109 protein-coding genes, 1 pseudogene and 1 riboswitch (2 of these 111 only partly in view) are annotated in these 111711 nt (G+C 63.6%); of the genes and pseudogenes, 57 read left to right on the forward strand and 53 right to left on the reverse strand.

Annotated elements, in window-relative coordinates; genetic code table 11:
• A protein-coding gene (locus ACQKRQ_RS11725; protein WP_408176420.1) for an AAA family ATPase crosses the window boundary here: on the forward strand, positions 1-343 show its 3' end. It extends 527 nt beyond the left edge of the window; 343 of the gene's 870 nt are visible here — the last part of the coding sequence; the start codon falls outside the window, past its left edge; it ends in the stop codon at positions 341-343.
• 27 nt (positions 344-370) lie between these two features.
• Positions 371-1105: an RNA polymerase sigma factor FliA gene (locus tag ACQKRQ_RS11730; protein WP_132376593.1), complete on the forward strand. Its 735-nt coding sequence runs from the start codon at positions 371-373 to the stop codon at positions 1103-1105.
• 59 nt (positions 1106-1164) lie between these two features.
• Here ACQKRQ_RS11730 and ACQKRQ_RS11735 read toward each other — a convergent pair whose 3' ends face one another.
• The 5 genes from ACQKRQ_RS11735 to flgA all read right to left on the reverse strand — a co-directional run bounded on the left by ACQKRQ_RS11735 (position 1165) and on the right by flgA (position 4668).
• Positions 1165-1575, reverse strand: a complete 411-nt coding sequence (locus ACQKRQ_RS11735; RefSeq protein WP_132376594.1) for a type II toxin-antitoxin system HicB family antitoxin — start codon at positions 1573-1575, stop codon at positions 1165-1167.
• A complete protein-coding gene (locus ACQKRQ_RS11740; RefSeq protein ID WP_427477039.1) occupies positions 1572-1754 on the reverse strand; it encodes a type II toxin-antitoxin system HicA family toxin in 183 nt (60 codons plus the stop codon). Before ACQKRQ_RS11740 ends, ACQKRQ_RS11735 begins: the two co-directional genes overlap by 4 nt.
• A 312-nt stretch (positions 1755-2066) precedes the next feature.
• A complete protein-coding gene (locus tag ACQKRQ_RS11745) occupies positions 2067-2513 on the reverse strand; it encodes a flagella synthesis protein FlgN (RefSeq protein ID WP_132376596.1) in 447 nt (148 codons plus the stop codon).
• A gap of 94 nt (positions 2514-2607) precedes the next feature.
• Positions 2608-2961: a flagellar biosynthesis anti-sigma factor FlgM gene (gene flgM, locus ACQKRQ_RS11750; RefSeq protein ID WP_132376597.1), complete on the reverse strand. Its 354-nt coding sequence runs from the start codon at positions 2959-2961 to the stop codon at positions 2608-2610.
• A 198-nt stretch (positions 2962-3159) separates the two neighbouring features.
• Positions 3160-4668 carry a flagellar basal body P-ring formation chaperone FlgA gene (gene flgA / locus ACQKRQ_RS11755; protein WP_427477042.1) on the reverse strand — a complete coding sequence of 503 codons (1509 nt, stop codon included), beginning with the start codon at positions 4666-4668 and terminating at the stop codon, positions 3160-3162.
• 217 nt (positions 4669-4885) lie between these two features.
• Between flgA and flgB the strand changes: the two genes are divergently transcribed.
• The 12 genes from flgB (at position 4886) to flgL (ending at position 17358) form a co-directional block, all read left to right on the forward strand.
• Positions 4886-5380, forward strand: coding sequence for a flagellar basal body rod protein FlgB (gene flgB / locus ACQKRQ_RS11760; protein WP_408207192.1), 495 nt, complete (start codon positions 4886-4888; stop codon positions 5378-5380).
• Between the two features lie 93 nt (positions 5381-5473).
• Entirely contained in the window at positions 5474-5899 is a 426-nt protein-coding gene (gene flgC / locus ACQKRQ_RS11765) for a flagellar basal body rod protein FlgC (RefSeq protein WP_012434707.1), read from the forward strand.
• A gap of 10 nt (positions 5900-5909) precedes the next feature.
• Positions 5910-6623, forward strand: a complete 714-nt coding sequence (locus ACQKRQ_RS11770) for a flagellar hook assembly protein FlgD (protein ID WP_132376600.1) — start codon at positions 5910-5912, stop codon at positions 6621-6623.
• Between the two features lie 43 nt (positions 6624-6666).
• Positions 6667-8178: a flagellar hook protein FlgE gene (locus ACQKRQ_RS11775; protein ID WP_132376601.1), complete on the forward strand. Its 1512-nt coding sequence runs from the start codon at positions 6667-6669 to the stop codon at positions 8176-8178.
• Positions 8179-8198: 20 nt separating this feature from the next.
• A complete protein-coding gene (gene flgF, locus ACQKRQ_RS11780) occupies positions 8199-8957 on the forward strand; it encodes a flagellar basal-body rod protein FlgF (RefSeq protein ID WP_408252571.1) in 759 nt (252 codons plus the stop codon).
• A gap of 84 nt (positions 8958-9041) precedes the next feature.
• The gene (gene flgG / locus ACQKRQ_RS11785) at positions 9042-9830 is read left to right on the forward strand and encodes a flagellar basal-body rod protein FlgG (RefSeq protein WP_012434703.1); all 789 of its coding nucleotides are present in this window, start codon (positions 9042-9044) and stop codon (positions 9828-9830) included.
• 37 nt (positions 9831-9867) lie between these two features.
• Complete coding sequence (flgH, locus tag ACQKRQ_RS11790) at positions 9868-10566, forward strand: flagellar basal body L-ring protein FlgH (RefSeq protein ID WP_427477175.1); 699 nt, start codon at positions 9868-9870, stop codon at positions 10564-10566.
• 2 nt (positions 10567-10568) lie between these two features.
• Positions 10569-11765 carry a flagellar basal body P-ring protein FlgI gene (locus ACQKRQ_RS11795; RefSeq protein WP_132376604.1) on the forward strand — a complete coding sequence of 399 codons (1197 nt, stop codon included), beginning with the start codon at positions 10569-10571 and terminating at the stop codon, positions 11763-11765.
• Positions 11766-11777: 12 nt separating this feature from the next.
• The gene (gene flgJ / locus ACQKRQ_RS11800) at positions 11778-12770 is read left to right on the forward strand and encodes a flagellar assembly peptidoglycan hydrolase FlgJ (RefSeq protein WP_132376605.1); all 993 of its coding nucleotides are present in this window, start codon (positions 11778-11780) and stop codon (positions 12768-12770) included.
• 337 nt (positions 12771-13107) lie between these two features.
• Positions 13108-13881, forward strand: a complete 774-nt coding sequence (locus ACQKRQ_RS11805; RefSeq protein ID WP_427477046.1) for a flagellar brake protein — start codon at positions 13108-13110, stop codon at positions 13879-13881.
• Between the two features lie 269 nt (positions 13882-14150).
• On the forward strand, positions 14151-16124 hold the full coding sequence (gene flgK, locus ACQKRQ_RS11810) for a flagellar hook-associated protein FlgK (RefSeq protein WP_427477048.1): 1974 nt from the start codon (positions 14151-14153) through the stop codon (positions 16122-16124).
• A 10-nt stretch (positions 16125-16134) separates the two neighbouring features.
• Positions 16135-17358: a flagellar hook-associated protein FlgL gene (gene flgL, locus ACQKRQ_RS11815; protein WP_132376608.1), complete on the forward strand. Its 1224-nt coding sequence runs from the start codon at positions 16135-16137 to the stop codon at positions 17356-17358.
• Positions 17359-17453: 95 nt separating this feature from the next.
• Here the strand turns inward: flgL and fliR are convergent, their stop codons facing one another.
• The 13 genes from fliR to fliF all read right to left on the reverse strand — a co-directional run bounded on the left by fliR (position 17454) and on the right by fliF (position 29661).
• Positions 17454-18236 carry a flagellar biosynthetic protein FliR gene (gene fliR / locus ACQKRQ_RS11820; RefSeq protein ID WP_132376609.1) on the reverse strand — a complete coding sequence of 261 codons (783 nt, stop codon included), beginning with the start codon at positions 18234-18236 and terminating at the stop codon, positions 17454-17456.
• Positions 18237-18273: 37 nt separating this feature from the next.
• Complete coding sequence (gene fliQ, locus ACQKRQ_RS11825) at positions 18274-18543, reverse strand: flagellar biosynthesis protein FliQ (RefSeq protein WP_106284814.1); 270 nt, start codon at positions 18541-18543, stop codon at positions 18274-18276.
• Between the two features lie 50 nt (positions 18544-18593).
• Positions 18594-19418: a flagellar type III secretion system pore protein FliP gene (fliP, locus tag ACQKRQ_RS11830; RefSeq protein WP_427477051.1), complete on the reverse strand. Its 825-nt coding sequence runs from the start codon at positions 19416-19418 to the stop codon at positions 18594-18596.
• Positions 19418-20029, reverse strand: a complete 612-nt coding sequence (fliO, locus tag ACQKRQ_RS11835; RefSeq protein ID WP_427477053.1) for a flagellar biosynthetic protein FliO — start codon at positions 20027-20029, stop codon at positions 19418-19420. The genes fliP and fliO overlap by 1 nt, the downstream gene beginning before the upstream one ends.
• Positions 20026-20490 carry a flagellar motor switch protein FliN gene (fliN, locus tag ACQKRQ_RS11840; protein WP_132376611.1) on the reverse strand — a complete coding sequence of 155 codons (465 nt, stop codon included), beginning with the start codon at positions 20488-20490 and terminating at the stop codon, positions 20026-20028. The genes fliO and fliN overlap by 4 nt, the downstream gene beginning before the upstream one ends.
• A complete protein-coding gene (gene fliM, locus ACQKRQ_RS11845; protein WP_132376612.1) occupies positions 20483-21481 on the reverse strand; it encodes a flagellar motor switch protein FliM in 999 nt (332 codons plus the stop codon). The genes fliN and fliM overlap by 8 nt, the downstream gene beginning before the upstream one ends.
• Before the next feature lie 65 nt (positions 21482-21546).
• Entirely contained in the window at positions 21547-22053 is a 507-nt protein-coding gene (gene fliL, locus ACQKRQ_RS11850; protein ID WP_132376613.1) for a flagellar basal body-associated protein FliL, read from the reverse strand.
• Between the two features lie 508 nt (positions 22054-22561).
• On the reverse strand, positions 22562-24052 hold the full coding sequence (locus tag ACQKRQ_RS11855) for a flagellar hook-length control protein FliK (protein WP_427477056.1): 1491 nt from the start codon (positions 24050-24052) through the stop codon (positions 22562-22564).
• A gap of 59 nt (positions 24053-24111) precedes the next feature.
• On the reverse strand, positions 24112-24561 hold the full coding sequence (fliJ, locus tag ACQKRQ_RS11860; RefSeq protein WP_132376615.1) for a flagellar export protein FliJ: 450 nt from the start codon (positions 24559-24561) through the stop codon (positions 24112-24114).
• A gap of 2 nt (positions 24562-24563) precedes the next feature.
• Positions 24564-26213 (reverse strand): flagellar protein export ATPase FliI, encoded by a 1650-nt coding sequence (gene fliI, locus ACQKRQ_RS11865; protein WP_427477058.1) that lies wholly within the window; start codon positions 26211-26213, stop codon positions 24564-24566.
• Positions 26207-26890, reverse strand: coding sequence for a flagellar assembly protein FliH (gene fliH, locus ACQKRQ_RS11870; RefSeq protein ID WP_207915670.1), 684 nt, complete (start codon positions 26888-26890; stop codon positions 26207-26209). Before fliH ends, fliI begins: the two co-directional genes overlap by 7 nt.
• Positions 26877-27872 (reverse strand): flagellar motor switch protein FliG, encoded by a 996-nt coding sequence (gene fliG / locus ACQKRQ_RS11875; RefSeq protein WP_007179928.1) that lies wholly within the window; start codon positions 27870-27872, stop codon positions 26877-26879. Before fliG ends, fliH begins: the two co-directional genes overlap by 14 nt.
• Positions 27862-29661, reverse strand: coding sequence for a flagellar basal-body MS-ring/collar protein FliF (fliF, locus tag ACQKRQ_RS11880; RefSeq protein ID WP_427477061.1), 1800 nt, complete (start codon positions 29659-29661; stop codon positions 27862-27864). Before fliF ends, fliG begins: the two co-directional genes overlap by 11 nt.
• Positions 29662-29896: 235 nt before the next feature.
• On the opposite strand from fliF, the gene fliE reads away from it, so the two are divergent.
• The 5 genes from fliE to ACQKRQ_RS11905 all read left to right on the forward strand — a co-directional run bounded on the left by fliE (position 29897) and on the right by ACQKRQ_RS11905 (position 33107).
• Positions 29897-30232 carry a flagellar hook-basal body complex protein FliE gene (gene fliE / locus ACQKRQ_RS11885; protein ID WP_132376619.1) on the forward strand — a complete coding sequence of 112 codons (336 nt, stop codon included), beginning with the start codon at positions 29897-29899 and terminating at the stop codon, positions 30230-30232.
• A 217-nt stretch (positions 30233-30449) separates the two neighbouring features.
• Positions 30450-30884 (forward strand): flagellar export chaperone FliS, encoded by a 435-nt coding sequence (gene fliS / locus ACQKRQ_RS11890; protein WP_132376620.1) that lies wholly within the window; start codon positions 30450-30452, stop codon positions 30882-30884.
• The gene (locus tag ACQKRQ_RS11895; RefSeq protein ID WP_132376621.1) at positions 30881-31207 is read left to right on the forward strand and encodes a flagellar protein FliT; all 327 of its coding nucleotides are present in this window, start codon (positions 30881-30883) and stop codon (positions 31205-31207) included. The genes fliS and ACQKRQ_RS11895 overlap by 4 nt, the downstream gene beginning before the upstream one ends.
• A 90-nt stretch (positions 31208-31297) precedes the next feature.
• Positions 31298-32746 carry a flagellar hook-length control protein FliK gene (locus ACQKRQ_RS11900; protein ID WP_427477063.1) on the forward strand — a complete coding sequence of 483 codons (1449 nt, stop codon included), beginning with the start codon at positions 31298-31300 and terminating at the stop codon, positions 32744-32746.
• A 1-nt stretch (position 32747) separates the two neighbouring features.
• Positions 32748-33107: an EscU/YscU/HrcU family type III secretion system export apparatus switch protein gene (locus tag ACQKRQ_RS11905; protein ID WP_132376623.1), complete on the forward strand. Its 360-nt coding sequence runs from the start codon at positions 32748-32750 to the stop codon at positions 33105-33107.
• 3 nt (positions 33108-33110) lie between these two features.
• Here the strand turns inward: ACQKRQ_RS11905 and ACQKRQ_RS11910 are convergent, their stop codons facing one another.
• Together ACQKRQ_RS11910 and ACQKRQ_RS11915 are read right to left on the reverse strand one after the other, a co-directional pair.
• The gene (locus ACQKRQ_RS11910) at positions 33111-34529 is read right to left on the reverse strand and encodes a coniferyl aldehyde dehydrogenase (RefSeq protein ID WP_427477065.1); all 1419 of its coding nucleotides are present in this window, start codon (positions 34527-34529) and stop codon (positions 33111-33113) included.
• 84 nt (positions 34530-34613) lie between these two features.
• Positions 34614-36299 carry an isovaleryl-CoA dehydrogenase gene (locus ACQKRQ_RS11915; protein ID WP_427477067.1) on the reverse strand — a complete coding sequence of 562 codons (1686 nt, stop codon included), beginning with the start codon at positions 36297-36299 and terminating at the stop codon, positions 34614-34616.
• A 308-nt stretch (positions 36300-36607) separates the two neighbouring features.
• Between ACQKRQ_RS11915 and ACQKRQ_RS11920 the strand changes: the two genes are divergently transcribed.
• Together ACQKRQ_RS11920 and ACQKRQ_RS11925 are read left to right on the forward strand one after the other, a co-directional pair.
• Positions 36608-38266: a GMC family oxidoreductase gene (locus tag ACQKRQ_RS11920; RefSeq protein WP_427477068.1), complete on the forward strand. Its 1659-nt coding sequence runs from the start codon at positions 36608-36610 to the stop codon at positions 38264-38266.
• Between the two features lie 173 nt (positions 38267-38439).
• Positions 38440-40200, forward strand: coding sequence for an OmpA family protein (locus ACQKRQ_RS11925; RefSeq protein ID WP_427477070.1), 1761 nt, complete (start codon positions 38440-38442; stop codon positions 40198-40200).
• A 65-nt stretch (positions 40201-40265) separates the two neighbouring features.
• Here ACQKRQ_RS11925 and ACQKRQ_RS11930 read toward each other — a convergent pair whose 3' ends face one another.
• Positions 40266-41228, reverse strand: a complete 963-nt coding sequence (locus tag ACQKRQ_RS11930) for a LysR family transcriptional regulator (protein ID WP_408285644.1) — start codon at positions 41226-41228, stop codon at positions 40266-40268.
• Between the two features lie 260 nt (positions 41229-41488).
• On the opposite strand from ACQKRQ_RS11930, the gene ACQKRQ_RS11935 reads away from it, so the two are divergent.
• The 11 genes from ACQKRQ_RS11935 (at position 41489) to ACQKRQ_RS11985 (ending at position 54318) form a co-directional block, all read left to right on the forward strand.
• A complete protein-coding gene (locus ACQKRQ_RS11935; protein ID WP_427477072.1) occupies positions 41489-42265 on the forward strand; it encodes a glycosyltransferase family 2 protein in 777 nt (258 codons plus the stop codon).
• Positions 42266-42361: 96 nt separating this feature from the next.
• Positions 42362-42498: riboswitch (S-adenosyl-L-homocysteine riboswitch) on the forward strand.
• A 33-nt stretch (positions 42499-42531) separates the two neighbouring features.
• Positions 42532-43953, forward strand: a complete 1422-nt coding sequence (gene ahcY / locus ACQKRQ_RS11940; RefSeq protein WP_427477074.1) for an adenosylhomocysteinase — start codon at positions 42532-42534, stop codon at positions 43951-43953.
• Between the two features lie 140 nt (positions 43954-44093).
• Positions 44094-44447, forward strand: a complete 354-nt coding sequence (locus ACQKRQ_RS11945) for a phage holin family protein (RefSeq protein WP_427477177.1) — start codon at positions 44094-44096, stop codon at positions 44445-44447.
• Between the two features lie 11 nt (positions 44448-44458).
• Entirely contained in the window at positions 44459-45289 is an 831-nt protein-coding gene (metF, locus tag ACQKRQ_RS11950) for a methylenetetrahydrofolate reductase [NAD(P)H] (protein ID WP_132376631.1), read from the forward strand.
• 263 nt (positions 45290-45552) lie between these two features.
• Entirely contained in the window at positions 45553-47196 is a 1644-nt protein-coding gene (locus ACQKRQ_RS11955) for an ABC transporter substrate-binding protein (RefSeq protein WP_408312416.1), read from the forward strand.
• Positions 47197-47438: 242 nt separating this feature from the next.
• A complete protein-coding gene (locus ACQKRQ_RS11960; protein ID WP_132376633.1) occupies positions 47439-49067 on the forward strand; it encodes an ABC transporter substrate-binding protein in 1629 nt (542 codons plus the stop codon).
• A 138-nt stretch (positions 49068-49205) separates the two neighbouring features.
• On the forward strand, positions 49206-50216 hold the full coding sequence (locus tag ACQKRQ_RS11965; protein WP_091798153.1) for an ABC transporter permease subunit: 1011 nt from the start codon (positions 49206-49208) through the stop codon (positions 50214-50216).
• A gap of 6 nt (positions 50217-50222) precedes the next feature.
• Positions 50223-51140 (forward strand): ABC transporter permease subunit, encoded by a 918-nt coding sequence (locus ACQKRQ_RS11970; protein ID WP_106284839.1) that lies wholly within the window; start codon positions 50223-50225, stop codon positions 51138-51140.
• 1 nt (position 51141) lies between these two features.
• Positions 51142-52146, forward strand: coding sequence for an ABC transporter ATP-binding protein (locus ACQKRQ_RS11975; protein ID WP_427477077.1), 1005 nt, complete (start codon positions 51142-51144; stop codon positions 52144-52146).
• On the forward strand, positions 52143-53162 hold the full coding sequence (locus ACQKRQ_RS11980) for a peptide ABC transporter ATP-binding protein (protein ID WP_132376635.1): 1020 nt from the start codon (positions 52143-52145) through the stop codon (positions 53160-53162). The genes ACQKRQ_RS11975 and ACQKRQ_RS11980 overlap by 4 nt, the downstream gene beginning before the upstream one ends.
• Positions 53155-54318, forward strand: a complete 1164-nt coding sequence (locus tag ACQKRQ_RS11985) for a TraB/GumN family protein (protein WP_132376636.1) — start codon at positions 53155-53157, stop codon at positions 54316-54318. The genes ACQKRQ_RS11980 and ACQKRQ_RS11985 overlap by 8 nt, the downstream gene beginning before the upstream one ends.
• Before the next feature lie 107 nt (positions 54319-54425).
• Here ACQKRQ_RS11985 and ACQKRQ_RS11990 read toward each other — a convergent pair whose 3' ends face one another.
• The 6 genes from ACQKRQ_RS11990 to pxpB form a co-directional block, all read right to left on the reverse strand.
• Positions 54426-56261 carry a tetratricopeptide repeat protein gene (locus tag ACQKRQ_RS11990; RefSeq protein ID WP_427477079.1) on the reverse strand — a complete coding sequence of 612 codons (1836 nt, stop codon included), beginning with the start codon at positions 56259-56261 and terminating at the stop codon, positions 54426-54428.
• Positions 56262-56475: 214 nt separating this feature from the next.
• The gene (locus tag ACQKRQ_RS11995) at positions 56476-57432 is read right to left on the reverse strand and encodes a DUF979 domain-containing protein (protein WP_408234765.1); all 957 of its coding nucleotides are present in this window, start codon (positions 57430-57432) and stop codon (positions 56476-56478) included.
• Positions 57429-58178, reverse strand: a complete 750-nt coding sequence (locus ACQKRQ_RS12000) for a DUF969 domain-containing protein (protein ID WP_132376639.1) — start codon at positions 58176-58178, stop codon at positions 57429-57431. The genes ACQKRQ_RS11995 and ACQKRQ_RS12000 overlap by 4 nt, the downstream gene beginning before the upstream one ends.
• 252 nt (positions 58179-58430) lie before the next feature.
• Positions 58431-59183, reverse strand: a complete 753-nt coding sequence (gene pxpA, locus ACQKRQ_RS12005; protein ID WP_408176456.1) for a 5-oxoprolinase subunit PxpA — start codon at positions 59181-59183, stop codon at positions 58431-58433.
• Between the two features lie 100 nt (positions 59184-59283).
• Entirely contained in the window at positions 59284-60336 is a 1053-nt protein-coding gene (locus tag ACQKRQ_RS12010) for a biotin-dependent carboxyltransferase family protein (protein ID WP_427477081.1), read from the reverse strand.
• Positions 60333-60986, reverse strand: a complete 654-nt coding sequence (gene pxpB / locus ACQKRQ_RS12015) for a 5-oxoprolinase subunit PxpB (protein WP_132376642.1) — start codon at positions 60984-60986, stop codon at positions 60333-60335. The genes ACQKRQ_RS12010 and pxpB overlap by 4 nt, the downstream gene beginning before the upstream one ends.
• A 207-nt stretch (positions 60987-61193) precedes the next feature.
• Between pxpB and ACQKRQ_RS12020 the strand changes: the two genes are divergently transcribed.
• A complete protein-coding gene (locus ACQKRQ_RS12020) occupies positions 61194-61706 on the forward strand; it encodes a winged helix DNA-binding protein (RefSeq protein ID WP_132376643.1) in 513 nt (170 codons plus the stop codon).
• Positions 61707-61772: 66 nt separating this feature from the next.
• On the opposite strand, the gene ACQKRQ_RS12025 is transcribed toward ACQKRQ_RS12020, so the two are convergent.
• The gene (locus tag ACQKRQ_RS12025; RefSeq protein WP_427477084.1) at positions 61773-62315 is read right to left on the reverse strand and encodes a 5-formyltetrahydrofolate cyclo-ligase; all 543 of its coding nucleotides are present in this window, start codon (positions 62313-62315) and stop codon (positions 61773-61775) included.
• Between the two features lie 77 nt (positions 62316-62392).
• On the opposite strand from ACQKRQ_RS12025, the gene ACQKRQ_RS12030 reads away from it, so the two are divergent.
• The 4 genes from ACQKRQ_RS12030 to ACQKRQ_RS12045 all read left to right on the forward strand — a co-directional run bounded on the left by ACQKRQ_RS12030 (position 62393) and on the right by ACQKRQ_RS12045 (position 67304).
• Entirely contained in the window at positions 62393-64360 is a 1968-nt protein-coding gene (locus ACQKRQ_RS12030) for a lytic transglycosylase domain-containing protein (protein WP_408176461.1), read from the forward strand.
• 81 nt (positions 64361-64441) lie between these two features.
• The gene (locus ACQKRQ_RS12035) at positions 64442-65395 is read left to right on the forward strand and encodes a complex I NDUFA9 subunit family protein (protein WP_427477086.1); all 954 of its coding nucleotides are present in this window, start codon (positions 64442-64444) and stop codon (positions 65393-65395) included.
• Positions 65396-65421: 26 nt separating this feature from the next.
• Entirely contained in the window at positions 65422-66075 is a 654-nt protein-coding gene (locus ACQKRQ_RS12040; RefSeq protein WP_427477088.1) for a glutathione S-transferase family protein, read from the forward strand.
• Positions 66072-67304, forward strand: coding sequence for a multifunctional CCA addition/repair protein (locus tag ACQKRQ_RS12045; protein WP_132376647.1), 1233 nt, complete (start codon positions 66072-66074; stop codon positions 67302-67304). The genes ACQKRQ_RS12040 and ACQKRQ_RS12045 overlap by 4 nt, the downstream gene beginning before the upstream one ends.
• Before the next feature lie 66 nt (positions 67305-67370).
• Here ACQKRQ_RS12045 and ACQKRQ_RS12050 read toward each other — a convergent pair whose 3' ends face one another.
• Together ACQKRQ_RS12050 and ACQKRQ_RS12055 are read right to left on the reverse strand one after the other, a co-directional pair.
• On the reverse strand, positions 67371-67565 hold the full coding sequence (locus tag ACQKRQ_RS12050) for a DUF2905 domain-containing protein (RefSeq protein WP_132376648.1): 195 nt from the start codon (positions 67563-67565) through the stop codon (positions 67371-67373).
• Between the two features lie 22 nt (positions 67566-67587).
• Positions 67588-68778, reverse strand: a complete 1191-nt coding sequence (locus tag ACQKRQ_RS12055) for a class I SAM-dependent methyltransferase (RefSeq protein ID WP_427477091.1) — start codon at positions 68776-68778, stop codon at positions 67588-67590.
• Between the two features lie 13 nt (positions 68779-68791).
• Between ACQKRQ_RS12055 and ACQKRQ_RS12060 the strand changes: the two genes are divergently transcribed.
• From ACQKRQ_RS12060 to glmS, 5 genes are all read left to right on the forward strand, one after another.
• Positions 68792-69610, forward strand: coding sequence for an SDR family oxidoreductase (locus ACQKRQ_RS12060; protein WP_427477093.1), 819 nt, complete (start codon positions 68792-68794; stop codon positions 69608-69610).
• Between the two features lie 90 nt (positions 69611-69700).
• Positions 69701-70096, forward strand: a complete 396-nt coding sequence (locus tag ACQKRQ_RS12065) for a dihydroneopterin aldolase (protein ID WP_012434647.1) — start codon at positions 69701-69703, stop codon at positions 70094-70096.
• Positions 70097-70099: 3 nt separating this feature from the next.
• A complete protein-coding gene (gene ttcA, locus ACQKRQ_RS12070) occupies positions 70100-71110 on the forward strand; it encodes a tRNA 2-thiocytidine(32) synthetase TtcA (RefSeq protein WP_427477095.1) in 1011 nt (336 codons plus the stop codon).
• A 125-nt stretch (positions 71111-71235) separates the two neighbouring features.
• Complete coding sequence (glmU, locus tag ACQKRQ_RS12075) at positions 71236-72597, forward strand: bifunctional UDP-N-acetylglucosamine diphosphorylase/glucosamine-1-phosphate N-acetyltransferase GlmU (RefSeq protein ID WP_427477097.1); 1362 nt, start codon at positions 71236-71238, stop codon at positions 72595-72597.
• Between the two features lie 66 nt (positions 72598-72663).
• Entirely contained in the window at positions 72664-74481 is a 1818-nt protein-coding gene (gene glmS, locus ACQKRQ_RS12080) for a glutamine--fructose-6-phosphate transaminase (isomerizing) (RefSeq protein WP_132376653.1), read from the forward strand.
• 97 nt (positions 74482-74578) lie between these two features.
• On the opposite strand, the gene ACQKRQ_RS12085 is transcribed toward glmS, so the two are convergent.
• From ACQKRQ_RS12085 to ACQKRQ_RS12095, 3 genes are all read right to left on the reverse strand, one after another.
• A complete protein-coding gene (locus tag ACQKRQ_RS12085; RefSeq protein ID WP_427477099.1) occupies positions 74579-75121 on the reverse strand; it encodes a hypothetical protein in 543 nt (180 codons plus the stop codon).
• A 132-nt stretch (positions 75122-75253) separates the two neighbouring features.
• On the reverse strand, positions 75254-75514 hold the full coding sequence (locus tag ACQKRQ_RS12090; protein WP_427477101.1) for a DUF6723 family protein: 261 nt from the start codon (positions 75512-75514) through the stop codon (positions 75254-75256).
• A 176-nt stretch (positions 75515-75690) separates the two neighbouring features.
• The gene (locus ACQKRQ_RS12095) at positions 75691-76338 is read right to left on the reverse strand and encodes a glutathione S-transferase family protein (protein WP_427477103.1); all 648 of its coding nucleotides are present in this window, start codon (positions 76336-76338) and stop codon (positions 75691-75693) included.
• 134 nt (positions 76339-76472) lie between these two features.
• Here ACQKRQ_RS12095 and ACQKRQ_RS12100 point away from each other — a divergent pair, with 134 nt between their 5' ends.
• The 5 genes from ACQKRQ_RS12100 (at position 76473) to ACQKRQ_RS12120 (ending at position 80916) form a co-directional block, all read left to right on the forward strand.
• On the forward strand, positions 76473-77438 hold the full coding sequence (locus ACQKRQ_RS12100) for a helix-turn-helix transcriptional regulator (protein ID WP_427477105.1): 966 nt from the start codon (positions 76473-76475) through the stop codon (positions 77436-77438).
• A gap of 293 nt (positions 77439-77731) precedes the next feature.
• Positions 77732-78001, forward strand: coding sequence for a hypothetical protein (locus ACQKRQ_RS12105; protein ID WP_427477107.1), 270 nt, complete (start codon positions 77732-77734; stop codon positions 77999-78001).
• A gap of 386 nt (positions 78002-78387) precedes the next feature.
• Entirely contained in the window at positions 78388-79041 is a 654-nt protein-coding gene (locus ACQKRQ_RS12110; protein ID WP_427477109.1) for a lytic transglycosylase domain-containing protein, read from the forward strand.
• 156 nt (positions 79042-79197) lie between these two features.
• Entirely contained in the window at positions 79198-79884 is a 687-nt protein-coding gene (locus ACQKRQ_RS12115; RefSeq protein WP_408176476.1) for a DUF2242 domain-containing protein, read from the forward strand.
• Between the two features lie 780 nt (positions 79885-80664).
• Entirely contained in the window at positions 80665-80916 is a 252-nt protein-coding gene (locus tag ACQKRQ_RS12120) for a hypothetical protein (protein ID WP_132376661.1), read from the forward strand.
• Between the two features lie 84 nt (positions 80917-81000).
• Here the strand turns inward: ACQKRQ_RS12120 and ACQKRQ_RS12125 are convergent, their stop codons facing one another.
• Together ACQKRQ_RS12125 and ACQKRQ_RS12130 are read right to left on the reverse strand one after the other, a co-directional pair.
• The gene (locus ACQKRQ_RS12125; protein WP_427477111.1) at positions 81001-81933 is read right to left on the reverse strand and encodes a DMT family transporter; all 933 of its coding nucleotides are present in this window, start codon (positions 81931-81933) and stop codon (positions 81001-81003) included.
• A gap of 67 nt (positions 81934-82000) precedes the next feature.
• Positions 82001-82597 (reverse strand): annotated as a pseudogene (locus ACQKRQ_RS12130) (sensor histidine kinase); the annotation flags it as partial.
• 395 nt (positions 82598-82992) lie between these two features.
• Between ACQKRQ_RS12130 and ACQKRQ_RS12135 the strand changes: the two are divergent.
• Complete coding sequence (locus tag ACQKRQ_RS12135) at positions 82993-83745, forward strand: IclR family transcriptional regulator domain-containing protein (RefSeq protein WP_408431581.1); 753 nt, start codon at positions 82993-82995, stop codon at positions 83743-83745.
• Between the two features lie 225 nt (positions 83746-83970).
• Entirely contained in the window at positions 83971-84180 is a 210-nt protein-coding gene (locus ACQKRQ_RS12140) for a hypothetical protein (protein WP_132376664.1), read from the forward strand.
• Between the two features lie 154 nt (positions 84181-84334).
• Here ACQKRQ_RS12140 and ACQKRQ_RS12145 read toward each other — a convergent pair whose 3' ends face one another.
• Positions 84335-84613, reverse strand: a complete 279-nt coding sequence (locus ACQKRQ_RS12145) for a hypothetical protein (protein WP_012434605.1) — start codon at positions 84611-84613, stop codon at positions 84335-84337.
• A gap of 135 nt (positions 84614-84748) precedes the next feature.
• The gene (locus ACQKRQ_RS12150) at positions 84749-85504 is read right to left on the reverse strand and encodes a Mut7-C RNAse domain-containing protein (protein WP_408285694.1); all 756 of its coding nucleotides are present in this window, start codon (positions 85502-85504) and stop codon (positions 84749-84751) included.
• 94 nt (positions 85505-85598) lie between these two features.
• Here ACQKRQ_RS12150 and ACQKRQ_RS12155 point away from each other — a divergent pair, with 94 nt between their 5' ends.
• Positions 85599-86468 carry an NAD(P)-dependent oxidoreductase gene (locus tag ACQKRQ_RS12155; protein WP_408176481.1) on the forward strand — a complete coding sequence of 290 codons (870 nt, stop codon included), beginning with the start codon at positions 85599-85601 and terminating at the stop codon, positions 86466-86468.
• 97 nt (positions 86469-86565) lie between these two features.
• Complete coding sequence (locus ACQKRQ_RS12160) at positions 86566-87201, forward strand: LysE family translocator (protein ID WP_132376667.1); 636 nt, start codon at positions 86566-86568, stop codon at positions 87199-87201.
• A 273-nt stretch (positions 87202-87474) separates the two neighbouring features.
• Here the strand turns inward: ACQKRQ_RS12160 and ACQKRQ_RS12165 are convergent, their stop codons facing one another.
• The 3 genes from ACQKRQ_RS12165 to ACQKRQ_RS12175 all read right to left on the reverse strand — a co-directional run bounded on the left by ACQKRQ_RS12165 (position 87475) and on the right by ACQKRQ_RS12175 (position 91287).
• Positions 87475-88299, reverse strand: coding sequence for an OmpW/AlkL family protein (locus ACQKRQ_RS12165; protein WP_427477115.1), 825 nt, complete (start codon positions 88297-88299; stop codon positions 87475-87477).
• A 171-nt stretch (positions 88300-88470) separates the two neighbouring features.
• Entirely contained in the window at positions 88471-89715 is a 1245-nt protein-coding gene (locus ACQKRQ_RS12170; RefSeq protein WP_132376669.1) for a DUF2957 domain-containing protein, read from the reverse strand.
• A 138-nt stretch (positions 89716-89853) separates the two neighbouring features.
• Entirely contained in the window at positions 89854-91287 is a 1434-nt protein-coding gene (locus tag ACQKRQ_RS12175; RefSeq protein WP_427477117.1) for a DUF2957 domain-containing protein, read from the reverse strand.
• 66 nt (positions 91288-91353) lie between these two features.
• Here ACQKRQ_RS12175 and ACQKRQ_RS12180 point away from each other — a divergent pair, with 66 nt between their 5' ends.
• On the forward strand, positions 91354-91602 hold the full coding sequence (locus ACQKRQ_RS12180) for a hypothetical protein (protein ID WP_427477119.1): 249 nt from the start codon (positions 91354-91356) through the stop codon (positions 91600-91602).
• A 177-nt stretch (positions 91603-91779) separates the two neighbouring features.
• On the opposite strand, the gene argC is transcribed toward ACQKRQ_RS12180, so the two are convergent.
• The 3 genes from argC to ACQKRQ_RS12195 form a co-directional block, all read right to left on the reverse strand.
• Entirely contained in the window at positions 91780-92727 is a 948-nt protein-coding gene (argC, locus tag ACQKRQ_RS12185) for an N-acetyl-gamma-glutamyl-phosphate reductase (protein ID WP_132376671.1), read from the reverse strand.
• Positions 92728-92911: 184 nt separating this feature from the next.
• On the reverse strand, positions 92912-93484 hold the full coding sequence (locus ACQKRQ_RS12190) for a flavodoxin family protein (protein WP_427477121.1): 573 nt from the start codon (positions 93482-93484) through the stop codon (positions 92912-92914).
• A gap of 227 nt (positions 93485-93711) precedes the next feature.
• Positions 93712-94314, reverse strand: coding sequence for a YbhB/YbcL family Raf kinase inhibitor-like protein (locus tag ACQKRQ_RS12195; protein WP_132376673.1), 603 nt, complete (start codon positions 94312-94314; stop codon positions 93712-93714).
• A 263-nt stretch (positions 94315-94577) separates the two neighbouring features.
• On the opposite strand from ACQKRQ_RS12195, the gene ACQKRQ_RS12200 reads away from it, so the two are divergent.
• A complete protein-coding gene (locus ACQKRQ_RS12200; protein WP_132376674.1) occupies positions 94578-95267 on the forward strand; it encodes a response regulator in 690 nt (229 codons plus the stop codon).
• Between the two features lie 92 nt (positions 95268-95359).
• On the opposite strand, the gene ACQKRQ_RS12205 is transcribed toward ACQKRQ_RS12200, so the two are convergent.
• Positions 95360-96046, reverse strand: coding sequence for an orotate phosphoribosyltransferase (locus tag ACQKRQ_RS12205; RefSeq protein ID WP_128585320.1), 687 nt, complete (start codon positions 96044-96046; stop codon positions 95360-95362).
• Positions 96047-96421: 375 nt separating this feature from the next.
• Here ACQKRQ_RS12205 and ACQKRQ_RS12210 point away from each other — a divergent pair, with 375 nt between their 5' ends.
• Complete coding sequence (locus tag ACQKRQ_RS12210) at positions 96422-97654, forward strand: MFS transporter (RefSeq protein WP_427477124.1); 1233 nt, start codon at positions 96422-96424, stop codon at positions 97652-97654.
• Positions 97655-97966: 312 nt separating this feature from the next.
• Positions 97967-100249 (forward strand): NADP-dependent malic enzyme, encoded by a 2283-nt coding sequence (locus ACQKRQ_RS12215; protein ID WP_427477126.1) that lies wholly within the window; start codon positions 97967-97969, stop codon positions 100247-100249.
• Between the two features lie 214 nt (positions 100250-100463).
• Here ACQKRQ_RS12215 and ACQKRQ_RS12220 read toward each other — a convergent pair whose 3' ends face one another.
• The gene (locus tag ACQKRQ_RS12220; RefSeq protein ID WP_427477128.1) at positions 100464-104063 is read right to left on the reverse strand and encodes an indolepyruvate ferredoxin oxidoreductase family protein; all 3600 of its coding nucleotides are present in this window, start codon (positions 104061-104063) and stop codon (positions 100464-100466) included.
• Positions 104064-104426: 363 nt separating this feature from the next.
• Here ACQKRQ_RS12220 and ACQKRQ_RS12225 point away from each other — a divergent pair, with 363 nt between their 5' ends.
• On the forward strand, positions 104427-104627 hold the full coding sequence (locus ACQKRQ_RS12225; protein WP_132376678.1) for a hypothetical protein: 201 nt from the start codon (positions 104427-104429) through the stop codon (positions 104625-104627).
• 156 nt (positions 104628-104783) lie between these two features.
• Here the strand turns inward: ACQKRQ_RS12225 and hppD are convergent, their stop codons facing one another.
• Positions 104784-105881, reverse strand: coding sequence for a 4-hydroxyphenylpyruvate dioxygenase (hppD, locus tag ACQKRQ_RS12230; RefSeq protein WP_408176494.1), 1098 nt, complete (start codon positions 105879-105881; stop codon positions 104784-104786).
• 141 nt (positions 105882-106022) lie between these two features.
• Between hppD and ACQKRQ_RS12235 the strand changes: the two genes are divergently transcribed.
• Positions 106023-106520 (forward strand): Lrp/AsnC family transcriptional regulator, encoded by a 498-nt coding sequence (locus tag ACQKRQ_RS12235; RefSeq protein WP_132376680.1) that lies wholly within the window; start codon positions 106023-106025, stop codon positions 106518-106520.
• Between the two features lie 86 nt (positions 106521-106606).
• On the opposite strand, the gene ACQKRQ_RS12240 is transcribed toward ACQKRQ_RS12235, so the two are convergent.
• The 7 genes from ACQKRQ_RS12240 to paaB form a co-directional block, all read right to left on the reverse strand.
• Positions 106607-107275 carry a GNAT family N-acetyltransferase gene (locus ACQKRQ_RS12240; protein ID WP_132376681.1) on the reverse strand — a complete coding sequence of 223 codons (669 nt, stop codon included), beginning with the start codon at positions 107273-107275 and terminating at the stop codon, positions 106607-106609.
• Between the two features lie 242 nt (positions 107276-107517).
• Complete coding sequence (locus ACQKRQ_RS12245) at positions 107518-108126, reverse strand: TetR/AcrR family transcriptional regulator (protein ID WP_132376682.1); 609 nt, start codon at positions 108124-108126, stop codon at positions 107518-107520.
• A 14-nt stretch (positions 108127-108140) separates the two neighbouring features.
• Positions 108141-108953, reverse strand: a complete 813-nt coding sequence (locus tag ACQKRQ_RS12250; RefSeq protein ID WP_427477131.1) for a DUF1835 domain-containing protein — start codon at positions 108951-108953, stop codon at positions 108141-108143.
• Positions 108954-109100: 147 nt separating this feature from the next.
• Complete coding sequence (gene paaE / locus ACQKRQ_RS12255) at positions 109101-110189, reverse strand: 1,2-phenylacetyl-CoA epoxidase subunit PaaE (protein ID WP_132376684.1); 1089 nt, start codon at positions 110187-110189, stop codon at positions 109101-109103.
• Position 110190: 1 nt separating this feature from the next.
• Positions 110191-110751, reverse strand: a complete 561-nt coding sequence (gene paaD, locus ACQKRQ_RS12260; RefSeq protein ID WP_132376685.1) for a 1,2-phenylacetyl-CoA epoxidase subunit PaaD — start codon at positions 110749-110751, stop codon at positions 110191-110193.
• A gap of 7 nt (positions 110752-110758) precedes the next feature.
• Positions 110759-111562: a 1,2-phenylacetyl-CoA epoxidase subunit PaaC gene (gene paaC / locus ACQKRQ_RS12265; RefSeq protein WP_132376686.1), complete on the reverse strand. Its 804-nt coding sequence runs from the start codon at positions 111560-111562 to the stop codon at positions 110759-110761.
• An 8-nt stretch (positions 111563-111570) separates the two neighbouring features.
• Positions 111571-111711, reverse strand: the 3' portion of a protein-coding gene (gene paaB, locus ACQKRQ_RS12270) for a 1,2-phenylacetyl-CoA epoxidase subunit PaaB (protein WP_007179854.1). It continues 144 nt past the right edge of the window; 141 of the gene's 285 nt are visible here — the last part of the coding sequence; its start codon lies beyond the right edge, outside the window; the stop codon is at positions 111571-111573.

Below are 111711 nucleotides of genomic sequence, written 5' to 3' on the forward strand. Positions count from 1 at the left end.
CATCGCGCAGTTCCGCGTGCTGGTGAACCACGTGCAGAGCGCGAACGACGCGCATACCGCGTTTGCAAACCTGGCCGGCGTGGCCGGGCGCTACCTGACGGTGGCGCTGGAAGACGCCGGTTGTATTGCCGCCGACGGGCGGATGGCGCGAGCCCTGGAGTTGTCGCGTTGTGTCGTCGATGCGTTTCCATCGACACCGGCTGCGCGCGACTTCCGGCACCTCGCGGCCGAATTGCAGTACTGGCCGATGCGGCCAGCGATGTCGTCGCAAACGCCGTGGATGGCGCCTGCGACAGTTACAGCGGCGCAACACGCCGACCAACCGTCTGCGCAGCACGCCTAGAGGCGGCACAAGGACAAGGGGAGCACGATGTACAACGCTCAGGGAAAGATTTCCCAAGCCGAAGTTCTGACGAAGTACGCACCGCTCGTGCGTCGCCTCGGCTTGCAGCTCGTCGCCAAGATGCCGGCGAGCGTCGATCTCGACGATCTGATCCAGGCCGGCATGATCGGACTGCTGGACGCGGCAAGCCGCTACAAGGAAGACCAGGGCGCGCAGTTCGAGACTTACGCCAGCCAGCGGATTCGCGGCGCGATGCTCGACGAGTTGCGCAGCAACGACTGGTTGCCGCGCAGCTTGCGGCGCACCTCGCGTGAAGTGGAAACGGCGGTGCACAAGGTGGAACAGAACCTGGGCCGCTCGGCGAGCGAAACGGAGATTGCCGAGCACCTGCAAATGCCGCTCGACGAGTATCAGTCGATGCTGCAGGATCTGCACGGCAGCCAGTTGATCTATTACGAAGACTTCGACCGTTCGGCGGACGACGAGCCGTTCCTCGACCGCTACTGTGTCGATCACTCGGACCCGCTGTCGGCGCTGCTCGACGACAGCCTGCGCTCGGCGCTGGTGGAGGCGATCGACCGCCTGCCGGATCGCGAGAAGTTGCTGATGTCGCTGTACTACGAACGCGGCATGAACCTGCGCGAAATCGGCGCGGTGATGGAAGTCAGCGAATCACGGGTGTGCCAGTTGCACAGCCAGGCCGTGGCGCGTTTGCGCACGCGCTTGCGCGAGATGGCCTGGGCGAACGCCGAGGCGACCTGAAGTTCGATACTCGATGGTATGAATGAGCGGTGAGCGGGGCGTCGCGCATCCGCTTTTCCTCATGCCTCGGCCATTTCATGTTCCGCGGCCAGTGCCAGGAAGGCCGAGCGCGACATGCCACGCGCCTGGGCATAAGTGTCGATCTCCTGGACCAGCGCTTCGGGCAGCGAGATATTGATACGTACCGCTTTCTTCAAGGCGGGAATATTCCGGGTGGCGACAAGTCCCCACGTGAAATCCGCATAGTCGGGATTGCGCCGATGCTCTTGCAGCGTTCGTCGCGCGGGAATCGGCAAGCCCTCGTCGAGCAGCAGGTCCAGATGTGCCTCGATAGCCTCCTTGGCGTTCGCGTAGGCTTCCTCCAGTGTGTCGCCTGCCGCATAACAGCCCGGAATGTCGGGCACGATGACGCCGAACGCGTGATCCGCGCTACCCGGTTCAATCGCGATGGGGAAAGTCAGGTTTTTCATTTCAGGCCCGCCTGTTTCAGGATGCTGTTCAACGTGCCGGGCGGAAGGTCTTTCTTCGGATGCGGGATGGTCACGAGACCGGATCTTGCCGCGTGACGAAAATGATGGTGGCAGCCCGATATGCGGACCAGCTGCCAACCCGCCGCTTGAATGAGTTTCACGACCTCGGCACTTTTCATACTGCACTCCTCGAATCATACACACCATTACACAACCTCGCTAGTGCTTAGCACTCCGTTGATGCACGTCCGGATAGCCTTGAAAAAGCCCCGGGACGACGGAGCGACTCAGTAAGGGGGAAGCCGTGATTTCAACGCGGGTGGCGATTCCGCGCCACCTGGCCGGATGGCTAACGTGTGTGGGAAGGAGAGCGGCGTGATCGATACGGAATGCCTGAAAAGCAAAAAGGGCTCGTCAAAAGACGAGCCCTTTTCAATACAGCTGTTTCGGCCAGACCCGCGCGTCAGGCCATGCGGGTCCAACGACAGTCTTTACACGGTGGGACGCGCCGGAATCCGGCCATCTGGACCATAAAAACCGACCTTCTGCGGCACAGCCACCTGCAGCGCCGTGAGTGCCCGCTGGTTGTAGTCCATGCGCACGCGAATCAATTCACCGTTGCTGGTATTGCAGCGCCGCGCGCGTTCGGCGGCTTTCTGCAGCAGCGACCATTGCTCGGCGATTCGTGCGTCGGTACTGGCCGCGAGCTCCATGCCGGGCCAGCCGGCCGGAAAGCCCAGCTCGGCGAGCAGCCCGTCACGCGTGGCTTCGAGCTTGGCGAGCTCGCCGATCAGTTCGGTTTTCTTCTCGACGATCGGCGGCAGCAATTCCAGCGGCGACAAGGCAGTCAGCGCCTTGGTCTCGAGCGTCAGAATCGAGGCAAATGCCTCGACGGCCGAATATTCTTCGATGAGGGTGGCAAGCAGGGCGTCTTTCATCTCAACAACTCGCTGAACACGACGGCTCGCGAATGCTCCGCGAGCCGGGTTTGTCGAACGCCGCCCGGCACTTCACCGTACTTCGATGCGTCGATCAGTTGCCGGCCGACGAGGTTTTGCTTTGCAACAGTTCGCGTGCGGTGTTCAGCACGCCGTCGGCGATCTTGCCGGAATCGATCTTCAGCGAGCCGTCCTTGATGGCTTGCTTGATCGACTCGACGTGCGCCGTGTCGATATCGGCCGAGCCGGACGCCGCGAGGCTGCGCAGATGCTGCGACAGACCCGACAGGCTGACGCTGGCATCGCCCGAACCGCTGGTGGTGGTCTGCGAGGCCGTGCCCGCATTCTGCGCGTTGCTGTTCGCGGTCGTCGCGTCGCTTTGTTGCGAACGGGACAGGGCGTCTTTCAACGTCGGCAGATTCGAATTGGTTGTGGAATCGACTTTCACGATTGGCTTCCTGAACGATTTGATCCTTATAACGGCTACCGCTGATCAAAACTTTAGCGCAATCGATCAAGGCGTTACCTTTCCTTACATCTCCGGCCGACCCGTTGACCGGCCTGATTTCAGCGCTGCCCGTCGCGCCGCTGGCGCAAGTCGGGACGGGCCTTAAGCGATGAACCGGCAGGACGTGCGCATCCCGGCTCACAGCTGAATCTCCACGGTCGCGCCGTCTTTCACGATGCCGGAAATGATCTGGCCGTTGGCCGTCTTGACCCTCACCTGCTGGCCCGGCGACGCATTGTTCATCGCGCTGCCTTCCGCCGAAATCGCGAAACCATCGCCGGCCGCCACGACCCGCACCGTCTGTCCGATCGATACCGCCGACGCGCTTTTCAGCATGTCGCGGCGCAGCGGCATACCGCCGGCGACGCGCGTCAGCGTGACCGAGCCGACCGCTTGCGACGGATCCGTGACAATGGCCTGGGGCAAGCCGGTCAGGTCGCCGTCGCGTGCGACGAGGTCGGCGGCGGTGAGCACTTCGCCCGGCGCCATGGCGCGCGCGGCCAGATAGTAGGTGGCGTGCAGCGAGATGCGCGCCTGCAGATAAATGGTCCACGGGCGCTCGCCCGCGCAGCGCACGCCGACGGTCATGCGGCCCCACAGGCGCGCGCCGCTCGGCATGAACGGTTCGAGCATCGTGCAGTCTGCGAGGCCGCGCGGAAACGCCGGCGCCACGGTGATGTCGACCTTGCCGGGCAAACCGGCGGACTGCTGCTGCAGGAACGCGAGCGCGGCGCTGCGGATCGCTTCCGGATCTTGCTGGCCGGGCAGCGGCGCAGCTGGCGCGAGCGTCGCGGGGCGAAGATTCTGTTGCGCGACGGCGGGAGCGACTTGCCGCACTGTGGGTGTGCGAGCGATAGCAGCCGGAGCGGGCGCGGCCGTCGCAGCCGGCGCGACAGCGGCACGGGTCGCGACCGGCTTGCCATTCGCGCCCAACTGCGGCGGCTCTCCGCGTGAAGCGAGGCTATCGAATCCTGCCGCCGCGGAGGCCCCAGCGGCTGCGTTGAGCGGCGCATTGGCGGCCACCGGCTGAACGCCCGCGGCTTGCCGTGCGCCATTCGCCTGCGGCGCAGGCGTCACCACGACCGGAACCGCCTGACGCGAACCCGGCACGACGTTGACTCTGGCGACACCGTCCACGGCATTGCCACTGCCCGGCGCGGGAATCGTCACGACACCGCTGGCGTCGGGCTTGAAGCTGGTGCGAATCATTTGCGGCGCGGCCGGCGGTTCGCCCGCGCCCGGAATGACGATCGAGCCGCTCGCATTGGCGGCGCGCGTGAATGAATCGGCGTCGCGAGCCGTGGAATTCGGCGTCAGCGACTGCGCGGTGGCGGCGGCCAAGGTCGCGGCGGAGCCCGTGCGTTTTGCAGGCGCGGCTTGCATGTGCTCGGCCAGATCCGCGAGCGCGGCCGGATTCTTTTCTCCCGGACCCGGAATCACGATCGGGCCGCCGGCTTCCTGAGCCTGGGCGTTGACCGGCAGCAGCACGATGCCGCCGGCGACCCACACCGTCAGGCTCACCACAAGGCGAATCAGGAGACGCGAGGCCGTGCGCGCGGCACGCCGCGCGACGCCAGCGCCCGCACCCACGCGATGCGCCGCCGCGCAATTCGCGCGGTGCGTCGGATCGAAGGCGGGCTGGTCCATCGTGTTTCTCCATCGAATGCATCGGTACGCCTTGCATTCTAGTGAGCGCCCCCATTGCGCAAACGTTGAATAGAAGCCCCCTTTCCCGGTTATTCGTCCGATTGCCGCTTGCGTTCGGCCCATAAGATGCACCTCATGCAAAAAGGTCTTCCCGCCTGGTGCAGTCCTCACGCGAGGCATGCACGGGAAGCCTCGGGAACGTTCTCCGGAGATTCTTATGCTGGACAAACTCGATGCCGAATTCGCCTTTGGCCGTGAAGCGCTCGATGTACGCGCCTATCGGCAGGAGCTGCTGTCGTCGAATATCGCCAACGCCGATACCCCCGGGTACAAGGCGCGCGACGTCGACTTCGCCTCGTCGCTCGCCGGCGCGCTGAAGAAGAGCGGCGGCGCTACTGGAACCGCCGCGTCGAACAACGCGACGCTGGCGATGACGCAGCCCGCGGGTGTGACGAGCGGCATGTCGATGGTGTCGACCGCGCCGGGCCACATGGCCGGCAAGTCGACGCTGACGCCGACCGGCGGCACGTCCGACGACTACGGCAACCTGCAATACCGCGTGCCGACGCAACCCGCGCTCGACGGCAACACGGTCGACATCGATACCGAGCGGGTGCAGTTCGCGGACAACACGTTGCACTTCGAATCGGGCATGACGGTGCTATCCGGCCAGATCAAAACGATGCTGTCGGCAATCCAGTCGGGCTCGTAAGAAGCCACGGCGACAGACTCAGCAGTACGCAAGAACAATCGCTACGGGATTAACACTTGAGCCGGTTCGAACCGGCAGGAGAAGTCAGGAAACATGCCATCCCTGATGAACATTTTTGGTGTTGCAGGCTCCGCGATGTCGGCGCAGTCGCAGCGGCTCAACGTGACGGCGTCGAATCTCGCCAACGCGGACAGCACGACCGGCCCGGACGGCCAGCCGTACAAGGCCAAGCAGGTCGTGTTCGCGGTCAGCCCGCTCGGCGGCGCGCGCACGGCTTCCGGCCAGCAGGTTGGCGGCGTGCAGGTCACCGGCGTGGTCGACGACCCGACGCCGATGAAGACCGCCTACGACCCCGGCAATCCGGCCGCGAATTCGGACGGCTACGTCACGTTGCCGAACGTCGATCCGGTGCAGGAGATGGTCAACATGATCTCGGCCTCGCGCTCGTACCAGGCCAACGTCGAGACCCTGAACACCGCCAAGACACTGATGCTGAAAACGCTCACGATCGGAACCTGAGGAGAGCTCCTTGACCACCAACACCACCATTGGCGGCAGCGGCACGACTGTGTCGCAAACGCTGCTCGACACGATGAACGGCACGAACAGTGCCTCGAGTTCGACGGGCAGCACGTCCGGCACCTCGGCGACCGATCTGCAGAACACCTTCCTGCAACTGCTCGTCGCGCAGTTGAAGAACCAGGACCCGACCAATCCGATGGACAGCTCGCAGATGACCTCGCAGCTGGCGCAGATCAACACGGTCTCGGGCATCAGCCAGTTGAACACCACGCTCAGCTCGCTCGCCACGCAAATGTCGGCGGGCCAGCAGTCGCAAGCCGCGTTGCTGATCGGCTCGACCGTGCTCGCCCCGGGCAGCTCGGTGGCGGTCGCGAGCGGCAAGGCCGCCGCGTTCGGCGTGCAGCTCGCCAACTCGGTGGGCGATCTACAGGTCGTCGTGAAGAACTCGGCAGGTCAGATCGTCAACACGATCGACCTCGGCAAGCAGTCGGCCGGCACGATTCCGGTGGGCTGGACGCCGACCGACACGGCCGGCAATGCGCTGCCGGACGGCACCTACACGATCAGCGCGGTCGGCACGATCAACGGTCAACAGGCCACGGCCACCACGCTCACGGGCTCCACGGTGCAAAGCGTCGTCATGCAGCCCAACGGTACGCCGGGCCTCGTGCTGTCGAACGGCTCGACGGTCGGCTTGACCAGCGTCGCCGCCATCCTCTGATTCAGATTCTGTCAGTTACGACTTTCCAGATACGGAGACCGTCATGGGTTACCAACAAGGTTTGAGTGGTTTGTCAGCATCGTCGAGCGACCTCGACGTGATCGGCAACAACATTGCCAACGCGAATACGGTTGGCTTCAAGAGCGGCGCTGCGCAATTCGCCGACATGTACGCCAATTCCGTGGCGACCGCAGTGGGCAACCAGGTCGGCATCGGCACCAAACTCGCCGAAGTGCAGCAGCAGTTCTCGCAAGGCACGATCACCAGCACCAACCAGGCGCTCGACGTCGCGATCAACGGCAACGGCTTCTTCCAGTTGTCGAATAACGGCTCGCTGGTGTACTCGCGCAACGGCGTGTTCCAGCTCGACAAGAACGGCTTCATCACCAACGCGCAAGGCCTGCAGCTGATGGGCTATGCCGCGAACAGCTCGGGCATCATCAACACCGCGCAGACCGTGCCGCTCACCGTGCCGACCGCGAACATCGCGCCGCAAGCGACTACCAAGATCACCGCCGGCCTGAACCTGAACGCGCAGGATCCTTTGATGCTCGGCACCCCGGCCGTCACGCCGACGCTCGTCACGGGCAGCACGCTGACGACGCCGGGCGCGACCATCACGAACACCGCTTCGGGCACGAACAACGACAGCTACACCGTCAACTTCACGAGCCCGACGACCTACACGGTCACCGACACCACGCTCGGCACGACGTCCGCCGCCGCGACCTACACGGCGGGCACGGCGATCTCGCTCGGCAACGGCCAGACCATCACGTTCAACGGCGTGCCGGCGACCGGCGACAGCGTTGCGATCGCGCCGACCCCGGTGGCGTTCAACCAGAACAGCTCGTCGACGTACAACTACTCGACCAGCACGACGGTCTACGACACGCTCGGCGGCTCGCAGACGGTCAACATGTACTTCGCCAAGACGTCGGCCGGTACGTGGAACGTGTACGCCGGCACCTCGACGGGCACGGCGCAACTGGTCGGCCACGCGAACTTCAACTCGTCGGGCACGCTGCTCGGCACGACGGACGCGTCGGGTGTCGCCACCACCACGCCGTTTGCCTACAACTTCTCGATCCCGACTACCGACGGTTCGTCGACGCCGCAGAAGCTGACGCTGAACATCGCCGGCACGACGCAGTTCGGCGGCAAGGACGGCGTGAACTCGCTGCAGCCCGACGGCTTCGCCGCGGGCACGCTGACGAGCTTCACGATCGGCGCCGACGGCACGCTGACCGGCAACTATTCGAACCAGCAAACCGCGGCTCTCGGCCAGATCGTGCTGGCGAACTTCTCGAACCAGAACGGTCTCGTGAACCTCGGCAACAACGAGTTCCAGCAAACCTCGGCTTCGGGCGTCGCGCAGATTTCGGCGCCGGGCTCGACCAACCACGGCGTGCTGCAAGGCGGCGCGGTGGAAAACTCCAACGTCGATCTGACGAGTGAACTGGTGAACCTGATCACCGCGCAACGCAACTATCAAGCGAACGCGCAGACGATCAAGACCCAGCAGACCGTCGACCAGACCCTGATCAACCTGTAAGCGACCGGGACTAACCCATCATGGATCGGCTGATCTACACCGCGATGTCGGGCAGTACGCAGGCGCTCGAACAGCAGGCAATCGTCGCGAACAACCTGGCCAACGCATCGACCACCGGTTTTCGCGCGCAACTGGCGACTTTCCGCGCCGTGCCGATGTCGTTCGGCGACGGCAGTTCGATCAACGACAACACCACGCGCACCTTCGTGCTGTCGTCGACGCCGGGCGCGGACTACACGCCCGGGCCGATCCAGCAGACGGGCAACCCACTCGACGTGGCGATTCAGGGACCGGGCTGGCTGGCGGTGCAAACCGCCGACGGCGGCGAGGCCTACACGCGCGCCGGCAATCTGCATGTCGACGAAAACGGCCAAATTGTGAACGCCACCAATCAGGTGGTGCTCGGCAACGGCGGCCCGGTGTCGGTGCCGCCGGGCGCGGAAATCACCATCGGCAAGGACGGCACGGTGTCCGCGCTGACGCCGGGCGATCCGCCGACGGCGGTGGTGACGGTCGATCAGTTGAAGCTGGTGAATCCGGATCCGCAAACCATGACGCGCGGCGACGACGGCCTCTTTCGCACCGCCGACGGCAATGCCGCCGACGCCGATCCGACTGTCACGCTCGCGCCGGCCTCGCTCGAAGGCAGCAATGTGAATCCGGTCAGCGCGATGGTCTCGATGATCACCAACGCGCGCCAGTTCCAGATGCAGACGAAGCTGCTGGAAAGCGCCGACAAGAACGACCAGTCCGCCAACCAGCTGCTCAGCTTTAGCTAACGGGCGCGTAGGCGCAGCAAACAAGTTGCATGAGATCGGAGCAGGCGCTAAAGCGCCAACACCGATCGACACCGGAGAAGAACCATGAATCGCTCACTCTACATCGCCGCGACCGGCATGAATGCGCAACAGGCGCAGATGGACGTGATCTCGAACAACCTCGCGAACGTCAGCACCAACGGCTTCAAGGGCTCGCGCGCGGTGTTCGAGGATCTGCTGTATCAGACCGTCCGCCAGCCGGGCGCGAACTCGACGCAGAACACCGAACTGCCGTCCGGCATCCAGCTCGGCACGGGCGTGCAGCAAGTTGCTACCGAACGTCTGTACACGCAGGGCAATCTGCAACAGACCGGCAACTCGAAAGACGTCGCCATCAACGGTCAGGGCTTTTTCCAGGTGCAGATGCCCGACGGCACGACCGCCTATACCCGCGACGGTTCGTTCCAGACCAACGCGCAAGGCCAGCTCGTGACATCGAGCGGCTACCAGGTGATCCCGGCGATCACGATCCCGAACAACGCGACCTCGCTCACCATCGGCAGCGACGGCGTGGTGTCGATCACCGTGGCCGGCTCGACCAACAGCCAGCAGCTCGGCTCGATGCAGATCGCGACTTTCATCAACCCGGCCGGTCTGGATGCGAAGGGTGAAAACCTGTTCGCGGAAACCGCTTCGTCGGGCGCACCGAACGTCGCGCAGCCGGGCCTGAACGGCGCCGGCACGCTGAATCAGGGTTATGTGGAAGCATCGAACGTGAACGTGGTGCAGGAACTGGTGAACATGATCCAGACGCAACGCGCTTACGAAATCAACAGCAAGGCCGTGACGACCTCCGACCAGATGCTGCAGACCCTGAGCCAGATGCAGGTTTAAGGCTCGAGGGACTGGGAATTAACAGGCGGTAATGATGATGTCGCACTTCACTCGCAATCCGGTTCATTCGCGCACCGCTCAGGCGCTCGTGCAGCTCACGCTGCTCGCGACCCTGGGTGGCTGCGGCCTCGTGCCGAAGCAGCCGATCACGCAGCAACCGATGACTGCGCTGCCGCCGATGCCGCCGTCGGCGCAGTCGCCGGGCTCGATCTACAACCCGGGTTACGCGGGCCGTCCGCTGTTCGAAGACCAGCGGCCGCGCAATGTCGGCGACATCCTGACGATCGTGATCCAGGAAAACGTCAACGCGACCAAGTCCTCGGGCGCGGGCGTCAACCGCAGCGGCAACACCAACTTCGACGTGCCGACCTCCGGCTTTCTCAGCGGCCTGTTCGGCAAGGTCAACCTGAGTGCGAACGGCGCCAACAAGTTCGCCGCGACGGGCGGCGCGAATGCGTCGAACACGTTCAGCGGAGTGATCACCGTCACGGTGACCGGCGTGCTGCCGAACGGCAACCTGATGGTCAGCGGCGAAAAGCAGATGCTGATCAACCAGGGCAATGAATTCGTGCGCTTTTCGGGCGTGGTGAATCCCAACACGATCTCCAACCTGAACGCCGTGTACTCGACCCAGGTGGCCGACGCGAAGATCGAATATTCCGCGAAGGGCTATATCGACGAATCCGAGAACATGGGCTTCCTGCAGCGCTTCTTCCTCAACGTGTCGCCGTGGTGATCATGCGTACCGTCCTCTTCCGTATGCGCATCCGCATCCGCCTCGCACGATTCGCCGGTTTCGGCCGTGCCTTGGCCTTCGTCGCGCTCGCCTGCGCGGCGCTGCCGGCCGCCACGCCTGCTCATGCCGAACGGCTGAAGGACCTCGTGCAGATCCAGGGCGTGCGCGACAATCCGCTGATCGGCTATGGCCTCGTCGTCGGCCTCGACGGTACGGGCGACCAGACCACGCAAACGCCGTTCACCACGCAGACGCTCGCCAACATGCTGGCGAACCTCGGCATCTCGATCAACAACCAGGCGGCGGGTTCGAGCAACTCGCAGTCGTCGCTGTCGAACATCCAGCTGAAGAACGTCGCCGCGGTGATGGTGACGGCGGTGCTGCCGCCGTTCGCGCGTCCCGGCGAAGCGATCGACGTGACCGTGTCGTCGCTCGGCAATGCGAAGAGCCTGCGCGGCGGCACGCTGCTGCTTACGCCGCTGAAGGGCGCCGACGGCCAGGTGTATGCGCTCGGCCAGGGCAATCTCGCGGTCGGCGGCGCCGGCGCAAGCGCCAACGGGAGCAAGGTGCAGGTGAACACGCTGGCCGCGGGCCGCATCGCCGGCGGCGCGATTGTCGAACGCGCGGTGCCGACTTCGGTGTCGCAAGCGGGCACGATGCAGCTCGACCTGAACGAAATGGACTACGACACCACGCAGCGCGTGGTGGCCGCGGTGAACAATGCGTTCGGCGGCGGCACGGCAACCGCGCTCGACGGCCGCACGATTCAACTGCGTGCGCCGAGCGATCCGGAGCAGCAGGTCGCCTTCATGGCGCAGTTGCAGAACCTCGACGTCAAGCCGGCGCAAGCCGCCGCGAAGGTGATCCTGAACGCGCGCACCGGCTCGATCGTGATGAATCAGATGGTCACGCTGCAGAACTGCGCGGTGGCGCACGGCAACCTCTCGGTCGTGATCAATACGCAGCCGGTGGTGAGCCAGCCGGGCGCGTTCTCGAACGGCCAGACGGTGGTGGCCAAGCAGTCGCAGATTCAGATGAAGCAGGACAACGGCGCACTGAAGCTGGTGACAGCCGGCGCCAATCTCGCCGAAGTGGTGAAGGCGCTCAACGCATTGGGTGCGACGCCCGCGGATCTGATGTCGATCCTGCAGGCGATGAAAGCGGCGGGCGCTCTGCGCGCCGACCTGGAAATCATCTAAGGAAGACACAGGATGAATTCGGATACGACCAATTCCGCCGCTTCGGCGAACGACCTGACCCAGCGCTTCGCGCTCGACGTGCAGGGTTTCGCGAAGCTGAGCGCGCAAGCCAAGGCGTCGCCGCAAGCCGGCATGAAGATGGCCGCGCAGCAGTTCGACGCGGTGTTCACGCAGATGATGTTGAAGAGCATGCGCGACGCGACCCCGCAAGACGGTCCGTTCGATTCGCACGACAGCGCCACCTTCACGTCGATGATGGATCAGCAGTTGTCGCAACAGATGTCGCAAAAGGGCATTGGCGTGGCTGACGCAATGCTCAAGCAACTGATGCGCAATCAAGGCATGCAGGTGGGCGGCGGTGCGGGTGGTTTGACCGGCATGGCTAACTCATTGGGCGGCGGCAGCGGCGGCGGCGACGAAGGCCAGACCGCGGCGCTGAACGCGCTCGCCAAGGCGTACGGCAATGCGCAGGCCAACGGCCAACTGGCGATGGGCAAGGGCTACTCGGCCAACAGCGCGCTCACTCCGCCGCTGAAAGGCGACGGCAGCTCGCCGAAGGTCGACGCTTTCGTCGACAAGCTCGCGCAACCTGCGCAAGCCGCCAGCGCTGCGACCGGCATTCCGGCGCGCTTCATCATCGGCCAGGCCGCGCTCGAATCGGGCTGGGGCAAGAGCGAGATCAAGAAGGCGGACGGCTCGACCAGCCACAACGTGTTTGGCATCAAGGCGAGCAAGGACTGGACCGGCAAGACCGTGTCGACGGTCACAACCGAATATGTGAACGGCAAGCCGCAGCGCGTTGTCGAAAAATTCCGCGCGTACGACTCGTATCAGGAAGCCATGACCGATTACGCGAGCCTGCTCAAGGGCAATCCGCGTTACGCGCAGGTGATCAATTCGGCGCATGACGTGAACGGCTTCGCGAATGGCATGCAGCGCGCCGGTTACGCGACCGATCCGCACTACGCGAAAAAACTGATGTCCATCATGCAGAAGATGGGCTGATCCGCAGTGACCGCAGTTCGAATCAACCGATCACTTAACCGAATCAAAACCATGCACGCGACGGGGCCAGGTGCATGGCAAGACGGACGAGGCCGGCCGCCCACGGGCGGCCGGTCCACCCGCGAGAGGCATGGCGCGTTTTAACGTTTGCGGCAAATAATTCATTACAGGCCCCTAAATTTTGGCCGGATGCTGCCGCTAATCAGTTAGACCCAATACCGGAAAGCGTTGTAATGTCCGGTTGGGATGCGCGTGCTGCGGCTTCGATGAAGACCGCGCGAAAGCCCCGGCAGGAGCCCTGGCACGCGCCCGCAAGAACATGCATACCGGCAAGCCCATGGATACTACCCAGTCGAACGGCCAGACCGACACACACGGCCAGCTGCACGCTCCGACCGACGAAGGCGGCAACGATTTCGGCCGTCGCAATCCGCTGGAGATCGGCGTCCAGTTACGCAATCTCGTCAATCGCGGCGATTTCCTCACCGTTCAATACGCAGGCGGACAGCTCGTCACGCGTCTACTCGACGTCGACGTGCGCGGCCGCAGCTTCACGTTCGATTGGGGCGCGTTGTCCGATCAGAACAAAGGCTTGCTGAGCGCGCCGCGCTGCCAGTTCCACGCGCAGCCGGACGGCGTGCGTGTCGAATTCGCCACCGGCACGCCGCGCGAGACCCGTTTCGAAGGACTGCCCGCATTCGAGGCCGATTTCCCCGAGGTGCTGTTTTACGTGCAGCGCCGCGAGTACTTCCGCGTCGATGCGCCGATTCTCGATCCGTACGTATGCTCCGGCCGTTTGCCCGAAGGGGATTCGTTCCGCTTTGAAGTGCACGACCTGTCGCTCGGCGGCGTCGGCATGCGCACCTCGGACGAACGCGTGGCCGAATTGCCGATGGGCACGCGCCTGCTCGATTGCGAGCTGTCGCTCGGCGCGCTTGGCCGGCTCTCGCTCGATCTGCAACTCGTGTCGCATCGCTCCACCGCGTTGCCGAACGGCACGCAGCGGTTCCAACTCGGCTTCCGCTTTCTGACGCTGCCGGGCAGCGCGGAAAACACGCTGCAACGTCTGATCACGCAGCTCGAGATGAAGCGCCGTTCGCTGGTGCGCTGATTGAAATGTTGGATCCGCGGTGCGTGAGAGGGGTGGCTTGCGCACCGTGTTCGCTTGCCGGCTCATCGTCACATCCTTGTCACCTGTTTTCCGTACCGGCGCGCGTCTCTGCGCGATGGGTGACAAGCCCGGCAGGCAAGCCTCGCAAACGTTGAAACAAACGTCGAACACGCATCGGAATGACCTCAATTTTTCCTTGTTGAGGCCGTTAAACAAGATGTTCAAGTAACGCGGCGGCATGTGTACGGTGTCGCCCTTCAGGATGACGCATGTCCAATCTCATCAATCTCGGCCTCAGTGGACTGAACGCAGCCCAGTGGGGACTCACGACGACCGGCCAGAACATCAGCAACGCGTCGACGCCCGGCTACACCATCGAAAGGCCGGTGTATGCGGAAAGCGGTGGCCAGTACACGGGCTCGGGCTATCTGCCGCAAGGCGTCTCGACCACGACCGTGACGCGCCAGTACAGCCAGTATCTGACCACTGAGCTGAACAATGCGCAGAGCTCGGGCAGCGCGCTGTCGACGTACAACACGCTGATCTCGCAACTGAACAACCTGATCGGCAGCCCGACCGCCGGGATTGCAAGCGCGATCACCGGCTACTTCACCGGCTTGCAGAACGTCTCGAACAACGCGTCGAGCCTGGCTACGCGTCAGACCGCGATGAGCGGCGCGCAGACGCTGGTGAACCAGATCAACGCCGCGGGTCAGCAATACGACGCGCTGCGCCAGAGCGTCAACACGCAGCTCACCAACACCGTTTCGCAGATCAACAGCTACACGCAGCAGATCGCGCAACTGAACGGTCAGATCGCCCAGGCCAGCACGCAAGGCCAGCCGCCGAACCAGCTGATGGATCAGCGCGATCTCGCCGTGTCCAACCTGTCGCAACTGATCGGCGTGAACGTCGTGAACAGCAACGGCAGCTACAGCGTCTTCATGAGCAACGGCCAGCCGCTGGTGTCCTCCAACAACAGCTACAACCTGGGTACGGCGCCTTCGACCGGCGACACCAGCGAATTGTCCGTTCAGTATCTCGGCCAAGCGGGTGCGAACCCGGCAGCCGCGCCGCAGAACCTGCCCGACAGCAAGATCGACGGCGGCACGCTCGGCGGCCTGCTCGCGTTCCGCAGCCAGACGCTCGATCCGGGCGAGGCGCAACTCGGCGCGATCGCCGTGAGCTTCTCCGCGCAGGTCAACGCGCAAAACGGGCTGGGCATTACGCTCGCCGGCGCCAAGGGTGGCGCGCTGTTCTCAGTGGGCGGCCCGACGGTCTATGCGAATACGCAGAACACCGGCAATGCGTCGCTGAACGTGTCGTTCGCGAATCCCACGCAACCGACCACCGGCGACTACACGCTCGCCTACAACGGCACCACCTATACGTTGACCGACAATTCGACGGGCAGCGTGGTGGGTTCGGCGACCAACCTGAGCCAGCCGATCAACGGCCTGAATTTCTCGACCACCGGGACGATGAATCCTGGCGACTCGTTCACGGTCGAGCCGACCCGCGGCGCGCTGAACAGCTTCGCGACCGCCACGACCGACGCATCGGCGATCGCCGCGGCCGCGCCCGTGCTGGGCGCGGCCGCGTCGAGCAACACCGGCACCGGCACGATCACGCAGGGCACGGTGACGGCCGGCTACACCATGCCGAACTCGACCACCACGCTGTCGTACGACGGCACGGGCCTGTCCGGTTTCCCGGTCGGTTCGACGGTGACGGTGGCCGGTTCCCCCGCTACCACGTATTCGATCACCAGTGCGACGACCGTGGTGCCGTATTCGTCGGCCACCGGCGCTTCGCTGACGATCAACAACACGACCGCCGGCCAGATGAACAACGTCTCGGTGACGATCAGCGGCGCACCGGCGGCCGGCGACAAGTTCACCATCGGCCCGAACACCGGCGCGAACAACGACGGCCGCAACGCACTGGCGCTGTCGAATCTGTCCACTGCGAAATCGCTGTCGGGCGGCACGGTCACGCTGACGGGCGCGTATGCGAACTACGTCAACAATATCGGCAACCAGACCAATCAGATTCAGACGTCGAGCACCGCGCAAAGCTCGCTGGTGACGCAGATCACCACCGCGCAGCAGTCGGTTTCCGGCGTGAACATCAACGAAGAAGCAGCCAACCTGCTTCAGTATCAGCAGCTGTATCAGGCAAACAGCAAGGTCATCCAGACCGCGCAAACCCTGTTCCAGACGATACTCGGCATCTTCCAGTGAGGCGTTGACAATGCGCATCTCCAGCACGCAGTACTTCAACATGAACGTCGCGACGATGAGCGATCAGCAAGCTCAGTTGTCGCAGTTGTATGCCGAGATTTCGAGCGGCGTGAGCCTCTCCACGCCATCGGACAATCCGCTCGGCGCGGCGCAGGCCGTGCAGTTGAGCTCGACGGCGACGACCCTGTCGCAATACACGACCAATCAAGGCACCGCGCTGGCTTCGCTGCAGCAGGAAGACACCACGCTCGGCAGCGTCAACACGGTGCTGCAAACCATCCATACGCTGGTGCTGCGTGCCGGCGACGGTTCGCTGAACGATGGCGACCGCGGTTCAATCGCGACGCAACTGCAAAGCTTGCGCAGCCAGCTGATGACGCTCGCCAATTCGACCGACCCGCAAGGCAACTACCTGTTCGCCGGTTATCAAAGCAGCGCGCAGCCGTACACCACGAATTCGGCCGGCGTCGTGACCTATTCCGGCGACACCGGCACGCCCGGCGTGCAGATCACCGACTCGCACGTGGTGCAGACCGGCGACAACGGCATTGCGATCTTCGGCAGCGTTGCGCCGATCGGCACCAGTTCCGTGCCGGCCGCGAAAACCGGCAACACCGGCACGGGCGTGATCAGTACGGTGAGCCTGAACAACCCGACCGATCCGACCAACGCGGACAAGTATTCGATCGACTTCTCGTCGGCGACCACCTATACCGTGAGCCAGACCGATCCGGCGACCGGCGCGGTGACCACGAGCGCGCCGCAAGCGTTCACGGCCGGTTCGGCGATCACGCTCGGCGGCCAGTCGGTATCGATCACCGGCGCGCCGAACGCGGGCGACAGCTTCACGGTGACGCCGGCCACGCAAGGCAGCATGGACGTGTTCGCCAATCTGAGCCAGTTGATCACCACGTTGCAAACGCCGGTGTCGGGCGGCGCTTCGACGGCCAGCTTCCAGAGCGCGCTGACCACCAGCATGACCCAGCTCGAGAACACGATGAACAACGTCGTGACGGCGCAAGCAGCAGTGGGTGGCCGCGAGCAGGAAGTGCAGGCATTGCAGACGGTCACGCAGACCAACACGCTGCAGACGTCGAGCAATCTCGCGGATCTGACGCAGACCGACATGGTCAAGACGATCGGCAAGTACACGATGACGCAGGCCGCACTGCAAGCGGCGCAGCAGGCGTTCGCGAAGATTCAGAATATCTCGCTGTTCCAGTACTTGAACTGATAGCACGAGCAGTCTGAAACGGGGAAGGGCGGAAGCCGGTGTGAGCCGGTTCCGCCCTTCTTTTTTTCATTGCACTGCCCGGCGAGCGAAGCGTGCTATTTGAACCCCGCCGCCACGCGCCCCATCTGATCGAGGCCGACGTCGAAGAGCCGTATGAAGAACGGAATCATGTTCGGGGTCATCAACTGAAGCAGCAGCATGCCGATCAGCATGGTCAGCGGAAAGCCGATCTGGAACACGCCGATTTGCGGCGCGGCGCGGTTCAGTATGCCGAGCGAGAGATTGGTGATGAGGAGCGCGGCGACCACCGGCAGCGACAACAGCAGGCCCGCCGAAAACACCGTGCTGCCGAAGTTCGCCAGCGTGCGCCAGCCGGGCGCGCCGAGAATGTTCGCCGACACCGGCACCGACTGAAACGTGGCGAGCAGCGCGCTGATCATCTGCAAATGGCCGTCGATCACCAGAAACACCAGCATGGCGATCGTGTTCATGTAGCTCGACAGCACCTGGCTCGAACTGGCTGCCTGCGAGTCAAAGAAAGTCGCGAAGCCGAGCCCCATGCCGAGACCGACGAAATCGCCCGTCGCGCTGATCGCCTGAAACACGATCTGCATGGTCATGCCGAGCGCGATGCCGATCAGGAACTGGTTGACGATGATCCACACGCCTTCGGCGGAAAACACCGTGACTTGCGGCAGCGCGCCGAGCGTGGGCGCGACGATGATCGTGACGAATGCCGCGAGGCCGATCTTCACGCGGATCGGCAGCGAGCGGTTGCCGAGCACCGGCGCGGTGGCGACCAGCGCGAGAATGCGCACGAACGGCCACAGGAACGCGGTGAGCCAGGCGTTCAGTTGCGCATAGGTGACGGAGAACATCGCGGGTCGGAAGGGAAGGTGAGAGCCGGCGCCGCGCTCAGTTGACGAGCGTCGGAATGTTGGTGAGCGTCTGGCGCAGATAGTCGAGCATGGTCGTGAGCATCCACGGGCCGGCGACCACCATCGTGACGGCGATCGCGAGCAGTTTCGGAATGAACGACAGCGTGCTTTCGTTGATCTGCGTGGCGGCCTGGAACAGGCTCACCACCAGACCGACCACCAGCGCGACCAGCAGCAGCGGCGCGGCGAGCAGCAGGCCGACATACATGGCCTGGTGCGCGAGCGTCATGACGGATTCTTGATTCATGGCGATGGGATCGGAAGCGTGAAGGGCGCGGGCGCGGTTAAAAAGCGCGGTTAAACGAAGCTCTGTGCAAGCGAGCCGAGCAGCAATTGCCAGCCGTCGACCAGCACGAACAGCATCAGCTTGAACGGCAGCGAAATGGTCGCGGGTGACACCATCATCATACCCATCGACATCAGCACGCTCGCCACCACCATGTCGATGATGAGGAACGGGATGAAAATCGTGAAGCCGATCTGGAAGCCGGTTTTCAGCTCACTCGTCACGAACGAGGGCACCAGCAGCGACAGCGGCACGTCTTCCGGACCTTGCATCGGCGCGGCGTGCGAGATGCGGGCGAACAACGCGAGGTCGCTTTCGCGGGTCTGGCGCAGCATGAACGTCTTGAACGGGGCGAGGCCGCGGTTCACCGCGGTCTCCATCGGAATCGTGCCGTCGGAGAACGGTTTGTAACCGTCAGTGTAGGCCTTGTCGAGCACCGGCGACATGACGAACAACGTGAGGAACAGCGCGAGTCCGACGAGCACCTGGTTAGGCGGCGTCGTGGTCGTGCCGAGCGCCTGGCGCAGCAGCGAGAGCACGATGATGATGCGCGTGAAGCTCGTCATCATCAGCACCATCGCCGGCAGGAACGACAGCATCGTGAGCAGCAGCATCGTCTGCACGCTCAGCGAGTAGGTCGTGCCGCCGTTCGGGCCGGGGCTCGTGTTGAAGGCCGGCAAGCCGGCGGTTTGCGCGAACGACAATGTCGGCAGCACGAGCATCAGCGCCGGCAACGCGACAGGCGCAACGCGGCGCGCGGCTGAAATCACTTTCGAGGAGGTGCTGGACATGCGAGCGGATTGCGCGTGACGCGCCGAAGTAAGACTGAACTGCATTACCGAACCCCGCCGCCTTGCCCGTTGAAACGTTTGCCCACTTCGCCTTTCAAAGCGTCGCGAAAGCGTCGGCCGAAGGTGCCTGGGAGTGCCGTGCCCGTCGCCCGCGTGCTTGCCGGACCGGGCTGCGTGGCGCCGAGCGGATCGATGGCGGCCGAACCGGCCGGCATCGTATGAAGCAGACGGACATTGCCGGGCGCCGTGCCGAGCACGAGCCACGTATCGCCGATCTCGACCACCGCGACCCGTTCCTTGCCGCCGAGCGAGGCGCCGCCGACCGTCTTCACGAGACCGCCGCGGTTTGCCGGCTGCAAGCCGAAGCGGCGAGCGAGCCATGCGCAACCGAACACCAGACCGATCACGACCAGCAGGCCGACGATGGTTTGCAATACCGCGCCGACGCCGAGCGCCGGAACAGCCGTGCCCGCGCCGACGCCCGAGGCGATTTTCGCGGCGTTGTTGACCGCGTTCATGTCCGCCGCGTGAGCGGCCGACGGTGCGAGCAGCGCGAAGATCGACGCCGGGGCGCATAGCGCCGCCACGACGTTCGCGGCCTGTGCAGCGCGATTCAGAACAGTGCGCAACACGGCGCGACCGGCAACGCGTTTCATCGATTCAACTTCCGGATACGTTCGGACGGCGTGATGATGTCAGTCAGACGGATACCGAACTTGTCGTTCACCACCACCACTTCGCCCTGCGCGATCAGACAGCCGTTGACCAGCACGTCCATCGGTTCGCCGGCCATGCCGTCCAGTTCCACCACCGAACCCTGCGCGAGTTGCAGCAGATTGCGGATCGCGATCTTGGTGCGGCCGAGCTCGACGGTCATCTGAACAGGAATGTCCAGGATCATGTCGATGTCGTTGCGCGTCGAGGTCGGCTCGACTTTCGACAGCGGCTGGAACACGCCCGCCGTCGTTGCGCTGACTTCCGTATTGTCGTTCTGCTCGGCCAGCGCGCTGGCCCAGTCCGCCATGGCCGCGTCGTCTTCGGCTGCGGCTGCGTCGGCGGCAAATTGCGGCTCGCCAGCGGCCAGTTCGGCCTCAGTTTTTGCGTTCAGGTCACTCATATCCACCTTCCTTCATCGTTTCGGCTGCGCTGATCATCTTCTGGACCCGCAACGCATACTGACCATTGAAAATTCCGTAGCCGCATTCCATCACCGGCACGCCGTCGACTTTCGCCGTGATGTGTTCGGGGATGTTGATCGGCAAAACATCGCCCTTGCGCATGTTCAGGATCTGTTCGAACGTGACCGGCACCTGAGCCAGGTCGGCGGTCAGTTCCACTTCCGCTGCCTGCACCTGCTGCGACAGCACGCGGACCCAGCGGCGGTCGACTTCGAGCGCCTCGCCCTGGATCGGCGATGAGAGGATGTCGCGGATCGGTTCGATCATCGAGTACGGCATGCAGATGTGCAGCGTGCCGCCGGTCGTGCCGAACTCGATCGAGAACTGCGTGACGATGACGATTTCGTTAGGCGTCGCCACGTTGGCGAATTGCGTGTGCATTTCCGAGCGCACATATTCGAACTGCAGCGGACGCACGCTCTTCCACGAGGCCGTGTAGTTGTCGAACACCAGGTTCAGCAGCTTGTTGATGATGCGCTGCTCGGTCTGCGTGAAATCGCGGCCTTCGACGCGGGTATGGAAACGCCCGTCGCCGCCGAACAGGTTGTCGACCACGAAGAACACGAGGTTCGGATCGAACACGAACAGCGACGTGCCGCGCAGCGGCTTCACGTGGACCAGGTTCAGGTTGGTCGGGATCGGCAGGTTGCGGGTGAATTCGCTGTACTTCTGCACCTTCACCGGACCGACGGAGATTTCCGCCGAGCGCCGCATGAAGTTGAAAATGCCGACGCGCAACAGGCGCGCGAACCGGTCGTTGATGATTTCAAGGCCGGGCATCCGGCCGCGGACGATGCGTTCCTGCGTCGCGATGTTGTAAGGCCGTACGCCCGCACGGTCGCTTTGCTCGGCTTCCGAGTCGGTTTCACCGGTTACGCCCTTGAGGAGGGCATCGACCTCCTCCTGGGACATGAACTCTTCGTGGCCCATTCCTTATTCCTCGTGCGTCCCGTGGCGGTTGATGATGGCAGCGCTGATTAACGTCACGACCGGCGTCACTGCACGACGAATTCGGTGAACAGCACGTCCTGGACATGGATCGGCGCGGCGCCCTTGTCGGTCGGCTGCTCGATCAGCGTGCGCAATTCCGTGGCGAGCGCGCGCTTGCCTTCGAGCGGCGCGAGTTCGTCAGGGTGCTTGTTCGAGAGTGCGAGCAGGATGTGGCTGCGCACTTCGGGCATGTGGTCTGTCAGCTCTTGCTGGGTCTTGGCGTCGGTGAGTTTTAGCGTCAGGCCGATGCGCAGGAAATGCTGCTGGCCGTCGTCTGATTGCAGATTCACGGTCATGGATTCGAGCGGGAAGAACAGCGGCGCGGCGAGTGGCGCTGGCGCGCTGGCGGTTTCAGCCGATGCGGCGGCGGGGGCGCGCTTCGACATGAAGAACCACACGCCTGCGCCGGCTGCGCCCGCGGCAATGATCGCTATGAGGACGATCAGGATGATGCGCTTCATCGGGCCCGGAGAGGCGGGCGCGGCTTGCTGGGGTGCGGTTGTGGTTGCCATGAGGTTTGCTTTGCTTGCCTTTAGTGCTGGTGATGGTGATTGTTGTTGATTTGCCTGCGGCGCGATGGGTCGAAAAGAAGGGGGATTGAGGGTTATCTCTGGTTTTTGCTTTTTTGTTGGGCTTTTCTTTTGGTCCGCTTTGGGGTGTTGGCCTTTCCTTGAGGTCGCTGTGGTCTATTGGCGTTGCCCCTGTGCGGGGCGGCACCTACTTTCTTTGCCGCGGCAAAGAAAGTAGGCAAAGAAAGCCGCTTCACACCGCCAGCTCATAAGGAGGCCCCTCGCGCAGTCGCAGTAGTGGTCCATCTGGAATCAGTGTTCTCGCGCATTCCGCGTGAGTGACAAGGCGCTCATTCTTCCGGCGACGCTGCGCGCGCCGTGGCGGTACTTCACTTAACCGCCCGACGCAAATCGGCGCCCTTTGGTGGGCGCCGCGGATCAACTGTCTGCAAAATCAATGTTCGGCAAATGCTTTGGCGCACGGCGAATGCCGGCGCTCAAGGCATCAATCTCAAGCGAATGTGTCGACCAGGCCTACCGTGCGGCGCACGGGTACGTTGACCGCCGTGTCGATCGCGTCTGTGCCGCTATTGCCGCCAAACGATCCGCTCCCGCTCGAGCGGCCGCCGGAACGGCCGGAGTCGGCGCTTTGCTGTTGGCCGCTCTGGCGCGCAAAGCCGTCGCTGACGCTCGCGCTCCCCAAGCCGATGCCGTTGGATTCCATCGCCTCGCGCAGCTTCGGCAGCGCTGCTTCGACGGCTTCGCGCACGGACTGGTGCTGCGACACGAACAACGCATGTGCATGGTTATCGGCAACCTGCAAGACAACCTGTAGCGGCCCCAGATCCTTCGGGTTCAAGGTGAGCTCGGCGCTCTGCGAATGTGCGTTCGACAGGAACACCACCTTCTGGCTCAACGCGTCTTCCCAGTCAGTCGTGCCGACCTGCGGTGACAGCGCGTTCGCCGCTTCCGCCGCGCCGGCGTTGCCAGTGGTCTGGACGGCTGCCGTCGTGCTCGCTGCGCTCGCCGAGGCTTGCGAAGCGGCTAGCGCCGCTGTTGCTGCATCCGTCGCGCTCTTGAAAGAGGCGAGATCGTCGGCTTGCGTGCCTCCGGCTGCCGTCGCCGTCATTGCGTCAGCCGCCGCTTTTGCGGCCGCCGATGGGTCGGCCACGGTCGTCGCCGCCGTCGTCATCGCGGCTTTCGATGCGGTCGATCCCTTGCCGTCGCCGAACAGGCCAGCCGCCAGGTTCTTGCCGTCGGTGGCGCCATTCAGCCCAGTGTTCGTACCAGCCAGGCCGTTTGCCGAGGTCGCGGCGCTTGCGGCTGCGCCGCTCGCCAGTGCTTGCGCGGGAACGCCCTGGCCGTTCGCCAATGCGGCCAACGCTGCCTGCAGCGCGTCTTGCAGTGACTTCGGATCGGTGGCGGCGGATTTCTTGCCCGGCGTGCCGCCGGCCGTGGCGTCCGTGGCCGTGCCCGGTAGCGTGGTCGCGGCATCGGTCAAGGCTGCTGCGGGGTCGGCGGTTGTCGGCGTATTGGCGCTGTTCGCGTCGGCCTGAGCTTGTGCCTGGGCCTGAGCGGCAGCGGCGGCCGCCGCGGTGCCCGCGTCGGTCTGGTTCGCCGTGTTGCCGGTTTTCGCCGGCGTGGCGTTCGTCTTGTCGGTCGAAGCCTGTTGCGTATCGCCCGACGAAGCCGTTGACGAAGCCGAGCTCGTCGGCTTGCTGGTGTCCTTGCTGTTGCTCGCGTCGTCCGCGCTTTTCGGTGCGGGATCGGCCGGCGGCGGCGCGTCGTGCACGCTCGACGAAGACGACGATGAGCCTGACGACGCCGCAGCCGCAGCCTGCTGCTGGCTCGCGCTCAGCGCAGCCGCGCTGTTCTGCTGGTCGATGCTCTGCTGCAGGGTTTGCGAGAACGGTTTGGCGTTCGCCGCAGCGGCGATGGCCGCGCTGGTTGACGTGCTGCTGGCGGAGCCGAGCAGCGAGCCGATCTGTGAAAGAAGCGACATAGGGAATCCTGTCAATCGGTCAAACGGTGTTCAGTCAATCGAGGTGGCGCTCATGCGCGTCATGCGCCTTCTGCGCGCATCCTCAGAATCCGGGCGGCGTGTTCGTCGGCGTCGCGCTGATCGCGCCGCGCCGTGGTCTTGGCTTCGGCTGCCTCGCCGCGCGCCTGCAGCACTTCGTACGAACCGAGCTTCTGCTTCTGACGCTGCCAATCGGGTTTGGCGGCCTCGACGCGCGCGTTGGCCGTCACCAGCAGGTTGCGCTGCTGTTCAATGGCGGAGTCGAGTGTGTCGATGAATGCCTGGAAATTGCGCATGTTCCCTGCGGGCATGCCCGTCTGGGCCGTCGCGGTGAAGCGTGCGTGGTATTCGTCGCGGTACTGCACGAGGGCGTCGAGCTGCGACTGCACGTCGTTGCGCTCGCGCTGCGCGCGGCCCAGACGTTGCGCGGCGGCGTCCACATCGTCCTGGGCGAGGCCGATGAGGGTCTTGATCGGAAAGTGTTTCGCCATCGTCAGCCTCCTTGGGCAAACAGCGCGTCCAGCATCTCGAGACTCGGTTCAAAGTTCGCGCACTCGCGAAAACCTTGCTGCAAAAATGCTTCCATTCGCGGATACAGCGCAATCGCGCGGTCGAGCAGCGCGTCGCGCCCGCTCGAATACGCGCCGACGTTGATCAGATCGCGGTTGCGCTGATAGCGCGACAGCATCTGCTTGAACATACGCGTCTTGTCCAGATGGTTATCGTCGATCAGCGCGGTCATTGCCCGGCTAATCGACGCTTCGATGTCGATCGCGGGATAGTGGCCGGCTTCAGCCAGCGAGCGCGACAGCACGATGTGGCCGTCCAGAATCGCCCGCGCCGAGTCGGCGATCGGATCCTGCTGGTCGTCGCCCTCGGTCAGCACCGTGTAGAACGCGGTGATCGAGCCGCCGCCCGCGGGGCCGTTGCCGGTCCGCTCGACGAGCGCCGGCAGCTTGGCGAACACCGAAGGCGGATAGCCCTTGGTGGCGGGCGGCTCGCCCACGGCCAGCGCGATCTCGCGCTGCGCCATCGCGTAACGGGTCAGCGAGTCCATCAGCAGCAGCACGTGCTTGCCCTGGTCGCGGAAATATTCAGCGAGCGACGTCGAATACGATGCGGCCTGCATACGCAGAAGCGGCGAGACGTCGGCCGGCGCGGCGATCACCACGGAGCGCGCCAAGCCTTCCTCGCCGAGAATCTGCTCGATGAATTCCTTCACTTCGCGGCCGCGTTCGCCGATCAGGCCGATCACGATCACTTCGGCGCTGGTGTAGCGCGCCATCGTGCCGAGCAGCACCGACTTACCGACGCCCGAACCGGCGAACAATCCCATGCGCTGGCCACGGCCGACGGTCAAGAGCGCGTTGATCGCGCGCACGCCGACGTCGAGCACCTTGTGGATCGGCTCGCGGTTCAGCGGATTGATCACCGGCGAGGACAGCGGGGCGTCGGCATGCGTGCCGAGCGGACCGAGTCCGTCGAGCGGACGGCCGGAGGCGTCCAGCACGCGGCCGAGCAATTCCCAGCCGACCGGCAGGCGCTTTGCGCCCGCCATGGGGTCGGCGATCGGCGCGCTTTCGAGCGGAAAGACGCGCGCGCCGGGCAGGAGGCCGATCACTTCGGTGGTCGGCATCAGAAACAGTTTGTCGCCGGAGAAGCCGACCACTTCGGCTTCGGCCATCGGCAGCGAACTGCCTTGCGGCAGTTCGATCATCACTTCGGCGCCTACGGAGAGGCGCAGGCCCACGGCTTCGAGCACGAGACCAGCGGCGCGCGTGAGACGTCCGCAGGCGCGCATCGGCTTGGCGATGGCATTGCGCGCGCGCAGTGCGTCGAGGCGGCCGCGCCAGGCTTGCATGTGCGGATTGCTGTCGAGCGCGGGATCGTACGGCGCGTGGGCAACAGCGGCGGAAGCGGGGCTCGCGGGCGCTGCAACGCGGCTCGCGGCGGCGCCCGTCGCCGGATGGGCATGCGCCGGATCGCGCAAGGCAGCTTCGATCGCCGCGACCGCGGCCGCGGCGGGTGTCACCGCAGCTGGTACCTCCGCGAGCGCCTCGGCGCCGAACGACGCCAGCGCCAGTTCGCGTTCGAGCGGCGTCAGGTCGCTGGCGCGGATCTCTTCGAGCGTCGGCTTCACCATGTGCTCACCTTGCCGAGTGCGGCAGCCACACGCTCCCAGCGCGTGTCGATGCCGGCGTCCACTTCGCCGGTGCCGGCTTGCGCGCGGCAGCCGCCGCGTTCCACCGCCGGATCGGTGCGCACGGTCCAGCCGCGCGTCTGCAATTCTTCCATCAGATAGGCTTCGACGACCGGCAGATCGGCGGGACTCACGATCAAAGCCGGCGCGCCGACCAGCGTGGGCTCGGCGGCCAGCACCTCGCGCGCGGCGGCGATCAGCGCAGTCGGGTCGTGCTGCACGTGCTGGCGCACCACCTGCTGCGCGATGTCGAGCGCGAGTGCGACGAGCGTCTCGGAGATCGCGCCTTGCGCGCCATCGAGCGCGGCCTTGAAGGTTTCAGCCAGCGCGGCGAGCCGCGCGGCTTCTTCGCGCGCTTCGCTCTGGCCTTGCTCGAAACCCTGCGCATGGCCTTGGTCGTAACCGGCCTGATAACCGAGCGCCTGGCCGGCCACGTGGCCGGACGCGATGCCCTGTGCATGAGCGGCGTCGCGCAGACGTTCGAGTTCGGCTTCGAAAGCGCCGTCGTCGACTTCGGGTTCGGGCGGCGCCGGCGGCACCGGATCGAACGAGGCCATCTCCCAGCGCTGGTAGGCCGAGAGGCTTTCCTTCGCCGCGGAGTTCTGATCAGACATATGCATCTTCGGCCTTGCCGCCTAGAACGATCTGGCCGCCTTCGGCCAGGTTGCGCACGATCTGCAGGATGCGGCGCTGCTGCGTCTCGACTTCGGAGACGCGCACCGGACCGCGCGCGTCGAGGTCTTCGGCGAGCAGTTCGGCGGCACGCTGCGACATGTTCGACAGGAACTTCTGGCGCAGCGCGGGCGGCGCGCCCTTCAGCGAGATGATCAACGCTTCGGACTCGACTTCCTTCAGCAACAGCTGAATCGCGCGGTCTTCCAGATCGAGCAGGTTCTCGAACACAAACATCTGATCAATGATCTTCTGCGCGAGTTCCGCATCGTATTGGCGAACATTCTCGATGACGCCTTCTTCATGGTTGCTCGACATGAAGTTGAGAATTTCGGCCGCCGTGCGGATGCCGCCCATCGGGCTGCGCTTGAGGTTGTCGCTGCCGGACAGGAGGCCCGTCAGCACGTCGTCGAGTTCGCGCAGCGCGGCCGGCTGGATGCCGTCGAGCGTCGCGATGCGCAGCAGCACGTCGTTGCGCAGCCGTTCCGTGAAGCAGGCGACGATTTCCGACGCCTGATCGCGGTCCAGGTGAACGAGGATGGTCGCGATGATCTGCGGATGCTCGTTCTTGATGAGTTCGGCGACCGCTGCGGAATCCATCCACTTCAGGCCTTCGATACCGCTCGTATCGCTGCCCTGCAGAATCCGGTCGATGATCGCGCCGGCCTTGTCGTCGCCGAGCGCCTTGGTCAGCACGGAACGGATGTACTCGTTCGAATCCAGCGACATGCCGGTGTGCTGCTCGGCCTCACGCACGAACTCCTGCAGGACTTCGTCGACCTGCTCGCGGGTCACGCTCTTCAGTGCGGCCATCGCGACGCCGATCTTCTGGACTTCGCGCGGCCCGAGGAACTTGAACACCTGCGCGGCTTCTTCCTCGCCGATCGACATCAGCAGGAGCGCGCTCTTCATTACGCCTTCAGCGCTCATCGGACACCCAATTTTTCACGACGGTTGCAACGATCTTCGGATCCTGGCGCGCGATGTTGCGCGCGAATTCCAGGTTCCGTTCGTATTTGTGCTTGGAGCTTTCGAGGGCGAGCAGTTCGCTGTCGGTTTCCAGTTCGGCGACCGTGTTCGCGCCCGCGCGCTCGGCGGCGGGAATGCCGTCCAGCAGGATCGGCTCGTCCGGCGAGGGCAGCGCCGCGGCGGCGGCCGACTCCGGCGGCGGGAAAGCGCGGCGCAGCGCCGGCTTCACCATCACGAGGTAGAGGAACAGGGCGACCGCGCCGATGCCGAGGTAAGTAGCGATCTGCTTGGCGAGCGCGATCATGTCCGGCGTGCGCCACCACGGCAGGTCGGCGTTCGGATCGACTTCGGTGGTGAACGGGCTGTTGACCACGTTGACCGAGTCGCCGCGCGCCTGGTCGAAACCCATCGCGTCCTTCACCAGCTGGTTGACCTGCGCGAGCTTGTCGGCGGTGACCGGCTGCATGGTGGCGTGACCCTTGCCGTCGACCACGCGCAGGTAGTTCACCACCACCGCCACCGACAGGCGCTTGATGCCGCCCATCGGCTGTTCGAGATGGCGCACCGTCTTGTCGAGTTCGTAGTTGGTGGTCGAGTCCTTGCGGTCGCTGACCGGCGTGGTCGTCACGCCGCTCGCGCCGTTCGGAGCGTTGATCGGCGCCGAAGCCGGTTGCGGCGGCTGGTTCGACAGCGCGCCCGGCACGCCCGAGGCGCCGCCTTGCGACATTTCGGTGGCGCTGCTCGATTGCTGGCTGCGGATCGCCGCCTGTTGCGGGGTGCCGTTCGGGCCGTAGTTTTCCGAGGTCTGCTCGCTATGCGAGAAGTCGATATCGGCGCTGACCTGCGAGTGCGCGTTGCCCGAGCCGAACAGCGGCGCGAGGATGGCGTCGATGCGCTGCTGGGTGCTGCGCTCGATCTGCTGGCGGTACTTCAGTTGCGAGGCGTCGAGTCCGCTACCGGTGGACGGCTGCGTCAGCAGATTGCCGTCCTGGTCGAGGATGGTCACGCCCTTCACCGGCATATCCGGCACCGCCGACGACACCATATGGGTGATCGCCAGCACCTGGCCTTCGTCGAGCGCGCGGCCCGGGTAGAGGTTGACCAGCACGGAGGCGGACGGCGCTTCCTTGTCGCGTACGAACACGGACGGCTTCGGAATCGCCAGATGCACGCGCGCCGACTTCACCGACGAAATCGACTCGACCGTGCGCTCCAGTTCGCCTTCCAGTGCACGCTGATAGTTGATCTGTTCGGCGAACTGGCTGATGCCGAACTTCTGGTTGTCCATCAGCTCGAAGCCGACCGAGCCGCTCTTGGGCAAGCCCTGCGACGCGAGGCGCAGACGCATTTCGTGCACCTGTTCGGCCGGCACGAGGATCGCGCCACCGGCGTCGGAGAATTTATAGGGAATGTTGGCTGCCTGGAGCGCGGTGATGATGGCGCCGCCGTCGCGGTCCGACAGGTTGCTGTAGAGCACCTTGTAGTCCGGCGCCCGCGACCACAGGAACAGCCCCGCCACCACGGCGACCAGCAGCGCCACCGCGAAAATCAGCGGAGCGCGCGGGTTGCCGCGCATTTGCGCGAGGCCGGACAGGCGCTGACCGAAGTTGCCGCCGAGGTTGCTCCCCAGGCCGCCGAGGTCTGCTGCTCCACCGGCCTGGCCGGCACCGGCCGCACCGACGCCTGGCTGCGCGCCGGCGAGGCCCATGCGGGCGTCGGGGTTGATCAAAGAGTTGGCTGACGAATCCATGCGTCGGGTTTCTCCGGGATGCCTTTTGCGTTCTGCCCGCTGCCGCACCGAGGATCGGCGGGCGCACGGACAGAGACTTTCACCATCGAAATTATCCGCAGCGCGGCTCAACCCGATTGCTTGAATAGAGCCGGGTTTCCCCCCTAGTTTCGGGGCTTTCCCGTATGGCCCGCTGCTATGCTTTCGTCCAGATCGGTACGGTTTGGCATACCGGTCGTCCTTCTCTGGAGAAAACATGACTTTCCCCGTGAACGCGCTTTCGTCGGCGCTGCAACAGATTCAGTCGATGGCGGCGCAGGCGGCCGGCGGCAGTAATGCCGCGGCCGACACGTCCGGCGCGGCTACGCCCACCGGTTTTGCCTCGGCGCTGAAAGCTTCGCTGGACAAGATCAGCGGCGATCAGACCAAGGCGGTCGGCGAATCGCAGGCGTTCGAACTCGGTTCGTCGAACGTGTCGCTGAACGACGTGATGGTCGATATGCAAAAGGCCAACGTGGGCTTCCAGTTCGGCCTGCAGGTGCGCAACAAGCTGGTGTCCGCCTATAACGACATCATGCAGATGTCGGTGTGAACGCAGCTCGGGCGGCAAGGCTGTTCCGCCCGCCCGAACGCGTGCGCGCCGTGTGGCCCACGAGGGCCACGCCATCTGGCCCCTTAATCCTCCTTACGCTGGCCTAAAGCTTTCCCGCTGCCTATCCGATAACCAGGTACAGGCAGAGATCGGGGTGCGGCAACGTGCCCGGATGGGGTGCCACGACCAACCGCAGTGCAAGAGAGGAGGAGCGCCGATGTTTTCCCCAGGACACTCTGGAGCCAATGCGTACGCACGCGTCGGCGTCGAGACAGGGGTGATGGGCGCGAGTCCGCATCGTCTGATCGTGATGTTGTATCAGGGCGCCCGGCAGGCGATCGCGCAAGCGCGCATGCACCTGCAGCAGGGCAATGTGCCGGCGCGCGGAGATGCGATCGGCAAGGCGATTCAGATCGTCGAAAGCGGGCTGCAGCAGTCGCTCAACCTCGAAGCGGGCGGTGAGATTGCGGAGCGGTTGAACGCGCTATATAGCTATATGTCGCGCCGGTTGCTCGAAGCCAACATAAAACAAAGCGAGGCGATGCTGGTCGAGGTGGATGGTCTTCTGGCCACACTCGAAGAGGCATGGATCGGGATTGCCCCGGAGATCGCGCGGATGGCAGCCCAGCCCGCCGCGGAAAGCATGAGATGACATCGAACGCAGAATACTTCGCCCGTTATGAGGCGATTGCAGCGATTTCCTGCCGCATGCTGATGGCTGCCCGGCGCGCACTGTGGAACGATCTGGTCCACCTGCAAGACGAATACCGCCATCTGGTGGACGGGTTGAAAGACGCCGAAACAGGGGTGAAGCTCGACGAATCGGAGCGTCTGCGCAAATACGCGCTGATCCGCCAGATCCTCGCCGACGACGCTGCGATCCGCGATCTGGCGAATCCGCGCATGGCCAATCTGTCCGCGCTGTTCGCCGGACGGCCGACGCGCGTGCTCAAGGAGCTGTACGGGGCGCGCTGAGATTTGCCGCGCGCGCCGGCGGCGCCTCTATCCATCCGGCCGACTGACTTTATTTGAGCGCGACGCCGCCAATGTGACCAAGGAATCGGCATGAACGGAATCGACACGGCTGTCGCTTCGGTGCTCGCGAGCCGGATCGACAGTCTGCTCAACATCGCGCCAGGCAGTGCGGCCGCTTCGCAGGCCGGCACGGCGGGCGTCGAAACCGCGCCGACCATGCCGGCGCTCATTGAGACGCCCGTGCCGCAGCCTTCCGCCCAGACCGCGCTGTCCGCTGTCGCGCTGACGCTCAATGCGATCGTGCGCTCGGGCGGCGAGGCGACGCCCGCCGTGATCGGCCAGACGCCGATCTGGCCGGCCGCGCCGGCGCTCGACGTCGAAGTCGGTGTGTTGCCGTTGTTCGACACGTCCGCGGCTGCGACGGGTTCCGCTGCTCCCACCACCAATCCCAATGCCGCTGGAACCGCGGCCACCGCCAATGTGGCGGCGGCCCAAGTGCCGGTCGCGGCGCTCGCGGCCGCGCTCGAACAGACTGTCGGCGACAGTGGCCTCTTCTACGAAGCGCATCTCGCGCAATGGCTGGCGGGCCAGCGTTCGCCCGCTTCGCTCGCGGGCGAAGCGCAAAACAAACTCGTGGCCGCTGCCGCCCAACTGCCGCTCGACTGGGCGAACGACGGCGGCGAGGCGGCCCCCGCCAATCCGTCCGCCCGGCAAGGCACGGGTGCGGCGCCGAATGGTTCATCGAACAGCGGCGCGCCGGACGCCGGCGCCGCCGCTCGCGGGGCGCCCTCGATTCCTAACGCGCAAGCCGCGCGTTTCGTGGCCGGCGAGGTGCTGGCCAGTTCCCTGTCCGACCTGAACGGCCAACCCACGCGTGCGAGCCTGCATAGCGCGGCGGCACAAACCGTCGACGGCGGCGCCTCGCAGAATTCGCAGTCGATGGCCGCCGCGGTTCATCCCGCAACCGTGCCGTTGGTGCGCCAGCAGCTCGATCTGCTCGCGACCGGCCAGTTTCGCTGGACCGGCGAAGCGTGGCCGGGCGCCAAACTCGACTGGACCATCGAACAGGACGGCGATGAATGGGACCGCAGCGGCGGCGGCTCGGCGAGCGAGGACGACCAGCCGTGGCGCACCCGCCTGACGCTGTCGTTGCCGACGCTCGGCACCGTCGACGCGGAACTGACACTGACCGGCACGCGGCTCGTCGCGCGCGTGCAGGCGAGTCCCAACGGCGCCGCGCGCCTTGCGATGCAGGGCGAGAGTTTCCGTCAGCGGCTCGCGGCGGCGGGCATCCAATTGAATGGGTTGACGATTCGCGAGATCGGCGGCGGCGCGCCCGCCAGCGCCGCGAATGCAGCGGGTGCGGCGGCCGCTCAGGCGGCAGCGTCGGCGTATGCGCGGTCAGCTTCGGCGGGCAGTTCGGCAGAGGCGGGCGGTGCGGCCGGTTCGGCAACGAACCGAACCACGGGCGTGCGCCGCACGGCGCGAACCAGCCGCACGGAACCCGCGCCGCTCGACGATTTTGATTGGGACATGTGAGATGAGTCGCAAACATCGCCGCAGCGCGGCCGCGCTCGTCTACGACGCCCAAGGCGGCGATCCCGCGCCGCGCGTGATCGCCAAAGGCTACGGCATGCTGGCCGAGATGATCGTGCAACGGGCCAAGGAAGCCGGCCTGTATGTGCACGAGGCGCCTGAAATGGTTTCCCTGCTGATGCAGGTGGATCTCGACGCGCGGATTCCGCCGCAGCTTTACCAGGCGGTGGCGGAAATGCTCGCGTGGCTGCATCGGCTGGAAAGCGGCGCGGAGAACGAGCCGCCGCAAGCCGCGAGTGTCGACGCGCAAGACGTCATCGACGTGGAGGCCACCGAAATCGAAGGCGGCCCGGCGGCGCGCTGAACGTTAGAACCGCATCATCAGTTTCAGCAGCGCGTTCACCCGTTTGCCGTACGGTGGTGAAATCCAGCCACGGGCGTTCAGACGCGCCTGCGTCAGTACCGGCTTCATCTTCGAGAAAGTCACGAAGCCTTCGTAGCCGTGATACGCGCCCATTCCACTCGCGCCGACGCCACCGAACGGCAAGCTTTCGCACGCCAGATGCATCAGCGTTTCGTTGATCGCCATGCCGCCGGCGATGGTTTCGTGCGTCACGCGGTCGATCGTGGCGGCGTCGTCGGCGTAGAGATACAGCGCGAGCGGGCGCGGCCGGGCGTTGATCCATGCAATCGCGTCATCGAGCGTGTCGTAGGGCACGACCGGCAGCAGCGGCCCGAAGATTTCCTCCTGCATCAGCGCGCATTCGTCGGGCGCGTGGGTGACGGCGATCAGCGGGAAGCGGCGGCTTGTTGCATCGGGTGAACTGTCGGTGAGCGCGTGCAGTTGCGCCCCGGCGGCGTGAGCTTCGTCGGCGAGACGTTCGAGGCGCGCAAAGTGGCGCTCTGAAATGATCGAGGTGTAATCCGGATTGTTGCCGAAGTTCGGGTACATCTTCGTCATCCGCGCACGCGCCCGTTCGATGAACGCCTGCTCCTTGCCGCGCGGCACCAGTACGTAATCCGGCGCGACGCAGGTTTGTCCCGCGTTGAGTGTCTTGCCGGCGATGAGGTTGTCCACCGCGTTGTCGAAGCGCGCGTGCGCGCCGATGATGGCCGGCGACTTGCCGCCCAGTTCGAGCGTGACCGGCGTCAGATGCTCGGCGGCGGCGCGCATCACTTCGTGGCCGACCTTGGTCGAGCCGGTGAACAGTAAGTGGTCGAAGGGCTGCGCGCTGAACGCGGCGGCGAGCGCGGCGTCGCCGTTCACGACCGCGACGTGATCGCGCGCGAAGGTTTGTCCGATCAACTGCTCGAACAGCGCCGAGGTGCGTGGCGTCAGTTCGGACATTTTAATGATCGCGCGATTACCGGCGGTCAACGCGCTGATGAGCGGTCCGACGGCGAGCAACACCGGATAATTCCACGGCACGATGATGCCGACCACGCCGAGCGGCTGCGGCACGACTTTCGCGCGCGCCGGCAGCAGCCATTTGTTGGTGCTGCGGCGCTGCGGTTTCATCCAGCGCTTGCCGTGTCTCAGCGCGCCGTTGATCTCTTCTTTCACCAGCAGGAATTCGGCGAGCAGCACTTCCTGTTTCGCGCGATTGCCGAAGTCGGCGTTCATCGCGTCGGCGAGCGCGTCGCGATTGTCGAGCATGACTTTGCGCAGCGCTTTCAGATGCGCGGCGCGTGTCTCCCACGACGGATACGGCGTACGCAGATATGCGTGGCGCTGATCGCGCAGCAGCGCTTCGAGCGCGACGACCTCTGGTAGATCGTTCTTCATGTGTCCACTCCCTGACGGATATCGTTGCGCGTCGAGTCGCGCTTTTATTGGATGTGCTCGTGCTGCTTCGCGGCGTGCCGAACGTCAGGCGGGAAAAGCCCGTTCGCTGATCGCCGCGTGATCGAACGTGGCCGGCAGCGTGCCGTACACACGGCCGCTCTCACCGCAGCCGTCGGCAAGACGCGTGGCAATGAATGCTTCTGCGACTTCGCCAGGCGCATGTTTGAGAAGCAAGGTCGCCTGAGCGATCAGCACGACCTGCTGCGCGATCCGCCGCGCCGAGGCTTCGCGGTGCTCGGCCGGTCCGTTGAGCGTAGCGGCGAGTTTGCCGAGCGCGGCGCTCAACGCCGGATGCGCTTGCGCGTCCGCTTGCCATGCGGCGAACAATGCCTGCGCCGCTTCCGGTTCGCGCTCCATCGCGCGCAGCACGTCGAGGCACATCACATTGCCGGAACCTTCCCAGATCGAATTCACCGGCGCTTCACGATAGAAGCGCGCCATCGGACCGGTTTCGACGTAGCCGTTGCCGCCCCAGACTTCCATCGCCTCGCCGGTGAATTCCAGCGCGCGCTTGCAGACCCAGTATTTCGCCGCGGGCGTGACGATGCGGCGCCACGCGCGCTCGGCAAGCGAGGTGGAGGCGGCGTCGGTGGACTCCTCGAAAGCGCGCGCGAGCCGCATGAACAGCACCGTCGCCGCTTCCGATTCCAAAGCCAGGTCGGCGAGCACGTTGCGCATCAGCGGCTGATCGGCGAGATGCCGGCCGAACGCGCTGCGATGGCGCGCGTGGTGGATGGCCTGCACGAGCGCCGCCCGCATCAAGGCCGCGCTGCCGATCACGCAATCGAGCCGCGTGTAATTCGCCATTTCGATGATGGTCGGCACGCCGCGTCCTTCGTCGCCGATCATGATGCCGAACGCGTCGAGGAATTCGACTTCGCTGCTCGCATTCGAGCGGTTGCCGAGCTTGTCTTTCAGGCGCTGGATCTGCACGTTGTTCTTGCGCCCGTCCGGCGCGAAGCGCGGCACGTAGAAGCACGAGAGGCCTTCGTGTTCGTCGGTGCGGCCGAGCACGAGATGCGCGTCGCACTGCGGCGCGGAGAAAAACCACTTGTGGCCGACGAGCCGGTAGGCGGCGCCGCGGCCGCTGCCGGCGGTGGAATAGGCGCGGGTTTGATTGCTGCGCACGTCCGAGCCGCCCTGTTTTTCGGTCATACCCATGCCGATCATCGCAGAGGTTTTCTGCTTGAGCGGCACGTCGCGCGGATCGTGCTCGCGCGCGTAGAGCTTGTCGCGCAACGTGGCGAATAGCGCGGGTTCGCGTTGCAACACGGGGATGCTCGCGAAGGTCATCGTCAGCGGGCAGAGCGAACCGGATTCGATTTGCGCATGCAGGAAGTAGCCGGCGCAGCGTGCAACCATTGCGCCGCGTTGCGGATCGGAAAACGGCAGCGCGTGCAGACCTTCGCGGCGCAGGAGCGAAAGCAGCGTGTGCCACGAAGGATGAAACTCCAGCGCGTCGATGCGCTCGCCACGTGGACTGTGCGTGAATAATTCAGGCGAATGGCGGTTGGCGAGTTCGGCGAGCGCCAGCGTGTCCGGCGCGGTGAGCGCCGCGCCGTGCTGCAGCAACGCGCCGCGATGCCACCCGGCGCCGTCGCGTTCGAGGGCGGCCGACAACGCGGCGTCGCTGGAAAACAGGTTGTAGTCCGCCAGCGGTGGAACCTGATTGGTCACCTCGTGAGTCTGGCCGAAGCTGTGCCGTTCCATCTGCTGTCTCCGTTCAACGCATGCTCGCCGGCGTCGGTCGGCAGTGCGCTGTTTGATCGCCGCGTGTCGTGCCGCGGGCCGAGAGGACGGCGCGTACGACGCCGTGTTTGAATGCCGTGCGCGGCCGCCCGGCGGGCGCAAGCGCGTCTTTCATCATAGAGTCGCGGCGCCGCTTACGTTTAGAGGAATCGCTCTGACGCGAACCCGCCGCGCTATCCGAACGCTCCCTACAATGCCGGTAAAGCGCACGTAGACAAGTGTGCACGTGACAGGGTTCGCGAGCAATGCGCGCCCATCAGGAGGAGCGGATGCAATACGACTACATCATCGTCGGTGCAGGCTCGGGAGGTTGCGCGCTGGCGAGCCGTCTCGCGGATAGCTGCCCGGACGCGACGATCGCCCTGATCGAAGCCGGCCCGCACACGGACCGCAATCTGTTCGTCAACATGCCGGTCGGCGTGGCGGCCGTGGTGCCGCACAAACTCAAGACCAACTACGGTTATCTGACCACGCCCCAGCCGGGGCTCGGCGGACGACAAGGTTATCAGCCGCGCGGGCGCGGCTTCGGCGGATCAAGCGCGATCAACGCGATGATCTATACGCGCGGCCATCCGCTCGATTACGACGAATGGGCGGAACTGGGCTGCGAAGGCTGGTCATGGGCGGAAGTGCTGCCGTATTTCCGCCGCGCCGAAGGCAATGAGCGCGGCGCCGATGCATGGCATGGCGACAGCGGCCCGCTCACCGTCTCCGATCTGCGTTATCAGAATCCGTTTTCGCGCCGTTTCGTGCAGGCGGCTATAGAAGCCGGATACAAGCCGAACGGCGACTTCAACGGCGCGGATCAGGAAGGGATCGGCTTCTACCAGGTGACGCAGCGCGACGGACGCCGCTGCAGTGTGGCGCGCGCCTATATCTACGACCGCGAGCGTCCCAACCTGCACACGATTGCCGACGCGACGGTGCTGCGCGTGGCCTTCAACGGCAAGCGCGCGAGCGGCGTGGAGATCGTGCGCGGCGGCCGCACGCAAACGCTCGAAGCACGCGCGGAGGTGGTGCTCGCCGCGGGCGCGTTCAATTCGCCGCAACTGCTGATGTGTTCGGGTATCGGACCGGCGGCGCATCTGCAATCGCTCGGCATTGCCGTGCTGCACGACGCGCCGGAGGTGGGCCAGAACCTGATCGACCACATAGATTTCACCATCAACAAACAGGTTTCGTCGATCGAACCGACCGGGTTTTCGATTCGTGGCATCGCGCGGATGTTGCCGCAGTTCGTCACGTTCATGCGCCACGGGCGCGGCATGCTGTCGAGCAATGTCGCCGAGGCGGGCGGCTTTCTGAAGAGCAATCCGACGCTCGACCGGCCGGATGTGCAACTGCATTTCTGTGCGGCCATCGTCGACGATCACAACCGTCACATGCATTGGGGCCACGGTTATTCGCTGCACGTGTGCGTATTGCGGCCGCATAGCCGCGGTACGGTGACGCTGGCAAACGCCGATGCGCGCACCGCGCCGGTGATCGACCCACGCTTTTTCAGCGATCCGCGCGATCTCGATCTGCTGGTGGACGGCGCGCGGATGGCGCGGCGCATTCTCGATGCACCGTCGCTCGCGCTGCATGGCGGCAGCGAGTTGTACACGCATCCCGGCCAGTCGGACGCCGAGTTGCGCCGCACGATCGCCGAGCATGCCGACACGATCTATCACCCGGTGGCGACCTGTCGGATGGGCGGCGACGCGCGCTCGGTGGTGGATCCGCAATTGCGAGTGCGAGGCGTCACGGGGCTGCGGATCGTCGATGCCTCGGTGATGCCCACGCTGATCGGCGGCAATACCAATTCGCCGACGGTGATGATCGGTGAACGCGCGGCCGATCTGATCGCGGCGGCACGACGCGAGTCGCAAGCGGACCTGAAGATGGCGTCACTCGGCAGGGCTGGCGTGGCGACGAATACCGCCTGAGCGTTCGGCGACGTTTTCATTTCCTGCTGGTAAATATGAGACAAATTGGGTGAACGTCTGCCAATTCGTCATAAATTGTGCCGTTTCGTTTATGAGATTTCCTGAAACTTATAATCGCGCCGCAAAAGGCAGCGCGTCAGGTGGCGCGTTCGGGAACTCCAGGAAGCGAAGCGATGAGCATCAACGCAATTCAATTGATTCAGTCCGCCATGACGGACGGTGTCGTACGGCAGCTAGCGGGGCGCTTCGGGCTGCCGCCGGACGCGACTCAAAAGGTGCTGGCCACCACGGCGCCGTCGCTCATCGCGGGCCTGATGCAAAAGGGCGCGACGCTTGACGGCGCGCGTTCGCTTTTCGCTACGATTCTCTCGCCGGAGGTGAACGGCCATATCGCCGAACAGTTGCCGCATCTGGTTGGCAGCACGAACGGCGTGAGCCAACTGGAAATGGCCGGGCGGCAGTTGCTCGAACGGGCGCTGGACCGCCCCGTCGACGCGCTGAGCGATGAGGTCGCCTCGCAAACCGGGGTGCCGGCGCACGCCACGCATGCCATGACGGGCATCGTCGGTGCAACCCTGCTTGGCTTGCTGAAGCGGCATTGTCTCGAAGGTCAGGGCAATGCCGGGCAATTGCCCACGCTGCTCGGTCATCAACTGCCGGTCATTGCGCCTTATCTGAACGACCGGTTGATGGCCACGCTCGGCCTGAGCGGCCTTGGCGCGTTTGTCGGCAACATTCTGGCGCAGTTGAAGGCCGTTTCGTCGCATATCGATCATCCGACGCCCGCGGCCAAGCCGGTGGCCGACGCGTTGTCGAACGTCCACGTGCCTGTGGACGCTGTGGTGCGCGAAGAACGCCATTCGCACACGTGGCTGTGGTGGCTGCTCGCGGTCGTCGCGGCGGTGCTGGCCTTTCTGTTTCTGCGCGGCTGCCAAAGCCAGCAGAGCGTCAGCCGCGCCGACGGGCACGGCAGTTCCGAAGCGGCGGTGACCACACCGCCGGCATCGGCGCCGGTTCAGGCTTCAGCTGCTGTGCTAGCCGCCAGCGATGCGGCGGTGCTGGCGTCGGCAGCCAGCGCATTGACGCCCGCGAGTTCAGCGAGCGGCGCAAGCGACGCGCAGCAACCAGCCGCCGCACCCGCGCCGACCCAGGACAGCCAGCTCAGCTTCACCGTCGACGCCGCCGGCAAACCGACGCTCACGGCCACCGTCGGCAGCGAAGCCGAAAAGACCCAATTCATGGATGAGTTGACCAAGCGCCTCGGTCAATACAATTTCGTCCCGAACATCACGGTCGATCCGGCCACGAAGCCGGCCGACTGGCTGGTCCATTTCGACGGCCTGTTGCCGCTGCTGTCGCTGCCCGGCGCGGAAGTGAAAGTGCTTGGCACGCAGATCGAACTGAGCGGCACCGCAGCGGACAAGAAGCTCGGCTTGCTCGACGAACTGAAGTCGCTGCTCGGCACGTCGTATCAGATCGGTTCGTTCGACGTCGCGCACGCCGTCGCCGATGCCAACGAGAACTTCCGCGGCGCGATCAAGAGCCTGCTCACGCCGGATAGCCCGTGCGTCACAGCAGACGTGGTCAAGGTGCTGAACCTGCAGGTGATCAACTTCGCGAGCGCCAGCGCGCATGTGCCTGCTTCGGCGGTGGAAGATCTGAACCAGTCGGCGCGCGTGCTGAACGCCTGCGCGCGCAACGGCAAGACGGCGCGGCTGGAAGTGGCGGGCTATTCGGACAACGTCGGCGGCGAACAGGCGAATCTGCAATTGTCGAAGCAACGTGCGGAAGCGGTGCGTGCCTATCTCGTCAAGACGGGCGTCCCGGCTAAATCGCTGATGGCGCAAGGCTACGGTCAAGCGCGTCCGGTCGCGAGCAACGACACGGCGAGCGGTCGCTTCGCCAACCGCCGCATCGAGTTCGTTGCGCAATAGTAAGCACGGCCAGGACCAAGCATGCGAGACATGCCGCCCGGTTCACGTCGGGCGGCATCGTCTTGTCATTTGGCGGGCGGTGTCGGAAACGGCGTCGTGATGCCGGTCACGCCGATGCCCGGCCCAAGCATGAAATCGTCGCCGGCCTGACCGGGCAACGCCTCACGGGCGACCTCGAGCCATGCGCGCGCGGCGTGCGACAGATAACCATTGCGGCGCCAGCCGATTGCCATTTCCCACGGAATTTCCGGTTCCACCACCGGCCGGCAGGTGAACTGCGCGGGGTCGAGACGCCGGCAATACGGCGCCGGCAACAGCGCGATGCCGACACCGGCAAGCACCAGCGCCGCCATGAAATCCCAATGCCCACTGCGTCCGACGATGGTCGGCGCAAAGCCGGCGGTACGGCACGCGTTCAGCACGACATCATTGAGAGCGAGACTTTCGCCGTAAAACACGAACGGCTCGTCGGCGAGTTGCGCGAGCGGCACTTCGTGCAGATCGTCCCAGCTAGAGCCGGTGCGCGCGACCAGCCATAGCAACTGACGCGTCATGGGCAGCACGTCGATATTTTCCGGGTCGACCGGTTGCAACACGCCGCCTAAGTCCAGTTCGCCGTTGATCAGCGCCGTCTCGATGGCGCGTGAACCCTGCTCGAACAGCTTTAGTTCGATTTTCGGATAGCGCTGGCGAAACGCGGCGATCGCCGGCGTGAAGAGCGAGCCGCCCATCGGCGGAATGCCGATCGTGAGTTGACCGCGGCCGAGCGTGTCGAGATCGTTCAGTTCAGCTTGCAACTGCGCGTGCGCCGCCAGCACGTCCTGACCGCGCTGGTAGACGATCCGGCCGGCATCGGTCAGCACCATCTGGCGCCCGTCGCGCAGCAAAAGCGGGGAGCCGATTTCATCCTCCAGCGACTTGACCATCTTGCTGATGGTCGGCTGCGTGACGAACATCTGCTCGGCGGCGACGGTGAAACTTTGCTGACGCACCACTTCGACGAAATACCGCAGCGCACGTAGTTCCACGATCTCAGGCTCCAGAATTCCAAATTGGAATGATCTCAGTGATTGTAAGTCAATATGTTTATATTGCAGAAAGGTCGTACGGAGCGGTCGGTATGGCTGCGCGCCGGCGTCGCGGTCGACAAACGCGGTCGTTGTGTTCGGCCGAAGTCAGGCTCTGCGCCGAGGAGAAGACGTCGCACCCATTTCAAGATGGAGCGGCGCGCGAACGGCATAACATCTGTGGATCTCCACCGCCGCCCCGCCCATCTCGCCCGTTCATCATGACGCCCGTTTCGATCATCATTCCCTGCTATAACGGCGCGGCGACACTCGCGCGTGCTTTGCAAAGTTGCCGGATTCAGCCTGAAGCCGCACAGATCATCGTGGTGGACGACGGCTCGGCCGATGCCTCCGCGGACATCGTGGCCCAAATCGGCCGCGTCGACGCGCGCGTGGGTCTGCTACGAATGCCTTACAACGGCGGCGCGGCGCGAGCGCGCAACTGGGGCGCGATGCATGCGTCGCACGACCTGATCGCCTTCCTCGACGCCGACGACGAATACCTTCCCGGCGCACTCTCCGCCGCGAGTGCATTCCTCGCGCAAAACCCGAAGGACGTGTCCGTGCGGCTTGACGTCGAGTACGCGGATTTTCCGCGCGACCTCACGGCCCATCCCGACTTCGCCGCGCACGCGGCGACGCTCAGCAATACGGTGCCGAGCGGCCTGTTCATTCGCCGCGCCGTGTACCTCGCACTCGGCGGCTTTCCAACGGACGATGCGTTTCGCCGTATAGGCGGCGAAGACGGCGCGTTGTCGTGGGCGCTGCGCGATATATTCGGCAACCCGCGGCTGAATGACGTGAAGCGCGTGCGCATGCATTACCACGCGGGGATTCACGCCGAACGCTATTTCCGCATCGCACTCGGACTGCAGATTCCGGATCCCGCCGATGTCGCTGAAGCGTTCCGTGTTTCCAGGCAGTTCGTCGACACCGCGCGCGCAGGCATCGCGCAATTGCGCGCGGCTAACGTGATGGCGGAGACTGCCGCGTCGTAAGTCACGCGGCATCCATCGCGTCGGCTTCGCGCACACACGAAATCCAAGAAAACGCGCGCGCCCCGAAGCCATCTCGATTTGCTACAATCGCCGTTCGTCGCCGAGGAGCGTTGCGACGGGTACCGCGAATCAGGCTATTCGCCGGCTGCCCGCCAGGCTCGGAGACTTCAATCGGAGGGCTCGGATGCGCATAGCGCTTTCCCATCCACCGCATCGAACCGCGCTCACGTCAAATTTCTAGTCAATTTCTTAGAAAGGAGGGCGTGATGAACGCCGCAGTTATCGATTCCAAAAATTCCCAGGATTTCGTTGTTGCCGACATGTCGCTTGCCGACTGGGGCCGCAAGGAACTCAACATCGCCGAGACGGAAATGCCCGGTCTCGTGCAGACGCGCGAAGAGTACAAGGCGCAGCAGCCGCTGAAGGGCGCGCGCATCGCAGGTTCGCTGCACATGACGATTCAAACCGGCGTGCTGATCGAGACGCTGACCGCGCTCGGCGCGGACGTGCGCTGGGCATCGTGCAATATCTTCTCGACGCAGGATCATGCCGCCGCGGCGATCGCCAAGGCCGGCACACCGGTGTTCGCGTTCAAGGGCGAATCGCTCGACGAGTACTGGGAATTCTCGCACCGCATTTTCGAATGGCCGAACGGCGAATTCGCCAACATGATCCTCGACGACGGCGGCGACGCCACGTTGCTGCTGATCCTCGGCTCGAAGGCTGAAAAAGACCGCTCGGTGATCTCGAAGCCGACCAACGAGGAAGAAGTCGCGCTGTACAAGTCGATCGAGCGTCATCTGGACGCTGACCCGACGTGGTACTCCACGCGCCTCGCACACATCCAGGGCGTGACGGAAGAAACCACGACCGGCGTGCACCGTCTGTATCAGATGGAAAAAGAAGGCCGCCTGCCGTTCCCGGCCATCAACGTCAACGACTCGGTCACCAAGTCGAAGTTCGACAACCTGTACGGCTGCCGTGAGTCGCTGGTCGACGGTATCAAGCGCGCGACCGACGTGATGATCGCGGGCAAGATCGCCGTGGTTGCCGGTTACGGCGACGTGGGCAAGGGCTGCGCGCAATCGTTGCGCGGTCTCGGCGCGACCGTGTGGGTTACCGAAATCGATCCGATCTGCGCGCTGCAGGCGGCGATGGAAGGCTACCGCGTCGTGACGATGGAATACGCGGCGGACAAGGCCGACATCTTCGTGACGGCAACCGGCAACTACCACGTGATCGGCCACGACCACATGAAGGCGATGCGTCACAACGCGATCGTCTGCAACATCGGTCACTTCGACTCGGAAATCGACGTGGCGTCGAGCCGTCAGTACGAGTGGGACAACATCAAGCCGCAAGTCGACCACATCATTTTCCCGGACGGCAAGCGCGTGATCCTGCTGGCTGAAGGCCGCCTCGTGAACCTGGGTTGCGCGACCGGTCACCCGTCGTTCGTGATGTCGAATTCGTTCACGAACCAGACGCTCGCGCAGATCGAACTGTTCACGCAAGGCAAGAAGTACGAGAACAAGGTGTACGTGTTGCCGAAGCATCTGGACGAGAAGGTCGCACGCCTGCATCTGGCGCGCATCGGCGCGAACCTGACCGTGCTGTCGGACGATCAGGCCGGCTACATCGGCGTCGACAAAAACGGTCCGTTCAAGCCGAACCACTACCGCTATTAAGCGCGCTGCAGGCGGTTTGACAGCATGACAGTTTGACGACAGGGCGGCGCATCATGCGCCGCTTTGTTCGCCATGCCCGCCTGCCGCTCTCCGTTGCGCGCTTTTTCCCGTTATCGGACATCCTGCCAAAGGAGCTCTACATGACCGTGCTGCTGACCTGGCTGATCAACGCGCTTGCGCTCCTGATCATCACCCACCTCGTGCCGTCGATTCATATCCGCAGTTTCGGCACCGCATTGATCGTCGCGGTGGTGCTCGGGTTGATCAACACGATCCTGCGGCCATTGCTGATTCTGCTGACGCTGCCCGTCACGATTCTCACGCTCGGACTCTTCATTCTGGTGGTCAATGCGCTGTGCTTCTGGCTGTGCGCGTCGCTGCTGAAGGGCTTTGAAGTGTCGGGTTTCTGGTCGGCGTTCTTCGGCTCGATCCTGTACAGCATCGTTTCGTGGCTGCTGTCCGCGCTTATTTTTGGCAACCGCAGTCTCGGTTGACCCACTGAATCATGAACCCGATCGAACTTTCATTCGAATTCTTCCCGCCTAAAACGCAGGAAGGCGTCGACAAGCTGCGCGCCACACGCGCCCAGCTCGCCACGCTCAAGCCCAAGTTCGTGTCCGTCACGTTCGGCGCCGGCGGCTCGACGCAACAGGGCACGCTCGATACCGTCGTCGATATGGCGAAGGAAGGGCTCGAAGCGGCGCCGCACGTGTCGTGCATCGGCTCGTCGAAAGAGAGCCTGCGCGCTATTCTCAACGAATACCGCGCGCATGGCATTCGCCACATCGTCGCGCTGCGCGGCGATCTGCCGTCCGGCATGGGCGAAGTCGGCGAGCTGCGCTATGCGTCGGAACTGGTGAGCTTCATTCGTGCCGAGTTCGGCGACTGGTTCTGGATCGAGGTGGCCGGCTACCCGGAATACCACCCGCAGTCGCGCTCGCCGCGTCACGATCTGGAAAACTTCGCCCGCAAGGTGAAGTCCGGCGCCAATTCGGCGATCACGCAGTACTTCTTCAACGCGGACGCGTACTTCCGTTTCGTCGACGACGCGAAGAAGCTCGGCGTGGATGTGCCGATCGTGCCGGGCATCATGCCGATCACGAACTTCTCGCAACTGATGCGTTTCTCGGAGATGTGCGGCGCTGAAGTGCCACGCTGGATCGCGCGCCGCCTGGAGAGCTTCGGCGACGACCGCGAGTCGATTCGCGCGTTCGGGCTGGATGTGGTGACCGACCTGTGCGGGCGTCTGATCGACGCCAAAGTGCCGGGTCTGCACTTCTACACGCTGAACGGCGCCGCAGCGACCAAAGCGATCTGCGAACGGTTGGGCGTTTAAGCTCCTATCACGTTGTCGAGACGAAACCGCGCGGCTGACGCAGCCGTGCGGTTTTTTTTCGCGCCACAAATGCCATGCGAGCGTCAGGCGAATGTAGCCGGAATGACCAATCCGACGCTGGCACAATCGTCGCAACGGCTGCTGCGTCGCAACAAACACGCCTGCCCGACCCAAGCTTGCGGCGCGTAAGCCCGCATTGAACCCGATTTTTGTGCTGTCTATGATCAAAGCGCAGCTGACGTGGCTGCTGTGCGGAGAACGTGATGACGGTATCCAAGTTGCTGTTTGCAGTTCGCCAAACCTGCCTTCCGGCGTTGAGCGTCTGTGCGGTTCTGAGCGCCGGGTTTTCGCCCGCCGTCGCCGACGCGGCCAAGCTGCCTGACAAGACCCTCGTGTTCTGCTCCGAGGGCAGTCCGGCGGGCTTCGACAGTGCGCAATACACCACCAGCGTCGAGTTCAGCGCGGGGTCGTACACGGTCTACAACCGCCTGATCGAGTTCGCGCACGGCAGCACGGATATCGAGCCGGGTCTCGCCGAGAAATGGGACGTGTCGCCGGACGGGCTGACCTATACGTTTCATTTGCGCCACGGCGTGAAGTTCCAGACCACGGCGTTCTTCAAGCCGACGCGCGAATTCAATGCGGACGACGTCGTCTTCACCTATCAGCGCATGCTCGATCCGGAGCAACCGTTCCGCAAGGCGTACTCGGTGCCGTTCCCGTATTTCACCGATCTGGGCCTCGCCAAGAACATCACGAAGGTCGAAGCGGTCGATCCGTACACGGTGCGTTTCACGCTGAAGGAAGTCGACGCACCGTTTTTACAACAGATCGCGATGCCGTTCGCCTCGATTCTCTCGGCGGAATACGGCGATCAGTTATTGAAAGCGGGTAAAGCGTCGGATATCAATCAGTATCCGGTCGGCACCGGTCCATTTATTTTCCGCAGCTATACGAAAGACGACACGATTCGCTTCGACGGTAATCCCGACTACTGGAAGCCGGGCGTTGTCAAAGTCGGCAAGCTGATATTCGCGATTACCGTCGATCCGGCCGTGCGTCTGCAGAAACTGAAACGCGGCGAATGCCAGGTGATGTCGTATCCGCGTCCCGCCGATATTCCGACGGTGAAAACCGATGCGTCGCTCGTCATGCCGAACGAGGTGGGTTTCAACCTCGGCTATATCGCCTACAACACCACCAAAAAGCCGCTCGACAACGTGCTGGTGCGCCGCGCGCTCGATATGTCGATCAATAAGAAAGCGATTATCGAGTCGGTGTATCAAGGCGCGGGCCAGGCGGCGACCAACCCCATGCCGCCGACCCAGTGGGGCTACGACAAGAATCTGAAGGACGCCCCGTACGACACCGAAAAAGCCAAAGCGCTGCTGAAACAGGCAGGTTATCCGGACGGCTTCGATTTGACGCTGTGGGCCATGCCGGTTCAACGGCCTTATAACCCGAATGCGCGGCTGATGGCGGAAATGCTGCAATCCGATTGGGCGAAGATCGGCGTCAAAGTGAAGATCGCCACCTTTGAATGGGGCGAATATATTCGCCGCGGCCATGCCGGCGAGCATGAAGCCATGCTGATCGGCTGGACCGGCGATTATGGCGATCCGGATAACTGGCTCGGCGTATTGCTGGGCTGCGACGCGGTCAACGGCAGTAACTTTTCCAAATGGTGCTACAAACCTTATGACGATTTGATCAGAAAGGGCCGTGGCACGACCGCTCTGCCTGAGCGCACCAAGGCTTATACGGAAGCCCAGGAGATTTTCAAGGATCAGGTTCCGTTCACGCCGATCGCCCACTCCACGGTCTATCAGCCGATTAGCAAGAACGTCACGGGCTTCAAGATCGACCCGTTCGGCCCGACGCAATTCATGAATGTGGGTCTGAAATAAGGCCCGCGGGCCGTTTTTTGCTGAGACGACCCTCTAAAGCCGCATGCTCCGGCCAGCGCCGGCGTGCGGCGGCCCTTATGCCCGAATGGTTTCCGATCGTCCACGCTGCGTGGGATCGGAGTAACCGGCAAAGCGGTAACTCCGATCGACACACCTGGAATTTCCTCCGCTTGGTGCTGTGAGCCAAGCTCAAGTAATATCGCGCTACGCCGGCGGGAGCCGGCCACGAACCTGGAGGAAACATGAAGCAAAACAATCTGTTGCGCGCCGCGCGTGTTACGACGCTCGTCGCAGCTGCAGCGGCATCGATGGTGGGCGCAAGTGTCGCCCGCGCTGAGATTCCGAACAAAACCCTGGTCTACTGCTCAGAAGGCAGCCCTGCGGGTTTCGATCCTGCCCAATACACCACGGGCACCGATTTCACGGCTAATACGTTCACGGTCTACAACCGTCTCGTCGAATTCGAACGCGGCGGCACCAAGGTCGAACCGGGCCTCGCCGAAAAGTGGGACGTGTCCGCGGACGGCAAGACGTACACGTTCCATCTGCGTCATGGCGTGAAGTTCCAGACCACCTCGTTCTTCAAGCCGACGCGCGAATTCAATGCGGACGACGTCGTGTTCACGTTCCAGCGCATGCTGGACCCGAACTCGGCCTTTCATAAGGCTTACCCGGTTCAGTTCCCGTACTTCACGGACATGGGCCTCGACAAGCTGATCACCAGCGTCGAAAAGGTCGATCCGTACACGGTCAAGTTTACGCTGAAGGAAGTCAACGCGCCGTTCATCCAGAATCTGGCAATGGAATACGCGTCGATTCTCTCGGGTGAATACGGCGACCAGTTGATGAAAGCCGGCAAGGCCGCCGACATCAACCAGTTCCCGGTCGGCACGGGCCCGTTCATCTTCCGCAGCTACACGAAGGACGCGACGATCCGCTTCGACGGCAATCCGGATTACTGGAAGCCGAACACGGTGAAGATCTCGAAGCTCATCTTCTCGATCACGCCGGACGCCGGCGTGCGCGTGCAGAAGATCAAGCGCGACGAATGCCAGGTGATGAGCTATCCGCGTCCCGCCGACATCGCGCCGCTGAAGGCTGAAGCGAACATCGCGATGCCGTCGCAACCGGGCTTCAACCTCGGCTACCTCGCGTACAACGTGACGCACAAGCCGGTCGACAAGGTCGAAGTGCGTCAGGCGCTCGACATGGCGATCAACAAGAAGGCGATCATCGACTCCGTGTACCAGGGCGCGGGCCAGGCTGCCACGAATCCGATGCCGCCGACCCAATGGTCGTACGACAAGAACCTGAAGGGCGCGTCTTACGATACCGACAAGGCCAAGGCCCTGCTGGCGAAGGCTGGCTACCCGAACGGCTTCGACATCACGCTGTGGGCGATGCCGGTGCAACGCGCGTACAACCCGAACGCCCGCCTGATGGCGGAAATGATCCAGGCCGACTGGGCCAAGATCGGCGTGAAGGCGAAGATCGTCACGTATGAGTGGGGCGAGTACATCAAGCGCGCTCACGCAGGTGAGGACGACACGATGCTGATTGGCTGGACCGGCGACAACGGCGATCCGGACAACTGGCTCGGCACGCTGCTCGGCTGCGAAGCGGTGAACGGCAACAACTTCTCGAAGTGGTGCTATAAGCCGTTCGACGACCTGATCCAGAAGGGTCGCGTCACGTCCGATCAGGGCGCGCGCACGACGGCTTACATGCAGGCGCAGCAGATTTTCGCGCAACAACTGCCGTTCTCGCCGATCGCTCACTCCACGGTGTACCAGCCTGTCAGCAAGAAGGTGGTGGACATGCGCATCGAACCGCTCGGCTACGCGCGTTTCGATGGCGTCAGCATCAAGTAATTCGTCAAGCTAGTCGTAAAATTCGCGCAGTACGCTTTTCGCACGGTTAGAAAACTGGTCGAAATGGTCCGGCGACCGGGGTCACGAGCCCTCGTCGCCGGTTGCGTTTTTTCTTCACCAAGACCATAGGGACGAACCATGTTCCGCTTTGTTTTGCGCCGCATCGGCATGGTGATTCCGACCTTCATCGGCATCACGATCCTCGCGTTTGCGCTGATTCACCTGATACCGGGCGACCCCATCGAAGTGATGATGGGCGAGCGCGGCGTCGATCCCGCCATGCACGCCGCCGCGATGCACCGGCTCGGGCTCGACGAATCCTTGCCGATGCAGTACGTCCACTACATCGGACGCGCGCTGCACGGCGACCTCGGCACCTCGATCATCACCAACACAAGCGTGATGGGCGAATTCCTCGCACGCTTTCCCGCTACCGTCGAACTGTCGATCTGCGCGATGCTGTTCGCGCTGATCGTCGGCTTGCCGGCGGGCGTGTTCGCGGCGTTGCGGCGCGGCACGGTGGTCGATCACGGCGTGATGGGCACGGCCCTGACAGGCTACTCGATGCCGATCTTCTGGTGGGGCTTGATCCTCATCATGGTGTTCTCCGTGAAGCTCGGCTGGACGCCGGTGTCCGGCCGCATCGCGGTCGAATACGACATTCCGCACGTGACCGGCTTCATGCTGATCGACGCGATGATGTCCACCGACGAAGGCGCGTTCAAGTCCGCGCTGAGCCATCTGATCCTGCCGGCCATCGTGCTCGGCACGATTCCGCTGGCGGTCGTCGCCCGCATGACGCGCTCGTCGATGCTCGAAGTGCTGCGTGAGGACTACATCCGCACCGCGCGCGCGAAGGGCTTGTCGCCGGGGCGCGTGATCGTCGTGCATGCATTGCGCAATGCGCTGATTCCGGTGGTGACGGTGATCGGTCTGCAGGTCGGCACGCTGCTCGCGGGCGCGGTGCTGACCGAGACGCTGTTTTCGTGGCCGGGTATCGGCAAGTGGCTGATCGACGCGATCGGCCGGCGCGACTATCCGGTAGTGCAGGGCGGTATCCTGATGATTGCCACGCTGGTGATCGTCGTGAACCTCGTCGTCGATTTGTTGTACGGCGTGCTGAATCCGCGCATCCGCCATACGAGGTGAACCGAAATGGCAGACATTCAAAATACAGTCCCCCAGTCGGTCACTCCTCCGAGTGGCCGCGCTATCGCCGCCCGGGAATTCTGGGCGAATTTCTCGCGTAACCGTGGCGCGGTCAGCGCCGGCGTCATCGTGCTCGTGCTGATCTTCATCGCGATCTTCGCGCCGTTGATCGCGCCGCACAGTCCGATCGAGCAATACCGCGACTTCGTGAAGATTCCGCCCGCATGGCTCGAGGGCGGCAACTGGAAGTTCATTCTCGGCACCGACGAAGCGGGCCGCGACATCCTTTCGCGTCTGATGTACGGCGCGCGGCTGTCGTTCTGGATCGGCTTCGTCTCGGTGGTGCTCGCGTTGATTCCGGGCGTCGTGCTCGGTCTGATCGCGGCCTTCTTCGAGAAGTGGGCCGACACGCCGATCATGCGCATCATGGACGTGCTGCTCGCGTTGCCGTCGCTGCTGCTCGCCGTCGCGGTGGTGGCGATCATCGGTCCGGGTCTCGTCAATACGATGCTGGCAATCGCGATCGTCGCGCTGCCGGGCTATGTGCGTTTGACGCGCGCATCGGCGCAAGGCGAGTTGCAGAAGGAGTACGTGACGGCCTCGCGCGTGGCGGGCGCCGGCACCTTGCGTCTGATGTTCTCGCAAGTGCTGCCGAACTGCACCGCGCCGCTGATCGTGCAGGCCACGTTGGGTTTTTCGTCGGCGATTCTCGACGCCGCGGCACTCGGCTTTCTCGGCCTCGGCGTGCAACCGCCGTCGGCGGAGTGGGGCGCGATGCTGGCCTCGGCGCGCGATTACATCGACAGCGCCTGGTGGATCGTCACCATGCCGGGTCTGTCCATCCTGATCTCGGTGCTCGCGATCAATCTGCTCGGCGACGGGCTGCGCGACGCACTCGATCCCAAACTGAAAAGGATGGCCTGACATGAGTACCTTATTGACCATCCGCAATCTGGCGGTGAACTTCAACGGACTGCCCGCTGTCGACCGGATCAACCTCGATGTCGCGCCGGGCGAAGTGGTCGGCGTGGTCGGCGAATCGGGCTCGGGCAAGAGTGTGACGATGATGGCGCTGATGGGCCTGATCGACGCGCCGGGCATCGTGACCGCCGACGAAATCACCTTCAACGGCAAGAGCCTGCTGAAGGCGTCAGCGAAGGAACGCCGCAAGATCATCGGCAAAGACATCGCGATGGTGTTCCAGGACGCGCTCACCAGTCTGAATCCGAGCTACACCGTCGGTTATCAGATCAAGGAAGTGCTGAAGCTGCATGAAGGCTTGCGCGGTAGTGCGCTGGACAAGCGCGCGCTGGAACTGCTCGATCAGGTCGGCATTCCCGACCCGAAAGGCCGCATTGGTTCGTTTCCGCATCAGATGTCGGGCGGCATGAACCAGCGCGTGATGATCGCGATGGCGATTGCCTGCAACCCGAAGCTGCTGATCGCCGACGAGCCGACCACCGCGCTCGACGTGACGATCCAGGCGCAGATCATGGAGCTGCTGATCAAGCTGCAGAAGGAACGCGGCATGGCGCTCGTGCTGATCTCGCACGATCTGGCCGTAGTGTCCGAGGTCGCGCAACGCGTCGCGGTCATGTACGCTGGCGAAGTGATCGAGACCAACCGCGTGCCCGACATCTTCGCCGCGCCGCATCATCCGTACACGGAAGCGTTGCTGGCGGCGATTCCCGAGCACAATGTCGGCGCCGTGCGGCTCGCTGCATTGCCGGGCATGGTGCCGGGTCGCGACGATCGTCCCAAAGGATGTCTGTTCGCGCCGCGCTGCAAGTATGTGGTCGACGACTGCATGAAAGCGCGGCCCGCGCTCGCGCCGATGCAAGGTCACGCTGAAGTGGCGCGCGTGCGCTGCATCAAACCCCTGAACCTGAGCGGCGACGCCAACGTTCACACCCATGGAGGCGCACGATGAACGCAGTACTCGAAACGCGGCGCCAGTCGGACCATGCGGGCGATCACGTGTTGGTCGCGGAGCAATTGGCGCGCTACTACACGGTCAAGCGCGGCATGTTCGCGTCGGGCACGGTGAAGGCGCTCAACGGCGTCTCGTTCGCGCTCGACCGCGGCAAGACCTTGGCGGTGGTCGGCGAATCCGGCTGCGGCAAATCGACGCTCGCGCGTCAATTGACCATGATCGAAGCGCCCACCGCGGGCCGTCTGCTGATCGACGGTGAAGACGTGGCCGGCGCCGATCACGCGAAAATCGCGGCGCTGCGTCGGCGCGTGCAGATGGTGTTCCAGAACCCGTTTGCCTCGCTGAATCCACGCAAGACCGTCGAGCAGACGCTCGGCGAGCCGCTTGCGATCAATACGCAACTAAGCGTGACCGAGCGCGCCGAACGGATCGCGCAGATGATGCGCACCGTCGGCCTGCGTCCGGAACATGCGAAGCGTTATCCGCATATGTTCTCCGGTGGTCAGCGCCAGCGCGTGGCGATTGCGCGCGCGATGATTCTCGACCCGCAGATCGTGGTCGCCGACGAACCCGTGTCGGCGCTCGACGTGTCGATCCAGGCGCAGATTCTGAATCTGTTCATGGATCTGCAGGAGCAGTTCAAGACCAGCTACGTGTTCATCTCGCACAACCTCTCGGTGGTGGAGCATATCGCCGACGACGTGATGGTGATGTACTTCGGCGGCGTGGCGGAGCTCGGCGACAAGAAGCGGATTTTCTCGAACCCGCGTCATCCGTACACGCGCGCGCTGATGTCGGCCACGCCGTCGATCTTCGAGGCGGATCGCACGATCAAGATCAAGCTGCAAGGTGAAATGCCCTCGCCGCTGAATCCGCCGTCGGGTTGCACGTTTCATCAGCGCTGCCCGTACGTGATCGACCGCTGCCGCAGCGAAGAACCGAAGCTGCGCGAAGTGGATGGCCGCCAGGTCTCGTGTCACCGCGCCGAGGAGGTGGGGGACGTGGATGCCTGATGGGTTGGCGGCGCGTCGTCTTACGCGCCGCTTGCGTGATGGCGGCCTGAATGCTGCTTTCACGCGGCGCTGGAGGGCGCGTGCACTGACCGGTGCCGCGCTCTTCGGCGTTTGTTCCGTATTTCATCCCGGCGTCGGGCCGATCGGCGTCGCGCATGCCGCCGGGGCGGCCGCCAATGCACCCGCGCAGGCGGGGCGTCCGGCGCTCCCGGTGCCCAACATGCCGGCGCCGCCACGCACCAGTTTGCCGGGCCTCAATCCGCCGCCCGTTGCGCCGCCTGCCTTGCCGGGCACCACGGCGAGCGGCCCGGTGCGCGCGCAGCCTGCGCGCATGCCGTTCTATGTCGCGACACGCGGCACGACCACCATCTACGTGCTGGGCACGCTGCATGTCGGCGATCCCGCCGACTACCCCGCCAATCAGCCTTTCCGCGCACCGATCCTCGGCGCACTCGCCGCCTCGCCGACGCTGGCGCTCGAACTGTCACCCGACGAACTGCTGGTTTCGCAAGACGACGTCTCGAAGTACGGCGTCTGCCGGCGCGACTGTCTGCCGGGATTGCTGCCTGAGCCTTTGTGGCACAAGCTGGCCCTCCGGCTGCACGGCAACCCGGCGGCGCTCGACGCCATCAAGAAGATGCGGCCGTGGCTCGCTTCGTTGCTGGTCGAAACCTACGATTCGCTGAGTGCCGGCCTGCAGACTGAGTACGGGTCGGAAGCGCAACTGCAAAACGTCTATCTCCGCACGCGCGGCAAGATCGTCGGTCTGGAGACGTTGTCGCAGCAGATGCGCGCGTTCACGGGGCTGTCGCTCGCGCAGCAGCGCGAGATGCTGGCGCAGGATCTGGTGCAGACGCCGGCGGAAAACGTCGCGGATGTGCGGACCTTGCACCGTCTGTGGCGCGTGGGCGATGCGGATGCGATCGCCGCCTGGCAGGCCGCGAAATCCGAAAAACTGGCCCGCGACAAACGCATCTCCGATTCGATCGACAACAAGATCGTCTACGACCGCAACCGCCGCTTCGTTTCGCGGATGCTGCTGATCGCCGCGCCCAACAAGCCGGTTTTCGTGGCGATCGGCGCGTTGCATCTGGGTGGCCGCAAAGGCGTGCTGCAGATTTTGCGGCAGCACGGGTTTGTGGTGGAGGCGGGTTGAGCTTCATCGCAGCCCGGCACGAGATCTACGCAGCGACTCAAACGTCCTAAACCGTATCGGCCGTTCGGCCATCACGGAACCGGCATCTGAAGCGCCCAGTCCGACGCTCACGTGTGCCGCAAACTGCTCGCGGCACACGCAGCCATAGCGGCCTTTAGCGCTTCGGTCACTTCCTTGACCACCGGCGCCCAATCCCCCAGCGCCGCCTGCCGGAACAACCTCATCCCCGGATACCACGGCGAGTCGCGGCGCGATTCCAGCCAGCGCCAGTCCGAATTGGCGGGCAACATCAACCACACCGGCTTGCCCAATGCGCCCGCCAGATGCGCGACGCCGGTGTCCACGGCGATCACCAGGTCGAGATTCATGATCAACGCGGCCGTGTCTTCGAAACTGTTCAATTCGGCGGTGAAATCGTGGGCACGGAAAGCCGGCGGCGCGTCGGCCAGTTGCGCATGCGCCGGGCCTTTCTGCAGCGCGTACCAGGCGACGTAGTCCGACTCGCTGAGCACACTCACGTCGGTAAGCGTCATCGAACGATAGCGGTCGTTGCCGAATGTAGGACTGCCGGCCCAGACGAGGCCCACCTTGCGCTTCGATTTGTCGGCCGCGCCGAGCCGTTTGCGCCATGCCTTGATCTTCGCTTTATCGGCGAACAGGTAGGGCACGTCTGCGGGAATGTCGGAGAGATCCATGCCGATGCACGACGGCACGCTCATCATCGGTACCCAGAAATCGTATTCGCCGTCGGGCTTGCCGCTGAATGCGCGATGCACGCCCGCGATCCGTTCGACCAAAGGTAGCAGCGGTTCGCGCACGCACAGGTCGACCGTCGCGCCGCGTTGGGCGAGCACGCTTGCAAAGCGCAGGAACTGGAAGTGGTCGCCGAAACCCTGCTCGCCGACCAGCAGCAGACGACGTCCTTCGAGCGGCTCGCCATGCCATTCGGCCACGCCCGGCACCGCGATTGCGTCATAGTCGCTCTTGCGCCAGCGCAGCGCGAATTCAGCCCAGCCTTGCCGATAGTCACCGCGCTTGAGCAACAGCCACGCGAGATTCTGATGCGCGTCGGCGTAGTGCGGATCGAGTGCGAGCGCCCGGCGGTAAAAACCTTCCTCTTCGTCCAGCCGGCCTTGCGCACCGAGCGATCCGCCCAGACACACGAGGTGAGCCGGAATCGGTTTGAGTGCGACCGCATGCCGGTAATGCGCTTCGGCGCCCGCGTAGTCGCCAAGCTTACCGATCAGGCTGCCCAGATTGACGTGCGCCTCCGCATAATTCGCACGCAGCGCCAGCGCCCGCTCGAAGCTGGCGATCGCCGCGTCCTGGTCGCCACGCGCTTTATGTGCATTGCCCGCGTTGAAGTGCGCTTCCGCCGATGTCGGATCGAGCGACAAGACCCCGCGATAGCACGCCAGGGCTTCGTCGAAACGCGCGAGTTTGCTGAGCGCCGTGCCGAGATTCAAATGCGCGTCGAGCAGCGTGGGGTTCGAGGCCAACGCCAACCGGTACTGTTCGATCGCTTCGTCCAGGTCTCCGTGCGCTTGCAGTGCGACGCCGAAGTTGTTGTGCGCGTCGGCGAAATCAGGTTGGAGTTGCAGCGCCTGGTCGTAGCAGATCATCGCTTCGTCGAGATGGCCGAGCGCGGCGGCCACGAGTCCTCGGTTGCTCCAGCAGGCGGCATCGTGACGGTCGAGTTTGAGCGCGCGGCTCATCAGGCTGGCGGCGGCGTCGTGATCACCGCGCTGGTATTGCAGCACGCCGAAGTAGTGCAGCGCTCCCGTATGGACGGGATCGAGCACGAGGGCTTCGCGATAGAGGGATTCGGCGGCGTCGAGCCGGTTGGCCTGATGCGCTTCGAGCGCGGCGTCGACCAATGAGGCGAGGTAAGCGGCGTGCGGCGGTTCGTTGCGCGCGCGATCAGACTGGGATTGATGTTCCATGGAATCTGCGGGAGAGCGTCGGCGGCGCGCGCTGCGCGTACCGGCGCGTGTGGATGGGAGAGCGTCCAGCATCGTATGGTCGCCCCCCATTTCCCGACGATCGGACGCATCCTAATTCGGTTGCATCCGTGCCGTGCAGTGAGTCCATTTCACCGACGTATCGCGGAGATATCCTGCGATACGTCGGCGTTTCTTCACATCAACGGTAAGAGTCCTACAGAAACATCAGGAAATTCAACAGCAAGATATTCACGATGAGCAAGGTCAGCGCGGTCGGTATCTGCACCTTGATCACCGCGTTCTTGTCCGGCAATTCCAGCAGCGCGGCCGGCACCATGTTGAAGTTCGCGGCCATCGGCGTCATCAGCGTGCCGCAGTAGCCGGAGAACATGCCGATCGCGACCATCACCGCCGGGTTGCCGTGAAACACGCCCACCAGAATCGGCACGCCGACACCGCCGGTCATCACCGGGAACGCGGCGAAGCCGTTGCCCATCACCATGGTGAAGAGCGCCATGCCGATGCAGTACACGGCCACCGCGATGAAGCGATAGTCGAGGCTGATGTAGGCCGTCGTCACGTGTGCGACGGCCTTGCCGACGCCTGCGTCCGAGAACACGAGGCCGAGCATGCCGAGCATCTGCGGCAGCACGGCGGCCCATGACAGCGCATCGACCAACCGGCGCGTTTCCTTCATCGACTGGCCGACGGTGTCGCGCGTCATCACGCAGGCAATCGCGAGCGCGATCACGCAGCCGATGCCGAAACCGATCAGTGTGACGTTGGCCTTCTCGATCAGCGGCATGCCGCCGAACACCAGATGGCTCGCCGACAGCGTGATGATCACGGTGACGACCGGTATCGTCAGCGCGGGCACGAACAGCTTGTTACGCAGACGCGCGGCGCTAGCCTTACGCGCTTCGAGCGACAGCACTTTCGGCTTGCCCGCGGTCACGCCGCCGAAGCCGGCAATCAGCGCCATCACGATCACGAGCACACCGACCACGGCGGGCGGCAGCTTGTCGCCGATCAGGAAGATCAGCGCGTAGAGAATCCAGAAACCGCCGGCGGTAAAACGGCGCGGGTGATCCTTGTCCGTGACGATCATGCCGCCGACAACCAGCAGCACCACGCCCAGCAGCCAGAACAGATAGGTGATCGTGAGCGTCATGCTTTGTCTCCTGCGGCGGATTGCGTCGACGAACCAGCGACGTTGCTCGCCGGGGCATTGCCGCGCAGTTCGCGCTCGAGCTTGCGGTCGAGCAGATACAGACGGAAACCGTGAATGATGAACGCGCAGATGGCGGTCGGAATGCCCCACACGGCCACGTGAATCGGCTCGACGATGATCCCCGCTTCTTTCAGGAAGGTGGTCATCAGCACGATCGCGCCGAACGCGACGAAGATGTCCTCGCCGAAGAAGAGGCCCACGTTGTCGGTCGCCGCGGAGAACGCGCGCAGTTTGAAACGCACCGCGTCGCTGATCTTGCCGAAGCGGGTTTCGGTCGCGCCTTCGGCCATCGGCGCGATCAGCGGACGCACCATCTGCGGATGGCCGCCGAGTCCGGTCAAACCGACCGCCGCGGTCAGCTCGCGCACCAGCAGATAGACGATCAGGAGACGCCCGGCGGTGGCGGCCTTGATGCCGCCGATCCATGTTTGCGCGCGCTCACGCAGACCATGCCGTTCGAGCAAACCGATCACGGCGAGCGGCAGGAGAATGATCAACGGGATATTGCGGGTCTTGATGAAACCGGTGCCGATCTCGGCAAGAATCTTTTCAGGCGGGAAGTGCGCGGCCAGGCCGGTGATAATCGCGGCGACCGCCACGATCAGCATCGGATTGAACCGTAATAAAAAGCCGACGATGATGACGGCCACGCCAATGAGCGGCCATAGACTAACTGTTGTCTGCATCTGGATCTCCAAACAGGGTTTCAACCTCGCCGCTTGTGACGGCTAACGTGGGCCGGCGCCGGGTGGTCCAGACGCCGTCTTGCTGCCACGGCTCTTGATGGCCGCGTTTGCTTCGAACTACACCTGCACCCGCTGATCGACTACGGGTACTGCAATGCGTCGTGTACCTGGCAAACGCCCCGCGTGGAGCGGGGCGTTGCAAGGAGCACCAGGTTTGAATCGCGCTGTCCGTCCCGCGGTTCGGCCGGCGCTTCAGGCGCGGGCGGCGCCGGCCGCGTGGACTTCGATGCCCGCTTCCTGCAGCGCGCCGCGAATGCGTCGCGCGAACGCCAGCGCATGCGGACCGTCGCCATGCAGGCAGATGGTCTGCGCGTTCAGCGACACCCATTGACCGTCCACAGCCTGCACGCGTTGCTCGCGAACCATTGCGAGCGTGCGCGTCAGCACTTCGTCTTCGTCGTCGAGCAACGCGCCGGGTTCTTTGCGCGGCACCAGCGAGCCGTCCGCGCGATAGCCGCGATCGGCGAAGACTTCTTCGACGGCAACCAGACCCGCGTTGCGCGCGGCCGTCACGAGACCGCTGTTGGCGAGCGCGAACACCGCCACCGACGGATCGAAATCGTGCACCGCCGAGACGATCGCGTCGGCGATCTTGTTGTCGCGCGCGGCCTGGTTGTACAGCGCGCCGTGCGGCTTGACGTGCGCGATGCGCCCGCCTTCGGCCTGGGCAATCGCCGACAGCGCGCCGAGTTGATACAGCACGCCCGCATAGATGTCGTTGGCCGGCAGATCCATTTCCTTGCGACCGAAATTCTCCGGATCATTGAAGCTCGGATGCGCGCCGATCGACACGCCTTTCTGCACCGCCCAGCGCACACAATCGCGCATCGCGTTGGCGCCGCCCGCGTGCCAGCCGCACGCGATGTTCGCCGAGCTGACCAGGTCGAGCAGTGCCTCGTCGGACCCGCAACCTTCGCCGAGATCGGCGTTCAAATCGATTTCCATGGTGTTCCTCTGCTCTTCAAGAAAACGCCGGGCCGCCCCAAGTTTTCTTGGGGCCCCCTTGCGGGGCCGGCGCGAAGCGCCAGGTTGGGGGCGCTCATCGTTACAGTGTTGCGACGGCCGCTTGCCGCGCGCAGCGTTCTTCGTGCATCGCGATCGCGGCGTCGATCTGCCGCAAATACGTACGTTCTTCCAATAAGGCCTGACGTGCCTCGTAAGGCGTCGTCGGGATGAAGCGGACGGCGGCGTTCAGGCGCACCTGCGCGAGCTTCCACAGATCGGCCTGAATCACCGCGCCGATCTTCGGATAGCCACCGGTGGTTTGCGCGTCGCTCATCAGCACGATTGGCTGGCCGTTCGGCGGCACCTGAATCGTGCCGGGCAGCACCGCGTGCGAAAGCAGATCGGTTTTCCGGGTCCGCTTGAGCTCGTTGCCCGCGAGGCGGTAGCCCATGCGGTTGCTGTTCGGCGTGACGAGCCATTCATCGGACCAGAACGACTCGTGGGCTTCATCGGTGAAGCTTTCGTATTCCGGTCCGCGCAGCACGCGGATCGGCACGGCCCACGGCACGCCCGACGGATGACGGCCGCGCCGCAGCGGCTCGTGAACCAGCACGAATTTGCACCAGGCGGGCGCCTTCACGCCGAACTCCGGCGCCTCCGGCGTAAAGCCGAGATGGCCGCGCTGCGGCGGCGCGCCGATCGGCAGGCGGTCGCCGTCGCGCAGCGCGCGCCCGCCGAGTCCGCCGAAATGACCGGCGAGATCGGTGCTGCGCGAGCCGAGCATCGGTAAGACGTCGACGCCGCCCGCCACGCACACGTAGCCGCGCATGCCGCGCTTGGCCGCATTGAGCACCAGTTCCTGGCCGGCCCGCACCGGCAGGCTCCACCACGAGTAGACCGGCTTGCCGTCGAGTGTCGCGCCGAATTCCGTGCCCGTAATAGCGACCCGCGTGGCGCGCAGAAAGCGCAGCACGGTCGGGCCGAAGGTGATTTCCAGACCCGCCGCGTCGGGCCGGTTGCCGACCAGCCGGTTGCCGACTTCGAGCGACAGACGATCGAGCGCGCCACCCATCGCGACGCCGAGATGCCGGTAGCCGTGACGGCCGAGATCCTGAATCGTGGTCAAGAGACCCGCGCGAATCACATCGATCATGCGTGTATCCCCGCGATGGTGAAGCGCACCCGGTCGCCCGGCTGCAGCAGCGTGGGCGGGCGGCGCGCCGGGTCGAACAGCGGCAGCTCGGTGCGGCCGATCAACTGCCAGCCGCCGGGCGAAGTGGCCGGATAAATGCCGGTCTGTTCGCCGCCGATGCCGACGGACCCCGCCGGCACTTCCAGCCGCGGCGATGAACGGCGCGGCGTGTGCAGCGCGGTTTCGAGCCCGCCCATATAGGCGAAGCCTGGCTGGAAGCCGAGAAAGAACACGACATACTCGCCCCGCGAATGACGTTCGACGACCTCGCGCACGCTCAAGCCCGTGTGATTGGCGACCGCTTGCAGATCGGGGCCGAACTCGCCGCCATACTGCACCGGAATCTCGACTTCACGGCCGGGCGCGGGCGCATCGCTCACCGCATTCCAAGCCGTCTGCAGGTGGCTCACCAGCGCGTCGCGGTCGGCCTCGAGCGGATCGAAGACGAGCGTGAGGTTGTTCATGCCCGGCACCACCTCCAGCACGTGCGGCCAGTCGCGCGCGGCCTCGGCGGCCGCCCACACGCGCTGCTGGCATTCCAGCGTGGCCGGCGGCGGCGCTTCGCAGACTAGTGCGCTATCGCCGAGCGGAAAAATTCTTGGTTGGCTCATGGATTAACAGCCCAGGTCGAGTCGATGGATTCGGGCACAGCACACCCTTTGAACGGTTAACGGCATCGGGCAGGCGACGGTTGAAGCGTACATTATCAATAAAATATCAACAATTTCTCAATAAGCGTTTGTGCCAGGCTCCCTGGGATCGAACGCGCGTCGTACACTCCCGACACCTTCCCAACCTGTCTGTCGAGAATCGTCACCATGTCGCGCCATCCCACCAAGATCGTCTCCTCGGAACATCTCGTGTCCGAGACCAGCGCGGAACTGTCCGAACTCGAGTACGCGCTCATCATGGCGGGCAATGCATTCAACCGATGGATGGTGCGCTGCATGTCGGCGGCAGGCGAAAAGGACATGACCGCCATCGAAGTCTCGCTGCTGCATCACGTCAGCCATCGCGAGCGACGCAAGAAGCTGGCGGACATCTGCTTCGTGTTGAACATCGAAGACACGCACGTCGCCACCTACGCGTTGAAGAAGCTCGTAGCTAGAGGGTATGTAAAAAGCGAAAAGACCGGCAAGGAAGTGTTCTTCTCGGCGACCGATTCGGGCCGCGAACTCTGTCTGAAATATCGCGAGGTGCGCGAGAGCTGTTTGATTTCGACGTTGAAGGAAAGCGGCCTGACCAACGAGCAGATCGGCGAAGCGGCGCAGTTGATGCGCAACGCGTCCGGTCTTTACGACACGGCTGCGCGGGCGGCAGCGTCTTTATAACGCAGGACTGTTTGTTTTGCGGCGGCGCGCCGCGCCGAGGCTAAAAGCGCGGCGCGCGCCAAACGCTCAATCCGCCGGGCGCGGGTAGAGCGCCGCCTCGGTGACGATCAGGTCGAGCGGAATGTCGTGGGCTTCGCGTATCAATGCCGGTGCGCGGCACGCTTCATAGGCGATGCCGACGGTGATCGGCTTGGCCGCACTCGGCCACGCAGCCAGCGTGCGATCGTAATAGCCGCCGCCGTAACCGAGCCGGTAGCCGTGAGCGTCGAAACCCACGCACGGCACGAACAGCAGTTGGGGAATCACAACGCGCCCGGACGTCGGCTCGGCGATCTCATGATGGCCGATCTTCATCGGCATTGCGGGCGTCCATGCATGAAATTCGAGGGGCACGCCGCGCTCCTTGACCACCGGCAGACTCGCCTCGCGTTCCGCGCTTGCCGCTAGCCAGACCGAGATGGCGGCGCGCGCGTCGAATTCACCGGCGAGCGGCCAGTAGAATCCCACGCTATTCACACCGTACTGCTTTAACGCATCCAGCAGGTGCCGTGCGAGCGCGGTATTGTGCGCGGGCTCAGAAGCGGCTTGTAGCCTTGCTTCCAATAGCATTTTACGCAGCGCCTTTTTCGATTCCGCTGCAGGGTTGCATGCTATGCTTGGGTTCAATTCGCGCTCCAGAAACAACGATGTCAAAACGCCTTTACCGAGTATATCGCGCGGCCGGTCTGGCGCTTGCCGCTGCGGCACTCGTCGCGTGCAGCACGGCCTCCGCCGTCAAGCCCCTTCCCCTTTCGCAACTCACAAACGACGACCAGATCTTCGTCCAACTGCGCGAGGCCGCCCGCAATAACGACGCGGCGCGCGCAGCGCAGCTGGCCAGCATGATCCCGAGCTATCCGGCGCCTTCGTATCTGGAGTACTTCCAGATCAAGCCGCAGTTGTTCGATTCGAGCGGCCACGCGCGGATCGACGCGCCGGACGCGCCGGTGCTGTCGTTTCTGCAAAAGTACGACGGCCAGGCGATCGCCGACCGCATGCGCAACGACTACCTCACGGTGCTCGGCGCGCGTCACGACTGGCGCAACTTCGATCAGCAATACGCCCGTTTCGTGCTGAACGACGACACGCAGGTGAAGTGCTACGCGCTCGAATCGCGCGCCTCGCGCGGCGAAAACGTCGCGGATGCGGCGCGCGCGCTGCTCGTCGATCCGAAGTGGTACGGTGACGGCTGCGTCGATCTGATCAACTCGCTGGCTATCAACCAGCAGTTCAATTCGGCCGACGTGTGGCAACAGATCCGCCTCGCCTACGAACAGAACTACACCAACACGGGCGCGAAACTCGTCGACGCGCTCAGCAACGAGCCGCCCGATCCGGTGCTGTTCAATCAGGCCACCACTACGCCGCCGCTGCTGCTGGCGCGCGGCGTCGGTCCGGATACGCAGTCGCATCAACTGGCGTTGCTGGCTATCACGCGCATGGCGCGCAACGATCCGGCCATGGCCGCGGCCACGTTTGCCTCGGTGGCGCCGTCGCTGAGCTCGCCCGAGCGCGCCATCGGCTGGGGCACGATTGCCTATCAGGCCGCCGCCAAGCAGATGCCGAGCGCGGTGGACTGGTATCGCCTGTCGGTGAATGCGCCGCTGTCGAACCCCGCGTATGAATGGCGCACCCGCACCGCCTTGCTCGCGGGCGACTGGACGATGGTGCGCTGGTCGATCGAACAGATGCCCGCTGCGCTGCGCAATCAGCCGTCGTGGGTGTATTGGCATGCCCGTGCGCTCAAGCAGGCCGGCGACACGACCACGGCCAATCAGGAATTCGAGTCGATTTCGCAGGGCTTCAACTTCTACGGTCAGTTGGCCGCGGAAGAACTGGGCCAGAAGATCACGGTTCCGCCGAAAACCACGGTAAGCGACGCCGAGGTGCAACAGGCCGGCAACACGCCCGGCTTCGATCTGGCGCAGCGCTTCTACGCGCTGAATCTGCGGCTCGAAGGCAATCGCGAATGGAACTGGCCGCTGCGCACCATGAGCGACCGTCAACTGATCGCGGCCGCCGAATACGCGCGCCGTATCGAGTTGTATGACCGCACCGTCAACACGGCGGATCGCACGAAGAGCGAGCATGATTTCTCGCTGCGTTATCTGTCGCCGTTCAAGGATATCGTCGAGCGCGATTCGCAGTCGAATGGACTGGACGTGGAATGGGCCTATGGCCTGATTCGCCAGGAGTCGCGCTTCATCATGAACGCGCGCTCGGAAGTTGGCGCGAGCGGTTTGATGCAGTTGATGCCGGGCACCGCCCAACTGGTCGCGAAGAAGATCGGCCTGGGGCCGATCTCGCGCGAGCAGATGAACGACATCAACACCAACATCCTGCTCGGCACGAACTACCTGTCGATGATCTACAATCAGTTCGATGGGTCGGCCGTGCTGGCCACCGCGGGCTATAACGCGGGCCCGGGCCGTCCGCGCAACTGGCGGCAGTCCTTGCAGCATCCGGTGGAAGGCGCGATCTTCGCCGAGGCGATTCCGTTCCAGGAAACGCGCGACTACGTTAAGAATGTGTTGTCCAACACGGTCTACTACGCGGCATTGTTCGAAGGCCGTCCGCAATCGCTGAAGGCGCGGCTGGGTTATATCGCGCCGTAAGCGCCGTGCCGCCGCCGCCTCGTTCCGAGGCGGCGGCGCGCCACGCCAGCCGTTGCCGCGGCTTCCACCAGGGAGTCGAAAATGCGACATAAAGCCATTGCGATCATCGGCGGCTCAGGTTTTATCGGCAGCCATCTTGTCAACGCCCTCGTCGAAATGGGCAAGGACGTGCGCATCGCCACCCGGCGGCGCTACAACGCCCGTCATCTCACCCTGTTGCCCATCGACGTGATCGAAGCGGACGTGTTCGATCCGGTCCAGCTCGCGCGCTTCGTCGAAGGCGCCGATTGCGTGATCAACCTCGTGGCCACGCTGCACGGCAAACGCGGCACGCCGTATGGCCCGGAGTTCGCGCGGATGCATGTGGAATTGCCGACTAAAGTCGTCGCCGCGTGCGAAGGCAAGGGCGTGCACCGGCTGCTTCATATCAGCGCGCTCGGCGCCGACTCGAACGGCCCGAGCATGTACACGCGCTCGAAGGGCGATGGCGAGAAGGCCGTGCACGCGGCGAATCTGGCGTGGACGATTTTCCGGCCCTCCGTGGTGTTCGGCCCGGAAGATCAATTCCTCAACAAATTCGCCTTCCTGCAACGGATGTTTCCGGTGATTCCGCTCGCCATGCCGGATGCGAAATTCCAGCCGGTGTACGTCGGCGACGTCGCGAAGGCGATCGTCAACGTGCTCGACCTCGATGCCGCCGGCGGCCGCACCTATGAACTGGGCGGCCCGACTGTTTACTCGCTCGAAGATCTCGTCAAGTATTGCGGCGATGTGATCGGCAAGCATGCACGCATCATCCGCTTGCCGGAAGCGCTCGCGCGGCTGCAGGCGCTGACCTTCGAAATGGCACCCGGCGAACCGGTGATCTCGCGCGACAATCTCGATTCGATGAAAGTCGACAACGTGTTGAGCGGACCGCTTGCGCCTGAACTCGGCATCGAGCCGGCCAGTATCGAAACGATCGCGCCGATTTATCTGACCGGCACGTCCACGCGTTCGCGCTTCGACACATTCCGCGCCAGCGCGGGACGTTAAATTTTCTCTCATTCCTTATACAAAGCATGAAGCTGCTTATTGGTGACAAGAATTACTCATCATGGTCGATGCGGCCGTGGCTGCTATTCAGACACTTCGGCATTCCGTTCGAAGAAGTGCTGATCCACCTGAATCAGCCGGACACCAATGCGAGAGTGCTGGCACTTGCGCCGTCGGGTTCGGGCAAGATCCCATGTCTGGTCAACGACGACGGTTCGGCCACGTGGGATTCGCTGGCGATCGCCGAAACGCTGGCTGAGCGATTTCCTCAACATGCGCTCTGGCCGCGCAACGCGGCCGCGCGCTGCCGCGCGCGCAGCGTGAGCGCGGAAATGCATTCGGGCTTCGGCGAACTGCGTTCGAACATGTGGATGAACATTCGCGCGTCGTTCCCGGGCAAGAACGCGACACCGGGCGCGTTGGCTGATATCGCGCGTATCGAGGCAATCTGGCGCGACTGTCTCGACACCTACGGCGGCCCGTTTTTGTTCGGTGAATTCAGCATTGCCGACGCGATGTACGCGCCGGTCGTGATGCGCTTTAACACGTGGCAGCCGGCGCTGTCGGAATTATCCCGAGCTTACGTGCGGCGCGTAACGGAACTGCCGGCGGTGAAAGCGTGGATCGACGACTCGCTGAGCGAAACGCACACGGTTCCGTATCAAGACGACTGCCCATGAACATCTACGCAGTAGGCGGCGCGATCCGCGACGAGTTGCTGGGCGTCCCGGTGCAGGACCGTGATTACGTGGTGGTCGGCGCGACGCCGGAGCAGATGGTGGCGCAAGGCTACCGTCCGGTGGGCAAAGATTTTCCGGTGTTCCTGCATCCGCAGACGCACGAGGAATACGCGCTCGCGCGCACGGAGCGCAAGACGGCGGCCGGCTATCACGGCTTCCAGTTCTTCTATGCGCCGGACGTCACGCTCGAAGAAGACCTGGCGCGCCGCGATCTGACCATTAACGCCATGGCGCGCGAGGTGCGTCCGGACGGCGAGTTGACCGGCCCGGTGATCGACCCGTTCAACGGCCAGGGTGATTTGCAGGCGCGTCTGTTTCGCCACGTCAGCGATGCGTTTCTCGAAGACCCCGTGCGGATTTTGCGGATCGCGCGGTTTGCGGCGCGCTTTGTGGATTTCACGGTCGCGCCGGAGACGCTGACGCTCATGCGCAAGATGGTGGCCGACGGCGAAGTGGACGCGCTGGTGGCCGAACGCGTGTGGCAGGAAGTGTCGCGCGGCTTGATGGAGAAGAAGCCGTCACGCATGTTCGAGGTGCTGCGGGACTGCGGCGCGTTGGCGCGGATTCTGCCGGAAATCGACGCGCTGTTCGGCGTGCCGCAACGCGCCGACTATCACCCGGAAGTGGACACGGGCGTGCACGTGATGATGGTGATCGATCATGCCGCGCAGCAGGGCTATGCGTTGCCGGTTCGGTTCGCCGCGCTGGCCCATGACCTCGGCAAGGCGACTACGCCCGAAGACGTGCTGCCGCGGCATATCGGCCACGAGGGCCGCAGCGTGGATCTGTTGAAGCCGTTATGCGAGCGGCTGCGGGTGCCGAACGATTGCCGCGATCTCGCGGTGCTGGTTGCGCGTGAGCACGGCAATATTCATCGTGTGATGGAGATGGGGGCCGCGGCGCTGGTGAGGCTGCTTGAACGCAGCGATGCGATCCGCAAACCCGCGCGTTTCGCCGAAGCCTTGCAGGCGTGCGAGGCGGATGCTCGCGGGCGGCTTGGGTTTGAGATGCGGGATTATCCGCAGGCTGAGCGGTTGAGAGTCGCGCTGGTCGCTGCGCGTGGCGTGGATGCCGGTGCTGTGGCTAAGCGGCTTGTCGATGCACCCGCTGGGATCAAGGATGCCGTGCATCAGGAGCGGGTCAGGGCTGTGGAAGCGGCGATCGGCTAAGTCCGTTTTTGACTTCTTGGGCGGCGGCTTGGAGCCTGCTTCTTTGCCGCTGCCGTCAACGGCAAACTAGAGCAATCTGGCCAGAAGCGAAAGCACCATCGACAACACCAACGTCGACATAAACGGAAACGGGTACTCCCGCCCAAAGATCCGCAAAGTCACATCGCCCGGCAGGCGCCCAATGCCAATCTTCCTAAGCCACGGCCAGCAAGACGACAACACCGCCACCGCGATAAACGTAGTCAACAGCCAGCGGATCATGGCCAATTCCTGAAGCAAAACTTCATAGCGTATGCGACCGGTCGCCACTGGAAAACGCTTGCAGCGTGTCATCCAGTCCGCGCGAAAACGCGATCACCTTGAACAGCTCGCCCATCTCCGCCTCCGACAACAACTTCTGCACCGCATTCGCCGCAGGCAGATATCTCGCCGTGTCCGTAGGATCGATTCCGGATAACGCCTCGGTAATCCCGGCATTCAGCAGAAACCGCGCTTGCGACGTAAAGCCCAGCAAGTCCGCGCCCGTCTCGACGCCGGCTTCGGCGATGCCAGTGAATTCCACGTGCGCCGTGATGTCCTGCAAGCCCGGATAGAGGAAAGGATCGCCGTGCGCCCGGTGCCGGTAGTGGCACATCAACGTGCCTTGCGCACGCTGCGTATGGTAGTACTCGTGGCGCGGAAAGCCATAGTCGATGAAGAAAGCCGCGCCGCGTGCGAGCATCGTGCAGATCGTGCGTGTGAAGGCGCTCGCGGCTTCGTGCGTTTCGGTCACGTAGTCTTCGCCGGCGGTTTCGATTTCCGACAGCAGCGCGAGGTCCGCAGCGGCGGACACAGGCCGATCGTCGAAGGCGAACGCGTCGTCGCGCCATACCACGCCGCGCTCGAGCCACGCGCCGCCGGTGAAGGCGAACAGGCGCACCGGCATCGCGTCCAGCACCTCGTTGCCGATTACCACGCCTTCAAAGCGCTCCGGCAAAGCATCCAGCCAGCGCACTTTGGCCGCGAGCGCGGGCGCAGCGGCCTCGATCGTCTCGCGTTGGCGCTCGCGGAGCTCGCCCGACAGATCCACGATCGAATAGCTGTCGAATTCCGCATCCAAAGCGTCGAGCGCGTTGAGCAAGCCGGCGGCGAGTTTGCCCGTGCCGGCGCCGAATTCCATCACGTCGCGCGTGCCGCTCGCCTGCAAGGCTTCCGCGACCGGGCGGCCCAGCGTCGCGGCAAACAGCGGCGACAGTTCCGGAGCGGTGACGAAGTCGCTGCCGTCGTCGCCGCGCAGCCCGAATTTGCGGGCGCCGCCGCTGTAGTAGCCGAGCCCCGGCGCATACAGCGCGCGTTCCATGTAGCGGTCAAACGGCAGCCAGCCGCCGGCGGCGTCGAGCTCCGTTCGGATCTGCGCGACCAGCGCTTCGGACTGCGCAAGCGCGCTCGGGCCGGGAGCAGGTAAACTATCGGGTTGGTGAGCTTTCGGATTCATCCCCGCATTGTAAATGACCGCCTCTCTGGACACCGCCGCCGCCCGCGCGCCCGAAACGCCGCGCGTCGTGCTGATTACCGGCGCCGCCCGCCGTATCGGGCGGGCGCTCGCGCTCGGCTTTGCCGCGCGTGGCTGGGACCTGGCCGTCCACTACGGCGCCTCGCGGGAACAGGCCGACGAACTGGTCGCTGAAATCACCGCCTTGGGCCGCCGGGCGGTCGCTTTGCAGGCAGAACTGGGCGACGAGGCCCAGGTCGAGCGGCTTTTGCCGGCTTGTATCGACGCCTTGGGCCGGCCGTCGTGTATCGTCAACAATGCGTCGCGCTTCGAAGAGGACACGGCGCAGACCGTCGGTTACGACTTGCTGCTGAAGCTGACCGCGATGAACGTCGGCGCGCCGCTGGTGCTGGCGCGCAGGCTGTTCGAGGCGACGCCGGAAGCCGCGCGCACGGACGAAAGCCTGCGCAGCGTCGTCATCAACGTGCTGGATCAGAAGCTGTACAACATGAACCCGGACTATCTGTCGTACACGCTGACCAAGGCGGCGTTGCAGACAGCCACGGTCGCGCTGGCGCAGGCATTGGCGCCCAAAGTGCGTGTGGTCGGGCTCGCGCCCGGTCTGACGATGCAATCCGGCGATCAAACGACGGACGGTTTCGCGGCCGCTCACCGTACTACGCCCTTGGGCCGCGCGTCGCGGGCCGAGGATATTGTCGCCGCCGCGCTGTATCTCGCGGATGCAGCGGGCGTCACCGGAACGACGCTGGTGGTCGACGGCGGGCAGCACCTCGTGCCGCTGCCGCGCGACGTTATGTTTTTGACGGGCGCCTGAAGCGCGCGCGGCCAGCCGTTGTAGCGGCGGCCGCCGCGCTGTGAAGCGCCCCTTTGCGTGCTCCGCACGCTTTTTTCGACTGGAACGAACATGTTTGCCGCTCTTTCGCATCCCCGGCTCGCCGATTGCCGCCGGCTTTTTCTGCGCAATTACGAAGTGCACATCAACATCGGCGTGCACGACTTCGAAAAGCGCGGCGAACAGCGCGTCGTGATCAACGTCGAACTGTTCGTGCCGCTCGCGCTGTCCACGCCGGTTCAGGACAAGCTGAACGAAGTCGTCGACTATGACTTCATGCGCTCGACCATTTCGCGCCGCGTCGAGCAAGGCCACATCCACTTGCAGGAAACGCTCTGCGACGACCTCGTCAAGACCATGCTCGAGCATCCGCAAGTGCGAGCCGCGCGTGTGTCGACGGAAAAGCCGGACGTTTATCCTGATTGCGACGCGGTGGGCGTCGAAGTCTTCCGCATCAAAGAGGATTGAGCCATGAATGCTCCGGAGATCCTGAACGGCGCCGCAACCGCCGAAGCCGCTGCCGCAACCGAGGCCACGCAAGCCGCCTCGCGCGCCAAGTCGCCGCTCACGCGCCGCGAACAGAAGGAAGCGTACGAGAACAACAAGCTGTTCAAGCGGCTCGCGCGCCAGGTCGGCCAGGCGATCGGCGACTTCAACATGATCGAGGACGGCGACAAGGTCATGGTGTGTCTGTCGGGCGGCAAGGACAGCTACGCGATGCTCGAAATTCTGATGCGGCTGCGCGAGCGTGCGCCGATCAACTTCGATATCGTCGCGGTGAATCTGGACCAGAAGCAGCCCGGTTTTCCCGAGCACGTGCTGCCCGAGTATCTGAAGCAGCTCGACATTCCGTTTCACATCGAGAATCAGGATACGTACAGCATCGTCAAGCGGCTGGTACCGGAAGGCAAGACCACCTGTTCGCTGTGCTCGCGGCTGCGGCGCGGCATTCTTTACCGCGTCGCCGGCGAGCTCGGCGCGACCAAGATCGCGCTCGGCCATCATCGCGACGACATTCTGCAAACGCTGCTGCTGAACATGTTCTACGGTGGCAAGCTGAAGGGCATGCCACCCAAGCTGCAATCGGACGACGGCAAGAATATCGTGATCCGCCCGCTCGCCTACGTGAAGGAAACCGATCTGGAGAAGTACGCCGAGCTGCGCGAATTTCCGATCATTCCGTGCAACTTGTGCGGCAGCCAGCCGAATCTGAAGCGCGCGGAAATGAAGGCGCTGGTTCGCGACTGGGAGAAGCGCTTCCCGGGTCGCATCGAAAACATGTTCAAAGCACTGTCGAACGTCGTGCCCTCGCATTTGATGGATCACAAGCTGTTCCCGTTCGCGAGCCTGCGTGCGACCGGCGAGGCCGATCCGCAAGGCGATATCGCCTTCGACGAGGAGCCGTGTTCGACCGATGCCGGCGACGGCGCGATGCCCAGCGCAACAAAATCGATCTCCATCGTCCAGTTCGACGATCTTTGACGAAAACGCTCGCCGTATGGGTGTTTCCGCACATTGCAGTACGCATCAAGGCCGCCACAGCGGCCTTTTTCGCTAGAGGGTGCGTGTTAGAATCGACGCCTCCAAACTCGTCTATTTGCCGTGCCATGAACATTGTGATTTTGGCGGCAGGCACCGGCAAGCGCATGCGGTCCGCGCTTCCCAAGGTGCTTCATCCCCTGGCTGGCCGGCCGCTCCTCGCTCACGTCATCGACACGGCTCGCGCGCTCAAACCCACGCATCTCGTGGTGGTGATCGGCCACGGCGCCGAAGCCGTGCGCAAGGCCGTCGCCGCGCCGGACGTGCAGTTCGCCGTGCAGGAACAGCAGCTCGGCACGGGCCACGCGGTGCAGCAGGCGTTGCCGCTACTCGATCCGTCCGCGCCTACGCTGGTGCTATACGGCGACGTGCCGCTCACGCGCGCCAGCACACTGCAGGCGCTGACCGAGCGTGCGGGGCAGGGCGGCTACGGTGTGCTCACCGTCACGCTCGCGGACCCGAGCGGCTATGGCCGCATCGTGCGTGATGCGCAAGGCAAAGTGGCGCGCATCGTCGAGCAGAAAGACGCGACGCCCGAGCAACTCGAGATCGCCGAGATCAACACCGGCATCATCGTCGCGCCGACCGAGCGTCTGGGCGGCTGGCTTGCCGCGCTGAAGAACGACAATGCACAAGGCGAGTTCTATCTGACCGACGCGGTCGAGATGGCGATCGAAGCAGGCCTTGAAGTCGTCACCACGCAGCCGGACGACGAGTGGGAAACGCTCGGCGTGAACAGCAAGCAGCAGCTTGCCGAACTCGAGCGGATTCATCAGCACAACGTGGCGGATGCGCTGCTGGTCGCGGGCGTGACGCTCGCCGATCCGGCGCGGCTGGATGTGCGTGGCACGCTCGAATGCGGCCGCGATGTCTCGATCGACGTGAATTGCGTGTTCGAAGGCCGCGTGACGCTGGCTGAGAACGTCACCATCGGGCCGAACTGCGTCATCCGCGATGCGAACATCGGCGCCGGTACGCGCGTCGACGCGTTCACGCACATCGAAGGCGCCGAAGTCGGCGCGAATGTCGTGCTCGGACCGTATGCGCGGTTGCGTCCCGGCGCGTCGCTGCACGACGAGTCGCATGTCGGCAACTTCGTCGAGGTGAAGAACGCGGTGCTCGGCCACGGTTCGAAAGCGAATCACCTCACGTACATCGGCGACGCGGATATCGGCGCGCGCGTGAACATCGGCGCGGGCACCATCACGTGCAACTACGACGGCGCGAACAAATTCCGCACGATCATCGAAGACGACGTTTTTGTCGGTTCGGATACGCAACTGGTTGCGCCGGTGCGCGTGAAGCGCGGCGTGACGATCGCGGCGGGCACCACGGTCTGGAAGGACGTTGAGGCCGACGCGCTGGTCCTGAACGACAAGACGCAAACGAGCAAAACGGGCTACGTGCGCCCGACCAAGAAAAAGAGCTGATGGTCATGACGCGCGCTCAACGCGCGCTCCCTGAAACGCAGCACTAGCACTGAAAAGGAATGAGCCATGTGTGGCATTGTCGGCGCGGTAGCGCAACGTAATATCGTTCCCGTCCTCATCGAAGGACTGCGTCGCCTCGAGTATCGCGGCTACGATTCGTGCGGCGTGGCCGTGCTTGGCGCAGACGGTCCGCGCCGCGCGCGCAGCGTGGCGCGGGTGGCCGATCTCGACGAACAGGTGCGCGAGAGTCATCTCGAAGGCATCACGGGTATCGCCCATACGCGTTGGGCGACGCACGGCGCGCCGGTCACGGACAACGCGCACCCGATCTTCTCGAAAGATGCGCTTGCGTTGGTACACAACGGCATCATCGAGAACTACGAAACGCTGCGCGAAATGTTGCGTGGCAAGGGTTATACGTTCGTCTCGCAGACCGACACAGAGGTTATCGCGCATCTGATTCACAGCCTGTACCACGGCGATCTGTTCGCGGCGGTGCGTGAAGCCGTCGGGCAATTGCACGGCGCGTATGCGATCGCCGTGTTGCATAAGGATCAGCCGCATACGGTGGTCGGCGCGCGGCAGGGTTCGCCGCTGGTGGTCGGGCTCGGCAACGGCGAGAACTTCCTCGCTTCGGACGCGTTGGCGCTCGCGGGCAGCACTGAACGGTTCATCTTCCTCGAAGAAGGCGATGTCTGCGAACTGTCGCTCGAAGGTGTGCGCATCGCCGATCGCGACGGCAATGAAGCGCAGCGCGAAGTGCGCCAAGTGGCGGCGTATGGCGGCGCGGTCGAACTCGGACCGTATCGCCACTTCATGCAGAAGGAAATCTTCGAGCAGCCGCGTGCGATCACCGACACGATCCCGCAAGCCGATTCGTTCGATGCCTCGCTGTTCGGCGAGGGCGCGGAGAAGGTGTTCGCGGAGATCGACAGCCTGCTGATCCTTGCGTGCGGCACCAGCTACTACTCGGGGCTGACCGCGAAGTACTGGCTCGAATCGATCGCCAAGATTCCGACTCAGGTGGAAATCGCCAGCGAGTATCGCTACCGTGAGTCGGTGCCGAATCCGAAGTCGCTGGTGGTGGTGATCTCGCAGTCGGGCGAAACGGCGGACACGCTCGCGGCGCTCAAGCACGCGCAGGAACTCGGCCACAAACATACGCTGGCGGTCTGCAACGTCGGTACGAGCGCGATGGTGCGCCAGACGGAGTTCTCGTTCCTGACGCACGCGGGCCGCGAGATCGGCGTGGCATCGACCAAGGCATTCACGACGCAACTGGTTGCGCTATTCGTGCTGGCGGCGACGCTGGGCAAGATGCGTGGCCGTGTGAGTGAACAGCAGGAAGCGGTGTACCTGAAGCAACTGCGCCACTTGCCGGCGGCATTGAATAGCGTGCTGGCGCTGGAGCCGCAGATCATCGCGTGGTCGGAAGAGTTTTCGCGCAAGGAACATGCGCTGTTCCTCGGGCGTGGCTTGCACTACCCGATCGCACTCGAAGGCGCGCTGAAGCTCAAGGAGATTTCGTATATTCACGCCGAGGCTTATCCGGCTGGCGAGTTGAAGCATGGGCCGCTCGCGCTCGTGACGGAGGCGATGCCGGTGGTGACGGTGGCACCGAACGACGCGCTGCTGGAAAAGCTGAAGTCGAATATTCAGGAAGTGCGCGCGCGCGGCGGTGAGCTGTATGTGTTCGCCGATGCGGATACGAAGATCGTTAACGACGAAGGTTTGCATGTGATCCGGATGCCGGAGCACTACGGTTTGTTGTCGCCGATCTTGCATGTGGTGCCGCTGCAGTTGCTGGCGTATCACACGGCGTGTGCGCGAGGTACGGATGTGGACAAGCCGCGGAATCTGGCGAAGTCGGTGACAGTGGAGTGAGGTAGCTGTTGCTTGCTCTATTGCTGGAAAAAAGCCACCTGTCGTTCACAGGTGGCTTTTTTTCGCGCCTACGGTCGGCGTCCCACGAACCTCATCCTCACTCCCTCACCAACTCCACCGCCGCCGCCGAAACAAACTCCGCGCGCACGCTATCGCCGACTTTCAACCGATCGAGCGAAATCCCCTTTGCGGCCCTGAGCACCTGCTGATGCTTCGGGCCACGCAGCGTGACCATGCGGGTCTTGCGATCGATCTTCATCACCGTCGCGACCACTTTCACGCTATGCGCCGACGACGCGTAGCCCGCCGAAGCCGGTATCGCCGCGGTCGTCTCCACGCGTTCTCGCACACCCTTGGTCGCGAGCTTGTCGATGTTGACCAGCAGCGCCTGCTGATACGCAACGTTGAGCTTGTCGCCGATCTTGAGCCGGCTGACATCGGCGAGGGCAGGATTGACGTCCACGTCAGCGAGATTGCCGCGCGGACCACGCAGCGTGACGCTATTCGTGGCGGTATTGATTGCGACCACGCGGACTTGCGCGTGAATCACTTCGGCGCGTCCGAGCGCCTGTTGTCCGGCGGGGGCGTCGGCATCCTGCGCGAAGCTCGATTGACAGAGCGTCGCAGCGAGCACGCTCACGAGAGAAGCCGCACGCCACATGACAGCGGCCGATGATCCGACTTTGCGCGCACAGGTCATTCGCAGCCCCGAAGTGATCGCCACCAACGGTCAACGCAATCGGCCAACGCAAAACCGGCCACGCACTCGCGCTTACAACTCCGGCCGCGCCAGATCGCTGATGACGATATGTTCGCCGTACACCTGCGCCGCCGCGACCGCTTCGAGCTTGGTCGCGTACGGCCCGAGTTCGGGCGCGCCGTCGAACGGAAACAGCACGCGTCCGTCGGTGGTTCGAACCACTTTCAACACGCCGAAGAAACGCCGATAGCCGGCCAGCTTCGACGTGGCCGAAATTTCAAAATCGTCCTCCGACGTCGCGGGGGCGCTAGGAATGAATGCGGTCTTGCTCATACCTGAAAACATCTCTTGTTCGATGGGCCGGCACCGGCACGAATGCCAAGCCTACACCCGGTTGTCCGGGGAGGATATTCGCCGGCGGGCTTCATTGTCTCAAATCCGGGCGGATTCAACCGGCGAGCCAACACGCGCCGAGCGGTGGCCGGCAACACGGCCGCTCGTCGGCATCTTCAAGCGTCTTTGACCGCCGCCGCGTGCTCGGCCGCCAGCGCGACGTCTCGCTCGTTCACGCCCACGAAGCTCGGCCGCGAGCAGATGCGTTCGACATACTCAAGCAAGGCCGGCGTGTCGGGCACCAGCTTGAACATCATTCCCCAATGCAAGGCGATGCCCCACAAAATATCCGCCGCCGACATCGTGTCCCCGAGCAAATAAGGCGCGGTCTGCAACTGACTCGTTACCGTTGCGAGCATCGAATCGAAATCGCCGTAGGGCGAAGTGGAGGGCGGAGCGGGTTCACGCTTCATTGCTTTGTCGACCAGCGCCGGTTCGTAGCAAGCTGCGTAGTACACCAGCCAGCGCAGATACGGCCCGCGCGACGGATCATCGAGCGCCGGCGCGAGACCGGCTTCAGGAAAGAGGTCCGCCAGATAGATGAAGATGGCGACCTGTTCGGTGACCAGCGCGTCGCCGTGGAGAATCGCCGGCACTTTACCGAGCGGATTGATGGCGAGATAGGGCGCTCTGCGCTGCTCGCCGGCTTTCATGTTCAGCACCTTCAACTGGTACGGTGCACCGAGCTCTTCCAGCAGCGTGAGCGCGCTGACGGAGCGGCATTGCGGCGAGTGGAACAGGGTGATCGTGCGGTCTGTGGTCATGGCTTGAGCCTTCCCGAATGTGCGTGGTGGACGAAAAAACCGGCTTTGAGGCAGCAACGAAGCGCCGGGGGGATGCGTTCATCCTAAGCGTCCATACCTGTCAGTTTGTGTCAGGTATCACTACACTTGTCCGCATGAGAGCGAGCCGCCTTCTTTCCATCCTGATGACGCTGCAGGCGCGTGGCCGCGTCACAGCGCAGTCGCTCGCCGACGAATGCGCGGTCTCGCTGCGCACCATCTATCGCGATATCGACGCCCTGAGCGCTGCAGGCGTCCCGGTTCATAGCGAGCGCGGGTCGGAAGGCGGCTATCGCCTGCTCGACGGCTACCGCACGCGGCTGAACGGCTTGTCCTCGCAGGAAGCAGAGTCGCTGTTTCTCGGTGGCCTGCCGGGACCGATGCAGGCGCTCGGCCTGGGCGCGGTGATGGCCGGCGCGCAGACCAAGTTGCTGGCCGCGCTGCCGGTCGAATTGCGCTCGACCGCGGAGCGCATGCGCTCGCGTTTTCATCTCGATGCGCCAGCGTGGTTTTCGGACGCGGACGAGCCCGCTTATCTGCCGTCGATCGCGCGTGCGGTGTGGGAGCAGCATCCGCTGGAGATTCGCTATCAGAGCTGGAAAGCGGAGAAGTTTCGCCGGATCGAGCCGCTCGGCATCGTGCTGAAAAGCGGCGCGTGGTATGTGGTCGGGCGCGTCGCGCCGGACGTGCGCATTTACCGCATTTCACGCATTCTCGAATTGAGCTTGCTGGCCGAGACGTTCGAGCGGCCGCCCGCTTTCGATCTCGCCGCCTACTGGCAGGACAGCACGCAGCGTCTCTCCGAAGAAATGCATGCGAGCGAAGCGACGCTGCGTCTGTCGCCTTGGGGCATGCGGATGCTCGAAATCTTCGTGTCGCCGTTCGCGCGCTCGGCGGCGATCATTGGCGAGCCGGACCCCATCGATGGCTGGCGCACCGTGACGCTGCCGGTCGGTTCCGTGAGGCAGGCGTGCGCGGAATTGCTGCGCTTCGGCACCGAGGCCGAGGTGCTGGCGCCGCCTGAGTTGCGCGCGCGCATGTCGGAGATCGCGGCGGCGTTGCATCGACGTTACGCGGAATGACGCCGTGAGAGTGCCCTTCGCACGTGGCGGGCCGCCCGACGGCGTCGCGGCACAGTTGGGTAGGGTGGCACATGCGTTCGCAAGGCAAGCGCGCCGTGCCGGGCCTGCGCTACGTGCTGAACCGCACGCCGATGCGGAGTCACGCGCAGGCGGCGAGCATGACCGAGCGTCTGGGCGAAACGGGAAACGCGCCCGGTGGACGGTGTCGGATGTAATGGCCGCTTTAGCCGTCTGCACGATCAGGCTGGTTTCCCGCTGTTCAATCCGAACGGGCCAACAAGGATCCAGCGGGCGTGCTCGCGAAACTGGAGCGGACGCCGTACGCGGCGCGCTTCAAGGAAGTCTTCGGTGAGAACATCTTCGTCGAACGCGCCAAAGCCTCCATGCACGCCACGTATGCGATCGAACGGTTCGAGTTCGAAGATCCGGGATTTCGTCCGTACACAAGCAAGTCCGACTACTACTTGGACAATAAATTGCAACTAACGGCACAAGAGTTGAGAGGGAAAAAACTGGTCGACAATCCGGCGGGCGGCAATTCCGCCACCTGCCATATCGATTAGGTGGGCGTCGACGGCTCTCATCCGCTATTCGCGGATTTCAAACTTCCAAGCGCTCGGCGTGCCACGCAATCCAGAATTACGGGCGGGGCAGGTCGACAAATTCAACGATTAACCGGCCGCGCGGCGCGTCAACGCCGACACGACCGACGAACCGCTCACACGCAAAGCCGGCGAGCGTCCGGTTTGGTCGGAGCGCGATATCGACGACGTCGCCGCTTTCCTGGCGACGCTGAACGACGACTACATGCTGAAACCGAAGCCGCCACATTGACATGCGAAAGACGCCCACCAGCGGCGATACTTCAGACGAATTTCGGTTCGTTCTGGGTCTAATTTGGGGGCAGAGCTATAATGGCCGGATTCCCTTTTCTTTCCCGTCCTCCGCTATGAGCCGGTTACTTTGCCTGATGGTGCTTTCGCTCGGCCTGATGCAGACCGCGACGGCCGACGAAAATACCGACCGCATGTCCGCGTACCTGACGCAAAAATTCGGTCTGGCAAAGGAAAAGGCGCAAAAGATTTCCGACGCGGTGCAATCGGCCGCCTCGAAATATTCCCTCCCGCCGGCGCTCCTGCTGGCGATCATCTCGATCGAATCCCGCTTCAAGGAAAAGGCCAAGGGCGCCAACGGCGCGACCGGGCTGATGCAGGTCGTGCCCGGCGCCCATCGCGGACTGCTGAGGAACGTCAAGGACCTGACCGAGCCAACCGCGAATATCGAAGTGGGCTCGGCGATTCTGTACGGCTACATGCGTTCGGCCAACGGCGACATGAACGCCGCGCTCAAGAGCTACGGCGGATCGCAAGCGTACGCGCAGAAGGTGAGCTTGCGCGTCGGAGACTTCGCAGCGGTCGCGCCGTCGCAAGACGCTGCACAGCAATCGGACGTGCAGGCCGGCATGTGCGCGGCACGGCCTGCGTCTGACCGTTGCGCGGCACCGGGCAACTGGGCCGATGCGTTCACCGTCCCGGCCGTTAATGCCGCCGGATTGAACGGCGCGGCGACGTCGGCGACGGGACTTCCCGCGACGTCACACTAAGCGCCATTCGTCTCTTTTCCTGCCGCAGCGTCGCAGCCGCGGTCATGCATTGTCACGTCCTGTACGACGCCACGTTGCGCCCTTTTTACGCACAGTGGGCAACCGCTCTACAATGCATTCCCATTCGCGCTGACGCAGCGTCTCTTTCGATCGACCATGTTGACCTCGTTTTCCAGATCCACAGCCGCCGCGTTTGCCGGCCTGCTGACCCTCGCCGCCTGTAGCAGCACGCCGCAGCCGAAATTCCAGCAGGAATTGTTCGAAACCGGCGCGAGCCCGTACGCACGCAATTTCAATTCGAGTACCACGGATAGCTGTGAGGCCGCGCGCCGGGCGCTCTTGAGCCAGGGCTATCTGACGACGATGACCCGCAACGATACCGTCGACGGCACCAAGAACTTCCAGCCGACGGGCGACACGCACGTGGTCGTCGAATTTCACGTGGTCTGTACGCCGGGAGAAGAAGCGAGCGATACCAGCATCGTCTATGTCAATGCGGTGCAGAACGGCTTTGCGCTGAAGAAAAGCGATACGTCGGCAAGCGTCGGACTGAGCGTGCTGGGGTCGCTGTCATTGCCGATCCGTTCGAACAGCGATGCAATGGTCAAGATTTCGAGCGAGACCATTCCGTCGGGCAAGTTCTACGACCGTTTCTTCGGGCTCGTCGATCATTATCTGCAGACGGTGGTGCGCACGCAGCCGGTCGCCAATAACCGCATCGAGACGCGCCTGCTGCCGGTGCCAGTCGAAGTGACGGCTCCAGTGCCCGTTCCCGAGATGCCCGATGCCATCGGCAAGGCGGCGTCCGTGCAGCCGGCGAGCGGAGTCGGCGTAGCGCCCTGATCTATCCGCGGGCGTTCGCGGTGTCGAGGCTGGTCAAGACCTGATCAGCCTTCAATCTCATCGCGAAGCATTACTTATCCTATGTCTTTTACTTCATACGTATATATATGTAGTAATAGTTAACAAGGGTTAACCCCTTCTGTGGATAACTCCCGAATGTTCCGTCACATCAACGCCATGCAAACTCGATAACCCTGCGGAACACGTCTGTAGAAAAACTACCAAACCGGGATAACTTTGACGGGGCTTGCCTCATGCGCCGTCTTATCAAGATTCCGCACACAGGCTGTTCCATGCGCTATCCCGAAGTTATTCATAGGGAATTGTGGATAACTCGCGTTCGCAGTCGTTTCTCCAACCGTTGCCGGGCAAGTTTTTCAAGTTGCCCAAGCGCTCGCCACCGTACAGACCGCTGCCTGCCAGACGCGCACATTGAAGACGGACGGTACAAAGATTGCGTCTCTCTTTTTGCAAGCGCAACTGTTGCTATTTAGTCAAAACCATTTCGGCAACGCCCGATCCAGGCATAGAGTTAAAGTGTTTTCTGAGGTTATTGGTGCAGTGCGGGGGGTGTGGAATGAAACGCAGAACAGCTCGACAGCTTGTCCGTCTTCTCTCGGATATCCGACATGCCACCCATTGCAGCACGCTGCGGGCGGCAGCCACCAATCGGGCCATCGCGCACGCATCCGCTGAACACGAAGCGGACCTCGCCGACAGTGACGAGAATAGCGACGCCACGCGCGACGCGCACCAGGACAAGCCGGCCCGGAGCGGATCATGAGAACGGCAAGCGAACAGTCGCTGCGGTTTCTGGTTGAGAAATGGCTTGCTCCGGAGCCTTCGGCGCCGGTTCACGTCACTGAATTCAGCCGTACTCGCCTCGGAGGGCGGCGTTATGTCCGCGTCGAGACTTCGCTCGAGAGGGGCTCGCGCGGGTTGTTCTTCTTTCGTCACGACGACGGCTGCTGGTGCGTGTTTCCGCCAACCGCCGATACGCCCGCTTTGTTTGCGCATCCGCGGGCGGCCTGAGGGCAGCAAGCAACCCAACGACGCCGAACGCCTGCGCAAATATCTCGCACGCTTTGGCGTCGAATGGGGTGGCTGGCTGCATCCTCAAGACGACGCGCGAGTCACGCGTTCACGTCCGCGTTGCCACGCCGGCATCACCTGACACACGATCAAACCCGCGAGCATCAGCGCGCATCCGAACAGCGCGCGCGCCGTCAGCGTTTCGCCTAGCACGAGCCAGGCCGCAAGCGCGGCGAACACACCTTCCATGCTGAAGATCACCGCCGCGTGCGACGGCGCCGCGTGTTTTTGCGCGACCACCTGAATCGTGTAAGCGATACCGACTGACAGCGCCCCGCCGTACAGGATGGTCGGCGCGGCGCGCGCAATCACCGCGAGGCTGAACGGTTCGACGGCGAGACCGACAACAAGGCAGGCGAGTCCGCACGTCACGAACTGCACGAGCGCGAGCATCAGCGTGTCGTGGCGCAGCGCGAAACGCCCGACCAGCATCATCTGAATGGAGATCACGAGCGCGCCGGCGAGCTGATACCAGTCGCCATACAGCATCGAAAAGTGCTCGTTGACACTCAGGAAATACATGCCGACGGCCGCGAGCGCCGCACCGAGCCATGTGCCGATCCCCGTGCGATGTTTGAATAGCACGCCCAGCAGCGGCACGATCACTACGTACAGCGAACTGATGAAACCCGCGTTGGCGACCTTCGTGTATTGCAGGCCGATCTGCTGCAATGAAATCGAGGCGGCCAGGACCACGCCGAGCAGCGCGCCGGCGCCGAGCAGCTCGCGTGCGCCGCCGGGTTCGCGCTTCGACAGTTCAGCCAGCGCGGAGCGCCGCACGCAAACGATCAGCGTCATCACGACCAGCGCGCCTAGCAGGAAGCGCAGTCCGGTGAACAGGAACGGTCCGATCGCGTCGAGACTCAAGCGTTGCGCGACGAACGCGGAGCCCCAGATCATCGCGGCGATCAGCATCAGGACATTGGCGCGCAGGTGTTGGCGGGTTTCGTTTTTCAAAGGTGGTCTGTCTAATTCAGTTGTTGTGTGACAAGTTGCTCGTGGTCCGACAGAGGCGCGGCGCTGGTTAGCTAACGGTCGCGTTGGCCGGCAACCTTGACGCCGGCAGCGTCATCACGAAGCGTGCGCCGCCTGAGGCGGCCGACTCGAGCCGCACGTCGCCGTCATGGACCAGTGCCACACGCCGCACGATCGCAAGGCCGAGGCCGTACCCGCCGGTATGCCGGTCACGGCTCGAATCAGGTCGATGAAACGGCTCGAACACACGGTCATGATCGGCGAGCGGAATGCCAGGACCGTCATCGTCGACGGTCAGCACCAGCGCGCCCGTCCCATCGACTTCCGCGCCCAGCGAAATCGCCCGCTTTGCATAGCGTGTGCTGTTGCGGATCAGATTCAGCAGCGCACGCGCGACCAGCTTGGGATCGCAGACATGATACGTGGGCGCCTGCGCAACCGCCGCCCCGCCCGTGGAAACCGAAAGCGTCAGCGAGCGGTCGACGACATCGTTGCACATGCTCGCGGCCACGCTATCGAGCAGTTCGTCCACCGACACGCGCATCAGCACCAGATGTCCCGCACCTTGTTCCAGACGGCTCAAGGTCAGCAATTCTGTGACCAGTTCATCGAGTTCGCGCACGTCTTTGCGCGGCGCGAGTTGGCGGCATGACGCGGCTTCTCGGCGCTTCGGCGAACGGCCCGATCGTGCAGTCGAAGAATAACTACTTCGCGATTACGGCACTGACTTATCGCTATTGATCGCGCAATTGAGCGGTGCGTCGATCGGGAATCCGAAATGTCGGCATGCCGCTTCGACGTCTTCTCAAGGTACTCGGGATCGCCGCATGACAAACTGCGGTTCAAGGGCTGGCGGGAGAGCCTGATATCGGCAGTGCGCCGAGTCACACCGCGTCCCTGAGCAGATGCGCTGAGACCTCAAATGATTGAATCCGCTCATGGCGGTTCGTTCTCTAGTCGACTCGCGCGATAATCGCGCCAGTCGGCCACGGACCTCGGACACGACTGACCCAACGACCGGCCGATTTTCAGGCAAACGCAATGGACGAGAAAGACTGGATCGCCGGCGCCGCGAAAGCGCTGGCGATCATCGAAGCATTCGACGAAGAGCACGCGCGCATGACGCCCACCATGGTCGCCGGCCGCGCGGGTCTGTCGCGCACGGCGGCGCGCCGTTATCTGCTGACGCTGCGTGAACTCGGCTACGTGGATACCGACGGCAAGCTGTTCTGGCTGGCGCCGCGTGTCTTGCGGCTCGGCCAGTCGTATCTGGATTCGGCGCGCTTGCCGCGCACCGTGCAGCCTTTCCTCCAGCGCATTACCGCGACCGTGCAGGAAACCGCGCTGGTCGCGATCCTCGACGAACACGATGTGGTGTACGTGGCGCGCAACGGCGTGAACCGGGCAATGGCGGTCGGTTTCGTGCTCGGCTCGCGCGCGCCCGCGCCGTTGTCGTCGGCGGGACTGGTCCTGCTGGCGTTCCAGGCGGCGGAGAACATCGAGCAGTGGCTGGCGTCGTATCCGATCAAGGTGTTCACGCCCCACACCTACTCGACGATCGAACAGTTGCGCGAAGTGCTCGGCGAAATTCGCCGCAATGGCTACGTGGTCACGGATCAGCAACTGGAGTTGGGCGTGCGCGGCGTCGCGGTGCCGTTGCGCGACCGGCATGGTTCGGTCGTGGCGGCGATCAGCGTCAGCATGCCGATCGGGCAGGAGTCGGCCAATGCCGCGCTGCACCGGGTGTTGCCGACCCTTTTGGAGAACGCCAGCCTGCTGCGCAACCTCGTTTGACGTGGTCTAGGTGAATCCCCTGGTACGGGATGCTTAACGAGTGAAAGCGGGTCGAAAGCAAAGCTGTCTCCCGGAAAATACATATCGAGTTTTGGGCATGACAAACCGCCTACACTGGGTAATACTCTCCCGCGGGGAGCGGGAAGGCGCCTCAAGCCCTGTCTGCTTCACCGTGCAGCTTATTCATTCACATTGACTCAGTCGTCCAGGTTTGGGGAACAACACATGAAAAAAGTTATCGTCTCGCTCGCAGCCGCTTCGATCGCGCTGGTTTCTGTTCAAGCTTTCGCACAAGCGTCGGACGCAGCGCCGGCTGCTGCAGCAAGCGCGCCGAAGAAGCATCACGTCAAGAAGCTGACGACGCACGGTAAGCGCGCTCCGGTTTCGGCAGCTGCTTCGGCAGCTGGCACGAACGACAAGGGCACGCAAAACTAAGCTGTCGCCCGATCCTTCGGGTCAGCTTCGCCGGTCGACTGCACGGCGCCGCTAGCCGGCTAGTGCAGCGCGATTCGGATGAAGGCGTCGCAAGCAAAAAGGCCAGAGCACGAGCTCTGGCCTTTTTGCATTCGAGGCGGGTTTTTTGCGGCGATTAGCCGGCAAGGCCGCGCTTGATGACTTCGTTGAGCAAACCGGTCATCCCTTCGGGATGGGTCGCGGCGCGCTCTTTCAGTTCGGTCACCAGATCACCGTTCAGCTTGCAGGCAAACGCGACGAGGCCCTGCGCCTGGTCGAGCTTGCGCTGTTCGCGACGATCGAGCTTCGGCTCGGCTGCGGCGGCTTTGCCGAAACGGTCGGCGGTCGACAGCTTCATTGCGTTGTTCAGCTTGAGTGCCTTGTTCTTTTCAAGGTCGGTTTTTTTCATCGCCATACGGAAGGCCTCTGCCAGATAAGTAATCCCGCATTGTACGCATCGCGCCGAGCGTCGCGCGAACGCATGGCGTTCAGCTTCCGCGCGCGTGGTTTGCCACGTGCAATGCGAACCGGGATGACTCTGAATCGAAACTCACTCGGACCGGCCCGGCGCGGCAGCCACGCTGTCCATCAGTGCGCGCATTCTTTGCCAATGCGTGCCTTCCCAGAACACGCGGCGGCACACGTCGCAGGTGACGAACTGGGCATGCCGTTCCAGCACACCGTCGGGCGCGCGCGTGCCGACTTCCTCTTTGGGGATGCGCCGCAGCGGCACATTGCACATCAGACACAAGCGGAACGGTTGCGCGCTGCCCGCCAGATCGAGCCGTTCAAATACTTCGCGCAATTGTTCGCGCGGCCTGAGCGTGCGGACGTAGCAGCCATGCGTGATGCTGCGGCGTTTCAACAGCTCGCGGTCGCGTGTCAGGACGATGCGCTGCTGCTCGGCGGCGAGCGCTTCGATGTCGGCATCGGGAAAGTGGTTGTCGTACAGCGTATCGAAGCCCGCTAGCCGTAGAAGTGGCGCGAGGCCGCCCAGATGCGCGTCGGCGATGAAACGCACCACCCGCAGCGGCCGTTCGCGCACGCGCAGGAGCGGCTGGATGTCGAGCGCTTCAAACTTCGGGTAGACGGCGATGCGATCGCCGTCCGCGAGGGGATGATTGAAACCGACCGACTCGCCGTTGACCAGAATCAGCTCGACCTCGGTATGCGGCACGCCGAGCGCTTCGATCATGTGCTTCGCGGTGGCGCCCGGCGCGCAGGCGTAGCTGAACGCGCGCCGGCGCAGCGGCCGGGCGAGAAAATCGTTCAGCTCCTCGTAGAAGCGGAATGTCGCGGTCACCATCACCGCAGTATCGCACCGTGTTTCTTTGCGCGCTGTCCTGCACGTGTCGCATGGGTGTGTTTTACTTCCAGTTCTTTAGAAGACGGAGCGACAGATGGACATCGGTTTTATCGGTCTCGGCGAGATGGGTGCCGCGATGGTTGCAAACATTTTGAAAGCCGGGCATCAGGTGCGCGTGTGGAACCGCTCACCGGAGCGCGCGCAACCGCTCGCCGACGCCGGCGCGCGGGTCGTCGCGACGCCGGCCGAAGCGTTTGCGGGCGACGCCGTGTTCTCGATGCTCGCCGACGATAGCGCTTTGCGCGAGGTCATCACCGCTTCGCTGCTGGAACATGCTCCGCGCGGGCTGATCCACGTGAACATGGCGACGATCTCGGTGGCGCTGGCCGAGGAACTGGCGACGGCGCACGCGTCGCGCGGCGTCAACTACGTCGCCGCGCCGGTGATGGGTCGGCCCGATGTCGCGGCGGCGGGCAAGCTCACCATTGTCGCGGGCGGCCCGGCCGAATCGATCGACCGCGTCCAGCCGATTTTTGACGCGATCGGCCAGAAGACCTGGCGCATCGGTTCGCTCCCGCAGCAGGCGAACGTCATGAAGCTCGCCGCCAACTTCATGCTCGGCGCGGCAGTCGAGACGCTCGGCGAAGCGGCCACACTGGTGACCGGACACGGTCTCGCCATGCAGGATTTCCTCGACGTGATCACGAGCGGCCTGTTTCCGGGACCGGTCTATTCTGGCTACGGCAAGCTGATCGCGGAGCAGCGCTACGAGCCGGCGCTGTTCAAGGCGCGTCTCGGCCTGAAAGATATTCGGCTCGCGCTGGCCGCGGCCGACGCCGTCACGACACCGCTGCCGATTGCCAGCGTGGTGCGCGACAGCCTGCTCGAAGCCATGGCTCACGGCGACGGCGAGAAAGATTTCGCGGTGCTGGGCCAGGTCGCCGCGCGGCGAGCCGGGCGCTAAGAGCAATGGACAAGGCCCTGAAGAGCCACTGAGGAACGGCACTGACGGGCGCGGGCGGGCATAATATCCGCCCGATCCTTTATCCGCCCTGATTCCCATGAGTCTGCATACCTGGTGGCTGTTCGTCGCCACTGTCTTCGTCGTTTCCGCCATTCCCGGTCCGAACATGCTGCTCGTGATGACGCACGGCGCCCAGCACGGCTTGCGCCGCTCCAGCGCGACCATGGCGGGTTGCCTGTCGGCGCTGGTGCTGATGCTGGCGGTGTCGGCGGCGGGCCTCGGCGTGTTTCTCGAGGCGTGGCCGGCCATGTTCAACGCGCTGCGGATGATCGGCGCGGCGTACCTCGTGTATCTCGGCATCAAGGCGTGGCGCGCGCCGGCTGACGAAGCCGCCGCCGGCGATGCCGACGAACTGGCCGTCAAGCCCGCGCGCTCGCGCTTCGCGCTGTTCCGCAACGGCTTTCTCGTCGCGGGGAGCAATCCGAAGGCGATTCTGTTCGCCGCGGCGCTGCTGCCGCAATTCATCGACGCCGCGCAGCCCAAGCTGCCGCAGTTCGGCGTGCTCGTCGCTACTTTCGCCGTGATCGAGGTGAGCTGGTATCTTGTGTACGCGGGTTTCGGCACGCGAATCGGCGCGAAGTTGAAGAGCCGCAGCGTCGCCCGCATGTTCAATCGTCTGACGGGTGGCGTATTCGTCGGCTTCGGCGCGATGATGGCGCTGGTGCGGCACTAGACGCAAGGCGCAGCCGCTGGTCAACGGCGGCGGCAAGACATCTTGCAGAGTGTTGCGAATTTACAACGCAGAGGGTCTACCCTAATTTTCATGTTGCGCCGCACCAAGCCGTTTGCTATAGTTTGTCTTGTCTCCTCCATGTCTCCTCTGATATGGATTCAGCCCGCCCACATAGGCGGGCTTTTTTTTGCCCTGAATTTCCAGCGTCCCATACAAGACAAAGGCGGCTGACCCTTGCGCAGGGCAGCCGCCTTTGTTGCGTCAGAACCGAACTCAGAATTTGTACGAGAGGGCGAGGAACGAAATGATCGGGTCGGCCTTCAGGTCCGCCTTCGACACACCCAGCTCCGTGCCGTCCGCCGCCTTGATGATGACCGACGAGGTCGTCTTCAGCGGAATGTAGGTGACCGACGCCAGAAGGCCCCAGTGCTCGGTGATGTTGTACACGAGGCCCGCGTTAAACACCGGCGCCCACGACGAGGACGCTTTCGCCGACACCTGCGTCTGCCCCGGCTTGCCCGCGCCGGCGGCCAGCACGGCGCCGAGATTGTTTTGCGTCGATGTCACGAAATTCGGGCTCAACTGAATGTCGGAGAACCAGTTGTACGACACGCCAATGCCGACAAACGGCCGGAATTTCGCTGTCGGCGCGTTGAAGTAGTACTGGAAGAGCAGCGCCGGGCTCCACTGGCGCACGCTTTTTACGATCGGGTTGGCTTGCGGATCGCCCAGATCCTGCTGGCCGAGCGCGCCGGCCGGTCCCGGCGGCTTGATGGTGCCGTGCCCGTAGATCTTGAAGACCGGCGGCACGCCTGCCACCGTCGTCACGGCGATGTGATCGGTGAGGTAATGGCTGAACACCAGGCCGACGGTGTCGGCGTTACTGGTCGACAAGCTCGTGCCGGCCGAGGTGAATGAACTCGGTAGACGCAGCGGTGTGTTGATCGGCGTCGGCGCGACATGGGTGGTGAGCGGCGTGCTCGAATCCTGCGGCATCACGTGGAACCAGCCGAGCGCTGCGACGTTGTCGCCCGCTTGCTGGGCGTGCGCACCGGCTGACAGGCAGGCGGCCAGTAACGCGAAATAGATTTTTTTCATCTTGTTCCTCCTGAGGCGCGCTGAAACTCATCGCGCGCGGCAAGCGGCGGCGGGTTGGCGACCGCGCCGGCGCGCTGCATATTCGGTGGGCGCCGGCCGCCGCGCGGTTGCGCTGCGCGGCAGCCGGGACGCGAACGCCACGTTGCGGATTGGCGGCGCGTGCTGAGTCCGTTACTGGACGAAGGCGCCGATCGTGAAGTACGGCGAGGCCGCGTTGGTCAGATCGAGATAGCCGAACACACCACCCGTGAAGATCATCTTTCCGGTCGGCGTAGTGCCGGTGGAGGCACCGACTCGCGTCGTCGTCACCACGCCCGGCACGGTTTGCGTGAAGTCCAGATTCAGCGCCGTCGCCAGCGATGCCTGCGATGCATTGAACGGATCCAGCAGCGTGGCCTCGGCACCTTCGAGCGCGGTGGTGCGGTAGTCGAACTGGCTATCCACGCCGATGTACTCACCGTTCTGCGAGTTCACCGTGATCGCGCTCTGCGGCGCCAGAATCGAGATGCCGGATTCGTCGTCGGCGTAGGGTCCGAGCGCGCCGTTTTGCGGCACGGTCACAGACGAGTTCGCCGCGCCCGTTCGCACCAGGATCGGCACCAGCTGGTTACGCAGCTTGCCGACGATCATGTAGCCGCGCGCTTCCGGGGTCGTGGCGAGCGTCGGCTTGGCCTGGCCCAGGAAGTTGTTGGTCTGGAACGCGCCGCTGCCGTCCGCCGACTGCGCGAAGTTGCTGCCCGGCTGTTGACACTTGCCCGCGTTGACCCCGGAGTTGTCGCACTCGGTCCATGTGCCGTCCGCGTTGATCGTGATCTTCGAATCGACCGCGACCGGCGCGAAGTTTTGCGACGGCACCTGGTGATAGCCGAGCTGGTTGTAGGTGCCGGCCACGTTCGCGAGATTCGTTTCAATCGACGAAAAACCGATGAACGGGTAGTACGGGAATTTGGTATCCGGCACGGCGCCTACGCCGAGAATCCCGCCGAACGAAATTTCCGCGCCGGGGATCGTGCCGCCCGCCACCCCTTCGCCGACGAAGATCCGCGCCGGACGATTCGGATCGAGGCTCGCGCCATTCAGGCGGAACGCGCACTGGTTGAGTTTGTTGGTCGGCAGCTGGGTTTCCTGAGTCAGCGTGCCGCTGGCGGTCTGGCCCGCGCGCGTCGGGACGACGGTGCCGGTGGTCGCGGGGATCGGCGACTCGATGTAATTGACCTGCCAGGTCATCTTGGTCGTATCGAGTTGCAGCTTGACCAGTTCGCCGTCACCGCCGCCGCCCGTGAATACCGTGCTGTAGTCCAGCGACGCCGGACACAGACGCACTTCCGTCACGGGCCCGTCGCCTCCGCCGCCACCACCGCACGCCCCCAGCAACGGTGCAGCAAGAGTGAGCACCGAAAGGATTCTCCATTTCATACCGCCTCCAGAATTTTCTCGTTGTGTGTGGCCGGCTCCCAGTCCCGCCACCTTTTTGCTATTTGTCTCTCGTACTGCCCACTGCCGGTCCGCTGTGGCTTGGTTGTCTGGCTTATTTGCGTGCCTTACTTGCGTGCCTTACTTGCTGATTTGCGCTCCAATGCCGAAGTACGGCGCGCTCGAAGCCGTGCTGCTGAGTTGCGACGTCGGCGCGACGCCCCCGTTGACGGTGCCTTGAATCTCGATCGCGTACAGGCCACCCGAAGCGATCGCGAGGCCTTTCTGGCCGTTGGCCTGCTGGACACCGACCAGTCCTGGGCTCGGCAACGCGTAGCCCAGGCCGAAGCCGTCTTCCCCTGCGGACGTCGACGGATTGATGAAGGTGCCGACGCCGCCCTGGATCAACGCCGCGGTGTACTTGAAGTTGGAGTCGGCGCCCACGTAGCCGCCGTCGAAGCCGCCGGAGGCAAGCAGTGTGGCAGCGGCGAGCATCGCGATACCGGACTCGTCGTCGACTTTGGCGTCGGAGTGGAGCAACACTGCCGTGCCCAGATTCACGGAGCCCGTCCGGATCACGAGCGGCACCGTCGCGCCGTTGATCTGGCCGAGAATCATGTGCGCTTGCGCGGACACGCCGCTCGGCTGATTCAGCGGCGGCAGTTTGAGCTGCGTACCGATCTGCGGCGCATTCTGGCTGTCGAAGTAGCCGCTGCTGTTCGCGGTCCACGCCGTGCCCGTCGTCAGGCAGCCGCTCGAACTCGGCGTAAAGGCCGCGTTCGCTGGATTGGAGCCCGTGCAGTTGCCGGCCGCGTCGAAGGTTTCGACCGTGTTGGTAGCGGTCGCCGCGTACGAGCCGGACGGCACCAGGTGATACAGGAGACCGTTGTAGGTGCCGGCCAGCTTGGTGACGTCGTTCGTCGTGCTGGCAAAGCCGAGGAACGGATAGAAATCGAAATGCCGGTTAGGGACTGCGCCAACGTGATCGATGATGCCCGGAATGATGGTCAGCCCGTCGTACTCGACGGTCGCGCCCGGAATGCCACCGCCGGCCACGCCCTGGCCGACCAGGATCATCGGCGGGTTCGGGTTGTTGACGAAATCGGGTGTCGTGTAGGTCGTGCCGTTGGCAGGCGCGGTGCCGGTACCTTTGCCGAGAATGAACGCGCAACGTGTTTGCTCGGCGGTGGGCAGCGTGCCGGTCGGCGGATGAATCACCGCACCGGTGATCTGCGTGCCTTCGCGCGTGATCGTGACGTCGGCGCTGGTCAGCGGGATCGGCGATTTGAGCCACTTCAGCGTGTAGGTCATCGCCGTCGCGTCGATGTTCAGCTGCACCACTTCGCCGCTGCCCGCGCCACCGAGGAAGGTGCTCTTGACGATGTCGGCAGTTGCCGGGCACAACGCCGCCGCGCCGGCGCCCGAGGCGGGCGGACCTTGCACGCCGCAGCTCGCGCCGGAACATTGCGGTGCGTTGATCGCGCCTGGATTGTCGGCCTTGCCACCGCCGCAAGCGATCAGGAATGGGGCCGTGGCAATGGCCATCGCGAGGCTTCGAGTAATGGCGTGCGACATGCAGCTGTCTCCCTTCATGTAATTGTGCGAGCTAATTTCGCTGCGCGGATAATGGCTGTCAATTGAATGAGCCGTCTAAAAAGACCGATTCAAACAGCGCATTTTTTGCTGCGCGCGCGCCGCGTGGACATCTGCGGATCTTTTAAACAAAAAACGATTTTTTGCTTGGAAGGCGACATCGTTGCTTCGCCGCACTCCCTTGCCAGGCAAGCCTTTGAGCAAAATGGCTCTATCATCTGCGAACGACCGTTCGCGAAAAAATCAGGAATTTCCCTATGCGGAAAACTATGCGCTATGCGTCGATATCAGGAATGAATTACCGGCGGGTTTTTGAGCAGTCCGATTTTTATTTTTTAGGACATACGGGCTACTACTGATTAAACGCGGAGAGGGAATTTTGAATGGCGGACTTTTAAAACAAAAAGGCCGGTCTTTGCAGGCCGGCCTTTCAATATATTGACGGCGAATTACCGTCCGTAATTTCGAACTTGATTAACGTTTCAAGCCGCTTTCTTCAGCGGCACCGATCGCGAGGTTCATGCACTGGATCGCCGCGCCCGATGCGCCCTTGCCCAGGTTGTCCAGACGCGCCACGGTCACGAAGCGCTCTTCGTTGCCGAACACGAACAGGTCGACGCGGTTCGTGTCGTTGTTTGCCTGCACGTCAAAGAAGCCGCTGTCGAGGTTCGCTTCCGCGTCGAACGGTGCGACATGCACGAACGCCTCGCCCGCGTAGTATTCGGCGAACAGCGCCTGCACGTCTTGCGGCGTGGCCTTCTTCGCCAACTGGTTCGGCGAGAAGAAGGTGGTGACCGCGAGACCCTTGTAGAAGTCGCCGACGATCGGCGTAAAGACCGGCGCCGACTTCAGGCCCGTATGCGCGGCCATTTCCGGCAGATGCTTGTGCGTGAGACCGAGCGCGTACGGACGCGGGCTCTTGAGCTTGTCGTTGCCGCCGGCTTCGTAGTCGGCAATCATTTTCTTGCCGCCGCCGCTATAGCCGGTGATCGAGTAAGCGTGCGCCGCGAACTCGGGCGCCACCACGCCTGCTTCGACCAGCGGACGCATGGCGAGCACGAAGGCCGATGCATGGCAGCCCGGCACAGCAATGCGTTTCGCCGAGCGCAGACGCTCGCGTTGCGAGCGGGCCAGTTCGGGCAGGCCGTAGGCCCAGTCGGCGGACGTGCGGAACGCGGTGCTGGCATCGATCAGTACGGTGTGATCGTTTTCGACCAGCGAAGCGGATTCGCGCGAGGCGACATCGGGCAGACACAGGAACGTGACGTCCGACGCGTTGATGAGACGACGGCGTTCTTCGAGGTCTTTGCGCTTCGCTTCTTCGATACGCAGGATCTCAACGTCGGCGCGCTGCGACAGGTATTCAAAAATCTTCAGGCCGGTCGTGCCTTCCTGTCCGTCGACAAAAACTTTCGTGCTCATCTCGATCTCACTGGCTTGCTGGAAACGGGGCGCGACGCTGCGCCGGAACGTCATTTTAAGACCTGATGGCGCCGCACGTGCAAAAGGGGGTGAAAAAACGACGATGCGCGCCGAACATGACATCGGCGTGACCCGTTATGCGGCAGATGCACGCCGATGCCGGCCGATCGCGGCAATCCGCGCGTTAGCGGGCCGCGGCGGTCCAGCGCGCCGTGACCGCGGCTACGCGTGCGCCGAACAGCCGCGCTGTTTCCAGATCGCCGGGGGGCGGTGCTTCTTCCGGCGAGGCATCGGCCGGCGACTGCGTGAGCACGCCGGTAGAGCCACCGACGTAGTTCAGGTCGTTGCGGGTCGCCGCCTTGGTGTTGGACGGCATCATGCCGGTGCCCGCCCAGATCATGCCGTGCTGCATGGCCAGCGTGACGAAGTACTGGATCGTCGAGAACTTGTCGCCGTTCATGGTCGCGGAGTTGGTGAAGCCGGCCGCGATCTTGTCCTTCCACGCCTGCTCGAGCCACGGCTTCGAGCTCGCATCGGCCAATTTTTTGAAGTCTGCGGAAGGGCCGCCCATGTAGGTCGGCGCGCCGAAGATGATGGCGTCGGCGGCGGCCAGTTCGGCCCAGGCTGCGTCGTCGACCTCGCCGACCGGCATCAGTTTGGCGTCCGCGCCGGCTTCGAGGGCACCCGCCAGCACTGACTCGGCGGCTTTCTTCGTGTGGCCGTAGCCGCTGTGATAAACGATGACGATCTTCGACATGACAAACTCCAGCAAAGTGAAAAGACGATGGGTCGGGCACGGCAATGGTGCGCATCTGCAGCGGCGCGGCAGCGGCAAGCATGGCGCACACCACCAGGCTGCACATTAGCGTGCGCGGATGACAGCATTTCCGCGTGGGCGGCAATGCGACGCAATCCGTACGCCAGCCTCGGCTTGCGTCGGCGGCCTTGACAGTGCCGCTTGCACGTGAGGCGCTTCGATACGCGCTAGCGCCCGTAATTGACCACCATCCGCGCAAAGCCGAGTGTGGCGGTGCCGATCTCGTGATCGAACATCAGCGCGGGACGGCCTTGCGCGAGGCGCAGGTCCGCGGTGCTGAGCGCATAAACGGTGACGATGTAGCGATGCGGTTTGCCTGGCGGCGGACAGGGGCCGCCATAGCCGTCGGTATCGAAGTCGTTGCGCGCTTCGACCGCACCGAGTTTGCTGAGGAAGCCGGAAGAGCTCGCATTCTCCGGCAAGCTGCTGACCGTGGCCGGAATGCCCGCCACCGACCAGTGCCACCAGCCGCGGCCCGGCGCATCCTGATCGAACATGGTGACCGCGAAGCTGCGCGTGCCGGGCGGCGCGTCGTGCCACGAAAGTTGCGGTGAGCGGTTGCCGCCTTTGCAGTCGTCCTGATTGAAAACCTGAGCGTCCGCCACGGTGCCGCCCGCACGGAAGCTGGCACTGGTCAGCGCGAACGCGCCTTCGGCGAGGGCGTGTGGTCCGTGAGCGGCCAGGAGGGCGAGGCCCAGCATGGCGCAGGGGAACGACGGCAGACGGCGGAACGGCGAAGCAATCGAAACAACCAGGCAACGCGAGCGCATGTGCCGGTTCTCCTGTGAGGGCGCGAGGCGGTTGTCCTCGCGATGGTTATTGTCCCTATTTTGTGCCTCAAGGTCGATTCAAGTCTAACATTAGCTCTACGACACATCATTGTTGTGGTCCGCTGGAATTTGCGCACCGGAATCGGCTATAGTCAGAGGAATTGCCCGCGGAGATAGGCCGCGTCCTCACCCGTTTCAGTAGCTAGAATACATAAGACATGTCGGAAGTTTTGCAGAGTGGTTTATCTGTCGAGGGGAGGGCAATGCAAGATCCAGTCAGGGTCGTGGTCGCTGATGACCATCCGGTTATTCTGTTCGGCGCCGAACAGGCTTTGCTCAAGTTTCCCGGTCTGCAGGTCGTCGCGCGTGCGCGACAGTCAACGGAATTGATCAAGGTGCTGCAAACCATTGCCTGCGACGTGCTCGTCACGGATCTGGCGATGCCAGGCGGTCAGTACGGCGATGGGTTGCCGCTGATCGGCTATCTGCGGCGAAATTTCCCCAACCTTCCCATCGTCGTCCTGACGATGCTCGAGAACGCCGCGTTGCTCAAGCGGCTGAGCGAACTCGGCGTGACGTCTGTCGTCAACAAGTCGGATGATCTCAGCCATATTGGGCTCGCGGTGCAGCACGTCAGCCGCCACCTCGAATACATGAGCCCGTCGGTCAAGGCATCGCTCGACACACTGCGCATGAATGCCGGTGGCAAGAACGACGAAGTGATGCTGTCGAAACGCGAACTGGAAGTGGTGCGTCTGTTCGTGTCGGGCATGACGATCAAAGAAATCTCGGAACATCTGAACCGCAGCATCAAGACCATCAGCACGCAGAAGAACACCGCTATGCGCAAGCTCGGCATCGAGCGCGATTCCGAGTTGTTCCAGTACGCGCAAAGCAATGGCTTGCTGAACCTGTCGTCGCATTCAACGGAAAACACAGGCGGAACGTCTTAAGGTCGCATACGAGGCTTAAGGCAAAAATAGAAAAGGGCGCCTGTCGATAAGACAGGCGCCCTTTTTATTCGATCCGCACGAGGCGGAGAGGCTTACTGCGGCGTCGAGGTTGCGCCGCCGTGCGCAGCCGACCATTCAGCCGGTGCGTGCAGGAATTTTTCCACTTCGTCGAGCGTCTTGGTGTCGAAGTATTTGTTTTCCTTCGCGACGCGCAACACGTCCCACCACGTGGCGAGCGCGTGCAGATCGACGTCGATGTCTTTCAGCACCGACACGCTTTCCTTGAAGATGTTGTAGTGGAACAGCACGAAGCAGTGGTTCACCGTGGCGCCGGCGGTGCGCAGCGCGTTGATGAAGTTGATCTTGCTGCGGCTGTCCGTGGTCAGGTCTTCGACCAGCAGCACGCGTTGACCTTCAGTCAGCAGGCCTTCGATCTGCGCGTTGCGGCCAAAACCCTTCGGCTTCTTGCGCACGTATTGCATCGGCACCATCAGGCGATCGGAGAGCCACGCCGCGAACGGGATGCCTGCGGTTTCGCCACCGGCGACCGCGTCGATCTGCTCATAGCCGACGTCGCGCAGAATCGTGGACTCTGCCATTTCCATCAGGCCGCGGCGCACGCGCGGATACGAGATCAGCTTGCGGCAGTCGATATAAACCGGGCTCGCCCAGCCGGACGTGAAAATGTACGGTTTCTCCGCGTTGAAGTGCACTGCTTGCACTTCCAGCAGCATTTTGGCGGTCGTGTCGGAGATCGTCTGGCGATCGAAGCCTGTCATGGGCGGATCCTTGGGTGTGAGCGGGGAGAAGCGGGCGCGGGGCCCGGTGGCGCAGCAAGCGTGGTATTCCGCGCCATGCCGGGCGGAATACGCAGCCGGTCAGTGGAGTGCAGGCCGGTTTTTGCTGCGCGCGTAGGCCGACATTTTACCCGAAACGGACCCTTCCGAGGAACCCGTCGTGCGTGGCCGCGGCGAATGACGGTCATAACGGGCGCACCGGGCAGGCTTGGGCTGGCATCGAAGGGCGCATCGGGCACCCGCATCCACGAGCGCTTTTTGGTTCGCTTGTGAGGCGTCAGAGGCGCCTTTACACTCACGCGAATTTCTCGGGCGCCTGCCGCCATTGCCGCCCATTCGACCTACGGAATGCTTTCAATGAACACCGCTCCCTCCACCACCGACCCCCGCGCATCCGTGAGAAATGGTTACGCCGGCCGGGCGCTGATCGCCTCGGTGCTCGGCTACGCGATGGACGGCTTCGATCTGCTGATCCTCGGCTTCATGCTGCCGGTGATTGCCGCCGATCTGCATCTGAGTTCCGCGCAGGCCGGTTCGCTCGTCACGTGGACGCTGATCGGCGCAGTGGCGGGCGGTTTGATTTTCGGCGTGCTGAGCGACTATTTCGGCCGCGTGCGCATGCTGACGTGGACGATCCTGATCTTCGCGGTGTTCACCGGCTTGTGCGCGCTGGCGCAAGGTTATGCCGATCTGCTGACATACCGGACCATCGCCGGAATCGGGCTTGGCGGCGAATTCGGCATCGGCATGACGCTCGTGGCCGAGGCATGGCCGGCGTCACAGCGCGCGCGCGTCTCGTCGTACGTCGGCTTGGGATGGCAGCTCGGCGTGTTGGCTGCGGCATTGCTGACGCCGCTGCTATTGCCGGTGATCGGTTGGCGAGGCATGTTCGCGCTCGGGCTGTTGCCGGCGGTGGTGTCGTTTTTCGTGCGGCGCCAGGTCGAGGAACCGGCGCTCTTCACCGAGCGCGTGGCGCGCGGCATGCGCAAGCTGCCGCTGAAATTGCTGGTGGCCGATGGCCGCACCACGCGCGCCAGCACCGGCGTGGCGATTCTCTGTTCAGTGCAGAACTTCGGCTACTACGGCCTGATGATCTGGCTGCCGAGCTATCTGTCGAAAACCTTCGGCTATTCGCTGACCAAATCCGGCCTGTGGACCGCCGCGACGATTCTGGGCATGGCGTGCGGCATCTGGCTGTTCGGCATCGCCGCCGACCGCTTCGGCCGCAAGCCGACCTTTCTGTTCTACCAGGCGGGCGCCGTGGTGATGGTGTTCGTCTACGCTCACCTGAGCACGCCGATGGCGCTCCTGATGGGCGGCGCGGCGATGGGCGTGTTCGTCAACGGCATGATCGGCGGATACGGTGCGCTGATCTCCGAGCTTTATCCAACCGATGCGCGCGCCACCGCGCAGAATGTGCTGTTCAACATCGGCCGGGCGGTGGGCGGTTTCGGGCCGGTGGTGGTGGGCGCTCTGGCCGCGCGCTATTCGTTCGGCGCGGCGCTGGCTTTGCTTGCGTCGATCTACCTGCTCGACATCTTCGCGACACTCTTTCTGATTCCCGAACGACGCGGCGCCGAGCTCGAGTGAGCGCAAACAGCCTGTCCGTGACCTGCGCATGACAAACCGCGAAAGGGCCGCCGCATGCGGCGCTGCAGCATTGCGCGAGCGCTGTTTCGCCGATGGCGAGCAGCGTTAACCAGTCAGTGCATCGACTCATTCGGGGTGTACACTAACCGACCCGCGAAGCACTCCGCATCGTCCTGTCCTCCGGCGAGGTTCGACGCCGCGCTCAACCGGCGCATGCGCAAACCGCCTCGGTCGATTATCCATTCGATAGATGCACGCGACGCTGACGTGCGGTGTGCCGGGCCCAATTTCTTACGTCTCGCAGGCCAAAAAATGGACGAACAACTTAAGCAAAGCGCTCTCGCATACCACCAGAATCCGAAACCCGGCAAGATTTCGGTCACGCCCACCAAGCCGCTATCGAATCAGCTCGATCTGTCGCTGGCGTACTCGCCGGGCGTCGCCGCGGCCTGTATGGCGATCTACGAGGAGCCGCTCGACGCGCAGAAGTACACCTCGCGTGGCAACCTGGTCGGCGTGATCACGAACGGCACGGCCGTGCTCGGTCTCGGCAACATCGGCCCGCTCGCCGCGAAGCCGGTGATGGAAGGCAAGGGCTGTCTCTTCAAGAAGTTCGCGGGCATCGACGTGTTCGACATCGAACTCTCCGAGTCCGATCCGGACAAGTTGGTCGAAGCGATCGCGATGCTCGAGCCGACGCTCGGCGGTATCAACCTTGAAGACATCAAGGCGCCCGAGTGCTTCTACATCGAGAAGAAGCTGCGCGAACGTATGAAGATTCCGGTCTTCCACGACGATCAGCACGGCACCGCGATCATCGCGTCGGCGGCTATCCTGAACGGCCTGAAAGTGGTCGGCAAGAAGCTCGACGAAGTGAAACTGGTGTGTTCGGGCGCCGGTGCCGCGGCAATCGCGTGTCTGGATCTGCTGGTGAACCTGGGCTTGTCGAAGAAGAACATTCTCGTCACCGACTCCAAGGGCGTGATCTACGAAGGCCGCGGCAACCTCGATCCGTCGAAGGAACGCTACGCGGCGAACACCGAGGCACGCACGCTCGCTGACGCGATCCGCGGTTCCGACGTGTTCCTCGGCTGCTCGAGCGCAGGCGTGCTGAAGCCGGAGATGGTCGCCGAAATGGGCACCCAGCCGCTGATTCTCGCGCTGGCGAACCCGGAACCGGAAATCCGCCCGGAAGACGCGAAGAAAGTGCGTCCGGACTGCATCATCGCGACCGGCCGTTCGGACTATCCGAACCAGGTCAACAACGTGCTGTGTTTCCCGTTCATCTTCCGTGGCGCACTGGATGTCGGCGCCACCACCATCACGGAAGAAATGAAGCTCGCCTGCGTGCGCGCAATCGCCGAACTGGCCGAAGAAACCGATCAGGGCGATGAAGTTGCGAAGGCCTATGAAGGCCACTCGCTGGAATTCGGTCCCGAGTATCTGATTCCGAAACCGTTCGATCCGCGCCTGATCATCAAGATCGCGCCGGCCGTCGCGCAAGCGGCAATGGATTCGGGCGTCGCGACCCGTCCGATCAAGGACATGGACGCGTATCGCGAAGAACTCGGCACGACCGTGTATCGCACGGGCATGGTGATGCGTCCGGTGTTCGCCGCGGCCAAGTCGGAGCCGGCGCGTATCGTGTTCGCCGAAGGTGAAGACGAGCGCGTGCTGCGCGCCGCGCAATTCGTGCTGCTGGAAAAGATCGCCAAGCCGATCCTGGTCGGCCGTCCGTCGGTGATCGAGATGCGTCTGAAGAAGATGGGCTCGAAGCTCAAGTGCGGCGACGACTTCGAGATCGTCGATCCGGAAGACGATCCGCGTTATCAGAAATCCTGGCAGGCGTACCACGAACTCGGTGCGCGCGAAGGCGTGACGCCGGACGTGGCGAAGGCCGCAATGCGCAAGTTCAACACGCTGATCGGCGCGATCCTTGTGCGCCTCGGCGAAGCGGACGGCATGATCTGCGGCATGATCGGTCAGTACCACACGCATCTGAAGTTCATCGAACAGGTGCTGGGCAAGGCGGACAACGTGCAGAACTTCGCCGCGATGAATCTGCTGATGCTGCCGGGCCGCAATCTGTTCATCTGCGATACCTACGTGAACGAAACGCCGACCGCCGAGCAGCTCGCCGATATGACGATGCTGGCTGCGGGTGAGATGGAGAAGTTCGGTATCACGCCGAAGGTGGCGTTGCTGTCGAACTCGAACTTCGGCAGCGCGCCGTCGTCGTCGTCGCAACGCATGGCTGCGGCTCGCAAGCTGATTACCGAACGTGCGCCGTCGCTCGAGATCGACGGTGAGATGCATGGCGATGCGGCATTGTCGGAAGCGGTGCGCAAGGCGGCGTTCCCGGGCACGACGCTGACCGGCGAAGCCAACCTGCTGATCATGCCGAACGTGGAAGCGGCGAACATCACGTACAACCTGCTGAAGATGATCGGCGGCGAAGGCGTGACGGTTGGCCCGTTCCTGCTGGGCGCGGAAAAGCCGGTGCACATTCTGACGCCGGCTGCGACCGTGCGCCGGATCATCAACATGACGGCAGTCGCGTCGGCCAACGCACGCAAGGCAGTGAACGCGAAGTAATGCGGATGCTTTGAGACTCGGAGCGGCGCCTCGTCGAGGCGATCGCGACGAGTTTGCAACAAAAGCCACGGGTGCTAAACCCGTGGCTTTTTTATTGGCGCAGTAGTTGCGCCGGCGTTACGCGTCACGTCTCATAGCACGTAAAAAAAGGCGACTGTCCGCGAGGACAGCCGCCTTTTGTTTTCAGACCGGCGAGCCGGTCAAGCCATTCCGATCACGCCGCGTGTTGCGTCTTGCCAGCCTCCGGCGAACGCCACCGCGCGAGCAACTCGTTCCACTTGACGCGCACGCCCTTCAGGTTGTTTTCCTTCACGTGACCATAGCCGCGGATGCCGTCGGGCAGATTCGCCAGTTCGATGGCCAGCTCACGCTTCTGCGCAGTCAGGCCGGCGATCAGTTCACGCACCAGCGCTTCATATTCGCCGATCAACGCGCGCTCGGTGCGACGCTCTTCCGTCTTGCCGAACAGATCGAGCGCGGTTCCGCGCAGGAACTTGAAGCGGGCCAGCACGTGCATCGCGCTGAAAACCCAAGGGCCGTACTTCTTCTTCACCAGATGACCCTTGGCATCCTTCTTCGAGAACGTCGGCGGCGCGAGGTGAATGTGCAGCTTCCAATCGCCTTCGAAATTCGACTTCAGTTTTTCGATGAACGCCGGATCGCTGTACAGGCGCGCGACTTCGTACTCGTCCTTGTAGGCCATCAGCTTGTGCAGGTTCTTCGCGACCGCCTCGGTCAACGGCAACTGACCGTCGATCGAATCGAGCGCCGACTCCGCCGCACGCACTTGCGAGACCACCGCGCGATAACGCTCGGCATACGCGCGGTTCTGCCAAGCTGTCAGGTACTCGGCGCGTTTGTCGATCAGCGTGTCGAGGGCCTTCGGCGTGTGCAGCGAGATGATCTTGCTGCTCGCCGTTTCCGCCGCGGCGCCGCGTCCTTGCGATTGCGCCAGCTTGCGAACCCCGGCCAGATCGTGCGCTGCACGGCGGCCCCACTCGAACGCCGCGCGGTTCTTCTCGACCTGCACGTTGTTCAGCTCGATAGCGCGCATCAGCGACTCATACATGAGCGGCACCCAGCCGCGTTGCCATGCATACCCGAGCACGAACGGATTCGTATAGATCGCATCGCCGAGCAGCGCGACTGCGAAGTGATTCGCGTCGACCGTATCGACACCGTCGTCGCCGGCGGCGGCGCGCACGTCCGCTTCCGTGCTGCTGCCAGGGAAGCGCCAGTTCGGGTTCTTGATGAGTTCGGCAGTCGGCGTATGCGCGCTGTTCAACACGACGCGTGTGCGGCCTGCCTGCATGCGCGACACGCATTCGTCGCTGGCCGTGACGATCGCGTCGCAGCCGATCACGAGGCTTGCTTCGCCCATGGCGATGCGGGTCGCGTGGATGTCGGCCGGATTTTTCGCGATCTGCACGTGACTCATCACGGCGCCGCCTTTTTGCGCGAGGCCGGTGACGTCGAGCACGGTGACGCCCTTGTTCTCCAGATGCGCGGCCATGCCGAGCAACGCGCCGATCGTCACGACGCCCGTGCCGCCGACGCCCGTCACCAGCACGCCGTACGGCCGCTCCATGGACGGCAATTCCGGTTCCGGCACCGGCGGCATCGCGTCGCCGGCGACGCCGGAGGCGGCCTTCGGCTTGCGCAACTGACCGCCTTCAACGGAGACGAAGCTCGGGCAGAAACCGTTCACGCACGAGAAGTCCTTGTTGCAGGTCGATTGATTGATCTGGCGCTTCGTACCGTATTCGGTATCGAGCGGTTCGACCGACAGGCAGTTCGACTTCACCGAGCAATCGCCGCAGCCTTCGCACACCGCTTCGTTGATCACGACGCGGCGCGCCGGATCCGGATACGTGCCGCGTTTCCTGCGGCGGCGTTTTTCGGTCGCGCAAGTCTGGTCGTAGATCAGGATCGTCGTGCCGGACACTTCGCGCAGTTGGCGCTGCACTTCGTCGAGCTTGTCGCGATGGTGGATGTCGATACCGGGCGCAAGGCCCACGTTCGCCGAGTACTTCTCCGGCTCGTCGGTGACGATCACGATTTTCGTCGCGCCTTCCGCGGCGAGCTGGTGCGTGATCTGCGGCACGGTCAGCACGCCGTCGACCGGCTGGCCGCCGGTCATGGCGACCGCGTCGTTATAGAGAATCTTGTAGGTGATGTTGGCCTTCGACGCGATCGCCGCGCGAATTGCCAACAGCCCTGAGTGGAAGTACGTGCCGTCGCCGAGATTGGCGAACACGTGCTTGTCGTTGCTGAACGGCGCCTGGCCGATCCACGCGACGCCTTCGCCGCCCATCTGGCTGAACGTGCTGGTGCTGCGGTCCATCCAGACCGTCATGTAATGGCAGCCGATGCCGGCCATCGCACGCGAGCCTTCCGGCACATTGGTCGATGTGTTGTGCGGGCAGCCCGAGCAGAACCACGGCTTGCGTTCGGCTTCGACGCGCGGCCGCGCCAGCGCCTTTTCCTTCGCTTCGATCACCGCGATGCGCATGGCGATGCGAGCGCGCACATCGGACGGCAGGTCGAATTTGTCGAGCCGCGTGGCGATAGCCTTGGCGATGATCGCCGGCGAGAGTTCATAGTGCGCCGGCAGCAGCCAGTTGCCCATCGGCACCGACCATTCGCCGCCCGCGCCGTCTTTCTCGTCGAACTTGCCGAACACGCGCGGACGCTGTGCGTCGGGCCAGTTGTACAGCTCTTCCTTGATCGCGTATTCGAGAATCTGGCGCTTTTCCTCGACCACCAGAATTTCGTCGAGGCCGCGCGCGAAAGCCTGCGCGCCTTGCGCTTCGAGCGGCCACACGCAACCGACCTTATACAGACGGATGCCGATGCGCGAACACGTTTCGTCATCGAGACCGAGGTCGGTCAGCGCCTGACGCACGTCGAGATACGCCTTGCCGCCGGTCATGATGCCGAAACGCGCATGCGGCGAATCGATTTCGACGCGGTCCAGTTTATTGGCGCGCACGTAGGCGAGCGCCGCGTACCACTTGTAGTCGAGCAGACGCGCTTCCTGCACCAGCGGCGGATCGGGCCAGCGGATATTCAGGCCGCCCTCGGGCATCGCGAAGTCTTCCGGCAGGATGATCTTCGTGCGGTGCGGATCGATATCGACCGATGCCGACGATTCGACCACGTCGGTTACGCACTTCATCGCGACCCACAGGCCGGAATAGCGGCTCATCGCCCAGCCGTGCAGACCGAAGTCGAGATATTCCTGCACATTCGAAGGGAACAGAACCGGCAGGCCGCACGCCTTGAAAATGTGTTCGGACTGGTGCGCGAGCGTGGACGATTTCGCCGCGTGGTCGTCGCCGGCGAGCACGAGAACGCCGCCGTTGCGCGCCGAGCCGGCCGAGTTGCCATGCTTGAAGACGTCGCCGGATCGGTCGACACCCGGGCCTTTGCCGTACCACATCGAGAACACGCCGTCGTATTTGGCGCTCGGGTACAGATTGACCTGCTGCGAACCCCAAACGGCGGTGGCCGCGAGGTCTTCGTTGACGCCTGGCTGGAACACGACCTGATGCGCGGCGAGATGCTGTTTCGCCTTCCACAGGGATTGGTCGAGTCCGCCGAGTGGCGATCCGCGGTAACCGGAGATGAAGCCGGCGGTATTGAGCCCGGCGGCCTGGTCGCGTTCCTGTTGCAGCATCGGCAGACGCACCAGCGCCTGGATGCCGCTCATGTACGCGCGGCCGCGTTCGAGGGTGTATTTGTCGTCGAGCGTGACGGAAGACAACGCGGCTTCGAGCGAGGCTCGCTGACCTGCGTCTAGCGGGGCGTTCATTATGTGTACTCCTCCAACCAGTTTGGGATCACCAAAACTTTTTTGGGCCGCGGCATCTTGTGAATGCGTAGGGCCGGGGCCGTCATCTTGACGTGTTTTAAGTGATGGTAGCACTGGTGAAAACCCGCCGCAGGCTGCGAAAAAAAGGGGGACTGCAGCGATACGGCCGATGTAGGCGTGCGGCCGCTCGGCGTGTGCGCGCCCGCTGTTCCTGCGACGGCCTGTAACAAGCTGTAAAAACTACAAATGTGCGGAACCGCAGTTGAAATGTCTGTCTAACCCCCAACCTGTGAGCAATGTCCGCGCAACGCTCCGCATTCGGCGGAGCTTCACGACAACAGGGCAGTCAGAAAAGGAGTACGCATGAACACGAGAAACATCCAGACGTTCCTGATGGTTTCGGCCGCATTTTTCGCCATGAGCGCACCGGTGCGCTCGAACTCGGGCAGTGCAGGCGCGCTGTCGAACGCTGTAACCCGTACGGCGCAGGTCGCGCCCGCACGCATTGCCATGGACCGCGTCACGCGATCCACCAAGTCCGACGAGGAAGACCAGAATTCGTGATGCGCCGCGCAGGCGGTGTGTCGGTTGAATAACCAGCCGTTGTCCGACCAAGGTTTCACCTGAGACAACGGCGCCAATGAAAAGGGCGAGGATCGTGAGATCTTCGCCCTTTTCATTTGGAGCTATGTGTCCGCTCTCGTGAAGCGGCGCAAGCCGTCAGACTTTGTCCTGCACCACGCCACGGCGAATCTGATCCAGTTCGATCGATTCGAACAGCGCCTTGAAGTTGCCCTCACCGAAGCCCTGATTGCCCTTGCGCTGAATGATCTCGAAGAAAATCGGGCCGATCTGGTTTTCGGTGAAGATCTGCAGCAGCAAATCATCGGGTGCGCCGTCGATCAGGATCTTGCGCTTGCGCAATTCGTCCAGCGGCTCACCGTGATTCGGCACGCGGCGATCGACCAACTCGTAATAAGTGTCGATCGTGTCGAGCAGCGAGATGTTCGATTCGCGCAAGCCGTCCACCGTGCGGTAGATGTCGTTGCTGCCGAGGGCAATGTGCTGAATGCCTTCGCCGTGGTATGCGTCGAGATATTCCTGAATCTGGCCGGCGGTCTCCGAACCTTCTTCGTTGATCGGGATGCGGATCTTGCCGCACGGCGAGGTCATCGCCTTGGACTTCACGCCCGTCACCTTGCCTTCGATATCGAAGTAACGCACTTCGCGGAAGTTGAACAGACGCTCGTAGAACTCCGCCCATTCCTGCATCCGGCCGCGATGCACGTTGTGCGTCAGGTGGTCGATGTAGGTCAGGCCGTGGCCGACCGGATTCGGGTTCGCGCCCGGAATGGGTTCGAAGTCGACATCGTAAATGTCGATGTTGCCGATGCTGTTCGGCTCGGCGCCGTTCTTGCCGCGCCAGCGGTCGACGAAATAGATCAGCGAGTCGCCAATGCCTTTGATCGCCGGAATGTTCAATTCCATCGGGCCGGTTTTGTTGTCGAAGCCCCAGGCGCCTTTTTCCAGAGCCTGTTTGTACGCCTTGGCGGCGTCCTGAACGCGGAAAGCGATCGCGCAGATCGACGGGCCGTGCAGACGCGTGAAGCGTTGTGCGAACGAATCCGGCTCCCCGTTGACGATGAAGTTGATTTCCCCTTGGCGATACAGCGTCACGTCTTTATGACGATGCCGCGCGACGGCGGTGAAGCCCATCTGCTCGAAGAGCTTGCCGAGCGCCTTCGGATCCGGCGCGGTGTATTCGATGAACTCGAAGCCGTCGGTGCCGAGCGGATTTTCCCAAGTTGAAACCTGCATGTCTGTCTCCGGATGTGCGATTGAGCGCGACTGAATGACGCAAGTGTAAAGGCCTGCCTGCGGCGAAAACTTGCGAACTTAATCGCGCATCGATACGCTGACGCTAGTTTATAGCTCAATGTTTTGAATGGACGGCAGAAAATGGCCAATATAGAGATAGACGCCATCGACAGGCGGATTCTGGCGATCCTTCAGGAGAATGGCCGGCTGTCGAATCAGGAGATCGCCGAGCGCATCAATCTTTCGCCGAGTCCGTGTTTGCGGCGTATCCGGCGGCTGGAAGAGAGCGGTGTGATCCGCGGCTATGTCGCGTTGCTCGATGCGCAGCGGCTTGGGCTCGACTTGCTCGCGTACGTGAATGTGCGGCTGGAAAAGCGCGGCGGTCCGGCGCTCAGTCCGCGCGGTGACGCCACGCATGCCGATCTGTTTCGCGCGGCCGTCCAGACGTGGCCGGAAGTGGTGGCGTGTCATGCGATGACGGGCGAGATGGACTACCTGCTGCGCGTCCAGGTGGAGGACATGGCGCACTTTTCGCGCTTCGTGCAGGACCAGTTGCTACACCATCCGTCGGTGATCGACGTGAAAACGAGCTTCTCACTGGAAAAGATCAAGGAGACGACGGCGCTGCCGATTTTGTGAGCACGACGGCGTGGCGTGCGACCGCCCAGCAAACAAAAAGGGCAGCCACGGGGCCGCCCTTTGTTGTTTGCCGAAGCGCAAGCGTTTTAGGCTGCGACTTCCGTCGGCATGAACGACTCGAACAGCTTCGACGCCTGACGCGCTTGCCGCTTGAGCGCGTAGTCGAACACTGCAGCCTGCTCCTGCAGCATTTCAGCGATGATGCTCGATTGATCCGCCGGCGGCAGCGTGAGGTAAGCGTCGGCCTCGCCGTAGGCGTATTCGATCTTCATGCCGGCCTTCTTCGCGATGTGCATCATGGTCGAATTGCGCGACAGGCAGTGCATGTACAGCATGGTGACGTGCGTATTGCGGCTGCGAATGGCGGCGCGCTCGAACAGCTTCGTGCCGATGCCCTGGCCGCGGACGCTTTCCAGCACGGACACGCCGAACTCCGCCGTGCGCTTGTCGCCTTCGGCAGGCAGATAGGCCAGGTGGCCGACGCCGGTCAACTGCAGTTGATTGTTGAACACGCCGAAGACGGTATCGCGCTTGAAGTCGATCGCGCGAACATAGTTTTCGATGACGTGATCCGGCACGATCTGGCCGAAGCGCAGGAGCCGGTCGTCTTCGTCGAGTGCGAGGAAGTGGGTCAGCAGACGCTCGCGGTCGACAGCGGTGAGCTCGCGGACCAGAGCAGGCGCACGACCGGCTGGCTGCGTCAAACGATCGTGCGCGACGATCGGCTCAGCGGCGCGGGGTGTAATCAAGTTCATGGTCGGGTTCTCCTTTTAGTCGAGCGGCGTGGTGCACCGCAAAAGCAATTTTAGCGGAGATCCAGACCGATCACTAGGGAAAACCCGTATCAATATTTGAAGGAGATGCCTAAAAAGGTGGCGCCCTAATTTTAGGTTATTGATTTTAAATCATAAATAAATGGAACAGACGTTCGTGACACGGTGTCGCACATCGGGCACTCTGGTCCATTATTTCGTCTGAATATTGCTGCAGTGCGGGATCAGGCTGGGTTCGAACTCAATCCGTGGTCCACCATACCGACCACCTGCTCGGCGAATTCACGGTAGCCCATCCGGCCATCCGGCTTCAGCCAGGTGAATGTCCAGTTGATCATGCCGAACACCATCATGGTGAGCGCGGTCTGGTTGTCGCGCGTGGCGCGCTCCGGGTACGCGCGGGCCAACTGTCGCGCAAAAGCGGCGACCACGTCGCGCTGACGGTTCAGGATCACTTCGCGCTGGGTATCGACCAGATACTTCACGTCGTTCAACAGCGCGACGTGCCGGCTGTGCGACGTCTCGTACTCCGACAAAAACGCCCGGATCAGCTCGGCGAAGGTTTCCCGCTCCGACAAACCGCGCCGCTGACTCGCGCCTTCTACCTCGGCGATGATCAGCATCAGCCGCTTGGTGTAACGGTCCAGCAGATCGAACAGGATCGCTTCCTTGCTCGCGTAGTAGTGGTAGAGGCGCGCTTTCGAGGTGCCGCTCGCGGCGGCGAGATCGGCCATCGAGGTGCTCGGATAGCTGGTCTGGGCGAATTTTGCCGCGGCGAGTTCGAGAATCTGCTCGCGCTGGGTTTCGTGGTCGGGGGCACGGGTGCGGGCCATAGTCGTCTGTTGTATTAGTGTGGACAGGGGGCGAAGGCCGCGCACAATTCGAGCGTGCGCCATGCGCTCGCGTCGCCGCGCAGCCTGATGCGCCGGGTCGCGGCCAGTTCGCGGAAGCGCCACAGCACAATGCTGTCGCTGACCAGGAATCCGAGTTCGGCGGTCATCAATTCGGCGGCAACGCGCGCGGCGGGCTGCCAGTCTTCAGTGACGTGCTCGAAAATCAGCGCGTCCAGTTCCGCGAAGCTGCCGCTCGTGAACGTATTGTCGCGCCAGCGCCGCGTTTCGCCGTTCGCGTGTTTGACTTCCTGCCATTCGAGCGCGAGCCGGCTGATGCGCAGTACGGAAATCGGCGCGGCGTCCGGCAGCCGGGATTGCAGCACGGCCGGCGCGAACATGCCGACCGACGTCGCGCGGTCTTTGCGGCTGTGCGCCCACGCGCCCGGATCGGTAAGATCGCGAATCGACAGACGCACTTCGTTCAGGCGCTGCGGGCTGTTGCGCAGGTGGTAGCAGACGCGGCGCAGCATCAATTGATCCGATGCGCTTTCCCCGTGCCACACCACCAGATTCGCTTCGCCGCGCGCGATATTCTCCAGCGCCGCAGCCTGTTCGCGGAATTCCCGAAGGAAATCACGCCGGGTGTCCGCACTCACGCGATCCCAGAAGTCCGCGCGCACGTCCGGTGCGTCGTCGACGCCGCGTAGCGGGCCGACCGCGAGATCGTCGCGCAAGGCGTGCACGCAATCGCCGCGGCCGGCATCCCGCAATGCGGTGCGCAGTGACTCGGCGGCGACATCGCCGTTGGTGAGGTGGATCGTGCTCATCGGCAGTGGCGTAGGGCGGTTAACAACACTAGGGGCCGCTCATCGACCGGAACAGGTGTCCGATCGCGAGCGGCCCCTAGTGTAAGCGGATCGCGGAACTGCTGAAAGCGCGGCGGACGTCTAGCAGGCTCGCCCGCCGCACGCGGTTCAACGTTCGTCGTAGCTCACCACCACGCGGTCGCTGATTGGATGACATTGGCACGTCAGCACGAAACCGTCGCGGATCTCGTGTTCTTCGAGCGTGTAGTTCTTTTCCATCTTCACTTCGCCTTCCAGCACCTTCGCGCGGCAGGTGCAGCAGACGCCACCCTTGCACGCATAAGGCAGCGCAAGACCGGCGCGCAGGCCGACGTCGAGCACGCTCACGCCCTGATACGGCAGGCGCAGCTTGCGGCGTTTGCCGTCGAGCACGATTTCGAGATCGGCAGCCGGCGTGTCTTCGGTGATTTCGACCGGCGGCACGCCCGCTTGCGGCAGCGGCGAACCGAAGCGCTCCACGTGCACCTTTTCCGACGGCACGCCGGCGGCCTTCAGCGCGGCTTCGGCGGCGTCCATCATCGGACCGGGGCCGCAGATGAAGGCCTCGTCGATCGCATCTGCCGGCAACAGATTCTCGATGAAGGCCGCGCACTTCTCCTGATCGAGCACGCCGTTGAACAGCTCGACGTCCTGCAGATCGTCGGACAGCACGTGATAGAGCACGAAGCGGTTCATGAAGCGGTTCTTCAGATCCTCGAGCTCTTCCGCGAACATGATCTGATCGACGCTGCGGTTGCCGTACACCAATGTGAAGGTGCTGCGCGGTTCGACTTCGAGCGTGGTCTTGATGATGGCCAGCACCGGCGTAATGCCCGAGCCGCCCGAGAACGCCAGGTATTGCTGGCCTTGATCGGCGTTCAAATGGGTGAAGAAGCGCCCGTCCGGCGTCATCACCTCGATCGTGTGGCCGGGCTGCAGCGTGTCGAAGGCGAAGTTCGAGAAACGCCCACCGCGTACGCGCTTGATGCCGATGCGCAGTTCGCCGTCGCGGTCGTAATCGGTGACGCCGACGCAGATCGAATACGAACGGCGCGTTTCCTCACCGTCGATATGCGTCTTCAGCGTGACGAACTGGCCTTGCGTGAAGCGATAGTGGTCGCGCAGTTCAGCGGGGACTTCGAAGGCGACCGAAACCGAATCGGCGGTTTCGGGCCGTACTTCGCGGATACGCAGCGGGTGAAATTGCGGGGTGGCCATATCAGTATGGTTTGAAGTAGTCGAAGGGTTCGCGGCAGTCGAGGCAGCGGTACAAGGCTTTGCAGGCGGTCGAGCCGAATTGCGCGAGACGCTCGGTGTGCGCCGAGCCACAGCGCGGGCACGACGGCGCGGGCAGCGCGCGGGGCACGAAGCGCATCACTTTTTCCTGCACGGGCGCAGGCGAACCGCAATTTCCCGTGGGCGGCGCGATGCCATAGGCGCGCAGTTTTTCGCGTGCGTCGGCGGTCATCCAGTCCGTGGTCCAGGCAGGCGCGAGCACCGTGGCGATCCGATAAGGCTTGAGCTCCGCCACGTCGAGCGCATGCGCGACGTCTTCGGCAATCTGCGACATGGCCGGGCAACCGGAGTAGGTCGGCGTGATCACGACTTCGAGCGTGCCGTCGGCGGCGCGCCGCACGTCGCGCAGGATGCCGAGCTCGCGAATCGACACCACCGGAATCTCCGGATCAGGCACCGCTTCGAGCACGGCCCATGCGCGTGCGAGCGCGGCGTCGGTCGTGTCGGTCATGTCGTTTGTGCGAAGGGCAGTCGAAGTCGTCATCGTCGGATTACCAGGTGGCGCCGGGATGCTGGCGTGCAAGGCTCTGCATTTCGGCCAGCACGAAACCCATGTGCTCGGAATGCTCGCCGTGTTTGCCGGTCGTGATGTGCTTGACCGGCTCGGGCAGCGTCAAGGTGGCTTCGTCGAGCGTAGCGCGCACGTCGTCGAGCCACGCCGCTTCGAGGTCCGACGTCAACGGGCCGATGCCGGCTGCCGCAACGACTTCCTCAACGGCGTCCGTGCTGAAGAATTCGCGCGTGTACGGCACCAGATAGTCCAGTGCGGCTTGCGCTCGGCGATGCGATTCCTCGGTGCCATCGCCGAAACGGATCAGCCACTCGCGCGCGTGATGCACGTGATAGCTGGTTTCCTTGATCGACTTCGACGCGATCGCCGCCAGTTGCTCGTCGGTGGATGCCGTGAGCGCCGTCCAGAGATGCGCCATCAACGTCGAGTAGAGGAAATTGCGGACGATCGTGACCGCGTAATCCTTCTCGGCTTGCGCGGTGGCCGACAGCGGGCCGACATGCGGCAACTCGGCGAGCGTGTAGTTGGCGAACTCGCGCTCGGCGCGAAAGTACGCGTAGTCGTCTTCCGTGCGGCTTTTGCCGGTGAGTTGTTGCTCGAGCGACGCGGCGTGCGTGTACAGCAGGCGCGCCTGGCCGATCAGGTCGAGGCTCATGTTCGACAGCGCGATGTCCTCTTCGAGGATCGGGCCGTGGCCGCACCATTCGGTATTGCGCTGACCGAGGATCAGCGCGGTGTCCGCGAGGCGCAGCACGTATTGGAGATGTTGGGGCGTGATGTTCATGGCCGCGCTTACATGTGGTTGACTTCGTCGGGGAGCGTATAGAACGTCGGGTGGCGGTAAATCTTGTCGCCAGCCGGTTCGAACAGCTCCGCCTTGTCTTCCGGCGCGGACGCCGTAATCGCCGACGACGGCACCACCCAGATGCTCAC

The sequence above is a fragment of the Paraburkholderia sp. NPDC080076 genome (assembly GCF_050281145.1).
In the GTDB taxonomy this organism is placed as follows: domain Bacteria; phylum Pseudomonadota; class Gammaproteobacteria; order Burkholderiales; family Burkholderiaceae; genus Paraburkholderia.

Coding starts and splice junctions, on each gene's coding strand:
- ACQKRQ_RS12035 (WP_427477086.1), top strand. CDS start 64,442: ATGCGACATAAAGCCATTGCGATCATCGGCGGCTCAGGTTTTATCGGC.
- ACQKRQ_RS11730 (WP_132376593.1), top strand. CDS start 371: ATGTACAACGCTCAGGGAAAGATTTCCCAAGCCGAAGTTCTGACGAAG.
- ACQKRQ_RS12240 (WP_132376681.1), bottom strand. CDS start 107,275: ATGAACTTGATTACACCCCGCGCCGCTGAGCCGATCGTCGCGCACGAT.
- ACQKRQ_RS12215 (WP_427477126.1), top strand. CDS start 97,967: ATGGACGAACAACTTAAGCAAAGCGCTCTCGCATACCACCAGAATCCG.
- ACQKRQ_RS12050 (WP_132376648.1), bottom strand. CDS start 67,565: ATGATCCGCTGGCTGTTGACTACGTTTATCGCGGTGGCGGTGTTGTCG.
- ACQKRQ_RS12250 (WP_427477131.1), bottom strand. CDS start 108,953: ATGAGCACGATCCACCTCACCAACGGCGATGTCGCCGCCGAGTCACTG.
- ACQKRQ_RS11775 (WP_132376601.1), top strand. CDS start 6,667: ATGGGTTACCAACAAGGTTTGAGTGGTTTGTCAGCATCGTCGAGCGAC.
- ACQKRQ_RS12190 (WP_427477121.1), bottom strand. CDS start 93,484: ATGTCGAAGATCGTCATCGTTTATCACAGCGGCTACGGCCACACGAAG.
- ACQKRQ_RS12010 (WP_427477081.1), bottom strand. CDS start 60,336: ATGATCGATGTGATTCGCGCGGGTCTCTTGACCACGATTCAGGATCTC.
- ACQKRQ_RS11935 (WP_427477072.1), top strand. CDS start 41,489: ATGACGCCCGTTTCGATCATCATTCCCTGCTATAACGGCGCGGCGACA.
- flgL (WP_132376608.1), top strand. CDS start 16,135: ATGCGCATCTCCAGCACGCAGTACTTCAACATGAACGTCGCGACGATG.
- fliN (WP_132376611.1), bottom strand. CDS start 20,490: ATGAGTGACCTGAACGCAAAAACTGAGGCCGAACTGGCCGCTGGCGAG.
- ACQKRQ_RS11960 (WP_132376633.1), top strand. CDS start 47,439: ATGAAGCAAAACAATCTGTTGCGCGCCGCGCGTGTTACGACGCTCGTC.
- ACQKRQ_RS12045 (WP_132376647.1), top strand. CDS start 66,072: ATGAACATCTACGCAGTAGGCGGCGCGATCCGCGACGAGTTGCTGGGC.
- ACQKRQ_RS12100 (WP_427477105.1), top strand. CDS start 76,473: ATGAGAGCGAGCCGCCTTCTTTCCATCCTGATGACGCTGCAGGCGCGT.
- ACQKRQ_RS12060 (WP_427477093.1), top strand. CDS start 68,792: ATGACCGCCTCTCTGGACACCGCCGCCGCCCGCGCGCCCGAAACGCCG.
- ACQKRQ_RS11965 (WP_091798153.1), top strand. CDS start 49,206: ATGTTCCGCTTTGTTTTGCGCCGCATCGGCATGGTGATTCCGACCTTC.
- ACQKRQ_RS11945 (WP_427477177.1), top strand. CDS start 44,094: ATGACCGTGCTGCTGACCTGGCTGATCAACGCGCTTGCGCTCCTGATC.
- fliE (WP_132376619.1), top strand. CDS start 29,897: ATGACTTTCCCCGTGAACGCGCTTTCGTCGGCGCTGCAACAGATTCAG.
- pxpB (WP_132376642.1), bottom strand. CDS start 60,986: ATGAGCCAACCAAGAATTTTTCCGCTCGGCGATAGCGCACTAGTCTGC.
- ACQKRQ_RS12145 (WP_012434605.1), bottom strand. CDS start 84,613: ATGGCGATGAAAAAAACCGACCTTGAAAAGAACAAGGCACTCAAGCTG.
- fliS (WP_132376620.1), top strand. CDS start 30,450: ATGTTTTCCCCAGGACACTCTGGAGCCAATGCGTACGCACGCGTCGGC.
- ACQKRQ_RS11955 (WP_408312416.1), top strand. CDS start 45,553: ATGACGGTATCCAAGTTGCTGTTTGCAGTTCGCCAAACCTGCCTTCCG.
- fliO (WP_427477053.1), bottom strand. CDS start 20,029: ATGAAACGCGTTGCCGGTCGCGCCGTGTTGCGCACTGTTCTGAATCGC.
- ACQKRQ_RS12135 (WP_408431581.1), top strand. CDS start 82,993: ATGGACGAGAAAGACTGGATCGCCGGCGCCGCGAAAGCGCTGGCGATC.
- ACQKRQ_RS12165 (WP_427477115.1), bottom strand. CDS start 88,299: ATGAAAAAAATCTATTTCGCGTTACTGGCCGCCTGCCTGTCAGCCGGT.
- flgC (WP_012434707.1), top strand. CDS start 5,474: ATGCCATCCCTGATGAACATTTTTGGTGTTGCAGGCTCCGCGATGTCG.
- ACQKRQ_RS12180 (WP_427477119.1), top strand. CDS start 91,354: ATGAGCCGTCTAAAAAGACCGATTCAAACAGCGCATTTTTTGCTGCGC.
- ACQKRQ_RS11910 (WP_427477065.1), bottom strand. CDS start 34,529: ATGAAGAACGATCTACCAGAGGTCGTCGCGCTCGAAGCGCTGCTGCGC.
- argC (WP_132376671.1), bottom strand. CDS start 92,727: ATGAGCACGAAAGTTTTTGTCGACGGACAGGAAGGCACGACCGGCCTG.
- ACQKRQ_RS12220 (WP_427477128.1), bottom strand. CDS start 104,063: ATGAACGCCCCGCTAGACGCAGGTCAGCGAGCCTCGCTCGAAGCCGCG.
- fliR (WP_132376609.1), bottom strand. CDS start 18,236: ATGTTCTCCGTCACCTATGCGCAACTGAACGCCTGGCTCACCGCGTTC.
- ACQKRQ_RS11975 (WP_427477077.1), top strand. CDS start 51,142: ATGAGTACCTTATTGACCATCCGCAATCTGGCGGTGAACTTCAACGGA.
- flgB (WP_408207192.1), top strand. CDS start 4,886: ATGCTGGACAAACTCGATGCCGAATTCGCCTTTGGCCGTGAAGCGCTC.
- fliM (WP_132376612.1), bottom strand. CDS start 21,481: ATGGGCCACGAAGAGTTCATGTCCCAGGAGGAGGTCGATGCCCTCCTC.
- fliH (WP_207915670.1), bottom strand. CDS start 26,890: ATGCATATGTCTGATCAGAACTCCGCGGCGAAGGAAAGCCTCTCGGCC.
- ACQKRQ_RS12160 (WP_132376667.1), top strand. CDS start 86,566: ATGAGTCTGCATACCTGGTGGCTGTTCGTCGCCACTGTCTTCGTCGTT.
- ACQKRQ_RS11855 (WP_427477056.1), bottom strand. CDS start 24,052: ATGTCGCTTCTTTCACAGATCGGCTCGCTGCTCGGCTCCGCCAGCAGC.
- ACQKRQ_RS12115 (WP_408176476.1), top strand. CDS start 79,198: ATGTTGACCTCGTTTTCCAGATCCACAGCCGCCGCGTTTGCCGGCCTG.
- flgF (WP_408252571.1), top strand. CDS start 8,199: ATGGATCGGCTGATCTACACCGCGATGTCGGGCAGTACGCAGGCGCTC.
- ACQKRQ_RS11805 (WP_427477046.1), top strand. CDS start 13,108: ATGGATACTACCCAGTCGAACGGCCAGACCGACACACACGGCCAGCTG.
- ACQKRQ_RS12030 (WP_408176461.1), top strand. CDS start 62,393: ATGTCAAAACGCCTTTACCGAGTATATCGCGCGGCCGGTCTGGCGCTT.
- ACQKRQ_RS12025 (WP_427477084.1), bottom strand. CDS start 62,315: ATGCTATTGGAAGCAAGGCTACAAGCCGCTTCTGAGCCCGCGCACAAT.
- ACQKRQ_RS12155 (WP_408176481.1), top strand. CDS start 85,599: ATGGACATCGGTTTTATCGGTCTCGGCGAGATGGGTGCCGCGATGGTT.
- ahcY (WP_427477074.1), top strand. CDS start 42,532: ATGAACGCCGCAGTTATCGATTCCAAAAATTCCCAGGATTTCGTTGTT.
- ACQKRQ_RS12170 (WP_132376669.1), bottom strand. CDS start 89,715: ATGAAATGGAGAATCCTTTCGGTGCTCACTCTTGCTGCACCGTTGCTG.
- fliF (WP_427477061.1), bottom strand. CDS start 29,661: ATGGATTCGTCAGCCAACTCTTTGATCAACCCCGACGCCCGCATGGGC.
- paaD (WP_132376685.1), bottom strand. CDS start 110,751: ATGACGACTTCGACTGCCCTTCGCACAAACGACATGACCGACACGACC.
- ACQKRQ_RS11795 (WP_132376604.1), top strand. CDS start 10,569: ATGCGTACCGTCCTCTTCCGTATGCGCATCCGCATCCGCCTCGCACGA.
- paaE (WP_132376684.1), bottom strand. CDS start 110,189: ATGGCCACCCCGCAATTTCACCCGCTGCGTATCCGCGAAGTACGGCCC.
- flgK (WP_427477048.1), top strand. CDS start 14,151: ATGTCCAATCTCATCAATCTCGGCCTCAGTGGACTGAACGCAGCCCAG.
- ACQKRQ_RS12110 (WP_427477109.1), top strand. CDS start 78,388: ATGAGCCGGTTACTTTGCCTGATGGTGCTTTCGCTCGGCCTGATGCAG.
- ACQKRQ_RS12140 (WP_132376664.1), top strand. CDS start 83,971: ATGAAAAAAGTTATCGTCTCGCTCGCAGCCGCTTCGATCGCGCTGGTT.
- ttcA (WP_427477095.1), top strand. CDS start 70,100: ATGAATGCTCCGGAGATCCTGAACGGCGCCGCAACCGCCGAAGCCGCT.
- fliI (WP_427477058.1), bottom strand. CDS start 26,213: ATGGTGAAGCCGACGCTCGAAGAGATCCGCGCCAGCGACCTGACGCCG.
- ACQKRQ_RS11985 (WP_132376636.1), top strand. CDS start 53,155: ATGCCTGATGGGTTGGCGGCGCGTCGTCTTACGCGCCGCTTGCGTGAT.
- flgA (WP_427477042.1), bottom strand. CDS start 4,668: ATGGACCAGCCCGCCTTCGATCCGACGCACCGCGCGAATTGCGCGGCG.
- hppD (WP_408176494.1), bottom strand. CDS start 105,881: ATGCAGGTTTCAACTTGGGAAAATCCGCTCGGCACCGACGGCTTCGAG.
- fliJ (WP_132376615.1), bottom strand. CDS start 24,561: ATGGCGAAACACTTTCCGATCAAGACCCTCATCGGCCTCGCCCAGGAC.
- fliL (WP_132376613.1), bottom strand. CDS start 22,053: ATGGCAACCACAACCGCACCCCAGCAAGCCGCGCCCGCCTCTCCGGGC.
- ACQKRQ_RS12090 (WP_427477101.1), bottom strand. CDS start 75,514: ATGAGCAAGACCGCATTCATTCCTAGCGCCCCCGCGACGTCGGAGGAC.
- metF (WP_132376631.1), top strand. CDS start 44,459: ATGAACCCGATCGAACTTTCATTCGAATTCTTCCCGCCTAAAACGCAG.
- flgJ (WP_132376605.1), top strand. CDS start 11,778: ATGAATTCGGATACGACCAATTCCGCCGCTTCGGCGAACGACCTGACC.
- ACQKRQ_RS11895 (WP_132376621.1), top strand. CDS start 30,881: ATGACATCGAACGCAGAATACTTCGCCCGTTATGAGGCGATTGCAGCG.
- ACQKRQ_RS11745 (WP_132376596.1), bottom strand. CDS start 2,513: ATGAAAGACGCCCTGCTTGCCACCCTCATCGAAGAATATTCGGCCGTC.
- flgG (WP_012434703.1), top strand. CDS start 9,042: ATGAATCGCTCACTCTACATCGCCGCGACCGGCATGAATGCGCAACAG.
- ACQKRQ_RS11735 (WP_132376594.1), bottom strand. CDS start 1,575: ATGAAAAACCTGACTTTCCCCATCGCGATTGAACCGGGTAGCGCGGAT.
- glmU (WP_427477097.1), top strand. CDS start 71,236: ATGAACATTGTGATTTTGGCGGCAGGCACCGGCAAGCGCATGCGGTCC.
- fliG (WP_007179928.1), bottom strand. CDS start 27,872: ATGAGCGCTGAAGGCGTAATGAAGAGCGCGCTCCTGCTGATGTCGATC.
- ACQKRQ_RS11920 (WP_427477068.1), top strand. CDS start 36,608: ATGCAATACGACTACATCATCGTCGGTGCAGGCTCGGGAGGTTGCGCG.
- fliQ (WP_106284814.1), bottom strand. CDS start 18,543: ATGAATCAAGAATCCGTCATGACGCTCGCGCACCAGGCCATGTATGTC.
- flgH (WP_427477175.1), top strand. CDS start 9,868: ATGTCGCACTTCACTCGCAATCCGGTTCATTCGCGCACCGCTCAGGCG.
- ACQKRQ_RS12175 (WP_427477117.1), bottom strand. CDS start 91,287: ATGTCGCACGCCATTACTCGAAGCCTCGCGATGGCCATTGCCACGGCC.
- ACQKRQ_RS12020 (WP_132376643.1), top strand. CDS start 61,194: ATGTCGCGCCATCCCACCAAGATCGTCTCCTCGGAACATCTCGTGTCC.
- ACQKRQ_RS11915 (WP_427477067.1), bottom strand. CDS start 36,299: ATGGAACGGCACAGCTTCGGCCAGACTCACGAGGTGACCAATCAGGTT.
- ACQKRQ_RS12235 (WP_132376680.1), top strand. CDS start 106,023: ATGGCCAATATAGAGATAGACGCCATCGACAGGCGGATTCTGGCGATC.
- ACQKRQ_RS11740 (WP_427477039.1), bottom strand. CDS start 1,754: ATGAAAAGTGCCGAGGTCGTGAAACTCATTCAAGCGGCGGGTTGGCAG.
- ACQKRQ_RS12210 (WP_427477124.1), top strand. CDS start 96,422: ATGAACACCGCTCCCTCCACCACCGACCCCCGCGCATCCGTGAGAAAT.
- fliP (WP_427477051.1), bottom strand. CDS start 19,418: ATGCAGTTCAGTCTTACTTCGGCGCGTCACGCGCAATCCGCTCGCATG.
- ACQKRQ_RS12040 (WP_427477088.1), top strand. CDS start 65,422: ATGAAGCTGCTTATTGGTGACAAGAATTACTCATCATGGTCGATGCGG.
- ACQKRQ_RS12055 (WP_427477091.1), bottom strand. CDS start 68,778: ATGAATCCGAAAGCTCACCAACCCGATAGTTTACCTGCTCCCGGCCCG.
- glmS (WP_132376653.1), top strand. CDS start 72,664: ATGTGTGGCATTGTCGGCGCGGTAGCGCAACGTAATATCGTTCCCGTC.
- pxpA (WP_408176456.1), bottom strand. CDS start 59,183: ATGGAAATCGATTTGAACGCCGATCTCGGCGAAGGTTGCGGGTCCGAC.
- ACQKRQ_RS12205 (WP_128585320.1), bottom strand. CDS start 96,046: ATGACAGGCTTCGATCGCCAGACGATCTCCGACACGACCGCCAAAATG.
- ACQKRQ_RS11990 (WP_427477079.1), bottom strand. CDS start 56,261: ATGGAACATCAATCCCAGTCTGATCGCGCGCGCAACGAACCGCCGCAC.
- ACQKRQ_RS12200 (WP_132376674.1), top strand. CDS start 94,578: ATGCAAGATCCAGTCAGGGTCGTGGTCGCTGATGACCATCCGGTTATT.
- ACQKRQ_RS11995 (WP_408234765.1), bottom strand. CDS start 57,432: ATGACGCTCACGATCACCTATCTGTTCTGGCTGCTGGGCGTGGTGCTG.
- ACQKRQ_RS11980 (WP_132376635.1), top strand. CDS start 52,143: ATGAACGCAGTACTCGAAACGCGGCGCCAGTCGGACCATGCGGGCGAT.
- ACQKRQ_RS11970 (WP_106284839.1), top strand. CDS start 50,223: ATGGCAGACATTCAAAATACAGTCCCCCAGTCGGTCACTCCTCCGAGT.
- ACQKRQ_RS12000 (WP_132376639.1), bottom strand. CDS start 58,178: ATGCAGACAACAGTTAGTCTATGGCCGCTCATTGGCGTGGCCGTCATC.
- ACQKRQ_RS11900 (WP_427477063.1), top strand. CDS start 31,298: ATGAACGGAATCGACACGGCTGTCGCTTCGGTGCTCGCGAGCCGGATC.
- ACQKRQ_RS12120 (WP_132376661.1), top strand. CDS start 80,665: ATGAGAACGGCAAGCGAACAGTCGCTGCGGTTTCTGGTTGAGAAATGG.
- ACQKRQ_RS12150 (WP_408285694.1), bottom strand. CDS start 85,504: ATGGTGACCGCGACATTCCGCTTCTACGAGGAGCTGAACGATTTTCTC.
- ACQKRQ_RS11905 (WP_132376623.1), top strand. CDS start 32,748: ATGAGTCGCAAACATCGCCGCAGCGCGGCCGCGCTCGTCTACGACGCC.
- ACQKRQ_RS12225 (WP_132376678.1), top strand. CDS start 104,427: ATGAACACGAGAAACATCCAGACGTTCCTGATGGTTTCGGCCGCATTT.
- paaC (WP_132376686.1), bottom strand. CDS start 111,562: ATGAACATCACGCCCCAACATCTCCAATACGTGCTGCGCCTCGCGGAC.
- ACQKRQ_RS12245 (WP_132376682.1), bottom strand. CDS start 108,126: ATGGCCCGCACCCGTGCCCCCGACCACGAAACCCAGCGCGAGCAGATT.
- ACQKRQ_RS12065 (WP_012434647.1), top strand. CDS start 69,701: ATGTTTGCCGCTCTTTCGCATCCCCGGCTCGCCGATTGCCGCCGGCTT.
- ACQKRQ_RS12195 (WP_132376673.1), bottom strand. CDS start 94,314: ATGCGCTCGCGTTGCCTGGTTGTTTCGATTGCTTCGCCGTTCCGCCGT.
- ACQKRQ_RS12095 (WP_427477103.1), bottom strand. CDS start 76,338: ATGACCACAGACCGCACGATCACCCTGTTCCACTCGCCGCAATGCCGC.
- ACQKRQ_RS11925 (WP_427477070.1), top strand. CDS start 38,440: ATGAGCATCAACGCAATTCAATTGATTCAGTCCGCCATGACGGACGGT.